Below are 115,343 nucleotides of genomic sequence, written 5' to 3'. Positions count from 1 at the left end.
ATAACATCCTCAGAGGAATACCCATGAAAATGCGTTCGCTGCTAAGTTTGTCCATAGCAGGGCTGTTAAGTGCGCCTGTGTATGCCACCACAGTAACGGGAAAAGTCACCGACACGGCAGGGCAACCTGTTGCAGGGGCTGAAGTAAAAATCGAAGGCAGCCGCCGTGTAGCATACACCGATGAAAATGGCGTGTACCGCTTCGACGACGTAAAACAGCCGCATATTCATTTACATGTTTATTCTTCAAACTACATTCATGGTGACAACGACTTAGGCGACGTAAATACGGATCAAAATGTCGATTTTGTATTAAAGCCGGCATCCGTTGAAAATATCGTGGTTACCGCTAACGCACTTCAATCATCTGTACTTGAATCTGTTACGCCAGTAACTGTTATCAGTGCAGAGAAGCTGCGTAAAATCGAAGCGCCTACGTTAGGTGAAACCCTTAAAAACGCGCCAGGTGTGCACAGCACGTATTTCGGTCCAGTCTCAAGCAGCCCAGTTATTCGCGGTAACGATGGCCCGCGTGTAAAGATTGTTCAAAACGGCCTAGATGTTTCTGACGTTTCTCGCGTTGGTCCAGACCATAACGTAGCGGCTACGCTTTCTAGCGCAACACAGGTAGAAGTACTTCGCGGTCCAGCAACACTTCAATACGGCAGTGGCGCTATTGGCGGTGTGGTGAACGTGGTTGACAAGCGTATTCCTCAGTACCAAGTAGATGGCGTGGAAGGCGAAGCAGAAACCAGCTATAGCACAGTGAATAATGGTTCGTACACCCGCGCAGATGTGACTGGCGGTAGTGGAAATATTGTGTGGCACGTAGACGGTTTTTATCGCGACACCGACAATGCGGATATTCCAGGATATGCATCTGTCGACCCTGATGACGATGAGCCTTATGGTGAACTAGAGAGCAGTGCGATGGAGACTCGCAACGTTGTTGCAGGTCTTTCTTACGTGGCAGAAGAAGGCTACTTCGGTTTTGCGGTTGAGCAATTAGACAACGAATATGGCGTGCCAGGCCACAGTCATGCTCACGATGAAGAGGAACACGATGAACATGACGAAGAGCATGAAGAAGAGCATGAAGAAGAGCACGAAGAACATGATCATGGTGAAGAAGGTGTGCTACTTGATGTAGATATGACTCGCTATCAAGCAGCCGGTGAATGGCATTCACCCTTTAAAGGGCTAACTAACCTTAAATTTGCGGCAGCTTACACTGACTACGAACATGCTGAGATTGAAGACGGTGAACCAGGTACGGTATTCACTAATGAGTCGAGCGATATCCGTCTTTCTGCTTACCACGAAGAGGTGAACGGCTGGCACGGCGTATTCGGGCTACAGTTTAATCATAGCGATTACAATGCCGTGGGCGAAGAAGCCTTTACCCCAGCTAATACCACATCGAGCTACGCACTTTATCTAATAGAACAAAAGAAAGTAGGCGATGTAACGTTTGAGCTTGGCGGCCGACTAGAGCGCACGACCTTAGACGCTGATGCCAGCGAAGTGGAACTGGACGTATTACATGAAGAACATGAAGGCGAGGAACACGAGGGCGAAGAACACGACGAAGAGCATGAAGAGCACGCTGTTGCCTTCAACTTCCCTGATTATGACTTTACCAGCTTGTCACTTTCAGCGGGCGCTAACTGGGAATATCAGGAAGGTCATTCAATTGCTGTAACCTTATCACGCAGCGAACGTGCGCCTAGCCAGCAAGAGCTTTTCTCTGCGGGCCAGCATTTAGCAACCCAAAGCTACGAAGTGGGTTTAGTATTTGATATGGATGAAGAAGGTCATATTGAAGAAACACTTAAAGGCGTAAAAGAAGAAGTAAGCACCAACCTAGATATTACTTTCCGTAAATTTACCGGAAGCTGGGGCTACAGTGCGTCGTTCTTCTATAATCAGGCGGATGACTATATTTTCCAAACGAGCACAGGTTTAATTGCACTTAGTGAGCATGAAGAACACGGCGAGCATGAGGAAGAAGAACTAGAGGGCGAACACGAAGAGCACGAGCATGATGAGCACGGCGCTGAAGAAGGCTTGCCTATCTATTACTTTCAACAGGCTGACGCTGACATCTGGGGTTTTGAAGCAGAAACCTATGTTGATTTAACAGATACGCTACGCTTAACCGTATTTGGTGACTATATTCGCGCAGAAATCGAAGACGACAACCTTCCGCGCACGCCACCTATGCGCTTTGGTAGTGAATTGAGCTACGTGAACAATGGTTTAAGCGCTGACGTAGGCTTTACATGGTACGACGACCAAAACGAAGTTGCGTCGTTCGAAACCACAACCGATGGCTATACATTGGTAAATGCAAGCGTACAGTATGAGTTTGGTTCTCAAGGTATCGACTGGGTATTGTTCGCCCGTGGTGAAAACCTGACTGATGAAGATGCCCGTGTTCATACATCTTTCTTAAAAGACCAAGCACCGCTTCCAGGTAGAAACTTTACTATGGGTGTGAGAGCGTTGTTTTAATTAACAGCATTACTGTATTAAGCAAAGGCGGTGTAACTTGTTACTCCGCCCTTTTTATTTATGCTGAGTGAAAAATGGTGAACGCAGTTTTTTGGGGCTTTGCACAGCAAAGATAAATAGTCCGAAAATAGTGATAATGAAGCGGCTATGACGTAGAGGTAAAAATGAATGAAATAGCGAATTGGCTAAGTACGCAAACCGAAAAGCATATGGTTTTAGGTTACGGAAGTTTACTTAGTAAAGACAGTCGAGAACGCCACTCAAACATTTTCACTAAAGGGATCCCTGTAACTGTATCTGGCTTCGAACGGGCTTGGGTAACGCGCAGTATTCATGAAGAGCAAACCTATGTAGGCGCCGTGGCCAACGTCCACAGTCATCTGAACGCTCAGCTTATCCCCACGCAAATTAACCCTGCCTTACAGGAGAGGGAAAAAGACTATAGGTTTATTGAAGTAAGCCCTAAAGCACTCGATTTTCACCTTCATCAAGGTGAGGTAAAAGATGCGTTAAATGAGCGATTGTCGCAGTTTACTTTCTGGATTTGTGAAACACTCGCGTGCGAGCCAGCAAGCGAAGCATTCCCTGTTAACCAAACCTATATTGATACCTGTATGGCCGGTTGCCTTGAACACGGTGGCATAAGAGAAGCGGAGCGATTTGTAACACATACGTCGCTATGGAAGCACCCAAGAGTAAATGACAGAGCACAACCCAAGTATCCGCGTGCAGCAAAGGTAAATAGTGAAGCTATTGAACAGATAGACAAAATTTTAGCGAAGCGCTAGTTTTAGCAGTAGCAAACGCCCTTTGGCAGAGAGTTTAGTGTGAATACTGAAGCATCAATTTTAACCTCCGAAAGAATTACCTTAAGACCGCTCACGTTTGATGATCAACACTGGGTATTGGCATTACAGCAAGACGAGCTGTGGCTTAAGTACATTGGAAGTAAAAATGTAAATACGTTAGACGATGCCTGCGATTACATTGGGAAAACCAATTCACAACGAGAAGAGTGGGGGTACGGTCTACTTGCGGTTGAGCTAAATAAAACTAAACAGCCGTTAGGGGTTTGTGGTTTATTTAATCGCTTTGCATTTGAATGCCCAGATTTGGGTTTTGCGATGCTGCCAGAAGCAAGAGGAAGCGGCTTATGCTACGAGGCATGCAAGAAGGTTATAGCCTGGGCTACTGCTGAGGGGTATGGCTTTTTAACCGCAATGACACACCCAGACAATAAAGCATCGCAAAAGCTATTACAGCGACTTGGGTTCAAAAAGCAGGGGTTCTACTTCGATAAAACCTTTCCAAAACAGCATTTGTTCAGGTTAGATTTACAGCCATAAAGCATTGCTCTCTATGGCTGTTTTTTGTTAGTAGTTTACGAAAAGCAAGCCGTCGTTATAGAGGCGGCAACACCGTCATCTTTTTAATAATGATCGGCTCAATGGGTACGTTATTCGCGTTAAGGCGAATGGAGTATTCAGTTTCTACTTCCGACATCGCATCAACAATATCTTCGCCTTCCACAATCACGCCAAACACTGCATAGCCCCAGTCTCTGCCCGGGTTTAAGCTGCTGTTGTCATTCACATTGAAGAAAAACTGTCGGTTTGCGGTATGCGGGTCACCTTGTCTAGCCATTGCAATAGTGTGCAGGTCGTTAGTCAAACCGTTACCAGACTCATTGAATATATCGGGGAAGTTCGACTTGCCGTTGAAGTCAGCAGTATAGCCTCCACCTTGCACAACAAAACCAGGCACTATACGGTGAAAAATAGTGTCTTCGTAGGCGCGCTTATCCACATAACGAAGAAAGTTATTTACCGTAATTGGCGCGCGTCTTCTGTCTAGCTCAACCACGATATCGCCCATGGTCGTTTCTATTTTCACCCGTGGGTAATAGTTATCTGGCTGAACCTGAGACCCATCATCTTTCTTAGCCATAACCGACGAACTGCTGCCAATCAGCATAACAACGGTGATGAGTGATAAAAGTATTTTCTTCATAAAAATGCCTTTAAATGTATTCCTTGATTCGAGCGCTTTTTTGCGCAGCTTTCTTTATGCACTTTTCTTCGCGCTTAGCGTTTTGCAGTGCCTAAGATAACGAACTTTTTATCACTCGCAAGTACCTTGGCGCCACCAAACAGCTTTTTAAGTTTAATGTGGTAATCGAGGTGTCGGTTACCAACCACTACTAAGTGACCACTTTTAATCAGCAATTCACGAGAATCAGTAAACATTTGCCATGCAATATGATCGGTGATCGCGTTTTGCTGATGAAACGGAGGGTTACACAAAATCTTAGTAACAGCTGGTTTGTTTTCGCGATTTAAGAGTGTTTCTAAGCAGTTACTTGCCACAAACTCGCACTGGTCGATTTTATCCGGAAAGTTGTTTAACACGTTGAGTCGGGCACTTTCCAACGCCATGTAAGACTCATCCACGAATATCACTTTGGCGTCAGGTGCGAGAGACAGCGCGTTTACACCCAATACACCATTACCACAGCCCAAATCTACCACTACGTCATTGGCACTTACCGTCATGTGCTCAAGCATAATACGCGCGCCAATATCCAGCGACTGCCGAGCAAATGTGTTGGCAAGGTTATCGATAGTAAGCTCTGTGCCCATGGTGCTTTTACACTGCCAGCGCGTAGGATAGGGAGAGTCAGCGAGTTTTAGAGACTCACGAGGCGTTGCGAAAATAAGCCGAGATTTCTTTTTAGCAAGAGAGGTGGTTGTAGGGCCAATATATCGCTCAAACAAGTTAAGCACCGACTTCGTAATGGCCTTCACTTTGCCCGTTGCGACGATGCGAGTATCAGGCGTAACATATTTTTGTATATCGATAAGCTGTTGTTCTAGCAAAGCGAGGGCGCGAGGGACTTTTATGACGATAAGGCTAGGTGCAGTTTCTGGTTTAAACGTTAAGCTTTGTACACTGGTTAACGTTTGCAGCGGTGCGGTCGCTAGCTCACTTGAACTGTTATCTACTGATGCATTAAGTAACTTATTGGCTTTCAAGTTCTCAGACAGTGAACGCAACGAAATATAAGAATCGGATACCCAGTAAGGCGCTAAATGGGAAAACCAGCAGCCTAACGCACCAAAGTCGTCGTTAAAGATCATCATTGACCCATCATTTTCACCGCTGCCAATTGAAAGCGATGTTTCACTTAACAAGGTTTCGATGTGCTCAATAACAAGCTCATCTGCGCTATCCCATGCTTGAAGGCTTACATGCTGGTGCTTTTCAGGGTAGCGAATCAGCGAGAACTGGCGGTCGGCAAATATAAATTCTGTATTCATTGGGGTCTGTTTTTAGAGAAGGCTCAAAGCATTATCTACTAGGGAATGCTCATTCAGTTTACGTGCTAATGTCTATCTTATCATATCAACCACTTGGCTCTAGCGAATAACCCGTTATTCTTCGGTATTGGATGCACCTTGTATGAAGCACGATATTTAACGATGACAGAGCAATCCGCACTGGAAAAGCATGCGTACTCATTGAAAATAAGGTGTAATTACACAAGCTCTAAAGGGGGCATTGGCACCGTCAACCGCTATGTAGATAGCTAGAATTAAAATATCAAAGGAATTATAGTTCTTACACATGCAATTTTCCCTGTTCGACACGGCTGAAGACAAGCGCACGTCTTATAAGCTCCCGTTAGTTGAAGGTGATGTCACTTATTTTCCTAACGCGCTATCGCAGGCTACTGCAGATTCCTTTTTTGCAAAACTGCAAGAAGAGTTACCCTGGCGCCAGGATACGATTAGGCTGTTTGGCAAGCCGGTAAAAATTCCTCGGCTTCAAAGCTGGCACGGCGATCCCGATTGTACTTACACCTATTCAAATTTAACCATGTCACCGAACCCTTGGACGGAAAGCCTTGCAGACATTAAAGCGCGCTGTGAGCAACTGTGTGAAAAATCGTGCGCGTCACAGTACAAAGTAACGTTCAACAGCGTGCTAGCCAACTGGTACCGCGATGGGCAAGACAGTATGAGCTTTCATTCCGATGATGAACCCGAGTTAGGAATCAACCCCGTGATTGCATCAGTTACCCTAGGTGAGGCAAGACCCTTTGTTTTTAAGCATAAAGAAACAAAGGAAAAGCATACGCAGTTACTTGAACACGGTAGCGTATTGATTATGGCAGGCGCGACACAAAGCCATTATGTGCACGGTATTGCAAAGACGGCTAAGCCTATCGGTGGTAGAATTAACCTTACATTTCGACATCTTATTCAAAGAGCAAGGTAAGCCAAATGCAAGTAAAAGCGTTTCTAGAAACTACGATTGAAGCGGCACTTAGTCCTAGTTATCTTGAGGTTGTAGATGAAAGCTTCATGCACAATGTGCCAGACGGTGCGCAGAGTCACTTTAAAGTTACCGTTGTGAGCGACGCCTTTGAAGGTAAGCGTTTAATAGCAAGGCACAGAGAAATTAACGGGCTTGCGGCAGAAGCGCTGCAGGGGCCTGTTCACGCTTTGGCGCTTCACACGTATACACCGGCCGAGTGGGAAGCGAGAGGTGGAGAGTCGCTAGCATCACCTAACTGTCTTGGTGGCAGCAAGCACGATAAGTAGCACCCTCAATCATATTAAATGGAAGTAGAAACATGACAAGCAGTAAAAACACAAAAAATAGCGCCATCGCCGATTATCTAAGCATGATAAAAGCACCCGCTATTCAGGTTTTACTACTTGGGACAGGCTTTTTGTTAATGATGCTGTTTGTTTACATGGGCGTTTTAACGTCATTTGATAATGCAGTGTTTAACACAATTAGCGAGCTAGGCAATGTGTCGGGGTGGAAGCGTGATGTGCTTAGAGATACCACTGCGCTAGGTAGCAATACGGTACTAATTTTTGTTGTAGCAGCAGTTGCAGGTGCTTTGGGTATGGCGGGAGAGAAGAAAAAGGCCATTACCTTTATTATTGCCGTTGCAGTGGGAATTGCGATGACTTTTCTACTTAAAGCGGGGATCGACAGACCGCGTCCATCGCTGAACATGCAACATGTTGATGTGTATACCCAAAGTTTTCCTTCGGCTCACGCCACACTATCAGCCCTTGTTTACTTTTATGTGGCTCATTTGCTTACACATTTAACGCAAAGTACGCGGGTACAAGTATGGATATACCTAGCGACTACTCTGCTGGTATTTTGCATTGGCCTTAGCCGTGTTTTACTGGGCGTGCACTGGCCTAGTGATATTATCGCAGGCTGGTTTGCTGGCGGAAGCATGGCTGCATTTTGCTTTTACGTGATTAAATGGAAGCGAAAGCTGCGTATTAAAGACAAAGGTTAAGCGTGCAAGAACTCAAACGGCTTGGTGATATTATCAAGCGGGACCCTTTCAGAATGGATTGCCTTCATGCCTTGCGGTCGCTTGATTTACCGCAGGGCTACATAGGTGCAGGATTTGTGCGAAATGCTATATGGGATGATTTGCACGAAAGGGTTAAACCAACGCCGCTTAACGATATTGATGTGATTTACTTTAGCGATGAAATCACAGTATCTCAGAATGTTGCAGTAGCCCAGACTTCAACAGAACCAGCATTTCAACAACAAGAACACTCATTAATAACTGCAGACGCTAAATCAGAAATAAAAAACCAAGAAAAAGCCATTGAACGCCAGCTAACCCGAATAATGCCCCAAGCTAATTGGCAGGTGAAAAACCAGGCGCGTATGCATTTGTCTCACGGACATGCTCCCTATAATAATTGCCACGACGCTATTTCATATTGGATAGAGCGAGAAACCTGTGTTGCGGTTCGCTTATTAGCGAATGATGATTTTGACGTACTTGCACCATTTGGCCTAGTTGCAAATTTCGCCGGCACCATAAGTATTAACCCCCAATATCCAAGACCCGATGTTTTTAGTAAGCGAGTCGGATCTAAGAATTGGCTTGACGTTTGGCCTTTACTGAAGCTGCGCGAACAAAGGTTAAAATAGGTCTAGCTACTTTCTCAAAGAGTTGTTCGTAGTAATATCTACTACCTTAGCGGCAATAGAGGCTATGGTTGTATTTTCGCTCATGGCCTGTTTTTGCAGTCGGCGATACGCGTTGTTTTCGCTTAGGCCAAATTGCTCCATGACTACCAGTTTTGCTCGGCTTATCAGCTTCTGATCTTGAATTGCACGTTTAGCTTCTTCAAGCTCTCGCCCCATGTCTTCTATATGCTGGGCTTGTGAACGCAGTAAGTCGTAAAAAGAGCGGTGAGCAGATAAGGTTTTAGTCTGCTCATTGAGTGACAGCGTTTTAATTTCGTCGTCTTTTGTATCTTCCGCTAAGCCCGGCATACTAGGATCAAACAATAAGGTGAGCGGCGAGCCATCATTAGCGTGCTCATCGTTAAAGCGCGTAAGCAACTGTTGATGATTGGCCATTTCATTTTTTGCATTGGCAACTTTACTGTTAGCTTGTTGTGTTAAGGCTTCTGTCAGTGCTACCTCGATACCTTGCATTGCATCTATGCGACGAGTCGCTACATCGAACCAAACTTCAGATATTTCAGCGGCAATAGGGCTGCCGTCTCCAAGCTGCGCGATCATATTTCTAAGCTGTGTAATATCTATTGCCGCTGGGCTTTTATTTAAAGCATCCAACGCGTCCTTATGCGGCTTACAGCTAAATTCACAGAATATATTGAAGTGATGTTCTTGGGCTTGCTGAAGCGCAGCAAGTTTTTCACATAAACGCGCGTCGAAATGGGTTTCGGCAAAACCAATTGCCCCCCACGCTCGCTCTTGCCCAGCATACTCTTTGGCCTGCATGAAGTTGAACAAAGCAACCAGCAAACGGGTAATAGTTGGGTCGCTTGCTATATCTGCTGCTTCAAAAATGACAGTAAGTAAACTTGCCACTAAACGGCTGTAGGCACGAGTTGATTCCAGTGGCGTTAGCTGCTGCTTACTGACTTGCTCTCTTAAGCGTGGCAGATAGTCTGTCGCCTGCATGGCTAAAGTAATACTGCTCAATAAACGTGGGTTGCCTGAAGTAATCTCATCAGTTAAGTAAAGAGACTTCAAATGGCTTTTTAGCATTGACTCTGCTTGTTCACTAGCACTGACATACTGCATTCGCTCAGCTTTGTAGCGCTCGGCTTTAGATGCGAGAAAGATATTGCTGGCTCCGCGCTCTTTTTGCAGTTCATGTATAAGCTCACGAACCGCAATAACAATACGACAGTTGCTAGAAAGCTGTTCTAACACCGTGATCTCTGCATGTTTTGCGGCCAGCAAAAAACGTTTCGTGGCATCACTACAAAGCGCAATGGTTTGTTCAGGTTCGTGTAGCATAAGAGGCCCTGCTAAATGTTGGTTTACGCAATTCGCTTTTTTATTGATAGTTTTTTTGCGAAGTATTGCTTTAAAGCACGTTGAATTAAGCAACACTTATGCCCTGTTTATCAGAATGGAGTTAGGCAAAGCCTGGATGGGGGAGTAATGCGCCGAATGCTTAACAGACGTCACTTTTATAGGTGTAACGCAAAATTAATTGCAATTCGGTGAGTTAAAAATGACGGGCACTTTAGAAGAGAGTGTAAGCGGATTGCACATTAGTGGTGCAATCCGCCTTTAGATACTTGGATTTAATATCAAAAGCTAGTTTCTAACCACGCGGAGAAACCAACCGACAAAGAGAGAAATCAAGAAACCGAAAAAGGCAATCATAGTAGTAATGGTAAGCATCTGGCCGGAGAAGTCTGCATTTTCCCCGGTATGTTCGCTTACAAGCATTCCTGAAGCCTTAAAAATAAACAGCGCAGCGACAGAAAATAGTAAGATAACGGCGGTAGACATAATGGTGGCTTTCCAATAAGCCTTTGGCGACATCCAATGAATCGCGCCTGCCACTAACACGCACAAAATGGTAAGAATATAAGGTACCACGTAAACTCCTCGTTAAATAAGGCCTATGCCTTACGTCATTGCCACATCATCAAGTGCAACTTAAGCAAAGTAGCGGATTAACGTTACGAACTAATGCTACGGGCTAATGCTACGGGCTCATGCTACGAGCTAAGCGCACCGAGGGGCTAGTTTATTAAAATACTGCAATACGATGCCACGTAAGATGCCTTTTGTCAGCAAAGGCCTTAAAATTTAGCGCGTCTTACACTAAACCTAGAAGCGACATTAACAAGAAACTAAATGGCGTTTGCCTAAGTTGTCTTGCCGCTGCGTCCTCTAAGCAGTGTTTATGCATCAGTAACAATCTATTAAAAGATTTTAAGCTACAATGGTGATAGAATCGCCGAAAAATCATCCTGCCTACTTGGTGTACTGCTATCACGCGGTGTACGCCACGGTGGGTTGTTGTGTTTAACATCTTAGCTTCTGAGAGAACATGTTCGATTTAATTACCAGTAAAGACAGCAACGTTAAAAACGACGTGCTATCAGGTATTACCGTGGCGCTAGCCTTGGTCCCTGAAGCCGTAGCATTTGCATTTGTAGCCGGCGTAGAACCAATGATTGGTCTTTATGCGGCTTTCATGATGGGCTTGATCACTTCCGCTATTGGTGGCCGCCCAGGAATGATTTCTGGAGCTACTGGCGCCATGGCCGTTGTAATGGTGGCACTGGTTGCCCAACACGGCGTGCAGTATTTATTTGCCGCGGTTATTTTGGCAGGTTTACTGCAAATAATGTGCGGTATTTTCAAGCTCGGGAAGTTTATTCGACTGGTGCCATATCCGGTAATGCTAGGCTTCGTAAATGGTTTGGCGATTGTTATTTTCCTGGCGCAGTTAGGCCAGTTCAAAGTCACTAACGCAGCCGGTGAGTTGCAGTGGATGGAAGGTACGCTGCTATATTGGATGTTAGGGCTTGTGGCGTTAACTATGGCTATTATCTATTTACTACCAAAGCTAACTAAAGCTGTACCTGCGTCGCTGGTAGCGATTGTTACGGTAACCTTGTTAGTACACGGTCTTGACCTTGAAGCGCGCACTGTAATCGACTTTGTTCGCGATTTGCTACCAGCTGACCAGCGCGATACCGCAACGCTAGCGGGTGAACTTCCTAGCTTTGCTATTCCTATGGTGCCGTTCACCTGGGAAACCTTCATGATCATTTTGCCTACCTCAGTGATTCTTTGCTTGGTTGGTCTTATAGAATCGCTTCTTACCCTTTCATTAATTGATGAAATGACGGACACCCGCGGACGTGGTAACAAAGAGTGCGTTGGCCAAGGCGTTGCAAATACCGTAAACGGTTTCTTTGGCGGTATGGGCGGTTGCGCCATGATTGGCCAAAGTATGATTAATATTAACTCTGGTGGCCGTGGCCGCTTGTCTGGTATCACCGCGGCGGTTGTATTATTAGGCTTTATTCTATTTGCTGCTCCGCTAATTGAAATGATTCCTCTCGCTGCCCTTGTTGGCGTTATGTTCGTGGTGGTTATCGCTACATTTGAGTGGGCGTCATTCAGAATTATTCGCGGCGTAAACAAAGAGGATGCGTTCGTACTTTTCCTAGTAACAGGCGTTACCGTTATCGCTGACCTGGCTATTGCGGTTGTGGTGGGTGTTATCGTTTCCGCACTGGTGTTTGCATGGAAACACGCTCGTCATATCGAAGCGAGATCCCATATCGATAACGACGGTTGGAAAGTCTATGAGCTAGACGGCCCGCTGTTCTTCGGCTCGGTATCGCATTTCAAAGACCTGTTTGATATTGCCAACGACCCTAACGATGTAGTTATTGACTTCAAAGACTCTCGCATTTGGGATTCATCAGGTATTGATGCGCTAGATACCCTTGCTGACAAATACGAAGAGCAGGGTAAAAAGCTACACATTCGCCATATCAGTGATGAGTGTCGCTCACTGCTTCGCAAGGCCGATAAGTTTGTTGAAATTAATGTGGTTGAAGATCCTCGCTATCGCGTAGCGACGGATAAGCTGGCCTAAGTTATTTGAAAGCCTTAATGCACCAAGTAAACACAGTTTTGCGTTTGTTTGGTGCAGTTGTGAAGTCTGAATAATGCTTATTTTGTAGTAAATCAAATAAAAACAATTGCTTACGGTTTTGGCACTGAACTTGGATAGCTATAAGCGTAAAGTGTGTTTTGGTGATTTGTGTCAATCGCTGAAAATTGTGTGATTTATAACACTCCGTAAAATGTGTTAGCCGACCTAAACCGTTGGCAAAATAGGCAACGAAGCCCGCATCAACGAAAGTTGAAGCGGGCTTTTTTTTGTCCCGAAAAAAGGGGAATACCATGACTTCATTGGACTCAAAAACGCAAATTGTCGTCGTAGGCAACGGCATGGTGGGGCATCATTTTGTTGAGCAGCTTCACCAAAGCGATGCCAATGTAGAAATAACCGTTTTATGCGGTGAGTCACGCCTTGCGTACGACCGCGTTTATCTGTCATCTTTTTTTAGCGGCGCGAGTGCTGATGACTTAGCGCTTACTACACCCGCTCAGTACGCCGAGTGGGGCGTAAACGTAGTTACCAATGCCTTGGTTACCGATATAGACCGTGACAATAATAAGGTGACGACTTCAGAAGGGCAGGTGTTTAGCTACGATAAGCTTGTGCTAGCCACGGGCTCATACCCATTTGTGCCACCCATCCCTGGCAACGATCAAGAGCATTGCTTGGTGTACCGTACTATAGACGATCTACTCGCTATTGAAGCTTCAGCAGCGGTTAGCAAAGTAGGGGTTGTTGTTGGTGGTGGGCTGTTGGGTTTAGAAGCTGCTAACGCATTAAAGCAAGCTGGTCTCGACACCCACGTGGTTGAGTTTGCCCCGCAGCTTATGGCGGTACAGCTAGACCAAGCAGGTGGTAACGTTCTTAAGGACAAAATTGAAGCGTTGGGCGTTACGGTTCACACTCAAAAGGCAACGCAAACTATTGAGGCCGGTGATAACTGCCGCTATAAAATGGTGTTTGCTGACGGCACTGCACTAGAAACTGACATGATTCTTTTTTCTGCTGGTATTCGACCTTCCGACCAGCTCGGCAGAAAGTCAGCGCTAACACTGGGTGAGCGCGGCGGTATTGTCATTGATAACCACTGCGTGACATCTGACCCAAACATTTACGCTGTGGGTGAATGTGCGCTGTGGGATAATAAAATCTTTGGCCTGGTAGCACCTGGATATACCATGGCGCGCACGGCTGTAAGTCATATCACCGGCGGCGATGCCGAGTTCACAGGCGCAGATATGAGTACCAAACTCAAGCTAATGGGCGTTGAAGTGGGCTCAATTGGCGATGCCCATGAACGTACAGAAGGTGCGCTTAGCTACACCTACTTAAATCAGCCTGAAGGCGTGTATAAAAAGCTGGTAGTAGATAGCGAGCAAAAGCTTGTGCTTGGTGCTGTACTCGTTGGCGATACCAGCGACTACGATACGCTATTACAATATGCGCTTAACAGCATCGAATTGCCTGAACATCCAGAGAGCCTCATTCTGCCATCATCTGATGCCGCACCAGCATTAGGTGCCGATGCACTGCCAGACACTGCGTCTATATGCTCGTGCCTAAATGTAACGAAAGGCGACATTGTCTCAGCTATTGAAGGTGGCTGTTGCAGCGTTGGCGATGTAAAAGGTGAAACTAAAGCCAGTACTGGTTGTGGTGGATGTGCTGCGTTGCTTAAAAATGTAGTAGATAGCGAGCTTGAAAAGCGCGGTGTTGAAGTATCAAAAGCGATTTGTGAGCACTTCAATTACACCCGACAAGAGCTGTTTCACATTGTTAAGGTTAACGGCATTCGCACCTTCGACGAGCTACTAGAGCAGCATGGTGAAGGTCTAGGGTGTGAAATTTGTAAGCCCGCTGTCGGCTCAATTTTAGCCTCGGTGTATAACGACTACATTCTTAAGGCTTCACATCTTCCTCTGCAAGACACCAACGATATCTACCTTGGCAACATGCAAAAAGATGGCACGTATTCCGTTGTACCGCGTGTACCTGGTGGCGAAATAACGCCTGAGAAGTTGATTTTGCTAGGTGAAGTGGCAAAAGAATACAACTTGTACACCAAGATCACGGGTGGTCAGCGCATTGATTTATTTGGAGCGCGCGTAGAGCACTTACCGGATATCTGGGAAAAACTCGTCGCTGGCGGTTTTGAAACCGGCCATGCTTACGCGAAGGCACTGCGTACCGTGAAATCGTGTGTGGGCAGCACATGGTGCCGCTACGGTGTACAGGATTCTGTTGGAACTGCCATTGACTTAGAGAATCGTTATAAAGGCTTACGTGCGCCCCACAAAATTAAATTTGCCGTCTCGGGGTGTACCCGTGAGTGCGCAGAAGCCCAAAGCAAAGACATTGGCGTTATTGCTACCGAGCAAGGCTGGAACCTGTATGTTTGCGGGAATGGCGGCATGAAGCCTCGACATGCAGACCGGTTTGCCACCGACCTAGATACCGAAACCCTAATTAAGTACATCGACCGCGTGCTGATGTTTTACGTGAAAACGGCTGATCGCCTACAGCGCACATCGGTATGGATGGACAACTTAGAGGGTGGGCTAGCTTACTTGCAAGATGTTGTAATCAACGATGCACTTGGCATTAATAGTGAGCTTGAAGCGCAGATGGATGCTGTGGTTGATGCCTATCAGTGCGAATGGAAAACTACCATTGAAAACCCTGAGTCGCGCAAGCGTTTCCGTCAATTTGTAAACAGCAATGCTAGCGACACCAACATTCAGTTTGTTTCAGAGCGAGGCCAGGTTCGCCCAGCTACTGAAGCTGAAAAAGTAGCGGGTAAAGATCAGTTCATTCCTGTCTCTATGGTGTAGCCACTGGCTTATCAACCCTGTTAGGAGAATCAAATTATGTCAGCAGCGCAAAATGTAATGGCGTCAGAACCACAGCAAGTGCAATGGCACTATGTTTGTGAGACGAACGACTTAGTGACAAACAGTGGGGTTTGCGCCCTTGTCGACTCACAGCAAGTAGCGCTTTTCAGTTTGAAGATAAACGGCGAAACCCAGGTTTTCGCCATTAGTAACTACGACCCTATTGGTAAAGCAAACGTGCTTTATCGCGGGCTTTTGGGGTCGATAGGCGGTGCGCCAGTTGTCGCTTCGCCGTTGTACAAAGAGCATTACTTTTTAGAAACCGGGCTGTGTAAAGAACACGATGATGTGTTCGTCACGGCTTACCCTGTGAAGGTCGAGGGCGAGAAGGTCTTTGTAGGCATTTAAGCAAACTGACCCTATTTGAATGCCCACATGAATAGAGTCTTCTTGCAAAAACGCATTCAACTACTTCGATATCGAAAAAGGTAATGAAATGAATATGGCTACACGACAACCCGATATGATGTCTGAACAATTAAGACAAACAACATGCCCATACTGCGGCGTAGGGTGTGGTGTAGATATCAGTTGCAACGTAAGCAAGCGTGCCACAACCCTGGACACTGTTAAAGGCACGCCAGAGCATCCCGCCAATTATGGAAGATTGTGTGTTAAAGGAACAAACCTGCTTGAAACAAACGACCTAAATGGACGTTTGCTTCACCCAACCATTGCAGGTCAATCGGTGGATTGGGACACGGCCACCGATGTGATTGCGGATAAGATCACATCTACCATTGCGCAGTATGGCGCGGATGCCGTTGCTTTTTATGTTTCAGGCCAGCTTCTTACTGAAGACTACTACATTGCCAATAAGCTTATGAAAGGTTATATCGGCAGTGCCAATATAGATACCAACTCTCGACTTTGCATGTCATCAGCGGTAGCTGCTTATAAGCGCGCCTTTGGTGAAGACGTGGTGCCTTGCGATTACACCGACCTGGAATGTACAGATTTATTGGTAATTACGGGAAGTAATACGGCGTGGGCCCATCCTGTGCTTTTTCAGCGCATTCAGCGAGCAAAGCTGAAAAATCCGAATATGAAGGTCATTGTTGTTGACCCACGCAAAACCGAAACCTGTACCATTGCCGATTTACACCTTCCTATAAAGCCGGGTAGCGACGTTGCGCTATTTAACGGTTTACTCAGCTATGCAAACGCGCAAGGCCGAATAGACAAATCCGCCGTTGAGACCTATGCCGAGGGGCTTGATGAAACGCTTGAAAGTGCAAGTGGCTTAACGCTGGATGACGTGGCTAGCGTATGCGATATAGAAAAAAGCAAGGTTAAGGCTTTTTTCGACGCATTCTGTGAAGCATCTAGCGCCATTACTTTTTATTCTATGGGCGTTAATCAGTCTTCCGCTGGCGTAGATAAAGCCCAAGCCATTATTAACTGCCACCTAGCTACAGACTTGATTGCCAAAGACGGGTGTGGGCCGTTCTCAATCACAGGTCAGCCCAATGCCATGGGAGGGCGTGAAGTCGGTGGTTTAGCTAACATGCTAGCTGCCCACATGGATTTAGAAAATCCTGAGCATATCGAAGCAGTAAAAACCTACTGGGACGCACCCGTTATGCCCAAAGGTCTGGGGCTTAAGGCGGTAGACCTTTTTAACGCCATTGAAGAAGGTAAAGTAAAATTCGTTTGGATAATGGGGACTAACCCTGTTGTCAGTATGCCCAACCGAGGACAAGTTGAGCGCGCACTTTCAAAGTGCGGGATGGTCGTAGTGTCTGATATTGTTGAAGCGAATGATACGCTTGACTACGCCCACATTGCCCTCCCTGCTACGGGTTGGTCAGAAAAAGACGGCACAGTGACGAACTCAGAGCGCCGTATTTCACGTCAGCGGGGCATATTGCACCCGCCTGGAAGTGCAAAACACGATTGGCAAATACTGTGCGACGTGGCGGCTAAAATGGGTTTTGGCGAGGCATTTAGCTTTACTCATCCGTCGCAAATATTTTGTGAATACGCTGGCTTAACTGGCTATCACAATAATGGCAAACGCCAGTTAGACTTATCACCTTTGCAAAGTCTAAATGAAGCTCAGTACAACGCTCTATCACCTATCCAGTGGCCTTTTTATAACGCGGTTTTGAATACTCCCTCATCCGGTACCAAGCTTAACGCAAACACTAAGCCCAACCTTATCAGTAAGCGTCCTTTTGAAGATAAGCAGTTTTCGACGCCTAGCGGTAAGGCTAAACTGATTCCCGTAACCTATAAAGCCCCATTGCAGGTTATGTCAGACGCTTACCCTTTTGTCGTTAACAGCGGTCGAGCTCGAGATCAATGGCATACCATGACGCGCACGGGTAAAGCCGCAAAGTTACTCGCCCATATGCCCAGCGCCCCTGTATACATAAACCCAAAAGACGCTGCTGAGTTAGGTGTTGCAAATAATGACCTCGTCTCTTTGACAAGTGCAGTGTGTAAAGACGCCCCTGTTATCTATCCGGTAAAAACGGATACGGATATGCGCAAAGGCGAAGTATTCATTCCCATTCATTGGTCTGCGCAATGGGGGTCGCACAGTAAACTAGGTGCACTTTACGCGAGCGCGGTAGACCCAATTTCAGGGCAGCCGGAACTAAAGCATGCTGCAGTGGCTATTGCACCTGTACGTTACGCTACGTATGGAAAACTCTTTTTATCGTCAAAAATACAATCGGCACACGACTCAAAAAGCAACATTGATAACCCCAGTATTGATAATCCCAACATCGATAATCCCAGCATTGATAATCACGATGCGCTGAAGAAAATATGTGATTACTGGAATAAAACACCACTTGAAGCCGAAAGCGCTACATCGAAAGGAAGTAGTTCTGAAGAATCACTATCAGTATTAAATGTAGCCTCCAACAAAAGCCGTCGTGAATTTACTCAAAGCTTGATACCACAGTTACCGCAAAACGCGGTGCTATTACAGTTTCAACATCACACTTTTTCAGTATGTCTTGCGCTTGTCGATGGCTTACTGTGCTTCGCTGCATTTTTGGGTGATGAGCCAGAAAAAACAGGCGCGGCTCTTGTGGCGGCAGACACAACAAGCACGTGGACTGTGCCGAATGCGTGGCTTGCCAGCCTATTAAATACGGCGATTTCCACTGAGTCACAACGCAATTTATTACGAGGCCAAGTGGATGACGCATTTCTAAAAGGCGATGTAGTTTGTAGCTGTTTTGAAGTGCGTGAAAGGACGATTACAGATGCCATCACCAAAGGCTGTTCATCGGTAACCGAACTTGGTAAGCAGTTAAAATGCGGCACGAACTGTGGTTCTTGTAAGCCCGCCTTGTACGAGCTTATAGACAAGCATTTAGTTATAGAAACCCAATCTGTTTAGGAGCGTTAAATTATGTCAATTGCATCTAGCTGGTCTTTACCGTTTTTGCGCACCTTATTCAAACAGCAGAAACCTCTGTCTAATCTTTTTTATCGCGATGCCACTGTGGCTAAGACTTCGACTACTCGCCAGCGTTCTGGCAATTTCAAACCCTTGGCTAAGTATTCGTACCTAGACAGGTGGCTGAATACAGAAAACCTTGGCGATGAGCGCAATGAACAGGGCCAAGTATTTATTGTAGGTGCAGGTCCTGGCGATGCAGAGCTACTTACCTTAAAAGCGCTTCGCCTTTTACAGCAAGCTGACGTGGTACTGTTTGACGCACTTGTAAGCGAAGATATCCTTTCGCTTATTCCATCTAGTGTAACGAAAGAATATGTAGGAAAGCGCTGTAAGAAGCATAGTTTTACCCAAGACGCTATTTGCAAGCGGGTGGTTGATCTTGCCAGTTTGGGCCACACCGTGGTGCGACTAAAAGGTGGTGACCCAGCCTTGTTTGCGAGAACCTGTGAAGAAACCGATGCGCTAACAAAAGCTAACATTTCTTTTGCTATTGTCCCTGGTATTACAGCCGCATCGGGCGTGTCTGCCTATACGGGTATTCCTCTTACCGACAGGCGCTGTGCCCAATCGGTGAGTTTTATGACTGCACACTTTAAAGATGCAGAACAATGGCCTGAAATGGCACCGATGGCGCAGAATGTATTAAAGCAAACCATGGTGGTTTATATGGGGCTAAGCCGCCTTGAGGGGCTTTGCAAAGGTTTGATACAGCACAAGGTGCCAGGTTCGTGGCCGGTAGCGGCAGTTGAAAATGCTACATCGCCTCACCAGCGCGTAATCACTGGCGAGCTTGCCAATATACATGGCAAAGTAACAGCGGCAAATTTAACTGGGCCCACGTTACTTATATTTGGAAAGGTGGTAGAGTCTCGACAACAGGTAAATACACTTCTACTTCATTCATCCGAACATGCAGCAACCATTTAGCGAATACATTAAGATTATTGGTAAGGGTCAAAAAGGGGGGCGTAGCCTTACCCGTGATGAAGCTTATCATGCCATGAAAATGGTATTGGCCAATGAAGTAACCGGCGATCAACGGGGCGCATTTCTTATGTTACTTCGCACCCGTGAAGAGACGCCAGAAGAAGTGATTGGTTTTGTCGATGCGTGCCGAGAACTGATTGAGCCTGAAGTTAAGACACTTACCCCAACGTTAGATATTGGGTGTTATGCAGGAAAACGTCGTCAGCTTCCTTGGTACTTACTGGCCGTAGCCGTACTAGCCAAAAACGGTTATTCCATTATGCTTCACGGTGCCCATGAACCCGGTTCTGGTCGTCTTTATGCAAGCATAGCATTGCCAAAGTTGGGACTACCTGAAGTCACCAGTATCGCTGAGGCAAACCAGCAGCTTGCTGATAAAGGCGTAACCTATCTCGATTTATCATATTTACTGCCCGCGCTTGATACCATTATTAAGCTGCGCGACGTGTTTGGGCTACGCTCTTGTGCCAACACCCTAGCCAGACTATTGAACCCCACTAGCGCAGAGTTCTGTGTGCAAGGGGTTTACCACATGCACCTTGACCATAAGCATTGTCGCGTTAATGAAAATTATCCGTCGATAAACGCTCTTTGTTTTCGCGGCGATGGTGGCGACCCCGAGGTTAACGGAGAACGAGAAACCGAACTTTTCATTACCCGTAATGGTAAAACTGACGAAGTAATAATGCCGGTGGTTGCTGACAAGTGGGCGCTAAAAGACAAAGATATGAACGTAGACGACATGCTTGATGTGTGGGCGGGTAAAGCAAGCAGCCTTTACGGTGAACAGGCCATTTTAAGTACGCTTGCCAGCTATCTAGTGCTTCTACAAAGTTGTGATGTTGCAGATGCTTTATCGCAAGCACGACAGCTTTGGGCGCAGCGAGATAAGAGCGCATCGCCATTCTAATGACTTGGTTGTGTTGACCATTTACTTTATAAGAGAGCACGCTTAATTGATCGCGAACTACCAGCTTAAACATGGAATTTATCAGAGCATAAAAAGCTTGTTGATTGACGAAAAATCGCCAATCGTCGTATTGCTTAATCGCTGCGTATATACATCGCTTCCGTAAAGTGAGGCTGAGCAAGCCCAGAGCTTGCTTGTTCTGGTTCACAGGGAAAGATCTTTCATAGACCAACAAATATTAATGCTTTTATTTTTATTAATCCCTAATAATCTCGATTCCCTCTGCTATCTTTAATCAAAACCGAAAAAATTAGCTTATCGTTTCAGACACTAACCGTAATGGCGAATGACGGAGCACGTACTATTTCAAATGTGCTGCATCGCCGAAGGCTTACAGGCTGACGAATAAGCGCGCTTAGTTCATCAGGAGCAGAGGATGTTTTTCAAAAATAAAGAGGTAATAGCTGAAAACTTACGTTTGAAAAAGGAGATTGAGGCATATCAAACAGTTCAGGAGGAGCTGCGCGAAGAGATGCTTTATATAGAATTAAACCCTGACGGTAGGGTTAATGCTATCAACGACTTGTGTTCTCAGGCAACTGGTTACTCAATAGGTGAATTAGAGGGAAAGTCTCTAGAGAGATTGATGAGCCAAAGTGCGCTTAGAAAACCTGCTGGACAGGATATGCTCGGTGCGATTAAAACGCATCGTCATTGGCATGGAGCAGTCAGTTTTTTAGATGCGAAAGGTCAAGAAATGTGGGTACGCGGTATTGTGCAGCCCGTTGATGACGCGAACGGTAACGTAAAATATATCGCCTTCTACATGGCAGAACAAACGCGGAACATCACGCATAGCAACGAACTGCGCGATATGATTGATGCGCTCCATCGCTCTTCTGCTGTCATTGAGTTCAATTTAGATGGCACAATAATAACAGCGAATGACAACTTTCTTAAAGGTATGGGTTACACCCTAGAGCAAATAGAAGGTAAGCATCACAGAATGTTTTGTACCGAACAAGAAGCTAATTCAGAAGAATATAAACATTTCTGGCGGGACTTAGCTGAAGGGAGATTAGAATCAGGTAGGTTTAAGCGAATAGACAGTAGGGGCAACGAAGTTTGGTTAGAAGCGTCGTATAACCCAATTAGAAATGAAGACGGAAACCTTTATAAAGTCGTTAAGTTTGCCACTGTCATTACTGAGCAAATGCAGCGTGAGTTTGCAATTTCTGAAGCGGCTAATGTGGCATTTAATATCTCGCAAGAGACAGGAGAGCAAGCCCGCAAAGGTAATGAAGTGCTTAATGCCACAGTGAAAGCAATGAATGAGCTCACCACTCAAATGGGCAATGCGAGCGAAGGCATCAAAGACCTCGATGAGCAATCACAAAAAGTTGCCGATTTGGTAAAAAGTATCAGTGGAATTGCTGATCAAACCAATTTGCTCGCGCTTAACGCCGCTATCGAAGCCGCTCGCGCGGGAGATCAGGGGAGAGGGTTTGCTGTTGTTGCCGATGAAGTAAGGCAATTGGCTTCACGAACAAGCAGTGCTACAGAAGAAATAGTCAACGTTGTTGTAGAGAACAGAAAACTTACTGAAAATGCCGTTCAGCTTATTGAAGCAGGACAGGAAAAAGCCCGAGATGCACTTGAATATTCAACGCAATCAGGTAACGCGATGGGTGAAATTCAAAGTGGAGCAAATGAAGTAGTGAACGCTATCGGACAGTTCACTAAACGTCTATAGATCAAAGCGTCTATCATTCGTGTTAGGCGTGTTTATACGTTTCAATATACTCAATCGTGGTGCTTGTTTGCTCGCACCATGGTTGAACACCTCCCCCGTTTTGGTGCACAAAACCTTTCTTTAGTTTGTAAGTGCCTAGCTATATTTTTCAGTATTTCTTTAATAATCATATGGTTAAATTCTTGGCACGTTGGCTGCAATACATACGTGCAAAACAACGTTGCCATACAAGGCTGCGAATGCGACACGACTGCTTATGCATCGTGTAATGCACAACATTTTCCATAGTGTGAATAAGAAAAATTATCAGGAATCAGTGGAGAACGGTAAGGAAGCTCCAACTTCTCCAGCATTTATGGCAAATGATAATAATAAGAAAAGATGGTTTTATTAAGCTAAAGCTTTTTTATAACCTCCCTTTAAGATGAGGTGTGTGAGCGGGAATTCCTGACTTACCAATAACAACTTGATGCGTTAGTAATTACTCCGATGTTACTAACACGGCAACGAAGCCCACCGTGCTAGACATGTAAATGTCTATAGCTGGTGGGTTTTTTTTTGGCTACGAGGAACACGTATGACTGGGTTAAAGACAACATCATTACTAAAACGCTTTAGAACGGTGGGCGCAAGCGTTTGTGCTGCACTTGTCGTGTCTGTAGCAACATTTTCAACATCTGTTTCAGCACAAGCGCCCGCAGTAGGATGGCCAGAAAAAGAAGAGCTGAAATTTGGTTTTATTAAACTGACAGATATGGCGCCGCTTGCTGTGGCGTATGAGAAAGGCTTTTTCGAAGATGAAGGGCTTTACGTCACATTAGAAGCGCAAGCAAACTGGAAAGTGCTGCTAGATCGGGTTATTGATGGTCAGCTAGATGGCGCTCACATGCTTGCAGGTCAACCGCTTGGCGCGACTATTGGTTTTGGTACGGAATCTCATGTAGTTACTGCGTTTAGCATGGATCTAAACGGCAATGGTATTACTGTATCAAATGAGATTTGGGAGAAAATGAAGGCGTACATTCCACAGGAAGATGGCAAGCCTGTACACCCAATCAAAGCTGATTATCTTAAACCGGTTGTTGATGAATACCGCAACGCCGGTAAACCTTTCAATATGGGCATGGTATTTCCTGTATCTACCCACAACTACGAGCTGCGTTATTGGCTAGCAGCAGGTGGCATTCACCCAGGTTATTACGCTCCTCACAAAGGTGATACCGCAGGCCAAATCGATGCACAAGCGCTATTGTCTGTAACGCCACCACCACAAATGCCAGCGACTATGGAAGCAGGCACTATTTATGGCTACTGCGTAGGTGAGCCATGGAACCAACAAGCGGTATTTAAAGGTATCGGTGTACCTGTAATTACTGATTATGAGATCTGGAAAAATAACCCTGAAAAAGTGTTTGGTGTAAGCCAAAGTTGGGCTGACAAGTACCCTAATACTCACATCCGTGTGGTTAAAGCATTAATTCGCGCAGCAATGTGGCTGGATGAAAATGACAATGCTAACCGTCCTGAAGCAGTAAAAATTCTTGCTAAGAGCAACTACGTTGGCGCGGACGAAGATGTACTGGCTAACAGCATGACGGGCACCTTCGAATACGAAAAAGGCGATAAGCGTGACGTGCCAGACTTCAATGTGTTCTTCCGCTACAACGCTACTTACCCGTACTACAGTGATGCAATTTGGTATCTCACACAAATGCGCCGCTGGGGCCAAATTTCAGAAGCTAAGTCTGACGATTGGTACAAGGAAACGGCCAAGAAAGTCTATAAGCCAGAAGTTTATGCCCAAGCTGCTAAAGCGCTTATCGCTGAGGGTAAAGCAAAGGCATCTGATTTCCCTGAGTTTGGAACGGAAACAGGTTATAAGCCGCCTCAGAGCGAGTTTATTGATGGCGTAACGTTTGATGGAAGCAAGCCTAACGCTTACTTAGAGCAATTTGATATTGGTCTTAAAGGCGACACTGTTCTGTAAGTGTCTCGTAAAGTTGCCTCGTCGACCCTCAGGTGAGACGGGGCATTCACAGCGCAATAGCGCACATTAAGTATCAGGAGCAAGCAATGAGCAAGATGACAACCATTCTTCGCCTTCCATCATCGCCGTCAAACGCAAACTCTTTATTGAGTCGTTTATATCAATCCACGCCTGCGTTGTTGCTGCCTGTAATCGGCTTGCTGATGTTTCTGGCAATTTGGAATGGTGTTGCAAAAAGTATCGATACATCGTTAGGCCAATTTCCAGGCCCTGCACAAGTTTTTGAACAAGCGGGAGCTTTAATAGACGAGCATGTCGCCCAACGCGAAAAGGCAGACGCTTTCTATCAACGTCAAGAAGAACGAAATGCAGCACGTGTGGCGCAAGACCCTACTTATAAGCCGAAGATACGAGACTTTACCGGTGCGCCTACTTTCTTCGATCAAATTTGGACCAGCCTCTACACCGTTATGGTTGGATTTTTTATTGCATCAGTAGTTGCAGTTCCATTGGGTATTTTGTGTGGTTTAAGCAAATCAGCCTACACGGCAATAAATCCGCTTATTCAATTATTCAAACCCGTTTCGCCACTAGCATGGTTGCCACTAGTTACTATGGTAGTAAGTGCGCTTTATGTAAGCGAAGACCCAGCGTTTTCAAAGTCATTTGTTACTTCAGCCTTCACGGTCTCGCTTTGCTGCCTATGGCCAACCCTTATTAACACTGCGGTAGGGGTGTCAAACATTGAAAAAGATCTTATTAACGTGAGCAAAGTGCTGCGTCTTACACCTTTTGCTCACCTTACGAAAATAGTACTGCCATCTTCAATTCCAATGATTTTCACTGGGCTTCGATTATCGCTTGGTATTGGTTGGATGGTACTTATTGCCGCAGAAATGCTTGCCCAAAACCCAGGGTTAGGAAAGTTTGTTTGGGATGAGTTTCAAAACGGTAGCTCAGAATCCTTAGCCAGAATCATGGTGGCAGTATTAACTATTGGTGTCATCGGCTTTGTATTGGACCGTCTAATGTTATCAATTCAGCGCGCGGTAAGTTGGGATAAGTCGAGCGTATTACGCTAATTTTGAGGAGAAATTTATGCATACTAAACATTTAGAATTAGAGCAGGTAGGTATCGACTTCCCAACTCCAAAGGGCCCCTTTACTGCGCTTCAAGATGTAAATCTAAAAATTAGCAAAGGCGAATTCGTATCACTAATTGGTCACTCTGGCTGCGGAAAATCGACTGTGCTGAATATTATCGCGGGTTTACACCAAGCGACTTCAGGAGGCGTAATATTAGATGGCGCTGAAGTGAAGCAGCCTGGACCAGAGCGCGCTGTAGTATTTCAAAATCACTCTTTATTGCCCTGGCTTACTGTTTATAAAAATGTCGAGCTTGCGGTTAAATCAACCATGCGGGGCAAGAGTAAAGGAGAAATGCGCGAATGGATCATGCACAACTTAGAGCTTGTACACATGACTCACGCACTCGACAAATTGCCAAGTGAGATCTCCGGGGGTATGAAACAACGAGTAGGTATTGCCCGTGCATTGGCAATGGAACCTAAAGTGTTATTGATGGACGAACCGTTTGGCGCGCTTGACGCATTAACCCGTGCTCACCTTCAAGACTCGCTAATGGAAATTCATGCTGATTTGGGTAATACCGTCATCATGATTACCCATGACGTGGATGAGGCCGTATTGCTATCTGATCGCATCGTAATGATGAACAATGGGCCCGCCGCCACCATTGGTGAAATTCTAGATATTGAGTTGCCTCGCCCGCGCGACCGATTAGCGCTTGCCGACAACAAACAATATAACCACTACAGACATGAGGTATTAACCTTCCTTTACGATAAGCAGAAAAAGGTTGAAACCGTTACTTCACGTACTAACAACGCATCATCAAAACCCAGCGGGGTGACATCTGAAAAAAAAGACCCTAAAAAATCAGATGCTGCCTAGCACTATCGGCATCTGATAAGGGCGGTAATTGTACCGCCCACAACGTATAACTTTCACTTTTTAACCGGCATTTTCATGCTGGCTGGGTAAGTGTTGGCTAATAAAAAATTAAAATCAAAACCGATAGGGAACACGCATGAACACGTTTAAAAAACTAAGCATTAATATGTTAGCTGCCTCTGTTATGGCAGTACTAGGTGGCAGCGCGATGGCTGCTGATATTCACACTGCGCTAAGCGACTCAAAAGCATGGGCTGACCTTAATTTACGTTATGAAGCCGTAGATCAAGACAACGCGCTAGAAGATGCAAGCGCGCTGACCTTACGCACCCGTTTAGGCTTTAGCTCAGGGAGTGTCAATGGTTTCTCGTTTACCGCCGAAGTTGAAGATAGCCGCATTGTAATGGGGCAAGATGAGTTTACCGTAGGGCCTACTGGCTTCAATGTGGGTGAATACTCAGTCATTGCTGACCCAGAAACAACGGAAGTTGACCAAGCCTTTATTCAATACAAAACAGATGGCTTTACCGCCAAGGTTGGTCGTCAAGTTATTACGCTAGACGACCACAGATTTGTTGGTCACGTTGGTTGGAGACAGGACCGCCAGACCTTTGATGCCGTAAGCGCAAAGTATGCGGCAACTGACAATCTTGAGCTTTTCTATAGCTATTTGTATAAACGTAACCGTATTTTCGCCGAAGCTGCTGATTTAGATTCAAAAGATCATATCCTTCACGCTACTTATAAGTCGAAAATCGGTAAGTTTGTGGCCTACGCGTATTTATTAGAAGTAGATAATGATACAGACAATGCGCTGGATACGTATGGCGTAAGCTATGATGGAAAGATGAAAGGGGACAGTATAAATTGGGCTTATGGCGCTGAGTTTGCTACGCAATCGAGCGAAGCTGGCGCAGGAGAAACAGCCACTGATTTCGATGCGTCTTACCTAAATGCTTATCTAGCCGCAACCTTCTCTGGTGTAACCGCTAAAGTCGATTATGAAGTACTAGGTTCAGATGATGGACTGTACGGGTTTGCTACACCTCTTGCTACTCTACACAAGTTCAACGGTTGGACCGATCAGTTTTTGGGGACACCAGCACAAGGCTTACAAGACCTTAAGTTTTCACTTTCTGGCGGCCTAGCCGGTGGTAAGTGGCTTTTGGCTTATCATGATTTCAGCGCTGACGACAGCAGCAATGGTGTTGATGATTTAGGTAGCGAATTTAATGTTCAATACACCAAGAAATTTGCGGGTAAGTACAATTTCGGTATCAAGTACGGTACCTACGACGCGGGCGATATAAAAGTAGACGCTAATCGCTTTTGGATGTGGGTTGGTACACGTTTTTAAGTGCTAAGCGAATTAACTCTCAGACCTAACCTAGCGTAGCTTCACGAAACTAGATTGGCTAAGTCGTTATTGACTTAGCCAGCCTTTTTCAACGGCAATATCTAGCTGATGAGTAACGTAGTCCCACAGTGCTGGCGCACAAGATTTTAAATGTGCATTTCGCGCTTCAATTTTCTCTCTTGCAATTGAATGGCGTTTCCAGCTTCCCCCATTGTCTTTCATGTTTTGGAAAACGGGTAGCACTCGGTCCATGGCTTTAGCAAATTCTGCATCTGCGGTTTCGGCTGCTTCAAACTCAAGCCATAACTCAAGCATTTCATTATCCAGAGGACTTGGTAACAACCCAAAAATGCGCTTGGCTGCAGCAAGCTCCTTCTCAGCTTGTGCGTCATGGTCGGCTTGCTGGTTAAACGCAAACATATCGCCAGCGTCAATTTCTACGATATCGTGAATAAGGATCATGCGAATAACTCGCGTGATATCAATTGGCTTGGCTGCATATTCACTTAACATGTTTGCCATTAATGCGACGTGCCAGCTGTGCTCTGCTGAGTTTTCTTGGCGATAGTTATCACTTGGAAGCGTAATCTGACGCTTCACTGCTTTGAGTTGATCAAGTTCACAAATGAATTCGGCAAAGTCACTTACTGCATGCATTTGGGGCTCCTAGGCGTAAAAATGGGCGCAAGAGCGCCCATTTCATAATTAAAGGTGTTATTGGTTGTTAAACCAAATTACTTCTGCTCTGACAACCACACGATAAGGTCAGCGATGTCATCGAATGTCATGTCAGAGGTAAACGTTGGCTGATATTTACCGTTGATAATAAAGCTAGGCACACCTGTTAGGTGCTCACGGTACTCATCGATTTGCTGTTGGTTTTTGCGCACCATGCTATTAACGCCGAAGCTCTTCGCCATTTTATCAAACTCTGCACCGTCTACGCCGTTAACTACGAAGATGTTGCGAAGGTCTTTCAGCCCTGTGATAGACGCACGCTGTTTATGAATATAGTTGAAGATAGCGCCGTTCATTGCATCTTCTTGCTTCATTGCACGTGCAATAAGCATAGCTTTGGTAGCATCGTCCTGAACTTCTGGGCCGGTAAAGCGCATAAAGTTTACGTGTACTTTGTTGAACTTAGTACCGTCGCTTTTCTTTTCTTTGATTTGTGCAACGATTGGTTCAAATTGGAAGCAGTGTGGGCACCAAAATGAGAAGTACTCAGTAATTACGGGTTTATCTGTGGCTTCTTTATCAAGCACTTTATAGTGCGTGCCTTCTTTCCATTTAGACGCCGGTTCTTGAGCACAAGCTGTTAATGGCAAAAGCATTGCCATGACAAACATTACTGCAAACTTTTTCATGGATTATGATCCTGTATTAAAAAAACGATTATCAAAGTTGAGATTATCACAGCCTTATTAGCTTAACTAGGACCTGTTTCGCAACAAGGTCTTAGTACGCGATAAGGTTAACATTGTCTGCGATAGGATAAGCGATTGTCGCAGAATAAACCTCTTACTATGAATAGAATATGAATAACATTAATTGCGAAGGGGAGATCATAAGACGTGAGAAAGGGAACGATCTGAAGCCTAGGTTAGCGGTAAAAGAGATGATAATAATTAGATGCAAAAACTACAGCAATACAATAGACGTGGAACTATTGAACGAAAAATGGCTACACCAAGATGTAGCCGGATAAATTGCTAGGCTAAGCCTGAATTAACTACATAGCGAAGTTAACTGAAAAGAGCGCTCGTCGCTCCTGACCCGCATAGCCCACAATGTCTTCATAGTCGGCATCAAATGCATTGTCGACTTTCAACGAGACCTGCCACTGACTGTCAATTTGATAACCGAAGTTAACGGTAGCAAGGGTATAAGCTGAAAGCGCTAACGTTTGAGATGACTCAGGGAATGGCGGGAAGAAAGTGTCGTAGCGACTCCCCGTGTAGGCCAGCTTGGTGTACAAGCTGAACTTTTCTGTACCAAAGTCAGTGGTATAAGTTATCGAGCCTTGATGGCGAGCACGACGTAACTCTGTGCTTGTGATACCACTGTCAGTTTGTTCAGCGTCTAGGTAGCTATAGGCGGCAGTAATGTCACCATAGCCGCTGTCCCAGTTTAGTTCTACATCAATCCCTTCTCGTGAACTATCACCGTCAATATTATCTGCGCTGAACGCCCCCAAGTCAGATACAAACACAAAACCGTTTATTTCATCTTCAAGGTCAGTAGTGTAAGCGCTGATTTGCGCAGACAATGATGTCCAGCTCGCTTTAACACCCACTTCCCATTCTTCACTGGTTTCGGGCTCAAGGTTAGGGTTACCTATAAAGCTCGCTGGGAAGTAACCAAAACGCTCGGTAAAAGTAGGGGCTTTAACGGCTTTACCATAGCTGGTAAAAACGGAGTAGTAATCGTTAAGCTGCCATGTGAGGCCGGCGCGATAACTTACCGCGTTATCAAACTCACTATTGTTGTCGAACCTTGCGCTTAATGTTGCAGTTAGCGACTCGGTAAACTGACTGTTTGCTTCTGCAAATACGCTGTAGGTGTTGTCGTGTTGTTTTTGATTAGGATCGCCAAATACAATAGGGCCGCGCTGGTCAAAAAGACGCTGCAGATATTCAACACCGCCTGCAAAATCCCAATTATCGATAGTGTAAAAACTGGTCCAATTTAACTCAATTCGCTCACCTGTGGTGCCGCCTGTATCTGTACCCGATTCAGTATTATCGTTTTCATCTTTACGATAGTGTGCACTTAATGCCGAGCGGTAGCCTTTATTTGCAGGGGCAAATTCCCATCTTAGCTTCGCGCTTATTTGTGAGCCATCTGTTACGTTATCTGTATCAGCAGGAAGGCCGGTTAATACAAAGTCAGTACCGTCATAGTCATTTTCATATTGAACAGAACGTAAATTCGCGATGAAGGTGTGTTCGGTGGTGGCGGCATAATTGAGGTTTATGCCGGCAGTCATATTGTCATAGCCATCATCTTCGGTACCAACGCGAGACACGTTATCGCCGTCAGTTCGAATATAGCTCGCGTAGGCAGATACACCCACGTTATCGCTTTGTGAGCGCGCATTCATACTGCCCTGCAACGTACCTTGTGTACCAACGCCTGCAGAAAAATCTACGTGAGAAACATTGTCGGCAAACTGGCCAGATTTAGTGGTAATGCTTAGTACACCACCAATTGCGCCGCTACCCCACCTCGCACTTTGCGGGCCGCGAAGTAGCTCAATGCGCACTACGTTGGCGCTAGTTAGGTGAGCAAGGTCAACAAGACTCCCTTGGCCTACATCGTTGGCAACAACGCCATCAATTAAAACAAGCAGATGGTTGGTTTCACCGCCGCGCACGCGCAGCTCTGTTAACCCACCAGGGCTGCCTGACTGAGACAAACTAACGCCAGGTAAGCCGCGAATTAGGTCGGTAAGTTGAAGTGCGCCCGAAGCTTTAATATCGCTTTCAGTGAGCACCGATACTGAGCCAGGCAGTTTATTTAGCGAAATAGGCAGACGCGTGCCAGTGACGGTAAGCGTTTCAATATCTTGATTTGAGGTTTGAGCAAAGGCAGGTGTGCTTAAGCACGAAATAACTGCAGCGCTAAGGGCTGCTTTAGTAAAATGTGTACGCATGGTTTTTATATTGTCTTTGATGCGCTCCACCCGAGCACATGATTAGGGAAAGTGCACGTTTTTGCTTAGTTATGGATGTGAGCAAGCAAACGACACCATGAAGTACAGGCCGGTATCCGGGCTTACTCACCAAGACCGATAAGGTAATGGCTCTTTTGCCTTCCCATCTAATGGCGTCTGATTGCGCTGTAGCGCGTTAACGTATAAAAGACAGTGGCGCAAAGAAAAGAAAACGACAATGCGTTGAGTTTACCGTTGCGGGGGCAGCATCAGCTTTTCACTGATTTCCCGTTTAACTATTGTCACAGTAGTAGTTATGGAGCGCGACAAAAGCACCTACACAAAGCGATTATATAGAACTTAAAAAGTGATAGCGAATACGGTTTCTTATACCTTACGCTTTTTCGTAACCCGCATACGGTTATTGTACTAGGGTTATCGAAAAAGCGTTTTTCAGCAGTAAGGCAGAAGGCTCAGTACCCCAATTTTAGCGGAGGCTCTTGGAGTGCAGATAGCTGTTCTTTAAGGGCAAGTATTTGGCCTTCCCAATATTTGTCTTCAGCAAACCAAGGGAACGCACGAGGAAACGCAGGGTCTTCCCACCGACGAGAAAGCCACGCCATGTAATGCACCATGCGCATTGCTCTTAGTGGCTCAATAAGAGGTAGCTGGGACGTATCGAATTCGTGAAATTCTTCGTAGGCCTCTACTAGGGTATCTAGCTGCAAAAGCTGCTGTTGGCGGTCGCCACTTAACATCATCCATAAGTCTTGAATAGCGGGTCCCATACGGCAGTCATCTAAGTCAACGAAGGTTGGACCGTCGCGCCATAGTATATTGCCTGGGTGGCAGTCACCGTGTAAACGAATATTCGATGTTGGCTTATACGCTTGTTGGGTGGCCTCAATAACTGGATTGAGTATGGCAAAAAAGGCCGTCTTCAAATGCTCGGGTAGCAGTGTGCTTTGCAACAGAACCTGTTTGGGCTCATCAAGGTAACTTTCAATGTCAATTGAGGGGCGATCTGCAAACCCTTTAGCTGACGCTACGCGGTGAATGCGGCCTATAAAACGCCCCATCCATTCGAGCTGTTCAAGGTTGTCGTTCTCAAACTGTCTACCGCCTACCGAAGGGAATAGTGTAAATCGATAGTCAGTCTCCGCCACCGTATGGTGATGTAGCGTTTTACCGTTTAAAGCTATAGGTGCAGCCAATGGGATTTCGTTATCGATTAGCTCTGCAGCAAACGCGTGTTCTTCAAGAATTTGAGCGTCGGTCCATCGACCTGGGCGATAGAATTTTGCTACATAGCGCTGACCGTCTTCAGCCAAAAACTGATAGACGCGGTTTTCATAACTATTTAGTGCTAGCAAACCGCTTTGAAGAAAAATGCCCTGACTTTCCAGGGCATCTAATATGGTGTCTGGGCTAAGCCCAGAGAATGAAAAATCTGTCATCGATAAAGGAACTTAGTTGGCTCATCAACAGTAACCGTTTCCCCATCAATTGTGGTGGTTACACTGATAAAAATATCGGTAACCGTATCTTCCAGATTATAGGCGTCAGTTGCAACTGAAATTGGCGTGCTATACACCGCACCGCCTTCAACTGTTACAGTTTGCTCACCTATATACTCATAGTCAGGCAGACCTTTTACAGCAATCGTATACGTTTGCTCTTGCTGGGTTTTATTGAGCACTTTTATGGTATAGACGTTCTCAATTAGCCCTTCATTGGTTTCGCGGTATAGGGAATTTCTATCGCGGATAATGTCGACTTCGGTGGGGCTGCGCATCCAAATATTAGCGAATAGCAAACCGGTCATAACAACAAGTACGACAAAATACCCAATTAATTTAGGGCGCAATATATGAGTTTTACCGCCAGCAAGTTCTTCTTCCGAGGTAAAGCTTATCAGGCCTTTGGGATAGCCCATCTTGTCCATAACGCCGTTACAGGCATCAACACAAGCACCGCAGTTGATGCATTCGTATTGAAGGCCGTTGCGAATATCAATACCGGTAGGGCAGACTTGAACACATAAATTACAGTCAATGCAGTCACCTAAGCCTTTCTCCTGCACCTGCTCGTGACTAAGTTTTCGAGGGCGTGGACCGCGTTGTTCGCCCCGTTTTGCATCGTAGGATACGGTAAAGGTATCTTTGTCGAACATGGCAGATTGGAATCGTGCATAAGGACAAATGTGCGTGCACATAATTTCACGCATATAGCCTGCATTTCCGTAGGTACAAACTGCAAAAAAGATAACTGAGAAACCCGCCCAGAAGCTGGTGTCAAATGTGACAAAGTCAACAAACAAGGCATCGATGGGGGTGAAGTAGCCGACAAAGGTTAGCGCAGTTAATAATGCTACCAGAACCCAAGCAGTATGCTTTGCCGTTTTACGTAAAAATTTGTCGGTATCCATCTTGCGTGCATCAAGGGCTATACGCTTGTTTCGTGGCCCTTCGAACTTTTCTTCAAACCAAGTGTATATATATACCCATGTCGTTTGTGGACACATAAAGCCACACCACACTCTACCTGCGAAGGTGGTGACAAAGAATAATGCAAAAGCGGAAACAATGAATATATAGGCCAGTAAGGTAAGGTCTTGAGGCCACAAGGTAAGCGAGAAAATAGTAAAACGCTGTTCGCCGATATCAAGCAGTACCGCCTGATGGCCGTTGTACTGAATCCACGGAATAATGGCAAAAAGGGCTAGAAAGAAAAGACCGAAGAAACGTCTAAACGTCTCCAATGGGCCCTGCACGGCGCGCACATAAATACGGCTGCGTGAGTCATGCCGTTTGCCCTCTATGGCTCCTTTGGGTTTATGTACTTTTACCGGTGTTACGTTTTTGACCGGTATTTGTTCATTCATAGCTTAACCTTATGTGACGTAACAAACTGCCTGTGCAGTATAACTGCGTTCAACACGTCATACTTAATATAGATCAATAATACGGCGTATGGTCTATCTTTTTAAAATTTCAGTCAATACTGAAACTTCAGAAAGTTTCATGGTTTCTTCTTTTCTTGAATCTATGCGTAATGGTATGGATACAGTGCCAAGATCAGTTGAAATTATCGAACGTCATATTTGCTAATATAGAAATGAGTGTTCAAGCATGTTTAACACACTTGAGCTATGTCCATTGTATTGAGCATCATTAAAGTATCATACATTGGTAGGGAAATATTTGTGGTCAATTAGCGTACAAATGATGTAAAGTGTCCGCAAATAAAGTGTGAGTTAACAAAAGTTTATTGAGCATGTGTAGTTAAATGTGTTCAATAAATTGGCACCATTTGTCGTAAACATCTGTCAAAAATTAGCTGAGAAGTCATGTTAAGGTTTTTTATAATCGCTGCCGAAATTGTTGTTTTAATCATAGTGTTGAGATCTTCTTTTGTTCAGTATCTCTTCGAAGATATTCAAAACTCTATTTCTAATTGGCTGACGGTTGTTGCAACACTTCCTGAACGAAAGGAATTGCATAGCTTACAAGACAAAATAAATATCCAGCTAAGCCCACTAAAGCCCTATCAACAGGATTACGTCAAACAAATCACAACCGATGGCGCTAGCGTTAAACGCTTTCATCGTGCTTATTGCGAAACAGATGACATAAACCCAAACTTCACGGGAACTAAACGCGCTAAACTATGCCTAATCATTAAGCAATCACGATTTATGCAAGTTGAATAGTCACATTTGCCTTTGTGTCGAGAGTACGCTTTCTCAATAGCGTGTTATAAACCTTTCGTAATGCTTGCTAGCTTGATGTTAAATCAATTGAATGTAGGAGCATGAAAGTGAATAAATTACGTACTTTTTCCTTTTTAAGTTGCGCCGCAGCAATAGGGCTTGCCGTTTTTGTTCCCACTCAAGCCGCTGAGGTTAAAATTACGTGGGATGAGCCGGAGTCTTACAGTGATGTGAGGCCGACTAACGAATCTCGTAAACGCTTTCGAGAGCGCACCTTAAAAGAGCTCGAATCGCATATCGTTGAATTAGCCAGTGAATTGCCGGAATCGCAGGTATTGTCTATGACGGTAACGAACGTTGATTTAGCCGGCCAAGTGTGGCCGAGTCAATTTGTGGGATTTGGCAACGGCGCTGGCAGTGACGTGCGTATCATTAAGCGCATTGATATTCCTAGAATGACATTTAGTTACTCGTTAGCTAATGCCGACGGTCAAGTCATTTTAAGCGGTGAAGATGTAAAACTTAAAGATATGGATTTTATGGAATCGAATATACGTCGCAATCGAACGGAATCGCTATCCTACGAAAAAGCCATGCTTAACGATTGGTTTTCAGATACGTTTTCAACACAAGTAGCGGCGAACGACTAACGCATTCGTTCAAATCACAATAAAAAAGGTCACATATAGTGACCTTTTTTGTGTTTATAACCCTCATTTCACGGGCTATAAAAATACAAGCTACCTACAGATAATCAAACTCATTACCTGATATTGCAAGGGTGCTTTCAGGGCCAGCTTTATAAGCGGCTTTGTGCGCATCGCGACGTACTAAGATACGTTCCATGTAGAAGTCACGTGTCTTCATCTTAGACGCTGCAAGGACCGCGTTACCTGAAGCTTGCGCTTTGTCGGCCATGCTGTACCACAGTACACCAATCAACGAATAGGCGCTGTATGCCAAGTAATCACAAGCAGCTGCAGCAGCGGTGGTGGCATCCATACCTAAGCAATCGGCTGAAGATGCACGCCAGTCATCAAGAATACCTTGAGCCAGACCCTTCGCCTCACTGTCTTGAATGTCGCTGACCAAAGCGTTAAACGCATTATAGGTCGCTTCCATCATTTGACCGCCATCGCGGGTAAGCTTACGACCAATAAGGTCTAGCGCCTGAATACCGTTGGTGCCTTCATATAACATAGCAATGCGCACGTCGCGCATAAGTTGTTCCATACCCCATTCACGAATAAAGCCGTGACCACCAAATACTTGTACACCTAGGCTGGTGGTCTCAAGGCCCATATCCGTCATAAAAGCTTTGCAGATTGGGGTTAAAAACTGAAGTATCTTGTCGGCATCTTCTTTTTCTTGACCTTCACCAAGCTTCTCAACGTCCATAAACTTGGCATAGAAAAGTGAAAGTGCACGGCAGCCTTCAATCAGTGATTTCTGCGTAAGTAACATACGCGCTACGTCAGGTTGAAATACGATTGGGTCTGCTTTGCCCTCTGGGTTTTGGATACCCTGTGGTGCACGAGACTGCACGCGCTCGCGGGCGTAGGTCAGTGCGCCTTGGTAAGAGGCTTCTGCCGCCCCTAAACCTTGTAGGCCTACTTGGAAGCGTGCATCGTTCATCATGGTGAACATACATGCTAGGCCTTGGTTTTCTTCACCAACAAGATACCCGGTTGCACCGTCAAAGTTCATCACACAAGTCGGGCTCGCTTTTATCCCCATTTTGTGTTCAATACTTCCTACAGACAAGCTGTTCGCCTCGCCCGGCTCATTGCTGGCATCTGGAAGGAACTTAGGCACTAAGAACAAGCTGATGCCCTTAACGCCCTTCGGTGCGTCTGGCAAGCGAGCTAGTACAAGGTGAATAACGTTCGAACTCCAGTCGTGATCACCTGCGGTAATAAAGATCTTATTACCGGTTACTTTATAGCTGCCGTCGCTTTGAGGCTCAGCTTTAGTACTAAGCAGGCTCAAATCGGTTCCCGCATGAGGTTCGGTCAGGTTCATGGTACCTGTCCACTCACCGCTGATTAGTTTAGCAAGGTAGATATCTTTTAATTCTTTACTGGCGTGTTTAGTAACCGCAAGGGTTGCGCTTTCTGTCAGCATGGTGGTTAAGCGCCAGCTTAAATTCGCCGCATTTAGCATTTCGTGAACAGGCACAGCCATGGTGTACGGCAAATCCTGTCCGTCGTACTCGGCAGTGCCTAACATGGCATTCCAACCGTTTGCAACGTATTCCTGATAGGCATCAGCAAAGCCTTTAGGTGTGGTAATTTTGCCGTCTTTCAGCGTACAGCCTTCTTCATCGCCTTCACGGTTAAGTGGGGCAACCACATCTAGAGCAAACTTTGCACCCTGTGCAATAATCTCGTTGGCTAATTCGCTATCAAAGTCGCTGATACCGAGCTTTTCGTAGTGAGCATCAAGTCCAAGCCAGTCTTTTAACAAAAACTGAAAATCAGTTGTAGGGGCGTGGTATAGAGGCATGGATGACTCCTTTTTCAAACAAGTGTTTTAATTTTGCTTATTATAGTCACAAAAAGCGTAGTCCGAATAGTCCGTTAAAGGAAAGTTAATAATAAATTTGGATGATGTGGGTAATGATCTATGCGGACTGATATGAGAGAAACACATAGGTTTACCAAGACTCGTGGACTTTAAATGTGCAGCAAAGGTCACACAGGCTCTGATGATGATGACTGACGCATTGGTGTTAATATAGAAAAGTGAACTCAAGTGGTAAGCTCGCTTGCAATTCAAATTCTCACTGGCATGCTTAGCCTACATTGAAATAACCCGTTCACATACGCACAAGCAACACGGTACATAAAAACATGAATCCAGAAAGCGCGAAGAAAAACCTTAAACATAGCAGTGATGATGCGCAGATCCCGGTTTGCATTGTAACGGGGGGAAGCTTGGGTATCGGTTTTGCGGTATGCAAGCTGTTTAGTCAAAACGGTTATCAAGTCATTAATTTAGATATCAGAGACTTTGAGCAAGCGTTACCTAATGCTATCTGGAAGCCGTGTGATGTAAGTGTTGTGCGTAATATTGAAGCCGCGGTGAATGAGGTTATTAGTTCTTATCAACGCATAGACGCATTGGTGTGTAATGCCGGTATACATGTTTCAGCAACCATTGAAGATACTGATGAAGCGCTGCTTGATAAGGTACTAAACTTGAACGTAAAAGGGGCGTACGGCGCGATTAAGTCTTGCCTGCCAACCATGAAAGAGCAGGGCAGCGGCGCGATTGTGGTAATGGGCTCAGATCAGTCCTTTATTGGAAAGCGCAATTCGTTCGCCTACGGTGTCAGCAAAGGTGCGTTGGCGTCTATGGCGAAAACCACCGCGCTTGACTACGCACCCTATAATATCCGCGTTAACGCGGTATGCCCAGGTACCATCGAAACCCCTCTATTTCATAACGCCATTGATAATTATGTGGCACGTTCTGGGGCAGATAAAAATGAAGTGGTAGCTGAAGAAGCCGCTGCACAACCTATTGGACGTTTGGGCCAGCCCGAAGACGTGGCTGAACTGACCTATTTTCTATGCAGCAACAAAGCGTCGTTCATCACAGGTAGCTTGTATGCGGTTGATGGGGGCTACACAGCACAATAGAAAGAGCTGAATAGAAAAGCAACGCGAAATGCCTTATCAGCAATAGCATACACCAAGGTTTTATAAACAAAGATGAGCAAGCCTTCATTCACTTGGATAGACCCTCATATTCACTTCTTTGCCTTAAACGAAGGGCACTATAATTGGCTGAAACCAGCCAACGCCCCTTTTTGGCCAGATAAAAAAGCGATTGCAAAACATACTACAGAGCACATGCTCTATCGCGTGTCGTTAGGGCTGTTAGGTGGTTTTGTTCACATTGAAGCGGGTTACGATAACGAAAGACCCTGGCGTGAAATTGCGTTCTTGGAGCGTCATTGTACGCTGCCATTTTGTTCGGTTGGGTGTATCGATTTAACGAGAAATATTGTTGGCAGTCATATTGATAAGCTAAAGCAGTACAACTCAGTACGCGGGCTTCGTCATATATTAGATGGTGATGCTGAAGCCCTTTTACGTTCCCCTAAGGTTAAATGGGGACTGCATTATATGGCGTCGCAAGGCTTGTCTTTTGATGCACAATTAAACCTTGCCGATAGCAAAGCCGTGCGTGCGCTGCTAAAGGTATTGGAACAAACACCCTCGCTAAAAGTGGCTGTAAACCATGCCGCAATAGCACCGATTGATGTAAATAGTTTTGCGTTTAAAACATGGCGGAAGAATCTTCGCGACTTGAGTGAAACACAGCAAGTTGTGTTTAAGTTTTCGGGGTTAGAGATGCAAGATCGCCGTTGGCAGTGGCAGCGTGCGTCTTATGTTTTTGAATCCTTGCTTGACAGCGTAGGCATAAATCACATTATGTTTGCTAGCAACTTCCCGCTATGTCAGTGGCGAATGCCTTATGCTGCGCTTTGGAATGGGTTCTCAGATATGATAACGCCGCTTTCTGAAACTCAAAAAGCGGCGCTGTTGTCTATAAACGCTAAGCAATGGTACGACATCGCTTAAGCGCCAGCCTGAAACTAGCTTCATGGCTTATTCCGGCGCTTTCTAGCTTTACAAGTACTTTGTGTAAATGCCGTGCAAGCTTACAAGAGTGCCGGTATGTAACTTTGCTATTTAAGTTCCGTTACCGTCATGTGTGGCGAGCGGTAAACCACTTCATCGTTTAGGTCAATACCAATTCCCGGTGTGTCAGGCGCTTCAATAAAGCCGTTTACTGGCTGAGGATCTTGAATGCAAAGTTCACGGTTCCAATCTTTAATGGCATAGGTGTGATGTTCGTGAATTAAAAAGTTTGGAATAGCCGTTTCTAGATGCAGGCTTGCCGCTGTAGCGACTGGGCCTCCACAAACGTGAGCTTGAACGCGCACGTCGTAGATGTCGGCATAGTCACATACCTTTTTCGCTTCTGTGAAACCGCCACAAAGGCCAACGTCAGGTTGAAGTACATCGAGAGACTGGTCTTCAAGGTATGGGCGAACGTCCCAGCGGTGATATAAACGCTCACCGCCCGCAATAGGCACGTTTACGTTCTTTGCAACTTTGTCGTGAAGCTTCGAGTTAAGGTAATTCACTGGCTCTTCATAGTACAAGCAGCCAATCTCTTCGACAATATCGCCCAGCTGAATGGCCGTTGAAGCACCTAACAAACTGTGACATTCGAAGATAATGTCGCCATCTTCACCCATGGTGTCCCTAATCGCCTGAAGGCGAGCTTTGAAAAGTTTAAGCTCGGGCTTAGTAAACAGCTTAGTTCTGTCAAAGTGAGTGTTACCGTCTTTATCATAGACGATAGGGTCAACTTTCACGGCGTCGTAACCGTCTTTCAGGGCTTTTTCAGTAGCGCGAGCATAATCTGCTGGATCGTTAAGTTTGGTCACTTCCTTATCCCAGTCAAATTGAAGCTGGCTGGCATAGCTGCGAAGCTTGCCATTCGTTTTACCACCAAGGAGTTCGTAAACAGGCAAACCGAGTGCTTTGCCTTTTATATCCCAAAGTGCGGTATCAATCGCGCTCATTGCGGAATAAATCACCGGACCGCCACCGAGTCCCCAGAAGCCTTCACGTAGCATTCTCGACCAAAGCAGTTCAGTGTGAAAGGGGTTAAAGCCAATCAGCATGGCTTCGGCAATCTCCTTAATCATATGCGCAGCGGCGCTATGGCCCCAGTCATAAGCAAGCCCTGCTTCACCTACGCCAGTAATGCCTTCATCGGTATAAACACGCACAAAAACAGGGTTCCACTGTGGGCGTTTAGGGCATTCGATATCAAAAATTTCTACTTTGGTGACTTTCATGTTTTTAAGCAATTCCTGTTTGAAATGAGTTGGCGTTGAGCTGAAATTGCGTAATTATTCGCAAAATCCTGGATCTAGCTTGTAGGCTTTGCGCAACATGGCTGGCCATGCTTTTTGACCGCCAGTCTCGCCACTGTGTACTACATTGGCCTGTGCGTATATGCCATCGATAATGTTTTGCGGTATCTCGATAACCTCTTCATTAGACTGCATCAAGGCAAGCTGAATTTCGCACGCACGCTGCAAATCGTAAAAACGCATAAAAGCGTCGCCAACAGTCGGGCCAAGGGTTAGGCCGCCATGATTAGGCAAAAGCATGTGATTTGTATCGCCAAGATCGTCCTGCAAGCGTTTCTTTTCACTATCATCAACAGCTAAACCTTCGTAGCTGTGATAAGAAAGCGATGGTAGTGAAAACATTGAATATTGGCTCCACGGCTTAAGCCCGCCTTTAACCGATGCGACTGAAATCGTGGCTAGTGTATGTAGGTGAATAACGCACTGAGCGTCGTGGCGTACTTCGTGGATAGCACTGTGAATGGTGAATCCTGCGGGGTTTATGCCGTAAGGTGTATCGTCAAGGATGTTACCCTCTAAGTCGACTTTGACCAAGTTAGAAGCCGTAACTTCATCGAAGGTAAGCCCAAAGGCGTTAACAAGATAATGGTCTGTGCCAGGCACCTTAGCGGAAATGTGGGTATAGATGAGATCGCCCCATCGCATATCTGCCACTAACCGATAGCACGCCGCCAAATCGACACGGGTTTGCCATTCTTGTTCAGGTACTTTGCCTTTTAGACTTAATGTTGGCAGTGAAAACAAGCCGCTTCTCCTATTCTTTTCGTGGGGACAATTTACCAATACCCGCAACAATGAACAATGCTTTGTCAGTGCTGCTTTATATCGAATTGGGTATAGCCATCGCGCAAGGGAATAAGATCGTCAGCAAATCTCAAAGCCTCGTGGTCTAATATAAACGGGTCTACTTTTACTAGTTTGACGACTTCTATCTGTGCCCACGGTGGTGCATCAAAGGTGTTCGGCAGTGTTTCTATTCCTTCGTTCAAAACACAGCCAAATATGACTAAGCCATTAGAGGTTGTCGATAAATATGTTTTAACCTCTACATTGAACCCAGTTTCTTCCCATGTTTCTCGGTGAGCCGTACAGGCAAGTGGTTCACTCTCATCCCAGGTCCCGCCTGGAAAGTCTAACTTGCCAGAAAGCCGATGTTTAACCAGCAATACTTCGCCACTACCTTTAATTAAACATGCTGCGGCTTTGGGTGAGGGTGACATATCCATTTCCGCGTGAATGTTTTCATATGAAATGGAATCAGAGACTCGACACATTACTGGTTCAGTTGTTGGTTTTGAGCATGCGAAAAGCGTTAAAACAGCAAATATAGCTGATAAGCGAAATAAGATGACCATTGATTTGGGTAAAATACTCTAGCGTTAGTTTGTAATTGTTGGAAAAGCAATCAAAATTATCACACAGACTCTACGCAAAAATAAAAATAACACAACAAACAATAATAGCGCGGTACACAAAACAGTGTTTGGGAACGCTTACGTAAAATGTAGAGCGAATTTGTGTACTCAAGTATTCGTTGAGCGCTTCAAAAGCCATGCTTAATAGAATACGCTTTTACCAATAGGAAAGGTTATGTCTTCACGATTCTCGTTATCGCCCTTGTTATTTGGCGTTTTGCTGCTTGCTGGCGTCGTGGCATATCTAAATGTGCCCCAGGAAGAAAGTAAAAAGAACGCCGGCGTAAGAGCTACGCCTGTTAAAACGAGCGTTGTTTCGACCCAATCATTTCCTATCACTATCGAGTCGCTCGGCACAGCTACTGCTAACGAGTCTGTAAATATCACCGCTCAAGTTACCGATACGGTAAAAGCGATAAATTTCGATGATGGAGATAAAGTCGTAGAAGGCGAGCTTTTGGTGCAGCTGAATAACACTGAAGAGCGTGCAAGGGTGGAAGAGCTCAAAGCAAACATCGACGAGGCTAAACGTCAGTTCACCCGCATAGCCGATTTGCGTCAGTCGAATGCTACGTCTGAACAGCTTCTTGATGAGCAACAAGCCCGAGTCAAAGCGTTACAGGCCCAGTTAGATGTAGCCTTAGCTCAGCTTAATGATCTACAAGTCCGCGCGCCATTTAACGGGCTGTTAGGCAACCGCGGAATCAGCATTGGTTCATTAATTCAGCCAGGTGACACCATCACCACCTTAGATGATATTAGCCAAATCAAAGTTGATTTTAGTATCGCTGAAAACCACCTCGCTAGCGTGGCTAAAGGGCAATTGGTAAGTGCGTCGTCAGTCGCTTACCCTGGAGAAGAGTTTACAGGAAAAATCACTAATATTGATACACGCTTGGACTCTGTTAGTCGCTCCATTCGCGTGCGCGCAACTATTGATAACCAAGACAGTCGTCTACGCCCAGGTATGCTGCTGACTGTCGTGGTAGAAAAACGTGTACTTAGCGCCTTAGTTTTGCCAGAAAAGGCACTGGTGCCAGTGCAAGACAAGCAGTTTGTTTACGTGGTTAAAGATAATGTTGCTCATCAAACTGAGGTGAAAATTGGTGAGCGTCGACCAGGACAAGTGCAAATTGTCAGCGGTTTAAGTGAAGGAGATGAAGTAATAACCGAAGGTACACTTCGCGTACGTGACCAATCTCCGGTTAATGTATTAAACCGCTAGGGAGTAAACAGTTATGCTATTGTCAGACGTTTCTGTAAAGCGCCCGGTTTTTGCAACCGTACTCAATTTACTGTTGATTATCTTTGGTATTGTCGCGTTCTCCATGTTGAGTTTACGGGAATACCCCGATATCGACCCTCCTATTGTATCGGTTAATACAACCTATACTGGAGCTTCAGCAAACATTGTCGAAACCCGAATTACCCAGCTTCTAGAAGATAGAATTTCGGGTATTGAAGGCATAAAGAACGTGACTTCCACGTCTCGCAATGGTCGTTCAGATATTACTATCGAATTTAAACTTTCTCGAGATATTGATGCAGCAGCCAACGATGTGCGCGAACGTGTCAGCCGCGCATTAAATAACTTGCCTGATCAAGCCGATCCTCCTGAAGTATCTAAAGCAAACTCAGATGAAAGTGCCGTGGTGTGGTACAACTTACGAAGTACTAACCTCAATACCATGGAGCTGACTGACTACGCAGAACGTGTGCTGGTTGACAGGCTATCCATTGTTGACGGTGTGGCTAGAATTCAAATTGGTGGTGGAAGACGCTACGCCATGAAAGTGTTTCTAGACCGCAATGCTATGGCGGCTAGAGGCATAACTGTTAGTGATGTAGAGCAAGTTATTCGCGCTGAAAATGTTGAACTGCCTGCTGGTGAAGTAGAAAGTGTTGATCGTGACTTTGAAGTACGAGTTGCACGAACGTTTCTAACGCCGGATGATTTTGCAGCCCTAACCGTTGCAGTAGGGGATAACGGCTATCTGGTGCGTCTAGGCGAAATAGCCCACGTTGAGCTTACCGCCGAAGACGATGAGACAGAGTTTCGTGGTGATGGCGTCAATATGATTGGCCTTGGCATTATCAAGCAGTCTAAAGCCAATACTCTCGAGGTAGCCCGCGCGGCTAAAGCGCAGATAGAAAGAATAGAAGCGACCCTTCCAGATAATATTTTTATTGTACCAAGCTACGACTCTTCGGTTTTCATTGAAGCGTCGATTGACGAGGTGTATGAGACCTTGGGGATCGCTATGCTGATGGTGGTGATCGTCATATATGTCTTCCTAGGAAATATTCGCGCCACGTTAATTCCCGCGGTGACCGTACCCGTTTCTATTATAGCGGCTTTTATCGTGATGTATGCGCTGGGGTTCTCAATCAATCTTCTCACCCTGCTTGCTATGGTACTTGCTATCGGCTTGGTGGTAGATGACGCTATTGTTGTACTTGAGAACATTTATCGACGTATCGAAATGGGCGAACCACCTATCCTGGCTGCCTATCGCGGTGCCAAAGAGGTCGGGTTTGCCGTAATTGCCACCACTCTGGTACTTATTTCTGTATTCGTTCCTTTGGTTTTCCTTGAAGGCAATATAGGCAGACTTTTCACCGAGTTTGCGTTGGCCATTGCTGCGGCAGTCGCATTTTCAAGTTTCACCGCGCTTACTTTGTCGCCTATGATGGCGTCAAAAATACTTAAAAAACGCCCACGTTCGTCAGGCTTCGGAAGCTGGATGGATAAGCGATTTTCAAAACTTGAAACCGGCTATTTCAATACGCTTGGCAAGACCTTGCACCAACCTTTCATTATGCTGCTAATGCTTGTAATTGCGATTGTTGCGTTAGTCCAACTCTCAGAGAAAGTACCTAGTGAGTTCGTTCCTAAAGAAGATAGAGGCAACTTTTTCATCTTAATGAACGCTCAAGAAGGGGCGAGCTTTGAAAGTAACGCAAAAAACTTAGAGCAAATAGAGAGCATATTAATGCCCTATCGCGAGAGCGGTAAAATTAATCGTCTCTTGGTGAGAACACCGGGTTTCGGCGGCAATGCGGGAATTGCGATCGTAGGTTCTGCAGATTGGGATGAGCGTGATTTCAGCACATTTTCACTGATGGATGAAATCAGCGGCAAGCTTAACAGCGTGCCCGATGTTCGCGCGTTTGCGATCATGCGAAGCGGGATATCGGGAGGAGGGCTAGGACGTCCCGTTCAGTTCGTCTTGCAAGGTGATACATATGAGAACCTTGTAGAGTGGCGTGACATCGTTTTACAAAAAGCAGCGCAAAATTCAGGATTAATTCGACTGGACTCTGACTACAAAGAGACATCACCCCAGTTATTGGTCAATATTAATCGCGACAGAGCGGCTGACCTAGGTGTATCAATTAGCGATATTGGCGGCACGTTAGAGGTCATGCTTGGTCAGCGAAGGGTGTCGACATTCCTTGATAGAGGTGAGGAATACGATGTCATCATGGAAGGCATTGAAGATGACTTCAGAAGCCCTAACAGCATTGAAAATTTATACGTGAGGTCATCTCGTACCGGTGAACTTATTCCCATGGATAACTTACTCACCTTTGAAGAGCAGGCTACGTCGGCAAGATTAAATCGCTACAACAGAATGCGGGCTGTAACTATTTCAGCTAACTTGGCAGATGGCTACACACTCGGTGAGGCGCTCGCCTATTTAGAAAATATAGTGGCCACTGAACTGCCTGATAACGTTTCTATTGATTACAAAGGCGAGTCACAACTATATCAAGAGGCGGGTAACTCATTTGTTTATGTATTCATGCTGGCGCTTGCGGTGACTTATTTAATATTAGCTGCGCAGTTCGAAAGTTGGGTGCATCCTTTAGTGATAATGCTTACTGTGCCCTTAGCCCTCGTTGGGGCTTATATAGGGCTGTTTTTTAGCGATATGACGATTAATATCTACAGTCAGATTGGTTTGGTTATGCTTATCGGGCTTGCCGCGAAAAATGGCATATTAATAGTAGAATTTGCTAATCAGCTTCGTGATGCGGGTATGGAATTTGAACTAGCACTCAAGCGTGCTGCCGCACAGCGTTTGAGGCCTATCGTTATGACAGGGTTTACAACCGTGTTTAGCTCTTTGCCTTTGGTACTTGCATCAGGGCCTGGCGCCGAGAGCCGAATGGTGATTGGTATGGTTATTTTCTCAGGCGTGCTTGTTTCGGCATTTATGACCCTATACGTCGTTCCCACTGCCTATAGCTGGCTTGCAAGAAATACGGGCTCGCCAATGCAGCGAACCTATGAAATCGAAGCATTAGAAAAAACGATTCCTTATAAAAAAGGTGAGTCGTAGGAGTTCGGTTATAGGCTATTGATCCTCTTTTAAACTCGCGCCAGCGCAAAGTGGTGCGAGTTTAAAAATGCCAAGTATCTTTTTCCATACTTTAATATGAGTTTTCATCACTTACACCATGATGCCTGATTTTCTTAAGTTGCTGTTTTTATGTGTTTATTTTGGTATTTCAGCATCGCATTTATTTATTTTATCGGCCTTTATAAGCGCTCAAAGTATGTATTAGACAATTGTATAGTTGTCTAAATTTACACTTTTACTACACTGCGCGCCAATCTCAACCGCTTATATAAGTTATTAATTTATATAAGGTAAAAAATTCAAGCTCAAAGTGGCGAATATTGCATTTGTGACCAATAATTACATCGTTGCAAATGTTCGGACACACAAACACATTTTTGCTTCTTTTCGCTCAAACGCGTAAATGTCGTCTTTGGCGCTAGTAAAGAAAGTAAAGAGCGATGAGCTAGTATTCACACAAATTCTAGAGGACACATGATGAAAAAATGGATACTTGTAGCAGGGCTTTGCTGCAACGTTGCAATCGCTGATGTAGCAGTCATCGTACATCCCAACAATGGCGACTCTTTAGATAAAGATAGCATCAGTCGACTTTTCTTAAACAAAGCAAAAGCATTTCCTAGCGGTACCCAAGCGGAGCCTATCGCATTAGCTGAAGGTCAACCAGCCACCGACGAATTCAACGGCAAAGTATTAAATAAGACTGCAGCGCAGTTAACTGCATTCTGGTCAAAACTTGTGTTTACCGGTAAAGGTCAACCGCCGAAGGCAATGGGGAGTGACGCAGAGGTAGTATCGGCGGTAGCGGGTAACCCAGGTGCTATAGGTTATGTAGACGCAGGCGCTGTTAATGACAGCGTACGTGTTGTCGCCACCTTTTAACTTACCGTTAATACAAAGAATTTAAGGAATACGCATGAAAACCAAATTAGCTATTTTATCTTTGGCTGGCCTTTTGGCTACTCCAACATTAGCCGACGTACAAATTAACGGCTTCGCAAACCTGATTGGCGGTATGACATTAGATGATGATGAGTCAGTTTACGATTACGACAGCGACTTTGATTTTGAACCTGCCAGTGTGTTTGGTTTGCAAATTCGCGGCGAAGTAAGCGACAAGCTTTCTGCAACTGCTCAGTTAGTAGGTCGCGGCAGCAATGACTACGAAGTCGATTTTGAGTGGGCGTATATGACCTACGTGCTAAATAACAATATTAATATTAGTGCAGGCCGTCTTCGCATGCCGTTATTTAAATACTCCTCTTCATTAGACATCGGCTATTCCTACCACTGGCTAACACCGCCAGACTCGGTTTACGGCATTGACTTCAATAATATTGAAGGTGTGCGTATTGATTACATCAATTATTCAGGCGACTGGGAGTACGGAAGCCAACTAACTATTGGTAAAGTAAAGGCGGATACCACTATCTCGGGAACTCCTGCTGTGCTTGAGTTGGAAAATGTTGTTGCGATATCTTTCGACGCTACTCGTGATTGGTTCAGTGCAAGAACTTTGTTTGCACGTGGTAAAACAAGTGCAGCCAATGCTGACTTCGACACATTTATTGGCGGCTTAAATCAGTATGGCGCTTTCATCCCATCTGCATCTTTGGCTGCAGAAGGTCTAAGCGTTAATGAAGATACGGGAACCTTCTTCGAAGTTGCTGTAGATATCGACAAATATGATTGGTTTGTTGGCGCTGAATTCACGCAGACAGAAGTAGATGGCTCTGTTATTGCTGATAATCAAGCATGGTATGTTACAGCAGGTATGCGCTTCGGCAAATTTACACCGCATATTACCTATGAAGTCGAAGAAGCAGACAACGGCACTCAGCTTGGGTTAATTGCTGCACTGCCACCAACAATTGCAACAGGTGACGCAGTTGTTGATGCTACGTGGAACGGTGCTAACGGTCAGGCAGGTATTTATCAAACTGCTGCGGGGATCGCGGCTCAACAAGAGCTAGATGTATCTGCGATAACTGTAGGTCTTCGCTACGACGTTGAACCAGGTTTTGCACTTAAAACAGACGTAACATGGTACTCTGACGACCTTAACGATCTGAACGATGCTACACTACTGAAAGTTGGCGTAAATTATACTTTCTAAATACAAATGTATGGCCTTGCAAAGAAGTGAGGCCATAATTTTATTAAAGATTTTCGTCAATGGGTAGATACATACAACACAACGCTTTTTCATAAATAGCGCAGAAGCACTTTGTGCTACTACATAGTTAAGTAGTGTTATTATAAAGATATAGTAGGATAACTAATGAACTTTTTAAAAAAAATGCCAATTGCGAGTAAGATTTTTTTAATACCGGGCATCGCGGCGCTAAGTTTTATCATTTACCTACTCATCACTGTTTATACCGCTCTTAATAACGGTGCTACATTAGAGAAAGTTCAGAAAGTCCAATTTCCTGCCTTACAACTATCGGCATCTACTTTAGTCGATATGCAAAAAGTACGAGACACCCTTTCAAGTGCAGTAACGACAGGAGATCAAGACACTTTAACAGTTGCTCAAGAACTTGCAGAAGAAGCGAAGAAGGGGCTTACTCAGATAGGGTCAATAAGCCCAGAGTTTCGCTCAGATATATCGACTATATCCTCAGGCTTCGATAATTACTTTGACGTTGCTTATGATGTTTCCCAATCGATGGTAAACGGTACAGCCGACTTTAGTCGGTTAGGTGAACTCTCTGCGCGAATGAATAAGTCTTACGATGGTGTAATTTCTGCTATGTCACAATTTCGTGATGCACAGCAAGCGGCATTTGAAGAAGCATTTCAAAATACCGACAGTGCTAACACATCGCTAATCAGCACAGGCGTTATTTTAGCAGTTGTCGTCACTGTATTGTTATTTGCTACTGCGATACCCATTGTACGGGGCATTAAACAAAGCATTGATGATGTAGTTCGTTCGCTTAAAGATATCGCACAAGAAAATGGTGACCTAACGGTTCGTATTCAAAGCAAAAGCGAAGATGAAATTGGCGAGTTGGTGTATTGGTTCAACCAATTTATGGATAAGTTACAGGGCGTAGTGCGGGATGTGGTTGAAGCGAGTTTACCGCTATCGAACTTGGCGCAAAACTTACGCGGCGTAACAGAAGAAACTCAGCGCACCATAGACGTTCAACAGCAGTCAGCTACTAATGCCAAGATTGCGGTAGATACCATGAGCGGCTCAGTTGATGGTGTTGCACATAGCGCTGCTCAAGCGGCAAGTGACGCCAACGAAGCGACGACAGCAGCGAGTGAAGGCCGTCAAATTGTGCAGCAAACCGTTACAAGCATACAGCAGCTAGCGGAAAACGTACGTGAAACAGCTGACGTCATCGGGCGCTTAGAATCTGACTCAAACAAAGTAGGCTCAGTGTTAGACGTAATTAAAGGCATCGCGGAACAAACCAATCTGTTAGCACTTAACGCGGCTATCGAGGCTGCAAGGGCTGGTGAGCAGGGCCGAGGCTTTGCGGTAGTAGCCGACGAAGTAAGAACACTAGCATCGCGTACACAGCAGTCAACGGAAGAAATTCAAAGTACTATTGAGCAACTACAAGGCGCAGCACATTCAGCCGTGGAAGTTATGGCTCGTGGTACCGAGCAGGCCACAAATAGTGTAGAAACAGCTAATAAAGCCGGCAGCAGCTTAGAAACCATTACAAGTACTATCGGTCGAATTAATCAAATGAACGAGCAAATAGCTCAAAATACAGAGGACCAGCGCACTGTTGCCGTTGACATTGTGCGTCACGTTGACGAAATTCACGAGCGTACCGAACAAACCTCAAGCCGCTCAGGCGAGCTGGGCACTATGTGTAATGAGCTTGCTGACCTTGCGCAGCACCTCGAATCAATCGCTAAGCAGTTTAGAGTGTAAGCTCTAGCTAACTTTCCTAAAGCGCATTGAAAGCCTCCTGACGGGGGCTTTTTTATATGCGCAGCGCAATGTTAGAACAATGAGTTTTAGTTTGTTATAGAAACATGAGGTTCGGGAAATTAAGATAAAAAAAATCCCCAGCAAGGGCTGAGGATTTTTATTTAAGGTAATATTTTTCTATTCGTCTAGGAAGCTGCGTAGCTGCTCAGAACGGCTAGGGTGGCGAAGCTTGCGAAGTGCTTTAGCTTCAATCTGACGAATACGCTCACGGGTAACGTCAAACTGCTTACCTACTTCTTCAAGCGTGTGGTCGGTATTCATGTCTATACCGAAACGCATGCGTAGTACTTTCGCTTCACGAGCAGTTAGACCTGCTAGTACTTCTTGCGTTGCGCCTTTTAAGCTACCGCCAGTTGCTGAATCGAGGGGCTGAATAATAGTGCTGTCCTCAATAAAGTCGCCAAGATGTGAATCTTCATCATCGCCGATAGGTGTTTCCATCGAGATTGGCTCTTTAGCAATCTTAAGTACCTTACGAATCTTGTCTTCGGGCATTAACATGCGCTCTGACAATTCTTCTGGCGTTGGTTCACGTCCCATTTCCTGAAGCATTTGGCGAGAGATACGGTTTAGCTTGTTAATCGTCTCAATCATGTGCACAGGGATACGGATAGTACGCGCCTGGTCAGCAATTGAACGAGTAATTGCCTGACGAATCCACCATGTTGCGTAAGTTGAGAACTTATAACCACGACGATATTCGAACTTATCTACCGCCTTCATCAGACCAATATTACCTTCTTGAATAAGGTCAAGGAACTGAAGACCGCGGTTGGTGTACTTCTTCGCAATTGAGATTACAAGACGAAGGTTAGCTTCAACCATTTCTTTTTTCGCACGACGTGCTTTTGCTTCACCAATCGACATGCGACGGTTGATGTCTTTAATATCAGCGATCACCAAGCCAGTTTCTTGCTCAACTTGATTCATCTTGCTAATGCAGCGTTCGATCTCTTCTTGGTTAACTGCAAGTTCAGCCGCATAAGGCGCGCCTGATTTAACTGCTTCGTGTAACCACGCAGTAGACGTTTCGTTACCCGCGAAAGCTTTTATAAAGTCTTTCTTAGGCATTTTGGCATTGACCACACAGAACTTCATTACAAGACGTTCTTGGATACGTACTTTGTCCATCATTGCACGCATGTTTTTAACCATGCGATCAAACTGCTTAGGAACTAGACGGAACTCTTTAAATACGTCGCTCAGCGCGTTGATTTGCGTACGAGAGTCGGCATGAGAACGACCTTTCTTCTCGATGACTTCGCGAGTTTTAAGGTACTGTTCACGAAGTTCTGCGAAACGTTCGCGCGCTAGCTCTGGGTCTACGCCGCCATCGTCTTCATCTTCATCTTCGTCATCATCATCATCGCCATCTTCGTCATCTAACTCTTCTTCAGATAACTCAGAGCCTACGTGTGTTGCAGTTGGCGCGAGATCTTGATCATCGTTAGGATCAACAAAGCCCGAGATAATGTCACTTAGGCGAATTTCTTCGGCTTCGTATAAATCCCACTGATCTAACAGGTAAGTGATCGCTTCTGGATATTCAGCAACCGAGCACTGTACTTGGTTAATACCGTCTTCTATACGCTTAGCGATTTCAATTTCGCCTTCGCGTGTAAGAAGTTCAACGGTACCCATTTCACGCATATACATGCGAACTGGGTCAGTCGTACGGCCAATTTCACTTTCTACAGTAGCAAGTGCTTGAGCTGCTGCTTCTGCAGCATCTTCATCAGCATTCGCTTCTTGCATGAGAAGTTCATCTGCATCAGGAGCTGATTCAGAAACTTGAATTCCCATGTCGTTAATCATGCGGATTATGTCTTCGATTTGATCAGAATCGACAATATCTTGCGGCAGGTGGTCGTTTACTTCTGCAAAGGTTAAGTAACCTTGCTCTTTACCTTTTGCAATCAGGAGTTTAATCTGAGACTGCTTGCTTTGCGCCATATAACCTACACTTCTCACATTCAATTAGTTTGCAATAGAAAAGACAACATACACATAGGTGTGTTCCCCGTTCTGCTGTAGTACTGCATTTGTATCAGGCCGTTAATGCTAGATGCCACGCTGGTATAAACCATTATGTTGCGATGCACACCTGCTCGGGTTTGGATCTGCCCGTTATGTTCGGCTATATCTTTGCTACTCGTGTTGCTGCATTTTCGTTCACATAAGAGTGTGAACCATGTTCAAACATGCACGCAGCGAATTAGCCAGTATAGCAGAATAAGCGGAGGTTTTACCAGATTGACGGCCGATTTTTTAGCCAGTGCTTTTTACGTTTCCGCTTTTATTACTTGCATCGTGCATAATTGCAAGGTGAAAACGAATTAAACATATAGCTAGCGTAGCGTACTACGCAAAAACAGATAAACCCAAAGTTCATTTTCCCCTAGGTTAACTCTTCTGCCTTTCCCTCATAAGCAGGTTCAATTCCTGTTTTTCCGCTTGAGTCAGCGGTTGAACCCGCGAGCGTGAAATTAAGGTTTCAATGCGGCTATCGAAATGCCCGTCTAGTAAGCGAGCGAAGCTGTCGTTATATACACGCTCAGCATCCTCATCTTTGACTAAGTGTTCTTGTAACAATAATTTCGCGATAGTAGAAGAATGGGGATGGTCGCGGAAATTTTCAACAAGCTGCGCAGTTTTTGCGTGAGGGTGGCTGACACAATAGCTGTGAATATCGCGCAATAAATCCATACCGGCAGCTTTGCTACCGGCGAATATATCTATCTGCACATCTTCGCAATGTGCTGCTAGCTCTGGCTTATCAAGCAGTAAGCGTATCAGCATGCGAAGTGGCGATAGTTTAGGCTTGTTTACCTGGTTGCGATTAGGGGAGTAAGCTTGCTTTGAACCTTGATTCGCTTTGGTAATATCTTGTTGAAGTTTAAACCTATCGAACTCACCGGTGTGCTTGGCTAACTCTTCCAGCAACATTTGCTTTTGGTCATCACCTAAGGTGCTTTCAATCAGTGGCATTGCTGCTTTTTTAAGGGCAATCTTACCTTCTGGCGTACCCACGTTGTGAGTTTTTAGTAAGTTCTCAAAAAAGAAACGAGACAAAGGCGTCGCGTTATCGAGCATTTCCATAAACGCATCTTTGCCCACCTGACGCACCATGGTATCTGGGTCTTCGCCATCGGGTAAGAATAAAAAAGATATACGCACGCCGTCTTTTAATGCCGGTAAGGCGTTCTCTAGCGCGCGCCATGCAGCTTCACGCCCAGCGCGGTCACCATCATAACAGCACACAATGTGCGAGGTAGCGCGAACCAGCATTTGAATGTGTTCAGGTGTGGTAGCCGTACCCAAGGCAGCGGTAGCAATATTAATGTCGAACTGACTCAATGCCACCACATCCATATAGCCTTCAACAACAACAACAGTATCTAGCGTTCTATTATTCTGGCGCGCTGAGTAAAACCCAAAAAGCTCGCTGCCTTTATGAAAAATACGAGTTTCTGGTGAGTTTAAGTATTTAGGACCGCCGTCGTCTAAAACACGACCGCCAAAGCCGACCACGCGACCCCGTTTATCCCTAATTGGAAACATGATGCGGTCGCGGAAGAAGTCGTAGGTACGTCCTTGGTCGTTTTTATTGACCAGTTTTAAATCGACCAACTGCTTGATGCGTTGGGGATCTTTACCAAAGGTATTTAGCAGTGCGTCCCAGCTGTCAGGGGCATAGCCAATTTCCCACTGCTTAACGATATCGCCGCTTAGTCCGCGATTTTTTAAATAGTCGATGGCTTTCTTACTATTACCGTTTTGGCGCAACTGATGCTGGAAAAAGCGTGTGACTTGTTCCATTACTGCATAGTCGTCTTGCTGTTGCTGCTTTTTCTCTTCGCTCATGGCAGGCCGGCTGCCTTTTTCTCGAGGTACTTCAAGCCCGTGATAACGGGCTAGCTCTTCAATCGCCTCGACAAATTCTAAGCGGTCGAATTCCATAATAAATGAGATAGCATTACCGTGAGCGCCGCATCCGAAACAGTGATAGAACTGCTTATCTTGACTAACAGTAAAAGAGGGTGACTTTTCGTTATGAAAAGGGCAGCACGCCTGGTAATTCTTACCTGCTTTTTTGAGTTTGACTCGGCTATCTACCACTTCTACCACATCGGTACGTGACAGCAGGTCATCTATAAAATCGCGAGGTATCTTTCCAGCCATGAGGGTACTTTCAACAAAAGTTAGTTAAAAAAAGAGTTAGTTAAAAAAGAATGAGTTCAAAAATAAACAGAAAAGCATAGTCTTAGCTGCGCTTCAAACGACAGGCTACAACATCATAAAAACAGTGAAGTACTGTAACAGGGAAGTGGTTAAATGAGAATAACGAAGGTGAGACAATGCCCACCTTCTGCGCGATTCACTGTTACACGTGGGCAGTACTTAAGCGTTCAAACGCGCCTTAATTTTTGCACTCAAAGCGCCCATGTCGGTGCGGCCTTGAACCTTAGGTTTCAAGGCGCCCATGACTTTACCCATATCCTGCATACCCGACGCGCCAGTCGCAGCCATGGTTTCGTCGATAAGGGCATTGAGTTCATCGTCAGTCAAAGGCTGCGGTAAGAAATCTTCAATATAAGTGATTTCTTCACGCTCTTTGCTAGCTAGGTCTTCGCGATTGGCTGCGTCGTATTGCGCTGCCGCGTCTTGACGCTGTTTAACCATTTTGGTCAATACCGCTAAGATTGCGCTATCGTCTAGCGTGATTTGTTCATCGATTTCTTTTTGCTTAATGGCCGCCATAGCCATACGAATAGTACCAAGACGTACTTTTTCTTTTGCACGCATCGCATCTTTTTGCGCTGCTTTTAAATCATCAATTAGTGCCATGATGTTTCCTGATTTTTATTAGTAGATTGCTTATACCAATCCGCATAGAGCATTGCCCACTCAGAAGATAATGATCTATGCGGAATGGTATTATTAAGCCCCAGGTTGGAAATTAAATGCAACCATTTGAAAAGGAAAAAATGGGGTCGTAAGAATAAGGCCGAAAAATAGAGGCCCAGAAACGCGAAAGGTGCTGCAATTGCAACACCTTTCAGACTCGTTACTTAACCCTATATTAGTAGAGTTTTACGCGACGTGCGTTTTCACGAGCTAGCTTCTTAAGATGACGCTTTTTAGCGGCAGCTTTCTTGCGCTTGCGTTCCCAAGTTGGCTTTTCGAAGAATTCACGACGACGAACTTCAGAAAGAACACCTGCTTTTTCACAAGAACGCTTAAAACGACGCAGCGCCACATCAAACGGCTCGTTTTCTCTAACTTTAACGATAGGCATTAAACACTCACCTCAAAACTTTTACTGTGTAAATCCGGGTAAAATTGTGCGCTAAAAAGGCCACCCGGGTTAAAAATGGTGCGAAATTCTAATCATATCTACAGAGAAAGTAAAGGATGAATTGCCAAAAAATAGCCAATATTGTGCATTTACCGTTCATTTACCTGTTCACTGGCATTCCATGAATGCAGGATAAAAGGTAAACTCTGCGCTCGTTAAGCGCCGCGTTGTTTAACTCGGCTTGTATGAGCGCCCTTTTCAGAATGCTTTTTGCTCATGTTTCTTCTGATAGATAACTGTGATCAAAAGTAGAAAGCAAATGATCCTGACTAGGGTAGTGTTATGATCGCGCCGGGATCATAAAGATGATCCCGCCAGATCGCCAGAATTATTTTCTCAGTTTTTGATATTCGCTTAACTAATTATTGTTCACAACACTGTAGTGAGTAATTTATATATTAGACAGCATTGCTATATATCCAAAAACTCGGTATTGAAGTTAGTAGTAAAAAGGGTTGCTCCCCATGCGTATTTTAGGAATAGAAACATCTTGCGACGAAACTGGCATCGCCGTTTATGACGATGAAAAAGGTTTGTTGTCGCACGAACTATACAGCCAAGTGAAGCTGCATGCGGATTATGGTGGTGTAGTGCCTGAGCTCGCCTCTCGGGACCATGTGAGAAAAATCATTCCCTTAATTGAAAAAGCCATGGAAGATGCGAATACCCAGCCGTCAGATATTGACGGTGTTGCATTCACTCAAGGCCCAGGATTGGTAGGCGCCCTTTTAGTAGGTTCATCGGTAGGGCGTTCATTGGCCTATGCGTGGAACGTACCTGCGGTGGGTGTTCATCATATGGAGGGGCACCTGTTAGCACCTATGCTTGAAGAGGACGCACCTGAATTTCCTTTCGTTGCGCTTTTAGTGTCAGGTGGTCACTCAATGCTGGTCAAAGTAGAAGGCATTGGTCAGTATGAAGTACTTGGCGAGTCAATTGACGATGCCGCAGGCGAAGCTTTTGATAAAACCGCTAAGTTACTTGGTCTTGATTACCCTGGCGGCCCTCTCTTGGCAAAATTGGCCGAAAAGGGCGAGGCGGGACACTACAAATTCCCACGTCCAATGACCGACAGACCAGGCTTAGATTTCAGCTTTAGCGGCTTAAAGACCTTTGCAGCGAATACCATTCGCGATGCTGACCTAACCGGTGATGATGCTGAGCAAATTAAAGCGAATATTGCCTACGCATTCCAAGAGGCTGTAGTGGATACGCTTATTATAAAATGTAAGCGAGCATTGAAGCAGACAGGAATGAAACGATTGGTTATTGCTGGCGGTGTTAGTGCAAATACGATGTTGCGCAGTGAGATGAAAGCCCTAATGCAAGAGCTAAAAGGTGAGGTGTTTTACCCTAGCTTAGCGTATTGTACAGATAATGGTGCCATGATTGCCTATGCGGGGATGCAGCGCTTAAAAGCAGGCGAAACCTTGGCGTTATCGTCACAAGCCAAACCGCGATGGCCTCTTGATACCTTATCAGCAATTTAAAAACGCCCACTGAGTTTCAAATAATGTTGTAAAGTCGATATAGACTATTGGCGTATGCATAAGATGTTTACAAAGTAGATATAAAGCATAACAAGCGCCCAACATAGACAAACAAAAAGTAAAGGCAATGGGAGCGCATTCCATTGCCTTTTATTTTACCAAAATGAACATTGAGTAAGGACGTAAAAAAAACATGCGCTTAGCAACAGACGGAACAAAACAAAATGCACCGCTATTCCATTTAGCGTTGTCGTTATTTATTTCGCTTGCCGTTGCAGCGCTCACCGCGTCCAGTGCATTTGCATCAAGCAAGTCACCCTTGAATGCACCTGTACAAGACCTTAAGCAAGAAAAGCAGGAGCAGCAAGACCAATATGTCGTGCTCATTTCTCTTGATGGATTTCGCCATGACTATATCGAATTACACAGCGCGCAACACCTTGCTGCTATTGCAAAGCAAGGGGTAAGAGCGTCGTCTATGACCCCTGTTTATCCGTCAAATACCTTCCCCAATCATATTTCTCTGATCACAGGGCTGCTTCCTAAACACCACGGGATTGTGAATAACCGTTTTTATGACAAATCCCGCCCTTCAAAAGAGGGGTATGCAAAGTATCAATTAGGTTATGGTCGTATGGACAGCACGTGGATTACGGCAACACCGCTATGGAACTTAGTGGAATATCATGGCATGAAGGCAGCTACCTTCTTCTGGCCAGAATCAGATGCTCGTATTTCAGGGGCGCAGCCCAGCTACTTTTTTCACTACTCTAAATACGCCGATTATCAGCAGCGCATCGACCAAATTATAAATTGGCTTAAACTTCCGGAAGTCTCACGACCTCGTTTAATCGCAGGCTATTTTTCGTTAACCGACACGATAGGCCATGACGAAGGGCCGCTGGCTGACAAAACCAATGATGCGGTGAAAGAGGTAGATGCGCTCATCGGTCAACTCTATGAACGCATTAACGCGTTAGACTTACCCGTAAATCTTGTAGTGGTGTCTGATCACGGAATGACGCCCATTGATGAAAGCCAGTTGCTCGAAGTCGAGTCTTTATCCATACCCGAGAGCTTTATCATTGAAAATGAAGGGGCTCAAGTTCACCTGTATGCCAAAGAAGGCATCTCAGATAAACAAATAACCGACGAGATAGAACGTCTTACACAAGTAGCTGAAAACCGCTACATTGTGCTCAATGATACCCAGCGCGCTGAGCGGCACATGGAAGTGGGAGACAGAACGGGCGATATCATTATTGAAATTGCGCCACCGGCCCGTTTTAAAAACGCTAACAGTACGCATGTTAGCAAAGGTGGGCATGGATACGTAAATACGTTACCTGATATGGGGGCGACCTTCGTTGCAGTGGGGCCTGCGTTTAAAACGAATACCACTATACCTACATTTAGCAACCTAGAAGTTTATCCAGCGCTGGCTAAAATATTGGGTATTACGCCTGTTACGCCCATAGACGGCAAGCTGGATGTACTGCAGCAGGCACTTACTCTTTAACTTTGCCTTTATCCCACACCTTACTTTCATTGCCTGCTAACAGGCGGGCTATGTTGTCTTTATGACGTAAAATAATAAGCAGCGAAAGCATTGCCACGGGCACGGTATATAAAGGCTTAATCAAAAATGTAAATAACGGCGCAAGAGATACTGCGATAAGCGCGCCCAATGAAGAATAGCCGGTAAGAAAAACCACCACCACCCAGCTTAGAACAAGTAGCCCTGCTAAATCGAGCCCGATAGGCAGCATGGCACCAAAAGCGGTAGCGACGGCTTTTCCGCCTTTAAAACCGAAATAAAGCGGAAATATATGGCCTAAACAGGCAAAGATAGCAATTATGCCCAGCATTATTGGCTCTATACCCAAAAAGTAGCTGCCGTAAACGGGAATAGTGCCTTTCAAAATATCCATAACAAGTACAAGTAGCGCAGGAATACGACCACCTAAGCGGTACACATTGGTTGCTCCAGGGTTTTTAGAGCCAGCGGTCCTTGGGTCGGGTAAACCAAATAATTGGCTTATAACCACTGCACTTGATAGTGAACCGAAGAGGTAGGCAACAGCAGCCATTAAAAGCGTTAGCGAAATCATTTTTTCATTCTAATTATCAAAAGCGTTTTAGAAGCACTACCTTCTGTCGGGTTTTACTTCTCTTGTAGGAGGTTAAAGGCTTATGCCCTATTAAATTACAAAACCTTGGTTGCCCCCAGTTGTCATACAGCGGTATAGTTGTGCCACACAAGCGTAAAGCTACTCCATCCAAACGCGATATACCACCGTTTACCAGTAATATGTGGTTGAAAGCGCAGTAGTAAGACCAGTATTGAAGCCGGAAAATAAGGCAATAAACTGGGTTGATAACAGACAAGATGAAAAAATTCCATGGGAAAAATTTATATAACAGGGCTTGAAGTAGACACCCTGATTGGTGTTTATGACTGGGAGCGAGTAAGAACCACACAGCTACTTCTCGATGTAACACTTGATGTTGACTTAAGCGCAGCAATGATAAGTGATGACGTTGCTGATACGGTAGATTATGCCAAAGTAGCCGAGTGCATCGTGGAAGTCGGCAAAGAAAGCACATTTGAACTACTTGAGGCTTTCGGAAGCAAGGTTATGGATACCGTACTTGCTCATTTTTCGGCTGCATCAATAACGCTTAAAATCGTTAAACCTAATATTCTTCCTAATGCGCAAACTGTTGCCGTTGAAATGCGAAAAGAGCGCACTAATGCCTGAACATACCATTTTAATCAGCATTGGTTCCAATATTGAGCGTGAGCATTACACTAGGCAGTCTTTAGTTGCCCTAAAACAGCACTTCTCCGATGTTTCAGTGTCTTCCGTTTATGAAAGCGAAGCTGTAGGCTTCAACGGCAGCCCTTTTTATAATGCTGCCGCACGGGCGACAACATCAAAAAATGTTGAAGAGGTGTGTGCAATACTAAAGGCAATTGAGAAAGACAATGGAAGAGTGCATACCGACAAAAAATTCTGCGCTAGAACCCTTGATCTCGACTTGCTTACCTATGATAGTAAGGTAACCACATCCCCTGTGGTTTTGCCTCGCGAAGAGATTTGTTACAACGCGTTTGTGCTTTGGCCGTTAGCTGAACTTGTTCCCGACGACATTCACCCTGAAACGCAAGAAACCTATGCCCAAATGTGGCAAAACTTTGATAAACAGAAACAGCAATTATGGCCAATTGACTTTACTTGGAGTTAAGCAAAGGAATGACACTTTTCGAAATCATTATTTTAGCAATTATTCAGGGCGTGACTGAATTTCTTCCAATCAGTAGTTCTGGGCACTTGCTGCTACCCGCTGAGCTTTTCGGTTGGGTAAGCCAAGGTTTGGCGTTTGACGTAGCAGTACATGTGGGAAGTCTTCTTGCAGTTATGATCTATTTTCGTCAAGAAATAGGGCAGATGACAGTAGCATGGGTGACTCAAGGCTTCAGCAAGCAGCAATCTACCGACAGTAAACTGGCGTGGTACGTTATTGTGGCGACTATTCCTGCGGTCATCATTGGCTTTTTGATGAAAGGCTGGATAGAAGACAATGCACGTACAGCATTGGTGATCGCAGGTACCACCATCATTTTCGGTTTGCTTTTATGGTATGCCGATTCGACAGCAAAGCGGGAACAAGAGCTTGAAGGCCTAACGTTAAAACAAGCTATTTATATTGGCTTAGCCCAAGTGTTAGCGTTAATTCCGGGGACATCTCGTTCGGGAATAACTATGACTGCTGGCTTGATGCTAGGATTAAAACGCGAAGCCTGTGCGCGCTTTTCTTTCTTACTGTCTATACCTGTCATCTTAGGTGCAGGGTTGCTAGCTACCTTAGATTTACTTAAAGCAAATGAAGCTGTGGACTGGTATGCATTGCTGTATGGTGCAGCATTTTCATTCGTAAGTGCCTACCTTTGTATCTATTTATTCCTAAGCTGGATATCCCGTATAGGCATGCTGCCTTTCGTTATCTATCGCTTAGCGTTAGGCGTAATACTTCTATGGTTTGTTTTCGCATAAGACAAGGCATCGAGCCGAGTAACAACACTGTAGTTTAGACTTTGTTATTGCGTTGACGAAAGAACCTTCATTGATCGCTAACGCAATAGTTAAACACCTGATTAAAAAGGAATGTGAGACATGGCAGAAACAATTTTTGATAAAATTATCAGCAAGGAAATTCCAGCAGAGATTTTGTACGAAGATGAACTGGCGCTGGCGTTTAAAGATATAAATCCTCAGGCTCCGACTCATTTTCTAGTTATACCGAAAAAGCAAATTGCCACGGTAAATGATATTGCTGAAGAAGATCGCGAAGTAGTGGGTCATCTATCATTGGTGGCTGCAAAGATTGCAAAAGAGCAAGGGTTTGCCGATCAGGGGTACCGTACCGTCATGAATTGCAACGAATACGGTGGGCAAACTGTATATCATATTCACCTTCACGTATTGGCAGGTAAACCACTAGGTTGGCCTCCGTATACTGAGAACATGAAGCAACACGTTGAGTAACGTTTTCGCTGACAGATAAAAAATGCCGCCAATTACTTAAAGGGCGGCATTTTTATTTACGCTCTAGATAAATGAGCTAAATGATATTAAAAAGTAAAACCTAATGGCTTACTCAGCAAGCCCCAGCACTTTCTTACCTTGATTAAAGTGAATATCAACCGGGATGCTAGCCGCTTCTAAGCGCGCTAAATCTGACGCAAGGTCAGGCTTGATCACACCCATAGTTTCCACAAGTTTTGCAACACCGTCGTAATCGCCGTCACCTTGAAGAGTCAGGATCAATTCAGAAAGTGCCTCTACTGCAGCGCCCATCTTTTGCATATTTACGCGATACATGCCGTCTTCTGTTTTCTCAAACGCACCTTGCTGTGCAAAGAAGTTAAAGCGGATCATGTTCGCTTTTCCGTGTGCAGAGCTTGCGCCGAAACGCACAGAGCGGAAAATTCCGGCCATGAAGGTCACGTAGTAGTCTTCTAGCGTACCTTCGGTAATTTCACCTTTCTCAAGAAGGCTTTGTACCATGTACAAACCTAAAATATCGGCTTTACCTTCTTCAAGGGCTGAAGCATGCTCTTTAAGTGCGCCGCGCACGGTACCCGAACCGTCTAGAGTGTTTTTAATGCCAAGGCCGTGAGCCACTTCGTGAAACATGGTGTTGGCGAAAAAGGCGTCGAACGTAATGTGCTCACGTTGCTCTGGCACAATTAGTGTATCTGCAATAGGCACTAAAATCGTGTCGAACTTAGCGCGCATTGCGTTTTTAAGCTGAAGACGGCGGGTTCCCTTTTCTAACTGAACGCGCTCGTCATTAGGCAAGTTAATCGCAATGGTCTTACTACCAGCATTAGAGTGGCCTGCATAATAAATAACATCGTAAGCGTTTAGATCTGCATCAGAACCTGGCATCTCAGCTTTGTAAGCATCAGCAACAGGAAGGCCTTTCTGAAGCTCAGGTAGGAAAGCCGCGTACTTCGCCAGCTTTTCACTCCATGCTAAATCTTTAATAAGCACGTAGGCTTCAAACGCAGCGCGATAGCCAAAGAGTTGATCTTCGTAGCTTTCAATAGGGCCAATAACCAGCTCTACTGGGTTAGTCTTCATATCCATCCAGGCCATATCAGAGGCAAGATAATCGTTAGACAGCAATGCCTCAGAACGCAGTTGCAGGTATTGCTTGAAGCTTTCATCTTCAGCTAGCTCTGACGCTTTTTTTAGTAGGTCAGATGCTTTCATTAACTCACTCTTAAAGGCTTCAGAGTAAGGCACTGAATAAAGGTTACCTGCTTCATCGCGCTTCACTATAGAATATAAGCCTTGCTTGTCGGCAAACTCAGCCGTAGCAAATTCTTCCTTTTCCATGTTGTGAGGATAAAACTCAGCGCCTAGGGCTTTATCTTCATAGCCGCTAATAAATGGCGTGTCGCCATTTAGGCGATCCCAAGGACCATAGTTAATCGCTGCAAAGTGACGTACCTTTTCGTCGCTTATCGAGGAAAGGAAAGCATCTTTATCTTCAAAAAATGCCTGCTTCCAAAACAGGTCGTCCATAATTTTCGACGCATCTATTAAAAGCGAAAGCATTTTATGCTGGTTGTCATTAAGGTGTGATAAATCGCTGGTAAGGTCTACACCGTGATAAATAGACAAGCGGGACTCGTCTACAAGTAAGGTTTGCGCTGTATCGGTTTCAGGCTTTGCCGTTTGAGTTTGCGTTGTATCGGCGCTTTTACTGCAGGCGGCCAGTATAAATAGCCCTGCTACTGCAGCAGCAATAGGCGAATAACTTGAAGTCGTTTTTTTAATCATAAGGTTTACCGTGTCGTTTTCCCGTATTGATTTAAGTATGTGGGGAGGTGTTTGCGTAACTCACTATAGCTATGCTTTTGATTCTATACAAAAGTATGAAAATTATTTGCTTAATATCAATAGTGGTTTGCTGCTTGTTGTCTATACTTTGATTGAGCTCTCGTGCTTCTGCGGTCGTTAAACATTCGCACTAAGCCTGTCTTTTTTAGTTGGTCGAAACTAAAGAGCTACTATAGTATGGTGATAGAAATACCATAATAAAACAATAAACGGTTTGTATTTTAGCGTGAAACATAGAGGCCTATGTGAATAAGCGCAGGGAATGCAACGCACAAATACTCGATTTACTTGGCGCATCAGGATTGATGTTAGCTATGTGGATAACGGGTAACGCAAACTATCGCCTTATCAAGGCAATTTGGAACTTTCTAAGGGTAGAAATATGTCTACACAGAACGCGCTTTCAACCATTTTGGTTGAAAAGATAAACAATGACACACTGGTCCTTCCTACACTTCCTGCTATCGCATTAAAAGTCCGTAAAGCAGCAGATGACCCTGACATTAACCTTAATGCTATGGGCGAGGTAATCGGACAAGACCCATCACTTAGTGCAAGAATGATCAAAATTGCAAACAGTGCTTATATGGGGCGCAGTGTTAAAGTAACCTCAATCAGTCAGGCGGTAACCCGTATTGGTTTGCGACAAATTAAGAATATCTCTACCGCATTAGCAATGGAGCAACTGTTCGTATCTAAAAATGATGTAGTAGCTCGTTATTTGCAACAGGAGTGGGCGAACACGGTAAACATAGTTGCCAGTTCAATGGCGGTATTGCAGCTTTATATAGCTCGCACCAAAAAGCGGGAAATGAGCATGGATACTATGACTTTAGCTGCATTGGTACATAATATTGGTGTACTGCCTATTTTGACCGAAGCTGAGCGCCACCCTGAAGTTTTTGCGAACCCTTCTTTCCTTGAAGTGGCAATCGATAAACTAGCGGGCCGCATTGGTGCAAGCATAATGAGAGAATGGGGCTTTGGTGAAAGCTTCGTAAATGTAGCGAAAAACTGGAAAGACTTAAGCTATCTCCCTGATGAGCTAAGCTATATTGACTTTGTTCGCGTAGGTGCGGCAGTCTCGGGAGCGGCAGGTAGCCAAAAAGACGCCATGCTAAACTTAGCTATTCAGCGTGGTGTGGTCGAAGATATGGGCGAGCTTCACTCTGATGAGTTCGAAGAACTCACAAGTGCCGCGAAGCAAATTTTCTTATAAGCAGTTAAGCTTTTAAGCTACCCCTCAAATCTACACAGTAGTGTTAGGCCGATACAGAAGTGAAACTTCAAAACGTATCGGCCTTTTTGTTATATAGGTTCACTACACGTACAGCGCATAATAAGCAACACTATGCGTTAGCAGGTTTCTTTTGAACAAACAGTAATAGTAAACCTAGACCCAATCCCCACACCGCTGAAGTCATAGAAAATAAGCTAAAGCCTGACGCCGTACACAGCATGGTGAGCAGTGCTGGGGCTCTGTGATGCTCTACTTCCATAGCGCGAACCACCGACCCTTGCAGCGTACCTAAAAGTGCGAGCCCTGCAAGTAGATGAATAATGATACTGGGCATGCTAACAAATAACGTAACGACCACAGACGCTAACAGCCCCATAAATAAATACGCCACGCCGGCCGCTATGGCAGCTCTATAGCGCTGTGATTTTTCACTATCCGCCTGTTCACCCATGCACAGTGCTGCTGTGATAGCGGCTAGGTTAAAAGTAAAGCCACCAAACGGTGCTAATAGACCTTGTATAACGGCAATGCCTGATAAGATAGGCTTATGGTCGGGTGTATAGCCGTGGGCGTGATGAATAGCTATGCCGGGCAAGTTTTGAGAAAGCGTGGTGATAAGAAAAAGAGGAAAGGCTAAGCCAATGGCGGCGCTGATAGAGAAAGAGGGCGTTACCCAAATCGGCTCGGGCAGAGTAATTATTGATGGCAGTCCTGATGAGGTACTTGGTAGAGCAACAACACCGCTGGCACTACCGACAAACAAACTAATGCCCACGGACATAACCAGCAACAACAGCATCAGATAGCGGGGGAATAGTCGGCTTCCTATTAGGTAAGCGGAAATAAATAACGCGACTAGGTGCGGCGCTTCATTAACATCGGTAAATATAGCAAGGCATATAGGCAGAAGAATACCGGCTAAAAGTGCAGATGAAATGGCTGGTGGAATGCGACTAATTTGTTTAAGTAAAGTCCGACTTTGCGCTGTTATCAGTGAAAGCATTGCGCATATTATAAATGCACCAATGCCTTCACTTAAACTATAGTCGCCGATACTGGTTAATAAAAAAGCCGCACCAGGCGTAGACCAAGCGGTAACAACGGGCAATTTAGATAGCCACGAAAACAGAATGCAGGTAATGCCCATACCGAGCCCAAGCGCCAACAACCAACTCACTACCATGTCGTCGCTGGCGCCGGCTTTACGCGCTACATCAATGATAATGACAACAGAACTACTGTAACCTACTGTAACCGCGGTTAGCCCTGCGCTGATATGACTTAACTTCCATTTACTCATGAAAACCCTCGTGATGGAATTTCGATTGGAAACGATTGAGCGATAAAAACACGCTTTTGGTGTCTATCGAATGTGCTACTTTACCGCTTTGTGCGCTATAACGTACAATAGGTAACTTAACATTTGTGCGTTATAGCGCACAACTGCTTTATTCATATCAGTGACGAAATAAAAGGCCTTCAATACATGAAAAAAGCAAATGGGCAGCCTTCTGATATTTCAAGAAGTATTGCACAGCACCTGCAGTCTGTTCGTAAAGCTAGGGGGCTTTCCCTTGATAAAACCGCGCAGTTGACCGGGGTGTCAAAAGCCATGCTTGGGCAAATAGAACGAGGTGAGTCTAGCCCAACCATCGCGACTTTGTGGAAAATAGCCACAGGTCTTGCATGTTCATTTTCTTCTTTCTTATCTGGTGATGAAACAGTACCTTCGTCTCAACACGCCGATAACAAGTTCGCTAACGACCCAAATGTAACCATTAAAACGCTATTTCCTTTTAACTCAGCTACTCAGTTTGAGATGTTCGAACTATGCTTAACAGACTTTCATGAGCAGCACTCTTCAGCCCACCAAATTGGCGTTACCGAACATATTCACGTACTACAAGGAAAGTTAGGGGTTTTGCAAGATGGACAGTGGAAAAGCTACCAGGCTCAAGAGCAATGTATATTGCGCGCAGACCAGCCCCACGGTTATCGAGACGAAGCAGGAAATACGCGCTTTGTTGTGGTAATTCACTATCCCGCTTGAACTTAAAGCGTTTTGGCAACTTTTCTGTAAAAGCTAGAAAGGCTTTGCGCTAAAAGACGGTTGCCAGTTCAAATGAGCTAATTAAAAAAGTACTTCAGTGCTCCTGATTAAAAGCCTAACTACCCTAATGTCATTAGGCTTTTCGATAGCGCTAGGCTATCTTTCTCATTTGCTTATTATTTACTTGCCGTTCGCTTACAAACTGTCGTCGTTTAGATTAAGCGCACCACGAAGGAAGTTAAGCAGCGTACAAATTTCTGCTGACATTAGCGCAAACTCTGCATCAAGGCGCGCCTCTACTTGATCCTTTGGTACGTCGTCAGTTTCTTCTTTAATGCGGTCAGTGAACTTAATACGCTTTATGGCGCCATCTTCACACATAATAGCCGTTAGGGTTTCTGCATATTCAAATGCGACTTTTTGAACCAGCTTACCGGCATCTAGGTGAATACTGATTTCTTCGCTATCAAGCGGCTGGTTCTTACAGCGAATTACACTGCCTGTGTCATCGGTAGATTTAAATTCAGCTTCTTCAAGTAGCCCTACACCTTCTGGAGTGGACTCAGTAACCCAGTGCGTAAGTTCGCTTTGAAGGCTTCTGCGCGTAAAGGGCACAACTGGCAGTGAACCAATGGCTTTTCGTACCATGGCTAAAAAGGCTTCGGCTTTGCCGTCAGATGACGCATCAACCACTACCAAGTTGTCGGCAAGCGAGATAAAACCGTGGGTGTAGGTGTTTTTGGTAAAGGCCTGTGGCAGCAAGCGTGTCTGAATTTCTTGCTTAAGGTCAGCTTTGGCTTTTTTACCAACTGGCGAACCGGTTTCCATTTCAATTTTAGCCACCATTTCGCCAAGCTCGGCATTGACCACAGCACCGGGCAAGATCTTCTCTTGTTTCTTTAGCGTTATCCAAAAACGCTGTTGAACAACATGAAACATAGTGCCTTGCTTACCAGCCTGTGAAAACGGAGATGCAAATCCCATGGTTGCTAAATCTTGGCTGCCGCACGGGCGGAAAGCGTGCTCGTTTAAGACTCGCTCTAAATCACCCTCGTCTAGCGAAAGCGGCTGAGTAATTTGATAAGCTTTTACATTTTTAAACCACATAGTGTAAGCATTCTCTTTATAAAAATAGGGCGCAAGCGTACCAACGTACGACTTGCGGTGCAATTGAATAGAAGGTTGTTAGATATTTGAAGCTGTTGTGTGCTTCCCAGATTAAAAATAGAAAAAAAAGGTTACGCACTTCTTTTGGGAAAACGAATGGTGTACTGCAAGCCGTTATCGAGGGCGCTATCGGCTTCGATGTGGCCTTGTAGCGACTGTGTAACTAGGTTATACATAATGTGTGTGCCCAGACCGCTGCCACCTTCTCCTCGTTTAGTGGTAAAGAAAGCATCAAATAATTGACTTAATTCTTCTTCACTTAAGCCTTTGCCGTCATCTTTATAGTAGATAACAACCATATCGTTCTCTTCTTTTACATCGAGAGTAATTTTGCCGGCACTTTTACTTTCAAAGCCGTGGCTAAGCGAATTAACGACCATATTTGTTACAATCTGGGCAATAGCGCCGGGGGCACAGGTTACAACTAAGTTGTCAGGACAGGTCACATTAATTTGGTGGTCTGTATGCTTAAAGCTTGGCTGAAGAGATTGAATAATTTCGTTGATGTACTCGCCTAACACGAACTCGCGCTCAGTTTCGCTGGTTTGGTCAACCGCCACTTGCTTAAAGCTGGCGATAAGATCTGATGCGCGCTCTAAATTACTCAAAAGTAAAAGCGCAGTTTGCTCCGCTTCGTCGATAAAATTTGCCATATTTTTATTGGTCAGGCTTTTATCTTCAAAATCAGTCTTCAGGTTGTTTAGTCGCTCTTGCAGAAAACTGGCTGCGGTGACGCTTACGCCTAACGGTGTATTCACGTCGTGTGCAATACCGGCCACAAGGCCACCAAGTGAAGCCATGCGTTCTGACTCTACTAGCTGCTCTTGTGCTTGGTTAAGGGTGTCCATTGAACTCGCGAGTTCTTGGTTACGTTTGCGAAGCTCTGCTTCTATGTACTGGCGATTTTCGTTTTCTTGGCGAAGCTCTCGCTGGTGGGCGATAAGCTCGTCTTTTTGCTGCTCTAGATCCAGCATGATTTGTGACAATGAGGCAGTTTTCTTCGCCACTTCCTGTTCTAAAATGAGGTTTTGATCGTCTAGCTTTTTATTGGCAAGTGTTAGCTCGCTTTGCGCGTCTTTAAGCTTGTTATTTGAAACGATAAGGTCGTCAATGACATTATTGTATGACTCTTTAAGTTGCAACAACTCGTTGTCATCATCTAACTTGATGTTGAATTTACTCTCTGCAGGGTGCTGAGGGTCGAAATTGCCCATTTGCTCAGTGATGGACTGTAAGGGCTCAGAGAGCATGGTGCGAAAGGCTGTCATAAATAAGAAAACAAGGAAGGTTGTCTTCACAATCGCGTTGCCGATAAGAAAGAAAACACCTACTTCAATACGGCTAAATATAGTGTCGAAGCTTGAGTATAAAGTAACATCGCCTACGGTAGACTCACGGCCAGAGAACTTAAAAACTAGTGGAAAGCTATAGCTAAAAACGCCTCCGGGATGATCCTCTATCAGCTCTTGATCGACAGGCGCGGGAGAGCGCTGGACACGAATACCGTACTCTGCGATGTAATTGCCATTTTCACCTCGGACTTGAAGACCTTCTACAATAGGCAGTGACATCAAGCCTTCAGCGATAGCTCGGACTTGGTCGTTGTTAAGCTCCCACAGTGCGCGAGTTAGGCTAGAGGAAAAAGTGTTTTTTAACGTTTGAAGCTCGCTTTCGACGTGATTTTTCGTGCTGAGGTATTCTGTAAAAATTTGTCCTATTGTCACAAGAAACGTGAGCGCAAAGTATACCGATAATACCCTGGCTAAGAGCTTCCTTGATAACCCTGTCTTGACCGCAGCCATAGAAAAACACACCCCTGTTACTTCAGACTTTTTATGATATCCACATCTCTAGTAATCTAGTTATTTTAAATAACATGAATGTGGATATTTTTGACAACTCAAGAATATGCGCAATTGTATGAATAAACAAGATTGTATGCATAAACTTTGGACGACGCGTTTTTTAAAACCGTATTAAACTTGACACATTAATGTAATCGTTTTAATAAAACTGTCATAGACCACATTAATAATAGCGGCGTTTATAAATGAGCAGGAATATTACGATGTCTCGTACAGTGTTGGTGGTTGAGGACGAAGCGCCTATCCGTGAGATGCTTAAGTTCGTACTTGAGCAATCTGGTTTTAATATTATTGAAGCCGAAGATTTCGACATCGCGCAAGAAAAAATTTGCGAGCCTTACCCAGATTTGATTCTACTGGATTGGATGCTACCGGGTGGAAGCGGTGTACAACTGGCTAAAAGTTTAAAGCAACACGAGTTTACTCGTGACATTCCCGTTATCATGCTAACAGCCCGTGGTGAAGAAGAAGATAAAATTCGAGGCTTGGATGCTGGTGCCGACGATTATGTGACTAAGCCCTTCTCGCCGAAGGAACTAGTGGCAAGAATTAAAGCGGTAATGCGCAGAGTCACGCCCACATCAAACGAAGAGCCAATTGAGTTTAACGGACTTAAACTTGAGCCTGTATCCCATCGCGTTATGGCTAATGAAGAGCCATTGGATATGGGGCCGACAGAGTTCAAGCTATTGCACTTTTTCATGACTCATCCAGAGCGAGTATACAGCCGAGAACTTCTTCTTGATAACGTGTGGGGCACCAATGTTTACGTTGAAGACAGGACGGTAGATGTACATATTCGTCGCTTGCGCAAAGCTATCTCTCGTCACGGACATGATGCTATGATCCAAACTGTACGCGGTGCAGGCTACCGTTTTTCTACTAAGCTTTAATAAGATATGGTGTTTAGGGAGTGGTATGACGCCATTCCCTTCACGTCTGTGTGCCATCTGAACGTGCGCCTATTTCCACTTTCAACAACGCGAGCTATTTCATGTATTATCCTTTCTCTTGGTTGAGAAGTACTTTGCGCTTAGTGCTATTCCTTGTGGTTTTTGCGCTGGTCGGGTGGTACCTGGATGATATGTTATTCGCTGTCGCCATAGGTGCGACTTTGTTACTGCTGTTTAACTATTGGCACCTTTATAAGCTGAATCGCTGGCTGTGGCATAGTCGCAAAATGTCTCCTCCTACCGTGCGAGGTGTATGGGAGCATATATATGAAGGTATCTATTACCTTCAGCGTCGAAATCGCAACAAGCGTAAAGAGCTTGGCGAGTTAGTCAAACGCTTTAGAGAAGGCTCTGAAGCCCTTCCAGATGCGGCGGTTGTGGTTGACTCTAAGGCTTGTATTATTTGGTGTAATCGCCTGGCGCGGTTAGATTTGGGGCTTAAATGGCCGCAAGACTCAGGCCGGCGCATAGATAACTTATTACGCCACCCTGAATTCATCCAGTACTTTCACGCGGGTAATTACAAATACCCTATTGAAGTACCGTCGCCGACGAACCCCAATAAAACCTTCGAATATCGAATAATGCCTTATGGCGATGAGCACCTCCTTTTAATTGCGCGTGATATAACGCGAGTGTCTCAGCTTGAAGAAATGCGTAAAGACTTTGTGGCGAACGTATCTCATGAGCTTCGAACGCCACTTACGGTTATTAATGGGTATTTAGAAATCCTTCCTGTTGATGAAGCGTCAGACCCGTTTATGCACAAAGCGATGAAAGAAATGACATCGCAAACGCAACGTATGCAAAACCTAATAGAAGATTTGCTAGTACTATCGCGTATTGAAGCAAGTTCAGAACGTATTTACGAAAATGTAGTAAATATTCCTGCTGTGCTTGCTCAAGTTGAAAGGGAAGCGCAGGCCCTTAATAAAGAAAAGAGCCACACTATTAAATTTCACATTGACGAAGAGTTGTTTGTCTTTGGCGTAGAAACCGAACTTCGCAGCGCCTGTTCTAACTTGGTGTTCAATGCTGTTCATTACACCCCCGCTGGTGGTGAAATAAACGTATATTGGCGTCGCGGTGCGAGCGGCGCCCAGTTTTCTGTAGTAGACAACGGTGATGGCATTGAACAGAACCACCTTAATCGCTTAACAGAACGCTTTTATCGTGTGGATAAAGCGCGTTCTCGTAAAACAGGGGGGTCAGGCTTGGGGCTTTCCATTGTAAAACATGTATTAAGTCATCATAATTCCCGTTTAGAGATAACCAGTACTTTGGGCGAGGGCAGCAACTTCTCCTTCGTTTTGGATAACGAGTTGATTGCAGAACAGCTGTAACCTTTAGAGGCAGTAAACTTTGGCGAGCAAATGTCATAACATAGTTAATAGGCTATACCTTGGTGTTATAGGTTTATTGCTGACAATAGGTCTGTTGTTTCCACTTAGAATACTCGCTACTCCTCAGACTGCCCAAAGCGCTTCCTCTGCTTCAGATACTTACCAAGTGCCCGCCTATGAACGCAAGCCCGGTGTTGCAGGAAAAATATCCTCAGTGGGCTCAGACACGCTGGCAAACTTAATGACCTTTTGGTCACAGGAATTCAAAACCCTTTATCCTCAGGTCGGCTTTCAAATACAGGCGTCCGGTTCATCTACCGCTCCGCCGGCACTGATTGAAGGTACTGCCACCATAGGCCCTATGAGCCGAGAATTAAAGCCCAGTGAAATACGGGATTTTACGCGAACCCATGGTTACCCGCCTACGGTATTAAAAGTGGCAATGGATGCCATCGCCATTTTTGTCGATAGACGCAATCCGCTGCCGGGTATGACCCTTGAGCAAGTTGACGCGGTGTTTTCTGAAACCCAGTTTTGTGGCAGCAATACAGCCATTACCAATTGGTCTCAGCTCGGCGTTGACGATATAGGCTATCAATCTCCTATCAGGCTGTACGGTCGAAATTCAGTATCGGGTACTTACGGCTTGTTTAAAGTGATGGCGCTGTGCGATGGTGACTTTAAGAATACGGTAAACGAACAACCTGGCTCTGCATCTGTAGTATTGTCCGTGGCCAGCGGTACAGGCGCGATTGGCTATGCCGCTTACGGCTATAAAACCGCAGGAGTTCGCGCTCTGCCTTTAGGTGAGTCGCTAGACAGCTTAATCCCTCTTTCTATTGATACGGTGCGCAACGAAACGTATCCGTTTGCCCGTTTTCTTTATTTAGTGATAAATAAAAAGCCCGGTGAGCCTTTACCTACTCTGGAAAGGGAGTTTTTGCGCTATATCTTGTCACAGGAAGGGCAGCAGCAGGTGTTAAGAGACGGATATTTCCCCATTCGTGAAGATGTATTAGTACGCCAGCGTCGATTACTCGATGAATAATTTTGTTTTTCACTACTAACGATTTGGTAATGACATAACTAGTAAACAGATTTTTCTCAAAAAAAGTGCTTTAAAATATCCAGGTGCTTTCAACCATTCTTGTCATAATTACGTCACAAATCAGGAAGGTAGGCTCACAATCTAGGTTAAGGTTGGGGGACAATAGAGGCTATGGCGAGTACAAAAGTATTCTCGAATTCAAGTAAGCGATACAAGCGTTCCTCCGCTAAGTTTCAGAAAAACAAATAAAAACAAATTTATTATTGGCGAGAATTACAGTTCATTGGGTGTTTTTTAGTTTAAAATTGAACTTTTTCTGTGAAACTTTTGTTACAGCGCCTTTATGTAACAAATGTGTCATCTACCTTAGGTAAAGTTTCCGCGTTTTCTAAATCCATAATTATACCGTACTTGGAGAAACACATGGAACTTAAGCAACTTTTCAAAGCTTCAGCTATTGCTACTGCTCTTGTGCTAGCAGGCTGTGGCGGCGATATTAATATCAGTGAAGGTGATATTGATAACAGCGTAACTAATAATAACGGTGGAAACACTGGTGGCGATACTGGTGGCGATACTGGTTCAGATGATACAGCTCCAGGTGAAGTAAGCTCTTTCCTAAGTGGTGAAGTTTCTGACGCGTTCGGCCAGTCGGTTGAAGTACGCGTTCTTTCTGGTCGTTTAACAGCTGATGATGCTGACGATCAAGGCGTTATCACGCTAACTAATGACACAGTATGGGCACTTGAAGGTCCAGTATTTATTGGTAACGACAAAGCAGACAGCGTTACGCTAGCAATCGAAGAAGGTACAATCATCTTTGGTCGCACTGGTGCAGATTACCTTGTAGTTAGCCGTGACTCTCAAATTGAAGCAGAAGGTACGGCATCTTCTCCAATCATCATGACTTCTTTCAACGACGTTGTAGGCGACGAAGTTGGTGCTGGTCAATGGGGTGGTGTGGTTATCCTTGGTAACGGTACATCAACTAAGTGTCCACAAGACGGCTCTGACTGTGCGCTTCAGGTTGAAGGTGCAGAAGAGGGGGCAGTATTTGGTGGTACAGACGATACAGACAGCTCTGGTATCCTTAAATACGTAGTAGTGAAATACGCTGGTTTTGAAATTGCGCCAGACAACGAACTTAACGGTATTACATTTGGTGGTGTTGGTTCTGGTACAGAAGTTGACTATGTACAAGTACACAGCAACGCTGATGACGGTGTAGAATTCTTCGGTGGCGCGGTAAACGCGAAACACTTAGTTTTAACAGCTAACCAAGATGACTCAGTAGACTGGGACAACGGTTACAAAGGTAAGCTTCAGTACGTTTACGTTCAGCACGCTGCTGACAACTCTGACGCAAACCGCGGTATTGAAGGTGACGGCGACGGTGGTGACGGTCTAGAATTCTCTAAGCCAATGATCGCTAACATGACAGTTATCGGTAACACCTTCGACACAGCTGACGCTGACTCTGAAGGTCTCCTACTTCGCGACCAAACTGGCGCAAATCTAATGAACTTCCTTATCACTGGTCCAGAAGCAATGGGCGAGTGTTTAGAAATGGACACAGACGAAACGGTTCAAGCTAACCTTTCTGACGGTGACCTAACTATGACTTACTCAGCTATCGCTTGTTCTGAGCCGTTCAACACACCTGAAGGTGCAGTTGATCTAGAAGCGTGGTTTACAGGTCAAGAAGGCAATCAGCTAATCGCGTTTGAAGACCGTGCAAACCTTGGTCTGAACCCTGATGGTACACTAACTGCGCAAAGTGACCTTCTTACAGCTGGTGGCGACGCGTCTACATTGCTTGACACCTTCTTCGAAGCAAACACCTTCATCGGTGCTATAGGTGAAGATGACTGGCGTCAAGGTTGGGCGTTTGGTTTCGGCGGTGGTAACATCGAACTAGCTCAATCAGCTTCTGGCTGTCCATCAGGTACAACGTCAATCACGCCAGTAGACGGTTCAACCACTACGTGTGAAGTATCAGGTACTATCACATCTGACCTTACGCTTACAGAAGGTAACTTCTACGCACTTTCTGGTGCAGTATTCGTAGGTGGCGACAAAGAAAACAGCGCAACCCTTACTGTTGAGCCAGGCGTAACTGTTTATGGCGCATCTGGTAACGACTACCTAGTAATTAGCCGTGACTCAGAAATTAATGCAAACGGTACTGCTGAAAACCCAATCACGTTTACTTCACGAGACCACGTTGTTGGCGGTCTTGAAGCGGGTGAAGCTGGTCAATGGGGCGGCATGATTGTTCTAGGTAACGGCGAATCTACTAAGTGCCCTCAAGACGGTACTGACTGTTCACTTCAAGTTGAAGGTGCACAAGAAGGTGCAGTGTTCGGTGGTACAGATAACACTGATAGCTCTGGTACGCTTCGCTACGTTCGCGTAATGCACGGTGGTTTCGAAATCGCACCAGATAACGAACTAAACGGTATCACATTTGGCGGTGTAGGTTCTGGTACTACTGTTGAGTACGTACAAGTACACAAAAACGCAGATGATGGTGTTGAGTTCTTTGGTGGTGCAGTAAACGTTAAGTATCTTACGCTAACAGGCATTCAAGATGACTCTGTAGACTGGGATAACGGTTACAAAGGTAAACTACAATTTGTTCTTGTTAAGCACGCAGAAGACAACTCTGATGCTAACCGCGCAATTGAAGGCGACGGTGACGGCGGCGACGGTACAGCGTTCTCTAACCCAATGGTTGCTAACATGACTATCATTGGTAACGAGTTCGATACTGCTGACTCTGATTCTGAAGGCGTTCTTCTTCGCGACCAGACAAACGCACAGCTTTATAACTTCGTAGTTACTGGTCCAGCGGGTATGGGTGAATGTTTCGAAGCTGACCTTAGCGATGGCGATACTACGCTACTTGCTAACATGGACGGAACTAACGACCCACAACTTACTTTTGAAACATCTGTACTAGCGTGTGCGGAAAATATCAAAGACTCTGGCGACTTTAGCCAAGAAGATTGGTTCACTGCGCAAACAGGTAACAGCCTACTTGATAATACTGCGACAGTACTTAACGGTATCTACACAGTAGACGCAACTGCTGCGACTGACGTATCGACGCTAGACAGCTTCTTCTCTTCAGTAGACTTTATCGGCGCAGTTAAAGACGCTGATAACGACTGGACTGCGGGATGGACTGTTGGTCTTGAATAAGACCCAGTTCGCATAGCTAAAAACAAGCAAGTGCGTTGCAAAAGTGGCGCACTTGCTTTTAAGTTTGTAAGACACGAATTATTTTCGTGAATGTATTCCTTTCTAAAGAGGTTCATCATGAACAGACCTGCTAACAGGTTTCTTCTAAAGCCCATTAGCTTAGCCGTTGCAGCAAGTATTTTGCTTCCAGCGTCTATGGCTTTCGCTCAATCAAACGAAGACGAAGTGATTGAGGAAGTTGTCGCTACCGGTACACGCCTAAAGGGCACGGCGACGGCAGTAATGGAAGAACGTAAAAATCAAGCTTTCGTAGCTGACATCATGGGTGCTGAGCAGATAGCTCGTACTGGTGACAGTGATGCTGCGGGTGCACTTCGTCGTGTAACTGGTCTAACGCTGGTAGATGGTCGTTTCATCTACGTTCGTGGTCTTGGTGAGCGTTACTCATCAACACAATTAAACGGCGCAATCGTGCCAAGCCCAGATCCAACGCGTAACGTAATACCTCTCGACTTGTTCCCGTCGAGCATTATAGAAAGCCTTGCGGTTCAAAAATCGTATTCGCCTTCCATGCCTGCGGCATTCGGTGGCGGTAACGTAAATATCCGATTGAAATCTATACCTACACAGCGTGTTTTCAACGTATCAGCTGCGGTTGGTATCGATACGGAAAACTCTGGCGATGTCCTGGATTATGCTGGTGGCGGTCGCGACTGGACAGGTGAAGACGACGGAACCCGCGCAGCCTCAGCTGCTATCCAAGAGCGTTGGGATTCAAAGAATTTCCTAGACGACCTAGAGCCCGAGGAAGCGCTAGAGTTGTTCAAGGGCGTTAACAGAGAATATGGGCTTGAGAGAGAATCAGCTGACCCTGATATGCGCGTTAACGTTACCTATGGTGACAGTTACGACTACGACGACGACTGGCGCTTCGGCTTCCTAGTGACTTCACGTTACTCAGCCCAAACTCGCTCTTCTGAAGAATACGAGCTACAAGACCCTGACTTAGTGGGCGATGACATTATCAATGTACGCTTCTTTGACGATATTCAAGGTACTGAGCAAACGGTGACTTGGTCTTCACTATTAACACTAGGTGTAGACTACAACCGTCAACATCGTATTGATTACAGCCTTATTGTACTAAACGACACGCGCGATGAAATTCGCGAAATGTTTGGTAACACGGAAAACTTGAACCAAGCAGAAGGTTTGCGTATTCGCGATATCGACGTTCAGTACGAAGAACGCTCGCTTTATACCAATCAGATTAAAGGTCAGCACACCATCCCAGAACTAAACTTCATGGGTATTGACTGGACGTACTCGTTGGGGCGCTCTGTACGTCACGCGCCGGGTAACTTCAATGCGCGTTTCGTAATGGAAGACGTGAACCAAGACGGCATCTTCGATGATGAAAACGAAATCTTCTTGTCAGATGCACAAACTGCGGCTCGATATACGTTTCAAGACCTTCACGATCGCTTGGAAAACTTTGGCTATAACGTGACTTACCCCATGACAATGGGTAAGTGGGAAACCGAGTACAAAGTGGGTGCAAGCTTTGTAACCAAAACACGTACTGCTGAAAACCGTCGCTTCGACATTAATACACTTGGTGTTGAAGACCGTTCAATTCTAGACGGTAACGACTTTAGCGAAATCTTCAGCGACAGCGTTTTAGACACCTTATCTTTGTCTAGCCGACCCATTATTCGTGATACGACTATTGCTGGTGATGACTATGTAGCGGGCCAGAAAATTGATGCTTACTATCTAGAAGCTGATTTCTTCTATGACAACAAGTGGCGTTTCACTGGTGGTGCACGTTATGAAGACTTCCGTCAGGTAGTGGCGCCACTAGACCCGCGCACAAACCAGTTTGACTTGAGTGACGAAGCGGATCGTTCGCAGCTTGCGTTCCAAGAAGACGGTTTTTATCCAGCACTTGCAGTGACTTACTTCTTAGAAGACGATATGCAGCTACGTGCAAGTATCGGTCAAACGGTTGTACGTCCCGATCTTCGTGAGGTTTCTTCGGCGACTTACTTAGACCCGTTAACTAACTTCCCGATTGCTGGTACACCTGGTGTAAGCACAACAGATATCATTAACTATGATTTACGTTGGGAGTGGTATCGCGAAGCAGGTAACAACGTGTCTGTAGGCCTATTCTATAAAGACATGGAGGCGCCAATTGAATCGGTACAGTCTCCGGCTCAGGATGGTCCACCGCTAATTCGTATTGCTAACGCTGAATCTGGCGAGGTTTACGGGGTTGAAGTTGAATTCCTACAAGACTTAGCCTTCATTGGCGACGGTATTTGGGACAACTTGTTTACTACAGGTAACATCACTGTCAGTGATTCTGAAATCGTATTAGATCGTCAGAACATCGTTGAGCAAACTGGTGTTTCTGCGGCAATTACTAATGTTGAGCGCCGAATGACCGGCCATTCTCAGTATGTACTTAACATGCAGTTGGGTTATGACTCTGATAACGGTGAACACACTGCGTCGTTAGTATACAACGTATTCGGTGAGCGTATTCTAATTCCGGGTATTGATGGTTTCGACGATAACTTCGAACAACCATTTCATTCATTGGATATGGTATACAAGTACTACCCAGACTTTAATAGCACTGTCACATTACGTGTTCAGAATATTCTAGGCGAAGATCGTGAAATTGAATTTAACGATACCCTGCTTAGGTCTGAGACACGAGGTACAGGTATTAGATTGTCATTTAAATATGACTTCTAAAAACTGAACTTATCCTTAAGGCCGCTACATGCGGCCTTTTTTATGAGTTAAACATGACACTTTCGGTTCTAATATGACAGTTTCGTAATAAAACTGTCACAGAAAAACTCTATCCTACGCGCAGAAATTTATAGTCGGATACAACCGATTTCTTTTAACTTTAAAGGTTTGAATGTATGAAGCTTATCAATGCTTTGTTAGTTGCAGGTGCGCTTACAGCGACACCGGTACTGGCACAAGACGATGAAGTCTTAAAACCCGTTGTCGATGAGGCAGCGAAAATCAATGAGTCAGCGGCAAAATCGCAAGAAAAAATAAACGGTATTACCGATCAAATTGACAGCAAACTTCAACAGTTCAAAACATTGATGAAAGAAATCGAAGGCCTTGAGGTTTATAACACTCAGCTTCGTAAGCAAATCAATAACCAAGAACAAGAAATGGCAGATCTGAACTCAGCTATTGACGAAGTGTCTGTTGTTGAACGCCAAATCACGCCACTTATGATGCGTATGATTGACGGTCTAGAGCAGTTCGTTGCTTTAGACGTACCTTTCCTTCCTGAAGAGCGTGCAAATCGCGTAGCTGACCTTCGCGCCATGATGGACCGTGCTGACGTTGCTGCGTCTGAAAAATTCCGTCGCGTAATGGAAGCATACCAAGTAGAGATGGACTACGGCCGCACTATGGAAGCGTATAGCGGTATCCATTCAATTAACGGTCAAGAGCGTGATGTAGAATTCCTACGCCTTGGTCGTACAGCGCTAATTTATCAAACACGTGATGCTAGCATGCAGGGTGTTTGGAACAAGCAAACCCGTCAGTGGGAAGAGCTTGATAGCAGCTACCGTACACAAATTACAAAAGGTCTGCGCATGGCGAAGAAGCAACTTGCACCAGACTTGCTAATGCTGCCAGTGGCAATTACAGACTAAGAGGTTGATGAGAATGTTTAACACAGTAAAACGTATCGCTGTTGGTCTAGCAGCCCTTAGCATCAGCGTTGGTGCTTTCGCACAAAGCGACCGTGCGATGGACTTAGACGCACTTCTAAAGCAATTAGAAGAAGGTCAGTTCGCACAGTCTCAGCAAAACAAACAGCGCGAGCGTGATTTCCAATCACAACGTGCAGAGCAAGATCGCATTCTTCGCGAAACCCGTGAAAAGCGTGACCAGATGCTTGCACAATCTGAGCAGCTTGAAACTCAGTTTGAAGAAAACGAATTCAAACTGGCTGACTTAAACGGTGCACTAGACACGCGTCTTGGTTCACTAAAAGAGCTATTCGGTGTGCTGCAGCAAATCGCGGGCGACACCAAAAACAAATTCTATAACTCAGTAATATCTGCGCAAATTCAAGGCCGTTCAGAGTTCCTTGACCAAATGGCACAAGATATGGGTTCAAGCTCAAAACTTGCTTCAATTGAAGAGATTGAGCGCGTGTGGTTTGAAATGCAGCGTGAAATGACTGAATCAGGCAAGGTGACTACCTTTACCACTGACGTTGTTGAAGCTGGCGGCGAGAAAGTGAACAAATCTGTTGTACGTGTAGGTCCGTTCGCGCTAGTGGCTGATGGTAAATACCTAGACTACAACGGTGTAACCGGCACAGTGTCTGAACTAGTACGTCAACCTGCTGACCGTTACAACGATTCTGCTGCAGAACTACAAGCATCAAATGGTGAGCTAGTTCAGTTCGGTATCGACCCAACAGGTGGTTCTATCCTAGGTCTTCTTGTTCAAGCGCCAAACCTTAAAGAGCGTGTAGAGCAGGGCGGTGTTGTAGGTTATATCATTCTTATCGTTGGTGCGTTTGGTTTACTACTTGCTCTAGAGCGTCTTGTAACGCTTACGCTAACACGCATGAAAGTAAACAAGCAGCTTAAGAGCAAAGAAGTTAACACTAATAACCCGCTTGGCCGTGTACTTAAAGTACGTGACGAGCATCCAAACGCTGACGTTGAAGCGCTTGAGCTTCACCTTACAGAAGCGATTTTGGGCGAAGTGCCTAAGCTAGGTCGTAACCTGACTATCATTAAGATTATCTCAGTAGTTGCGCCGCTTATGGGTCTACTAGGTACCGTAACGGGTATGATTAACACCTTCCAGGCCATTACCTTGTTTGGTACAGGTGACCCGAAACTAATGGCGGGTGGTATTTCAACAGCACTTGTAACAACAGTACTAGGTCTTGTTGTAGCGATTCCAATGACACTGCTTTATGCAATGCTTAACACACGTTCTAAGAACATTGTGTACATCCTACAAGAACAGGCGTCTGGCGTAATTGCAGAGCGCGCTGAGCGAGGCTAATCATGATCGAGTTTCTAGAAGCAATTCGCGATTTCACAGAAACAGGCGGCCAGGTTCTCCTGGTCATCGGTCTGCTGATATTCGTTATGTGGCTTTTGATCCTCGAGCGTGCGATGTATCTGATGGTTTGGCACAAGCAAGCCAAGAAAGAAGCGGTAGCAATGTGGACAGCACGTACCGACCGCTCTTCTTGGTTCGCTGAGCAAGTTCGTCAGAAAACAATTTCACAGTTAACCATGCGCCTAAACGGCAGCATCCCAATTATTCAGTCTCTGGTAGCGCTTTGCCCGCTGCTAGGCTTGATGGGAACGGTTACCGGTATGATTGAAGTGTTCGATGTAATGGCGATTGCGGGTTCAGGTAATGCTCGTTCAATGGCATCAGGTGTATCGAAAGCCACTATTCCCACAATGGCGGGCATGGTTGGCGCACTTTCAGGCGTATTCGCCGCTACCTGGTTAACACGTATGGTGAAATCAGAACGCACGCATCTTGAGGATGCATTGATTATTCAACGTTAATGCTAGCTAAGCATTAAGGTAAGGTATTTATTATGAAGCAGCACTTTCAAAACTTAGTCGATGAAGAAGAAGCAGCCATCGACATGACGCCCATGCTGGACGTTGTATTTATCATGTTGATCTTCTTTATTGTGACTGCGTCATTTGTGAAAGAAGCCGGTATTGATGTTAACCGTCCCGAAGCAGCTACTGCTGTGAAAAAGGACCGCGCTAATATTCTTATCGCTATTTCAGATAAAGGCGAAATTTGGATTAACAAACGTCGTATCGACGTTCGCGCAGTGCAGGCGAACATTGAGCGTTTACACGCTGAAAACCCACAGGGTACTGTTGTTATTCAGGCTGATAAAAAGGCCACAACAGAAACCTTGATTAAGGTTATGGACGCGTCGCGAGCCGCTGGCGTTTACGATGTTTCGATTGCAGCCCAAGAGCAATAAATCATGCCACGATATTTAATCGCATTTGTTATCTCCCTTGCGATCACGTTAGGCCTGTTCTTCTTGATGCAATCGCTTATCAAGATGGGTGGCAGCGCACTAACTGAGCCGCCTAAGGGAAGCGTGCTTGACTTTGTTAGGGTCAAGCAGGATGAACAGGTTGAGAAAAAAGATCGTAAGCCGAAAAAGCCACCTAAGCCAAAAGAGCCACCTCCGCCAATGGAGCAACCGCAAATGGACTCGCCTTCTCCTGATGCAGAAGGTACGTCGATGGATTTCGGGGCCGAAGTGGGAGACGACATCTCTTTAGATGGAGGCTTGGCCCTTGAGTCAGGTGACGGTGAATACCTCCCGATCGTTAAAGTTGCGCCGGTATATCCACGACGTGCACTTCAACGGGGCATTGAAGGCTTTGTTATTGTTGAATTTACGGTAACTAAGCAAGGTGCGGTGCGCGACCCAATTGTTGTAGAAGCAAACCCAGAAGGTATATTTGAACAAGCGGCTATCGATGCTGCCATGAAGTTCAAATATAAACCTCGTGTTGTTAACGGCGAAGCAACAGAAGTGTCTGGTGTGCAAAACCGTATTACGTTCCAAATTGACGGGTAACAGAACATGATGAGAAAACAGACGAATACATTGCTTAGTGCACTGGCGTTTGCATTTGCATCGGCCACGGTATCTGTACCTAGCATGTTGGTTGCCAACGACGCTATTGCACAAGAGCAAAAAGCCAGCGAGAAGAAAACTCGCCGCGTACCTACATTACGCGGCAAGGTTTACGAACAGCTAGCTCGGGCACAAACGGCGGCGGATGAAGCAGGTAATATTGAAGAAGCTATCGCTATACTGAAAGAAGTAGAAGATAAGTCTGACTCAATGAATGCCTACGAAAAAGCCATGATGTACAACTTTTTCGGCTTCATTTACTACAACAACGAAGACTATGCAAAAGCGTTGGAATCGTTTGCTAAAGTGGTAGAGCAGCAGCCTATTCCTGAAAAGTTTGAAATGACCACACTTTTCAGTTTGGCTCAGCTTAACCTTATGCAAGGTAATTACGACGACACCATCACTTATTTAGAGCGTTGGGAAAGCCTAAATACGGGTCCAGTACCGGTTAAAAATAAGGTCATCAAAGCCCAGGCGTACTACCAAAATAAACAGTACGACGAAGCTGCAATGTGGATTTCTGAAGCCGTTGCCGATCACGAAGCGGAAGGCATGATCCCTGACGAAGGTTGGTTAATACTTCAGCGTGCTATCTTCTATGAACTCAAGCAGCCTCAAAAGGTTAAAGACGTTCTTATTAAAATGGTGAAGTTGTTTGACGAGCCTAAATATTGGATCCAGCTAGCCGGTATGTATGGTGAGCTAGGTGAAGAGCGCAAGCAGTTAGCCATCATGGAAACCGCTTACCAGCGCGGGTTTGTTAATACGTCTGCTGACGTGTTTAACATGGCACAGCTTTATTACTATCACCGTGTACCTTATAAGGGTGCTAAGTTGATGGAGCAGGCAATGAACGACGGTGTGCTTGAGAAAAACTTGCGCAACCTTAAGTTCTTAGGTCAAAGCTGGTCACTTGCTAAAGAGCAAGACAAAGCCATTCCCGTTATGATGGAAGCGGCTGAACTGTCTGAAGACGGTGAGTTAGATGCACAGTTAGCGCAAATTCTTCTTAATGAAGAGCGTTTCGACGATGCAATTGCTGCAGCAGACCGCGCGGTTGAAAAAGGCGAGTTAAGAAACCCTGGTTTGGTTTACTTGATTAAAGGCATGGCGCTGTATAATAAAAAGCAGTATGCCCTTGCGCTTAACCAATTAGCAGAAGCTGAAAAGCACCAGAAAAGCCGTGCTATGGCACAGCAGTGGAAGCAGTTTGTGCAGGGTGAAAAGCGTCAGGCAGATGCCATCGCTACCGAACTTGGTGCTAGTTAAAGCTATCGTTTAAGTTGAAACGCTAATTGAAAGGGTCGATAAAATATCGACCTTTTTTTATTTCTTCATGGGTAATTATTTATGCGGACTGGTATTAAATTAAAAGTCGCGAATTATTCGGTTTGTCAGATAGTGTTTGTAGTGACTATAAGTCTATACGTGATTGGCGAACCAAATTAGCCACTGATGCCATTTGTCCTTCTGCTTCTAGCTGATTCCAATGGCTTTTAGTTTCTAATATTTCCTTCTTGATTGAAATAAAGCACTCCACCAGTTTGGGATCGAAGTGTTTACCTGCTCCTTCTCGAAGGTGTTCAAATGCTTCATCGTCAGACCATGCTTTTTTATAAGGGCGTTTCATCGTTAGCGCATCGAAAACATCAGCAATGGCAACAATACGAGCACTTTCGGGGATATCTTCTCCAGCCAAACCCTCGGGATAACCTGTACCGTTCCACTTTTCGTGATGACATAAGGCAATTTCTGCAGCAAGAGCAAAGAGCGGGGTGTCGCATTGAGAAAGGATTTTATGACCGATTTGTGCGTGAGTGCGCATCACTTCCATTTCGCTATTTATTAATCGGCGAGGCGCTTTTAAAATAGCGTCAGGAATACCTATCTTACCTGTGTCGTGCATAGGCGCCGCTTGCGCTAACAAGCATGCATCTTCATAGGACCAGCCCCACGCAATCGCTAAGCATTTACTGTAAGCGGCCATGCGCCAAATGTGATGCCCAGTATCTGTATCATTATAATGGCCCGCTGTCGCTAACATAGTAATGGCACTTTGCTGGCTTTTGCTAAGCTCTTCAGTCCGCTTTGTCACTAAGTTTTCCGTGATACGCATTTGATGAGCAAGGCTTATATGGGTCTTCACGCGTGCAAGTGTAATACTTGGTGACACTGGTTTAGTTATATAGTCGACAGCGCCGAGTTTAAACCCCTTTTCCTCGCTTTCTCCTTGGGTCAATGCGGTAACGAAAATAATTGGGATTTGACCCAGTAGTCTATCTGTCTTTAGCTGCTTGCAAACTTCAAAGCCATCCATTTCTGGCATCATAATATCTAACAATATTAGGTCTGGCGTAAACTGCTGCACTATTTTCAGAGCAACAGCGCCAGATGGCGCGACCTTAACATCGTAATAGGGACTAAGTATGCCAAGCAGTATGTCAATATTGGCTGGCTCGTCATCGACAACAAGTACGCTGAATCTATTATTTGTCGGTCTCGGTTTATTCATTACAAATATTGTCTTTCAATTGGTTAATTAACGTTAAAGCACCGTCAAAATCATAAACGGCTGCAAGCTGCTTTATTCTATTTATTTCATGAGAGTGGCGTGACTCTGCCTGTTGTGCTGCAAAGCTTGATATATACTCAAGGGCTTTGGCATCGTAGGTTTCTAGAGCATTCTGTATAGCGTCCAAACTCGATAGGATGGAGGTTTCATCTACATTGTCATTTAATTGTGTATCGGCAATTAATGTGGCTTTGTTTACCGTGTGCGCAATGAGGCGAAGCGTTGCATCAAGCTCAAAAGACAGTGTAGCGACATGTTTTGCTTTGATTGCGTCTGGTCTTTCATCTCCGCTAATAAGTAGGTGGAGGCATTGAGCAAGAGTGGTGGCACCAATAAGTTGTGCATCGTCATATAATTGTTTCAATAGCAAGTTGTCGACAGACGGTGTGTGGAATATGTTAAGTAAATCTGACATTACGCTTTGCTGACTGTATTTATTGTAAAAAGTCATCAAAGAAGAAATAAAAGGGCTTGGCTCGTCAGGAGGGGTCACCTCAATGTAACCTGCGTGTATGTTCGTATCTATTGTATGGATTATCTCATCAGCTTTGGCCGGTTTCACTAGGTGAAAACACATACCTGATGCCAGCGCCCTTTCTGAAGCTTCCGGCGTTTCATCGGCACTTAATGCAATTATAGGAATTGTCCAGCCGTATTGCTGAGAAAGCCTTTCTGCTATCTCGTATCCCGAAATATCCGGAAGGTGACAATCGAGTAAAAGTGCGTCAAAACTTGAGGTTTCGCAAAGCGCTAAGGCTTCATGCCCTGTGGTGGCAGTAACCACTGTCATTCCTAAGTCGCTAAGTATTTGCTGACTGATTTCTACACTTATGGGGTCGTCATCAACCACTAATACTTGTTTGGAAGCTAACCGGATACTTCGCCACTTTTTGCTTTCTAGACCATCTATTAACTGCTTCTTGGTAGAAGTTTGCAGCGGCGAAAGGGCAGAAATAATGTCGCTATCAACAAACGGAAGCTCAACAATATTGATGTGTGAAGGTAATGTATTTCCCAATTTTTTCTTTACTTCCTGGCTGCTTAATGAGCTTAACAGTACACGCATGTTGATATTGTTGTATTTGCCGGCTTCTAGGTTATTAGAGAATCGGCTCCAGCTATCTCCATCTTCGGCTAAAAATACAATGCTTAAAGGCATAGTGTCTGGAAGCTTGTCGCTGCTTTCATCCACTACCTGACAATGAATGCCGAGTCTCTCTAATGTGTTGCCGAGTACTTCACACGCTGAACTTACGCTTTCATGTGTCTTAATGCATATGATGTTTTTAGGTAATGAGACAGGTAATAGTGGATTGGGTACGTCTTTATCGCTACGGCAAACAGGTAAAGTAAATGAAAAGCTGCTTCCTTCATTTACTTTACTTTCTAGGCGCAGATCTCCTCCCATTAGTTCTACTAATCGCTTACAGATAGTTAGGCCTAAACCCGTGCCACCGAATTTTCTTGAAATTGAAGCGTCAGCCTGAACAAAAGCATTAAATAGCTTAGACTTTCCTTCATCGCTTATCCCCATTCCTGTGTCCGATACCCTAAACATCAGCATGGCGTCTTTCGGCTCCACAATAAGTGTTACGCACCCTCTGTCAGTAAACTTAATAGCATTACTAAGGAGGTTCAGCAGTACCTGATAGATTTTTTCGCTATCTCCATGACAGGGAATACTCGTGCTACAGCGAATGTCGAAAAGAAGCTGAAGTTGCTTTTGTTGAGCTTTAACTTGAAATACTTGTGCTAACTTCTCGATGATTCTTGTTAACGTGAAAGGCTCATCAACAATGTCGATTTTATTCGCTTCTACTTTTGAGAAGTCCAAAATACTGTCGATAAGTTCAAGCAATGCGTTAGCACTGTTTTGCACTTTTTCTAAATACTGTTGCTGCTGGTCGCTATCATTTGACTCGAGTGCTAAGTGGGTTAACCCAATAATGGCATTCATTGGCGTTCTGATTTCATGGCTCATCGTCGCGAGAAAATCACTCTTTGCCTTGTTTGCGCCTTGCGCTTCGTTATAGGCTTTCTGCAGTTTGTGCTCGATGGCTTTTTGGCTACTAATGTCGTTAAAAACGCCCACATGTCCATCTGGCTTACCTTCTTTATCGAGTAGCGGAACGGCAACGATAGAAATAGGGAATAAACGCCCCCGTTTATCGGTAAAAAAATCTTCATAAGAGGTATAGGGCTTACCGCTTTTGATCGTTAGATTAACGGGGCACTGTTCTCTTGGAAGTAAGGTACCATCGCCGTTTTGGTAGTGAACGGTGTCGTGAAAACGTCTATCTTTCAATTCGTCTAACGTCCAGCCTAATAGGCGTGACGCAGCGGGATTGAGAAATTGTGTTTTACCTTCACCGTTAACCGCGTAAACACCTTCACCTATACTATTGGTAATGCTCTGATGGAAAGCTCTATCCTTTTTTAATTTTCTAGAAAGACGTTTTTGTTCCGAGATATCAGTACAAATGACGACGAGACGGTTTACTCGTTGGTTGTACTCGACAATAGGTACGACGGTTGCAAACACTGTCCAAGGCTTATTATTTTTAGTAAAGCTATTTAGTTCCCCCTGCCAAATTTCACCTTTAATCAGGGTTGCTAATATTTTGACTTGTTCAGCGGTCGAAATATTGTGAACGCGAAAAATAGACGTGTTTTGCCCTATCAACTCATCACGAGAATAACCAGAAAGCTGACAGCATTTATCATTTGCAGATAACAAGGTCCCCTGGAGATCGATGGTCGCGACTATACCGTGTTTATCCATTGCTCTGCGCTGTAACAGTAGCTCATTATTAGCGTTTTGCTGCTCCCGTATGAGCTCATACATGAGCGAAGAAAGATCTGATAAGTTAGTAAATTGCTCATCTATAAGAGGCTTATTACGCTCTTCTAGAAGTTGGTTAACTGCTAATCGTAAGGTTTCGATAACGGCCTTTTGTTCGTTAAACTCTTCACGAACCTTTCTATTTACAGCCATAAGTTCTTCAGAGCTGATATGTAAGCTTCTATCTCTAAGTTTGATATCTCTCTCGTTAAATGTGTACGACTCATCAATTCGAGGAATAAGGGCAGCAAGACCACGCTTGAGGGATTGTAGACTGGGGCTTGTGCTATTGTCGCTCTCGTCGCTGAGGCTGTTCAGCCAAGCTTTTAGCGATACGTTGTCGTTAAGCTGAAAAGCTCGGCGCAACTGACGCTCTAATAGTGAATTCAAGGTTTTTCCCTCATTAACATGAGAGTTAAGGTTTGGTTATGCAGTTCACATTGCGTTTCATTGCATGATGGACTTATTTCTCCGTAAGAATAGAACCCAGCAATAGTCGTATTATTGTTTAGTTGCCGCGCTACCTCTTCAATTTCTTCCTCAACGCGGTCACCCATGACTAACTTTCTGCCCACACAACTCGTCACTAGGGCTAGACAATGTGAATCATCATCAATATTTTTTTGGGAGATAGGCGCGATCGCTTCTATGGCGCCGCTAATAAGGTCTTCGGTGGATGCATTCATCAGGCGCAAGTACTGATTTTCATTGACCTCACCAGCCAATACTAAGCTTTTGCGCTGCTCATCGACTCCTAGAATTGTTCTGATAATACCTGTTGGCTCGCCCTCTTCATTCAGCACTTCAAAAGGGAATAGGAGCCCACTCGCCGGCAAATCATCTGCGTATTCGCCTAAGTAAGCTTTGTATATTTCCAGTGCCGGCTTGTCATCAAGTTCGAATAGGAGGTTTGCTTCTGCCGACGCCACTCTCCGAGCGGGTCCGAATGACCGCCATCCCCCGCGCGCGCCATATTCGAAAGAAAGAGAATCTCCATAAAAAGCAACAGCGACAACGCTGCGGCTATCAATTCCATCGGGGTGCAATATGTATGTCTGTTCAAACGCACCGTTATCGCCTGCAAGGCCGCCGCTTATTCCTACGTGTTGTGGTAACTGTGTCATCATACCTTCAAGCAAGGCTGAACCATTTATTTCAACACCCGGAGCCAACAAATAAACGCTTTTCAATCCTTGCTGGTCAATCATATTTGCAAGGGACTGACCTGCATCAAACGAAGACAGCATATCGCGCAAGGTTGTTTGATGGATTTTTACCGATGATGCAGATTCAAAATGCACCACAACAATAGAAATACCATCAGTAGTTACCCTATTCGCTGAAATTTCACCTGCAGTGCTACAGCCAACACTGTTTTTACACACATCATTTAAGATGTGTTGAAGCTGGGGAGAAGTAAGTAATGGGGCCGAGGCATAGGCAATAAGCAGGGAAGGGGCGAACGCTTTTAATGCGTCTTTTTGCGATATCAGCTCATCTACACTATTAAAAAAAAACGTCTTTGAAAGCATGATGGACAAAGTTAAATGGCGGCATTCCTAATTTATAGTAGGAAGCACGCCTATTTACAATGTCGGTACCTTATCCTTTGGTAGCAATAAACTGATTTATAAAGAAAAACGGCTGGCGAGTAAAACCGGCCGGCCGTTGCTTTGGTTGTTTAGGCACTACGAAGCTCTCTGCGAAGAATTTTACCCACTGTAGATTTAGGGAGCTCCTCTAGTATCGTTATCGATTTTGGCACTTTGTAGTTGGTCAATTGCGTTTTACAGTGTTCGACTAGATCTTCTGTCGATACATCCCCTGAAAGCGTAATATAAGCACATACTCGCTCTCCTGTCTTATCATCGGGCTTGCCAACAACGGCGGCTTCCATCACGCTGGGGTGCGACGTTAGCACATCTTCTATTTCGTTTGGATAAACGTTAAAGCCTGAAACAATAATCATGTCTTTTAAGCGGTCTACAATCTTAATTGCGCCAGATTCTGTGCGAATACCGATATCACCGGTTTTGAAGAAGCCGTCTTCGGTCATTACCTTTGCGGTTTCATCATCCCGATTCCAATAGCCCATCATAACTTGCGGTCCGCGCACCGCTATTTGCCCAGACTCCCCCTCTGCCACAGGTTTGTCGTAGCTATCGAGCAGGGCTACCTCAGTGTCCTCTAGCTCATGGCCGACTGTGCCTATTTCTTCTTTTCCTGGAATGTTGAATGAAACCACGGGCGCGGTTTCAGACAAGCCATAGCCCTCGGTAATAGTATTCCCTGTTACGTCTCGCCAAATTGATACTGCAGCTTGGGTGAGCGCAGTACCGCCAGACATAGTGAGATGAAGATTAGAAAAATCGAGCTTTGCAAACTCTGGATGTCGACCAAGACCAACAAAAAGCGTATTTATACCCATAAAGGCGGATATTTTATGAGGTTTAAGTGTTTGAATGAAACCGTCGATGTCTCTTGGATTCGGGATAAGAATAATGTGCGTGCCTTTCGCAAATAGCGCCATCATACCGACCGTAAACGCATAAATATGATAAAGCGGCAACGGGCACACCAACACTTCTTCGCCGTCTTTAAAACCTTCACCTATGCGATCAAGCATCTGAATACAGTTAGCCAATACGTTTTTATTGCTGAGCGCAGCCCCTTTAGAAACTCCAGTAGTGCCGCCGGTGTATTGCAGCATGGCGAGTTCGTCTAATTTTATTGAAGGGCGAGAGAATGAGGGCAGTGCACTTCCCATTTCAATTGCTTTGCTAAAAGAAACCGTCCCGTCAAGAGATGGCGCTGTACTAGGGTCTAGTAATTCTGTTGCTGATGTCGTAATGACAGTCTCGATACCAGTATCATCTTTAATGTTGGTAAACTTAGGAAGTAAGTCACTTAAGATTACTAAGGCTTTTGCACCGCTATCGGTAAACTGATGCGTCATTTCACGCTCGGTGTAAAGCGGGTTAGTATTTACTACGACAAGCCCTGCGCGTAGTGCGGCATAAACGACAATAGGGTTTTGGATAAGGTTAGGAAGCTGAATGGCCACTTTTGTACCAGGAGTCAGTTTTGCTTCGTGTACAAAATAGCGCGCTAATGCAGACGACTTACTGTCGATATCGGCAAAGGTGAGAGTTTGCCCTAGGGCCGTATATGCAGGTTTATCAGCGAACTTCTCTAAAACACTTTCGATATAGTCGGCTAGGCATGTCACATTATCAGGGTAAGTTATCATATTGCTTATTCCTAGTAAGGCAAAGGGTATAGGGTATACTCCTTACATTAGCAAACTTAACTTTTTATTTACATCAGAGTTGGCTTATTTAATAGTATAAGTCCTACTTATTAACGTTAGCTGGAACTATCACTAAAGTAGCTGTAAAAGTATCCTGCACAGAAGCCAGCGAAACACTGTGCTATAAGTCCTAGCGTCGAGCGAGCGCCTGCAATAAGGGTGACATTTAAAATAGGCTGCATGGCTAGCAGCATAAATAGGAAAGAAAGGCCGCCTGCAGCAGCAAAAAGAATGAATCGTGTAGCGCTGCTCGTGTCTTTTACTTCGTGAAGGCTTAGGCGTTTGACGATCAAGTGCGTTATTAGAAAAGCCAGCAGTAAAGTTACGGCGATAATAGCACCGTAAGTGGGTAAAAGGCCTAAGGCGTCTTGGCGTATCATGAAAAGCCAATCACTAACATTTAACTCGACGCCAATTTGCACCAGACCCACTAAAACAGAAATTGAATGAAATACACTTGCAAGTAGGAAACCGACTGTCCAAGATGGGACAAAATGAAAAATTGCGCGGCGAGTTAGGTTTCTCATGTATTGCATTCCAAGATTCGTCTGTTATTACCATGTATTAACTATCGACAAAGCGCAACAAGAACACTAAATGTAGCTATATTGCGACTAATAGCTACGCACATCTTTGTAGCTTAAATTAGATTAGCAACGGTAAGCGAGGACAATTACAATGAAGTCAGTGCGAACTATAAAAAGATTTTTGATTTTCGCGCTAGCTAGTGGTGCGTTTTCGCAAGCTCTGGCGGCAAGTCTCGTTTCTGACGCTGCTGTCGACCCCACACATAACACCCAAAAGCATGCAGTTACAAGCGATGTCCCGGCTTCTTTAAAAAGTTTTGCTAATAACGTAGTAACAGAGAACTTATTAACCTCGCTAGCCTTTCCGAAGGCTATGACAACTCTTGTAGACCAAGAGAAAGCAACTACGCATACATTGGTAGTAACAAGAGATGGTGAACTCGTTATTCTTGATGACAGCGGAGACATATCTAGATTTTCTTTAGCACTTGATGACTTGTATACGAAAGGCCAGGGAGGCGTGCTAGACATTCTTATCCCTTCCCAGTTCCCCGCCAATTCCACTGTATTGCTTAGTTATTCCAAGGGTAGTGATGATGCTAACCGTCTTGCTGTAGTAAAAGGTGAGCTTTCTCTCACTTCTGGCATTAGTAATATTGAACCCGTAATTGAAGTAGCGCAAACAAAAGATACGCCTGTGCACTACGGCGGGAAGCTTCTTCAGCTTAGAACTAGTGATGCAAGCCAAGAACAGGGCTTCCTAGTCACTACCGGTGACGGATTTGATTACCGAGAGCAAGCACAGGTTGTTAGCTCACAGTTAGGTAAAGTGCTAGGGTTTACACTATCAGGTGAACCGTTAACGAATCCTTCTTTCTCTAAAAGCCCTTACGTATACACTTTGGGACATCGCAACCCTCAAGGGTTAGTGCAGGGGCCTAAAGGGCAAATATTTCTGCATGAACACGGACCTGATGGCGGCGACGAAGTGAACCTGCTTCAAAAAGGCGCGAACTACGGTTGGCCAGTCGTTACGTTAGGGAAAGACTATTCAGGTGCAAGAATTTCACCTTTTTCAACTTACCCAGATATGACAGACCCCATTGTGGACTGGACACCGTCCATCGCGCCGTCATCTATGGTTTACTACTCTCATGATCAGTATCCAATGTTGACCAATACATTACTAGTTACCAGTTTGAAAGCGAAAGCCTTGTATGCGGTCAATAAAACTTCGAATAAGTATGTTTCTACAAAGATTTTTGACGCATTAAAAGTAAGGTTAAGAGACATCGCGGTCGATGGTGAAGGCAACCTTCTTCTTTTGACCGATGGGGAAAGTGCCAAGGTGATAAAAGTCTCACCCAGACAGAATAAAGCACAATAAAAGATCAATAAACTGAAATTTTTTTTCAAATTTGATGGTAATTTGAACTGGTCTCACCATAAACAGAATGAATCTTTGTCATAAGTACAACACTATTATTTATCTTTATTGGTCAAACCATTCTTATTAAAAATGATTTTGTACTTCAATCTTTGTTTTTATAAGTGACTGAAATTAAAAGTTAAAGATTGTTTTCGACAAAAAGTCATTTTTTGCATCTATGCTCGTTGATGTTGATTTAACTTTGGTTTGAGCAGTTGCATAACCAACTGATTACTTTCAGTCATTACGTAACTGCTAAAAATCAGTTAAAATATCCCTCATTTTTATATGCGTATAGCTAAGACCGACTTAACACTACGCCCAAGTAAAACTAAGACCGAGAGAACTATATGAGTTTGTATTCAGAATATCTGGCAGAGATCGAAACCCGTAAAACGGAATTAGGTCTTAACCCTAAGCCAATTGACAGTGCAGAGCTGCTGTCTGAAATTATTGCTCAAATTAAAGATACAACAAACGAGCACCGCGAAGACTCTCTAAAATTCTTTATCTATAACACCTTGCCAGGAACTACGCCTGCTGCAGGTGTTAAAGCACAATTCTTAAAAGAAATTGTACTTGGCGAAGAAAAAGTAGAAGAAATCACGCCAGAGTTTGCACTTGAGCTACTTTCACACATGAAAGGTGGTCCGTCTGTAGAAGCACTTCTAGATCTTGCTCTTTCTGATGATGAAGCCGTTGCCAAGCCTGCAGCTGAAGTGTTGAAAACTCAGGTTTATCTATACGAAGCCGATACTGAGCGTCTTGAAACGGCATTTAAAGCAGGTAACGCGATTGCTAAAGACGTGCTAGAAAGCTACGCAAAAGCTGAATTCTTTACCAAGCTTCCTGACGTTCCAGAGAAAATCGAAGTAGTGACCTATATCGCTGCTGAAGGTGATATTTCAACTGACCTTCTTTCTCCAGGTAACCAAGCGCACTCTCGTGCAGACCGTGAACTTCACGGCCAGTGCATGATTTCTCCTGAAGCGCAGCAAGAAATTGTTGAGCTAGGTAAAAAGCACCCTAACGCAAAAGTTATGCTTATTGCTGAAAAAGGCACAATGGGTGTAGGTTCTTCACGTATGTCTGGTGTGAACAACGTAGCACTTTGGGCTGGTGAGCCTACAAGCCCTTACATTCCTTTTGTAAACAAAGCGCCAATTGTTGCTGGTACTAACGGTATCGCACCTATCTTCCTTACTACTGTAGACGTAACTGGTGGTATTGGTCTTGACCTTAAAAACTGGGTTAAGAAAACAGACGAAAATGGCGAAGTGGTTCGCGATGCAAATGGCGACCCAGTGCTTGAAGAAGCTTACTCTGTTGCAACTGGTACGGTACTGACTATTGATACCAAAGCGAAGAAGCTTTTCAACGGTTCAGAAGAACTGGCTGACGTATCTGCCTCATTTACTCCTCAGAAAATGGAGTTCATGAAAGCGGGTGGTTCTTACGCTGTAGTATTCGGTAAGCAGCTACAATCTTTTGCTGCACGTACACTAGGTGTTGAAGCTCCAGCAGTTTATGCGCAATCGAAAGAAGTTTCACACGAAGGCCAAGGCCTTACTGCTGTAGAAAAAATCTTTAACCGCAATGCGGTAGGCGTAAATTCAGATGCGCCGCTTCACGCGGGCTCTGACGTTCGCGTTAAAGTAAACATTGTGGGTTCTCAGGACACTACTGGCCCAATGACCTGCCAAGAACTAGAGTCTATGGCGGCATCAACTATTTCACCTACTGTTGACGGTGCATACCAGTCTGGTTGTCACACGGCGTCAGTATGGGATAAGAAAGCACAGGCTAACATTCCTAAGCTAATGTCATTCATGAACAACTTTGGCGTAATCACAGCACGTGATCCTAAAGGTGTTTACCACTCAATGACTGACGTTATTCACAAAGTGCTTAACGACATCACAGTAGACGACCGCGCCATCATCATTGGTGGTGACTCGCACACTCGTATGTCAAAAGGTGTAGCATTCGGTGCCGACTCAGGTACGGTTGCATTAGCACTTGCAACGGGTGAAGCGGCAATGCCAATTCCAGAGTCTGTGAAAGTGACCTTTAAAGGTAGCATGAAAGAGCACATGGACTTCCGTGATGTGGTTCACGCTACTCAAGCTCAAATGCTTAAGCAATTCGCTGGCGAGAACGTGTTCCAAGGTCGTGTAATTGAAGTACAAATCGGTACTCTACTTGCTGACCAAGCGTTTACGTTCACAGACTGGTCTGCAGAAATGAAGGCGAAAGCATCAATCTGTATCTCAAATGACGAGACAATGATTGCGTCACTTGAGCTTGCTAAGAGCCGTATCCAAATCATGATCGACAAGGGTATGGATAACGAAGCTAACATGCTTCAAGGTCTAATTGACCTTGCTGACAAGCGTATTGCTGAAATCAAGTCTGGCGAAGTACCAGCGCTTGCACCAGATGATAACGCTAAATATTACGCAGAAGTGGTTATCGACCTAGATCAAATCGATGAGCCAATGATTGCTGACCCAGACGTAAATAACGAAGACGTATCTAAGCGTTATACTCACGACGTTATCCGTCCAGTTTCTTATTACGATGGTAAGCCAGTAGACCTAGGTTTCGTAGGTTCTTGTATGGTGCACAAAGGCGACATGCAAATTATCGCACAAATGCTGCGTAACCTAGAGAAGCTTAACGGCTCTGTAGAGTTTAAAGCGCCACTTGTTGTTGCGCCACCTACATACAACATCGTTGACGAGCTAAAAGCAGAAGGCGACTGGGAAGTACTTGCGAAATACGCAGGCTTCGAGTTCGACGATGCTAAGCCTAAAGAAGCTGCGCGTACTAAATACGACAATATTCTTTACCTAGAGCGTCCTGGATGTAACCTATGTATGGGTAACCAAGAAAAAGCTGAGCCAGGCGATACAGTTATCGCGACATCTACACGTCTTTTCCAAGGTCGTGTTGTAGCTGACTCTGCTGAGAAGAAAGGTGAATCACTACTAGGCTCTACGCCGCTAGTAGTACTTTCAACCGTACTTGGTCGTTTCCCAACGACAGAAGAGTACAAGCAAGCAGTTGCAGGCATTGACCTAACTAAGTTTGCTCCACCTTCTGAAGACTTGGCAGTTAAGCCTAAGTTCGAAGCAGATGTAGCCGTTAAGCGCGTATAAGCACTTACCGCTAAACAAGACATTAAAAAGCCCCAACCAAGGTTGGGGCTTTTTTATACATGAAATTATGGGGTCAGAGTACTTTAACGGAGCAGCAGCTCAAAGAATTGGAGTCAGAGTACATTTTTCTGAAAAGTACTCTGACCCAAATCCTTTATTGAATAATACGTAACCAAACACTACCCTCATTCAATACGGCGAGATGTGTTCATTGTGTACTAAGGAAAGGTAAGCTATGAAAAATGTTAAGATATTAATTGTCCTGCTCACGACATGCTTTGCTTTCGTGGGCTGCAGTACGACAAGCATGGTACACACTGACAAATGCATTGAACAGATTGATGAGATCGATACAAATAGTGCAGAAGTGGCTAATGCACGTTTACAGCATTGTCTCGATGAATCCTATCAAGCAAGGCGAGCAGAACGTTCAGTGCCTGGTGCATTGTTTGGCGACCTAATGGTAGCAATATTGCAGCGAGCGTTCTCCAACAGAAACTGAATTTTTAAATAATGGGGTCAGAGTACATTAGTTAAAAAGTACTCTGACCCCATTTATTATCTATTGTGGGTCGGTTGCTACAAGTTCGTCAAGTATACCAAGTAGCAGCTTGGTGCCGGTGCCAGAGGCTATTGCGTCAAATACATTCTCTACATTTTTACCGTGCTGACCGCCCGCTAAGTCGCTAATTGAACGGATAATTAACCAATCCACATCGTTCACAAAACTTACCTGTGCTACGGTTGCCGACTCCATTTCTGCAACATCAGCTGTGTAGACGTCACGCAGCCACTCGCGGTATTTAGCGTTGTCTACGAATACTGAACCTGTTACTCCATTTCCACCTATATCAACCAGTATTTCCTTACCAGATGGCATAGTGATAGGCGGGATCTTTTTGAGCGCGCGTTTTGCCATGTCTAACAATGTTTTATCGGCAGTAAAATAGGGCATTCTTTTGCGGGTATCCCATCCTTCTTTAACTACAGCCACTTCAGTAGGATGAATAAAGCCTAAGTTTTTATAGTTTGGCGAGTGCTTATCTGTCTCCCGTCGCACTTTGTAGTATTCGAGTTGTTTAGCGTAATAGTCCGGAAGCTCATAGGTGCTAGCATCATTCTTTTTCGGGTTGATATAGACGGATTCATCGTGAAAGTACCAACGTTCAGGTACTGCGATATCACCCGGTGTGTATTTGGGGTTTATGGCCCCAGCAATACCCATCATAACCAGCTTATCAATAGGGAAATAATCCAACGCCATCTGTACGGTCATTGCTGCGTTGGTAATACTGACACCCGTACTAAATACAACAATGGGCTCACCTTTGTAGGTGCCTAGCTGGTACTTAACCCCTTTAATATAAACCGTTTGCGTAATTTGAGCGTCGTCCATAGTCGCAAACGCGGTGTCAATGGCTTCAATTTCTGGCTCGTAAGCAGCAACCACGGCTGTCCATTTGTTTGTAACATTGGAAAAATCTTTTGGACCGTACTGGCTAGTATCGTCATTTGCTAAAGACGATAGCGATATACACACGAATAAAATAAAACTACTTAAGCGCATAGTGACCTTATTTAACCCATTTATGCACCAAACAGGTGCGGACAATGAAAAAAGAACGAGTCTAAAAGCCTTGGAGTGCTATAGGCAAGGCTCAAGACAACAATATTAAATATGTTGGCAAGGTTCGGGCCAATAATAGGGTCAGAGTCGCGACTCTGACCCTATTATTGTTATGCAAAATCGCTGTTTAGTACTTATACTGTGTTATCAATTGTTTACTGATCTTTAGAGCGCTAATGTCGCAGCAGTACACCACAGAACCCGAATCTTTTGGCGAAGTTACAGCGACCTTGCGAAGCGCAGGGTTCAAAATTTTGCTGGTTTTTTCTCTACTGATACTCGTGGTTATTGCTATTAAACAACCCGATAACCTTTATGTGGCGTCGTTTTTTGGTCTTTCGTGGTGTGTCATATCTGCAGTAGGTCTCACCTTTCCTAAAAAACAGGAACTATTAGCAAAGTTATGGGCCTTACTCACGATTCCAGTGGCCCCTTACTTGGTCATAAGCAATGGACTTATGCCCGCAGCCCTTGCACCTATTGCCACTATATTTCCTATTTTGTTGCTTTCTAATAGCTGGAGAGGGGGGGCCATGGTGGTGCTCGCAAGCTGCACCTTTCTGGTCCCTTTCTACGATAAACCCTACGATGAAGGTCTTTGGTTAAGGTTATGTCTAACAAACGTGATTGTTTCCCTAATCATCTATGTTTTAGCGAGCCAATTGGAGAAAGCTTTACTAGAAAGTAAAAAGAAAACCCTCGAGTTAAACCGAGCGCTCGAGAACGAAAAGCAAGCGTCGGCTGCACAATCACGATTTCTTGCTACCATGTCACACGAGATTCGCACGCCATTAAACGGTATTTTGGGATTAACCGATGTAGTGCTATCTCATGAGGTATCGGAAAGTGCACGGCCTAATCTGGAGAAGATTCAGCGTTCAGGGTTATCGCTTAACCGTATTTTGAACGACATATTAGATCTCTCTAAACTGAACGCAGGTAAGCTCGCGCTGGAGAACATTCCTTTTAATCTAAAAAGTACTGCGAAAGATTGTGTGGCGTTTTATGCGCAATTGGCGCAGAACAAAGGAATTTCATTACGAATAAATGTAGACAAGGCATTGAATACCAATGTGGTGGGTGATGCTACTCGCCTCTCACAAGTGTTAAACAATTTAGTGAGTAACGCGATCAAGTTTACACATAAGGGCAGTGTAACCCTCGGGCTATCGAAAGGTGAAGCTTCGAAGACCCACCAATTTATAAGATTTTCGGTAAAAGACACGGGAGAGGGGATTGACGTTGATGAACAAGAGCGCGTATTCGACGCATTTACCCAAGCGAACAGCAGCATAAATCGGGTACACGGAGGTACTGGACTTGGATTACAGATAGTAAAAAGTTTAGTTGAAGCAATGGGCGGCACCGTGTATCTAAAAAGCGCTGTTGGCCAGGGGAGTGAGTTCTACTTCGAATTACCGTTTGAGATTACAGATAGAGTAATTGGCACTAAAGAACAGAACAGCAAACCGTCGTTTTCAAACCTTACTGTTTTGGTTGCAGAAGATAATGACATTAACCAGGTTGTCGCAAAATCCTTGTTAGAAGACACAGGATTAAAAGTCGTGATAGCAGATAACGGCAAAGAGGCAGTGGAAGTCGCACAAAAGCAGCATGTCGACCTGATTTTAATGGACCTACACATGCCTGAAATGAACGGCTCTGAAGCCGCTCTAGCGTTGCGACAAGCAAACATTACTATTCCTATTATAGCGTTCACTGCCGCGGTAGTTGCCGAAGAAATAGATAAAGCACTAGCATACGGGATGAATGGATATCTCACAAAACCCGTCAATAAAGCGGAACTACACGCTGTGCTAACTAAATATTTGGGCGGAGAAATGTCTACAGAAAGTTCCTGTATTGCTAAAGGAGAATATACAGAGTAATGTGGCTATGAAAGTGTCATAAATCCGAATAAACCCCTGTTACTCAATAGATAAAAATAAAAGTTCGCTTGGCCCAGTCAAGTAAATAGCATTACTACGAAAAGCAAAGCGTCTTATAAAAGGATTTAAGTTTGAAGTCACAAATACATATTATAATTGCCCTGCTATTTCTTGCTTTCACGAGCCTTCCTGCTAACAGCGAAACAGGCAGCGACAGCCAGCGTTACGAACGGAAGGTAGAGAAACTCCAATCTAAAGTGCTAAACGAGCAACGAGAAGTGGTTGTTCAGCTTCCAAAAGGTTATGCCGAAAACCCCGACAAGAAATACCCCGTTATTTATCGTCTAGATGGTGCGGGAAATCTTACTATGATGAATGCAGTGCTAGAATCGCTGCAATCTCAGAATGCTGCACCGGAAGTCATTATAGTCGCCATTGAAAATACCGACCGACTTCGCGATTTATATCCCACGGCAAATGAAGATCCAAACGGACCTGTAGGCTATGGCGGTGGCGGTGCAAACTTTCTTTCCTTTATCACCACTGAGCTTATGCCGATGGTAGAGAAGAAATATCGCGTGCATGACTTTCGAGTGATAGAGGGTGCATCAGCCGGAGGTGTATTCGCGTTGTACGCACTTACCCAGAAACCTGAGCTTTTTAACGCCGCGCTGTCTTACAGTGCTGCGGTGTGGTGGAACTATGGCGCATCTGCAAAAAGTACGGTTGAATTTTTAAAATCAGCCAATCACTTAGACCACTTCATTTACACGTCTATCGGCAATGAACGCGCGCCCATGCGCCCATACTACAACGATATGATTTCTGGAATGCGGGCAAATCAACCTGCCGGATTAAGATGGGAGAACGAAGCCTACGAGGGGGTTACCCACAATCTGATCTCAGCTGCGTCAACTTTCAGCGCTTACCATCATTTGTTCTTATCAGCTTATTTAAGGCCGCAGCAGTTCAGTGGAGATATTAAGAGTATTCAAGACTATTACGCCCGTGTTTCAAAGCAGCGAGGCGAGAAACTCGACGCGCCGGAATGGGTTATTCGCGAGTTAGGTTATCACTATGTGGGTAAACAAAATTACAACAAAGCCATCGCCTTGTTTAAATATGATATTGCTGAGTATCCTAAAACGCCAGACGCTTATAATGGCTTAGCCTATGGTTACGAGCAGATGGGCGAGTACAAAAAAGCGCTGGAAAGCGTGAATCAGGCTTTAGCACTTTCTACGCCTGAGCACGATGGCCATCAGGTTTATATGAATAGGCAAAAACGCTTACAGTCTTTATTAAAGGAATAAGTTACCTTGAAACACACTGGTAAATGTAAATATTTAAACAAGTTCGCAACCACAGTGGTATTAATTGGGGGCGTTTTAGGCGCAAGTGGATGTAGTACCGTCACGACAGGACAAACCGATCACTGTATTGAGCAAGCTCGTAATGCAGATGTTCACGGCGTTTACACTGCCGATGAGCAGCTAAATGCTTGCTTAGAGACCAATCAATCAAGACGAGACAAAGAAAAAACTATGGGGGAAGCTTTTGCTGAAGACGTACTTATCTCTGTCATCGATATAATTACTGACTAAAGTTTTTATACGCTAAAAAACCTTCTTACGTACAGTTATAAAAACAAAGAAGGCAGAGTAATTTACTCTGTCTTCTTTGTTTTTGCTTCTCTATTAAAAGCGTTGAAGCAAGCAAAGGTTAATACTTTACAGGAAGAGTCGATGCGAAATTTTTTGACGGCTGTATGTGTACTTTTAGTCACTGCCATAGCTAACGTTAATGCTAATCACATGCTCGATACTGTCGAAGGGCTGCAGCTTGCTAAGCAATACAATCAAAGTCGCGCCGATATTAATGTAGCTGACTATTGGGTTAGTGAGAAGCTAGACGGTATTCGCGCAAGATGGAACGGTACTGAACTACTTACCCGTAATGGGAACAAGATATTCGCGCCAACATGGTTCACCGCCAACTGGCCAGAAACCACTATTGACGGCGAACTTTGGATAGGAAGAGGGGAGTTTGAACGTACAGCTTCTATTGTGCTTTCAACGTTGACAAACATCGAGCCGCATTCTGTCGCCAATGCTTCATCTAGCACAGTCTCTTCAGCAGACACTATTGCCGCAGCAAATTCTCTATCTGCAAAACGCTGGGCCAAAGTTAGATTTATGGCCTTTGACATGCCTATGATGGGTGAGCCCTTTGGTCGGCGACTCAACATGCTTAACAGCCTAAGTAAATCTACACCTAATCCAACGTTTGCAGTTATCCCTCAATTTAAGCTTACGTCTATTGCTTCACTTGATAAAAAGCTGAAGCAAGTAACCCAGGAAGGCGGAGAAGGGTTAATGCTTCATCATGAACAAGCGCTGTACACATCCGGGCGAAGTGACAAGTTACTCAAAGTAAAACGCTTTGAAGATGCCGAAGGGAAGGTACTGGCATTGCTTCCGGGAAAAGGACGATTTAAGGGAATGATGGGCTCGCTTCTTGTAGAAACGCGAGAAGGCATTCAATTTAAATTAGGAACGGGCTTCTCAGAAAATGAGCGCCAATCTCCGCCCGCTATCGGTAGCTGGGTAACCTTTAAGTACTGCGGCTTAACCAAAAATGGAAAGCCAAAGTTTGCAAGCTATCTTCGCACTAGACCTCAGACAGACTTGCCCAATTAACACTTATTTACTGCCAGTATAGTCACAATGAACTTACTGTTGTTAATCGTTTACGGTTTGCTTCAATTGAAGAAGCATCGTGTACAGCTAACCCCTTGTCTTTAAGTCACTAAGCCCTATAACTTTACTACATGTTAATTGCTAAAATGACTTTGCTTATTTCTTTTTAATCGCTTTTTCCGTTTAGAGGTAATGGTATGAATAGCGATTATAAGTGAATTAAAAGGGCGCTAAATTTAAAAAATGAGCCCGTGAAGTTATACTGTTGATGATTTATTAAACACACCTTGCGTCAAGTGCGTACAAGACCGTTTACTCCCATTGCGCAAGCTAACTTAGAGGAAGAGACTGTGTTACAAGACTATCGCAATCACGTTGAAGAACGTGCCGCTCAAAATATTCCACCTAAACCGCTTAACGCTGAACAGGTAGCTGGCCTGGTTGATTTATTAAAGAACCCGCCAGCAGGCGAAGGGGACTTTCTTTTAGAACTGCTGTCAGAACGCGTGCCACCTGGGGTTGATGAGGCAGCTTACGTCAAAGCTGGTTTCTTAAGTGCTATTGCAAAAGGCGAAGACAGTTGTGAGCTTATCTCTAAAGAGAAAGCCGTTGAACTGCTAGGAAATATGCACGGTGGCTACAACATTGCCACTTTAGTAGAGCTACTTGATGATAAAGCGCTTGCGCCGTTGGCTGCGAAAGAGCTGAAACATACCCTTTTAATGTTTGATGCTTATCACGATGTGGAAGAAAAGCACAAAGCGGGTAACGAGTATGCCACTGACATCATCGAATCTTGGGCTGAAGGTGAGTGGTTCACGTCGCGCAAGTTAATGGACGATAAAATCACTTACACCGTGTTTAAAGTAACAGGTGAAACGAACACTGATGATTTGTCGCCAGCCCCTGACGCATGGTCTCGTCCAGATATTCCTCTGCATGCCCTGGCAGCTTACAAGATGCCACGCGAAGGTTTAGATCCAGAAGAGCCTGGTGTTAAAGGCCCAATGGCGCAAATAGAAGAAGTAAAAAGTAAGGGATACCCTGTTGCTTTCGTCGGTGATGTAGTCGGTACCGGCTCGTCACGCAAGTCGGCCACTAACTCTGTGTTGTGGTTCTTTGGTGAGGACTTACCGGGTGTGCCTAATAAACGAGGCGGCGGTGTGTGCATTGGTTCAAAAGTCGCGCCTATCTTTTTTAACACTATGGAAGATGCTGGTGCATTGGTATTTGAAGCCGATGTTGAAAAAATGAACATGGGTGATGTAATAGACATCTATCCGTTTGAAGGCAAAATCACCAACCACGAAACCGGTGAGCTTCTTGCAGAATACAGCTACAAGTCGAAGGTGATTCTGGATGAAGTGCGCGCAGGTGGACGTATCAACCTGATTATTGGTCGTGGCCTTACCGAGAAGGCGCGTGAGACACTAGGTTTAGGCCCAACGGATTTATTCCGTACGCCTGAACAGCCAAAAGACAGTGGAGCGGGTTTCTCGCTAGCGCAAAAAATGGTGGGTAAGGCGTGCGGTGTTGAAGGTATTCGACCAGGTACCTACTGCGAACCTAAAATGACAACCGTGGGTTCGCAAGATACCACGGGGCCAATGACCCGCGATGAGCTTAAAGACCTAGCCTGTCTTGGCTTTACTGCCGATTTAACCATGCAATCATTCTGTCACACCGCCGCTTATCCAAAGCCGGTGGATATAGAAACCCAGCACACGCTCCCTGATTTTATAATGAACCGCGGTGGCGTATCGCTTCGTCCTGGTGACGGCATTATCCATAGCTGGTTAAACCGCATGCTGCTACCTGACACAGTAGGCACGGGAGGGGACTCACATACTCGTTTTCCATTAGGTATTTCGTTCCCTGCCGGCTCTGGCTTGGTGGCGTTTGCAGCAGCAACAGGCGTTATGCCTCTAGATATGCCCGAGTCGGTACTGGTGCGATTTAAAGGCGATATGCAGCCGGGCATTACGCTACGCGACCTAGTACATGCCATACCGCTGTACGCCATAAAACAAGGTCTGTTAACGGTAGAGAAAAAAGGCAAAATCAACGCCTTCTCTGGCCGTATTTTAGAAATCGAAGGGTTAGAAAACCTTACTGTAGAACAGGCATTTGAGTTATCCGATGCATCGGCAGAGCGTTCGGCAGCAGGTTGTACTATTAATCTTTCTGAAGCGTCGATTGCTGAATACTTGCGTTCAAACATTACCATGCTTCGCTGGATGATTAATGAAGGTTACGGCGACCCGCGCACATTAGAGCGCCGAGCGCAAAAAATGGAAGAATGGTTAGCCAACCCAGAATTAATGCGCGCCGATGCGGATGCTGAATATGCGGAGATTATCGAAATTGACCTTAACGATATTAAAGAGCCTATCGTTTGCTGCCCTAACGATCCGGACGACGCGAAAACCTTATCTGACGTTGCAGGCGACAAGGTAGACGAGGTATTCATTGGCTCGTGTATGACAAACATTGGCCACTTCCGTGCAGCCGGCAAATTGCTTGAGCAATACAATAAAACGCTGCCTACCCGTTTGTGGATGTCACCACCGACTAAGATGGATAAGGCCCAGTTAATGGAAGAGGGGTATTACAACATTTATGGTCGCGTAGGCGTGCGCACCGAGATGCCGGGGTGTTCACTTTGTATGGGTAACCAAGCTAGAGTTGATGCAGGCACCACTGTGCTTTCAACATCTACTCGTAACTTCCCTAATCGCTTGGGCGATGGGGCCAATGTATATTTGACCTCAGCTGAGCTCGCTGCTGTGGGTGCTATTGTAGGGCGCATCCCAACTGCTGAAGAGTACATGGAATACGCCAGCAAAATTAACGCAATGTCGGGTGAAGTATTCCGCTACTTAAACTTCGACAAAATGCCTAGCTTTAAAAAGGCAGAAGAGGAAGCGAAAGCGCGCATTATTCCAACGTTGAATGTTGCTTAAAATAGTGTATAAACTACAAAGCCGGTTGCCTACGTGGTGACCGGCTTTTTTTATGGCGAAAAGGAATGTCTAATGGGAAAATCTTTCTTTATTGTTGCTGCACTTGTATTAACCTTAGGGTGTGCAAAAGCGCAGGTGGACCCTGTATCGCCACTGAATTCAGTGGACTTCGAATCCATTACACTGAAGATAGGTGGCAAGCACTATGAAGTTGAGTATGCCAATACCTTTGAGCAACGCGCGCAGGGCCTTATGTTTCGCAAAGCCTTGTGCGAAAACTGTGGTATGTTTTTTAAGTTTTCTAGCCCTAAATTAGCGGGCATGTGGATGAAAAACACCTTTGTTCCCCTAGACGTAGCATTTATCGACAGAAATGGCGTAATAACGGATATAAAACCTCTCACTCCCCATAGTTTGGAGTCGGTCGGATCATCGAAAGAGGTACTTTACGCGTTGGAAATGAACCAAGGGTGGTTTGCCGAGAATAATATTAAAGTAGGCGACCAAATAACGATTGATTAACCGTGCAAAAAGCACGGTTGCTGCTAGCGAAAAGCTAGTTTTATTCTGGAGTTAAATATAGTGACAAATGCCTTATCGATAGCTAAGTTCGGTGGAACTAGCGTAGCGAATTACGAAGTAATGCAAAACTGCGCCCGAATTGTTGCCGGTAATGAAAATACACGCATTGTGGTAGTGAGTGCTTCAGCAGGGGTAACAAATCACCTTGTTAGCTTAGCGCATACTCCAATGACGCAACAGCAAATTGAAGAAACCTGCCAAGCCATTGTTGATATAGAACACGCTATTCTCAATAAGCTTAAAGACAAAGATGCAATAGAGACCAAACTTAACGATTTGCTAGAAGAAATGCGTAGCTTAGCGTTTCACGAAGAAATTCTTCACCGCGATGATTTGAAAGATCAGCTGCTATCTATGGGTGAGCGAATGTCATCATTGATGTTCTCATCAGTACTTGCAGAGCAAGGCGTGAAAACCATGAACTTTGATGTTCGCAAAGTACTTCGTACTGACAGCGAATTCGGTGAAGGCGCGCCTCAAATAGAAGAAATTGAAAAACTTGCCAAACAGTTGCTGGCGCCCGAAATTAAAGACGCTATTGTAGTTACACAAGGCTTTGTTGGTGCAGATGAAGAAGGCCGCACTACAACGTTAGGTCGTGGTGGCTCTGATTTTACGGCTGCACTACTTGCTGAAGCGCTTGATGCAGAATCGTGCGAGATTTGGACTGATGTAACGGGTGTGTACACAACTGATCCGCGCATTACTCCTGCTGCCCATCCGCTGCCTGAACTGAGCTTTGAAGAAGCGGCGGAAATGGCCACCTTTGGTGCTAAAGTGTTGCACCCTGCCACTATGGAGCCAGCTCTACGTAAAGACATTAAAGTGTTTGTAGGGTCAAGCAAAGAGCCTGAAAAGGGTGGTACATGGATTGTGCGTGATTGTGAGCACGAACCACCGTACCGTGCTATTACTCGCCGTAAAGAGCAAGTAATGGTGACAGTGAAAACACCGAAAATGATGTACGCGCAAGGCTTCCTACAGCAGGTATTTGCTATCATCGCTAAGCATAAGCTGAGTGTTGATTTGGTAACAACATCGGAAATCTCGGTATCTTTTACTCTTGATAACCCAGCTAACTCTGTAGCCCAGCGTTTGAATAAAGAGACCATCGCCGAGCTTGAAACTATCTGTGACGTTAAAGTGGAAAAAGGTTACGACCTTGTCACTGTTGTAGGTAACAACATGCAAACGGCAATTGGAGTTTCTAGCAAGATTCTATCTGCGGTATCTGATTTCAATCTGCGTATGATTTGCTTTGGTGCTAACCCGCACAACTTATCATTCTTGGTCAACGAGACCGACAGTGACGACGTGGTTCGCAAGCTGCATTCGGCATTGTTTGAATAAGTCTAGGTTTGCGTAAAGCGTAAAAAAAACGGTCGCCTCAAGGCGACCGTTTTTTTTATTACTCTTAGAATATTAAACTTTAAACTGCCTGATAGACTGCTGTAGCTCTTCGGCAAGACGTGCCACTTCATGGCTAGACTCAGATGTTTGCTGTGCACCCGAAGTTGTCTCTTCTGCAATGCTCACAATAGTTTCAAGCTTTTCACTGATTTCTTGCGATACCGTATTCTGTTCACGGGCAGACTGCTCAATTTGAGAGCTAACGTCATGGGCTTTGTGAACCGCGTCGGAAATAATATCTAGCGCTTGCGTGGCTTTTTCAGTTTGTGCTACACATGCTGCAGTTTGCTCTTTACCTTGATCCATCACAGATACCGCTTTTTCAGCCCCAGCTTGAAGCACTTCAATCATGGCGTTGATCTCTTGCGTCGACTCCTGTGTTCGGCTCGCAAGGGTTCTCACTTCATCTGCAACTACCGCAAAGCCTCGCCCTTGTTCACCTGCACGGGCAGCTTCGATAGCGGCGTTCAATGCAAGTAAGTTAGTTTGGTCGGCAACACCGCGAATAACGTCAAGAATGCCACCAATGCTCGCGCTATCTTGATGAAGCTTATTAATAACGTCGGCTGCTTCTTGTACATCTCGAGATAGGATTTCAATAGTATTTTTGTTCTCTAGCGAGATTTGGCGAACATTTTCAGCTTCAGCATCTGCATGGCGAATCTGGCTAAGTGTGTCTTCCGCACTTTGCACAACAAGCTGCGAGGTTGAATGCATTTCTGTTGTAGCTGTTGCGACCTGGCCAATTTGTGATTTCTGATCCTGAATAGAGTGGGTGGTTTGTGCCGTCACTGCTGATGTTTGTTCCGACGCTGCAGCTAGCTGCTCTGCCCGAACATTGATGGCGGTAATAAGCTCTTTGAGGTTGCCAATTAGCGTATTACAGTTTCTTGCTAATAGCCCAAACTCGTCTTGTGCTGAATCGTCTAGGCGATGAGTAAGGTCACCTGATGAAGCAACAGTGAGTAGCTCGTTTACGCGATAAAGTGGGCGTGTAATTGCGCGAACTGTGACGTAACCAATGAACGCTGCAACAGCAATAGAGATGATTACAACAACGATAACAAAGGTGTTACCTGTTGTAATAGCACCATTTACTTGGCTCTCTATATGAGACGCTTTTTTATCAGCAAGATTAAGCAGGTTTTCAAGTTCGATAACCCCTTGAGTGATATTTGAATCTGAAGCGTTAAGTGCCTTTTCTGCGTCATTTCTACGCTCTAGGCGATCGACATGAAGCTGTACTACACCATCATTAGCTTTAATGGCGTTGATGGCATCGTTAACCAAGTCGTTAATATCATCAAGCGTACCTGAATCATCACGACCGCCCGCAGCTTCAACCATATCGCTTAGCTGGGTAACCACCTTTTCAACGACAAGATCAACTTCGTTACCTAATGTCTGCGAACGTACTAATGTCTCGGTTTTTATATATTCATATGAAACAGTTAAAAGAGAAAGTAGTGAGGTCTCAAGCTGGCCGCCGATCTCAGCTGCACGTCTAAGATTAGGATCGCGCTGCACTGAATCTAAGTCCGAAAAATCCAAAAGGTAGGTGGAGGCATCGTCTGCGTTATCTTCAGCATCACCTAGTCTGTCTTGTATATTGTTGCGCAAGTCGAGGTACATTTTGTGATTCTTGTACATAGCCTCAACATTAGTGATATACGCATCATAAGATTCACGAACACTGTTTAACGTGTTTCTTAGCTCTGGCTCATTACTAACGGCTTGCGCTAGCTTGTTGTACTCATTTTCAAAGGTGTCTTGGGCAGAGTTAAATGACGCTCTTTTGTTCTTAAGATCACTTAAATCTTCTTCGATATAGCTTTCGAAGGTAAGTCGACCCATATTCAGGAAGCTTGCTTTGAGTGCATTACTGCCTGCTACCGTGGGCAAGGCAACGTCATTTACTTCCTCTGTTGCAGAGCCTATGGAATTGAGGTTATAAAGTGAGACAACACTTATAACGATTAGAAGTGCGCTAATCGCTACAAATCCCCCGATTACGCGTGTGGCTACCGTTATTTTCATCGGAACTCCTGGATGAGTGTTTTTTATTTTTATCCCTAACGATATTACCCGCCTCAGCTAACAAAATATAGCACTTATAAAGTGATGCATGCTTGAATGCTGAGCAGGTAACGAAACATCATCGTTACTTTTACAAGTAAGTGTATCGGCTACAAAGACTTAATGTTTATTTTATTTAGCACTTAAGTCTGATTGTTATTACTGGTACAACCAGTTTGACCGAAAAAAGCAGGCTCTTCCGCGGATAAGTTTCGTATCTGTAGGCGTGTATATAATAATGATTCTATGCCGGTACGCTAATCAAAGTTGCGGTATCTAAATTCAATAGCGTCATACTTTGCCCCCACACGTAGCCAGTATCTAAACCAACAAACTGTGAGTTATTTGTATGTCCTGATAGCGCGGCCCAGTGTCCGAAAATTACTCGCTGGCTAGTTGTGAACTTTGTGTTTTCTATTTCAAACCAAGGCTTTAAGGTGCTATTAGCACTACTAGAAACAGTACTAGGATGAGACTTATTGTCAAAGTCGAGGGTGCCATCGGTATGAACAAACCGCATGCGCGTACACGCATTCACAATAAAGCGCAGTCGCTCGTCACCTTTAAGTTTATCTGACCAGTTGTAGGGTGTATTTCCGTACATCTTTGAAAGAAAAGTGGCGTAATCAGCGGACTTAAGGATGTTGCAAACTTCATCACTAAGTGAAACGCACTCATCAATAGACCACTTAGGATAAAGTCCCGCGTGGACCATCACAGAGTTTTCATCTAATTTCATCGCTAGAGGAAACTGCCGCAACCAATCAACCAGTTCGTTTAAATCCGAAGCGTTAAGAAGCGGGTCTAACTTATCTGACTTTTTGGCTTTACGGATGTCGTTAACAACGGCGAGTAAATGTAGGTCGTGGTTACCTAAAACACTATTAAACTGGCTGCCAAGAGATTTCAGAAAGCGCAATGTGCTAAGCGAATCTTCTCCTCTTGCAACCAAGTCACCGACAGCAAACAGCTTGTCGTTTGTCTCGTCAAATTCTACTTTATCCAATACGCGACGAAGACCGTCATAACAGCCCTGAATATCGCCAATGACGTAGGTGTTACCTTTAGACATAGAAACCTTAATGAAGAATGCTTGGAATGGCTAGGCGAAATACGTTTATAGGAACGCGAAAACGCTCACCGCTTTCTAGTTCCATTACATAGTAGCCTTCCATATTGCCAACCGGTGTGTCAATGACTGCGCCACTGGTATAGTCAAAATGTTCACCAGCTTTCATTATAGGCTGTTTTCCTACCACTCCATCACCCTCTACTTCTGACGTTTTACCGTTAGCGTCGGTTATCTTCCAATAGCGACTAAGCAGTTGGACGGTATGCTCACTATTGTTTTCAATAGTAATGTGGTAGGCAAACGCGAACTGCTTAGAATCTGAGGGCAGGTGGTCAGGAAGGTGACGGGTTTTCACCCGCACCTTTATATCAAGTACATCCATAGAGGAACTTATTGCTCTTGTTGGTGCTCTTTTGCCGATACAGCGTTAGCTATAGTGGCAAAGTCGTTAAGCGATAACACTTCTGCGCGAGAAGTTGGATCTAACCCTAACTCACGGATTTCTTCCTCACTTAAGCTGTCTTTCAGTGAGTTACGAATAGTTTTTCGGCGTTGATTAAAAGCCTGTGCACAAACGCGCTCAAGGGTATTTACTGATTCAACATCAACGGGTGGAGCTTGATGTGGAACTAGTTTTACAACGGCCGAGTCTACCTTCGGAGGTGGCTTGAAGGCACCTGGCGGAACATTCAAAACAGGGATCACGTGGCAATAGTACTGGGCCATTACTGAAAGCCTGCCGTAATTTTTAGATCTCGGTCCAGCAGCTAGTCGGTTCACCACCTCTTTTTGAAGCATAAAATGCATGTCTTCGATGCAATGAGCATGATCAAAAAGGTGGAACATTAGCGGCGTTGAAATGTTGTAAGGCAAGTTACCAAATACACGAAGCTTCTTGTCTTTTATTGGCATTTCTTTGCATAGTGCGCCGAAATCCATCGTCATCGCGTCTTGTTCAATAACGGTTAGTTTTTCACCGTTAAATGGGTGGTGTCGCAGACGTTTGGCAAGGTCGCGGTCAAGTTCAATGACCGTTAATGCGTCAACTTCTTCACAAACAGGGTCTGTTAATGCGCCTAAACCTGGTCCAATTTCTACCAGGTTTTGCTCACTTTTTGGCGCGATGGCTGCAACAATTTTACCTATCACGTAGTCATCGTGTAAGAAATTCTGCCCGAATCGCTTTCTGGCCGTATGGCCTAAATGTGTTTTACTCATTGTTGATGATGTGCAAGCTCAATGGCTTTTTCCAATGCTTTTCTGAAACTACCGGCGTCGGCTTCACCTGTACCTGCTAAATCTAATGCAGTACCGTGGTCGACTGAAGTGCGAACAAAAGGTAATCCTAATGTGATATTCACTGACGCCCCAAAACCCTTGTATTTTAGCACGGGTAAGCCCTGGTCGTGATACATAGCTAGCACAACGTCGGCATTTTCTAGGTATTTAGGCTGAAATATGGTGTCAGCGGGCAGGGGGCCGGTAATCTTAAGGCCTTCGTCTCTTAGCTCATTTAGCGCTGGGACGATAGTGTGGATCTCTTCAGTACCAATATGGCCATCTTCACCCGCATGCGGGTTTAATCCGCATACGTAAATGTGAGGCTCTTTAATGCCAAACTTTAGCTTTAGGTCAGTATTGATAATATGAATAACTTTGTGCAGGCGCTCGCGAGTGATTGCTTTTGCTACGTATTCAAGTGGGATATGAGTTGTAGCAAGCGCCACATTAAGCCCTTCAGTTGCCAACAGCATAACCACATCAATGGTATTGGACTGGTAAGCAAAAAACTCAGTATGGCCACTGAAGGATACACCGGCTTTGTTAATAATGCCTTTGTGCACCGGGCCAGTTACAACAGCGTCAAAATCGCCGTCCATATTGGCCTGGCACGCTTGGCGTAAGGTTTCGACCACATACAGCCCGTTTTCACTATCAAGGTTTCCGGGGATAACGTCAGTGGTTTTGTCTATCTGCTTAATAAACAACGAACCCGCAGCTTGTATCTGCGGGTTATTTTCGTCGTAATCGATTAACGTCAACGGAAGCCCTAGGGTGCTTGCTCGTGCTTTTAGCATGTCGCCATCGGCAAACACGACAAGCTGGGCTTGCCATGTTTCCTGGGCCAGTTTAATGATCAAATCTGGCCCGATACCGGCCGGTTCTCCCGGCGTTATTGCTATTTTAATTGGTGTGCTCATGAATAACTTATTATTAAGATTCGACAACTTCGACGTAAGCGGCATCACGCATCTCACGTAACCAGTTTTCGGTTTCTTCTGAAAATTTACGGTTAAAGATAAGCTGATATGCTTTATCTTCTTTACGTTTATCCGTTGCGTCATCCATGCGACGGTCGTTAAGTTGAATTAAGTGCCAGCCGTGAACAGTCCGCACTGGGTCGCTGTATTCGCCAGGTTCAAGCTGTGATAATGCTTCTTTAAACTCAGGTACATAATTACCTGGGTCAGACCAACCTAGTTCGCCACCGCGAAGGGCTGAGCCAGGGTCTTCTGAATATTCTTTAGCCAACTCTGCAAAGTCCGCTTCACCGTTTTTCAATTCTTCTTTGAAGCGCACTAGCATCTCTTTTGCTTTTTCTTCGCTCAAAATAATTGATGGCTTAACCAGGATATGACGTGAGTTCACTTCTTCCACGGTGACTTTCTCAATACCTCGAGTATCCAGTACTTTAAGAATGTGAAATCCTGCGCCGCTTCGGATTGGTCCAACAAGGGCGTCTTTATCTTTGCCCTGAATTGCTTCAGCAAATAGGGTAGGCATAGCATTAATGTTAAGCCAACCCATGTCACCACCTTCTAGCGCTTCGTTACCTGATGATGACGCAATGGCAATTTTAGCAAAATCAGAACCCGATTCTAATAAAGAGATAACTTTGTCTGCGCGCTCTCGTGCTGCCTGAATATCTTCGTCTGTTGGTTCAGGTGGGAAGCCAATAAGGATGTGACCTAATCGGTACTCTGCCTGCGTTGCACCTTGTTGTTCCATTAAATCAATTAACGTGTCTATTTCTTGGGGCGTGATATAAACACGGCGACGTACGTTAGCGCGGCGAACCTCACCCATAATAATTTCTTCACGAATATCTTCGCGATAGTCTTCGTATGCAATGCCTTCAGCAGTTAATTGTGCGCGAAGTTGCTCAATGGTTGCATTCTGATTAGATGCGATATTACCAATGGTTTGTTCTAGCTGGGGATCGCTAATACGAATACCCATGCGCTCAGCCATTTGTAGCTGAAGGCTCTTTGTAATTAAACGCTCAATAGCCTGTGTACGTAGCGCACGGTCTGAAGGCAGTTGTTGGTTGTTAGCTTCAGCGTTGCGTTTAACATCTTGTACAAGGGCATCAATTTCGCTTTCAAGTATAACGCCTTGGTCAACAATCACAGCTACGCGGTCTAGCATTACTTCTTGCGCCAAGCTGTTAAACGAGAGTAGGGCACCTAACATCAATGCACGGATA

At 44.9% G+C, this 115,343-nt stretch carries 90 protein-coding genes, 1 pseudogene and 1 riboswitch (1 of these 92 cut by a window edge); of the genes and pseudogenes, 57 read left to right on the top strand and 34 right to left on the bottom strand.

Annotated elements, in window-relative coordinates; all coding sequences use genetic code 11:
• Nucleotides 1–23 precede the first annotated feature (23 nt).
• The 3 genes from ACXAFM_RS06295 (at nt 24) to ACXAFM_RS06285 (ending at nt 3,859) form a co-directional block, all read left to right on the top strand.
• Nucleotides 24–2,513 (top strand): TonB-dependent receptor, encoded by a 2,490-nt coding sequence (locus ACXAFM_RS06295; RefSeq protein ID WP_474827892.1) that lies wholly within the window; start codon nt 24–26, stop codon nt 2,511–2,513.
• A 164-nt stretch (nt 2,514–2,677) separates the two neighbouring features.
• Nucleotides 2,678–3,301, top strand: coding sequence for a gamma-glutamylcyclotransferase (locus ACXAFM_RS06290; protein ID WP_474827890.1), 624 nt, complete (start codon nt 2,678–2,680; stop codon nt 3,299–3,301).
• Between the two features lie 39 nt (nt 3,302–3,340).
• Complete coding sequence (locus ACXAFM_RS06285) at nt 3,341–3,859, top strand: GNAT family N-acetyltransferase (protein ID WP_474833838.1); 519 nt, start codon at nt 3,341–3,343, stop codon at nt 3,857–3,859.
• Nucleotides 3,860–3,914: 55 nt separating this feature from the next.
• Here ACXAFM_RS06285 and ACXAFM_RS06280 read toward each other — a convergent pair whose 3' ends face one another.
• Together ACXAFM_RS06280 and ACXAFM_RS06275 are read right to left on the bottom strand one after the other, a co-directional pair.
• Nucleotides 3,915–4,523: a peptidylprolyl isomerase gene (locus tag ACXAFM_RS06280; RefSeq protein WP_474827886.1), complete on the bottom strand. Its 609-nt coding sequence runs from the start codon at nt 4,521–4,523 to the stop codon at nt 3,915–3,917.
• Nucleotides 4,524–4,597: 74 nt separating this feature from the next.
• Nucleotides 4,598–5,830: a methyltransferase gene (locus ACXAFM_RS06275; protein ID WP_474827884.1), complete on the bottom strand. Its 1,233-nt coding sequence runs from the start codon at nt 5,828–5,830 to the stop codon at nt 4,598–4,600.
• A 307-nt stretch (nt 5,831–6,137) separates the two neighbouring features.
• Between ACXAFM_RS06275 and ACXAFM_RS06270 the strand changes: the two genes are divergently transcribed.
• From ACXAFM_RS06270 to ACXAFM_RS06255, 4 genes are read left to right on the top strand one after another with little or no spacing between them, the layout of a single operon-like run.
• A complete protein-coding gene (locus tag ACXAFM_RS06270) occupies nt 6,138–6,791 on the top strand; it encodes an alpha-ketoglutarate-dependent dioxygenase AlkB family protein (protein WP_474827882.1) in 654 nt (217 codons plus the stop codon).
• A gap of 5 nt (nt 6,792–6,796) precedes the next feature.
• The gene (locus tag ACXAFM_RS06265) at nt 6,797–7,117 is read left to right on the top strand and encodes a BolA family protein (RefSeq protein WP_474827880.1); all 321 of its coding nucleotides are present in this window, start codon (nt 6,797–6,799) and stop codon (nt 7,115–7,117) included.
• A 32-nt stretch (nt 7,118–7,149) separates the two neighbouring features.
• A complete protein-coding gene (locus tag ACXAFM_RS06260; protein WP_474827878.1) occupies nt 7,150–7,842 on the top strand; it encodes a phosphatase PAP2 family protein in 693 nt (230 codons plus the stop codon).
• 2 nt (nt 7,843–7,844) lie between these two features.
• Nucleotides 7,845–8,498: a nucleotidyltransferase family protein gene (locus ACXAFM_RS06255; RefSeq protein ID WP_474827876.1), complete on the top strand. Its 654-nt coding sequence runs from the start codon at nt 7,845–7,847 to the stop codon at nt 8,496–8,498.
• 6 nt (nt 8,499–8,504) lie between these two features.
• Here ACXAFM_RS06255 and ACXAFM_RS06250 read toward each other — a convergent pair whose 3' ends face one another.
• Nucleotides 8,505–9,845, bottom strand: a complete 1,341-nt coding sequence (locus ACXAFM_RS06250; RefSeq protein WP_474827874.1) for a nitrate- and nitrite sensing domain-containing protein — start codon at nt 9,843–9,845, stop codon at nt 8,505–8,507.
• 306 nt (nt 9,846–10,151) lie between these two features.
• Nucleotides 10,152–10,439 (bottom strand): hypothetical protein, encoded by a 288-nt coding sequence (locus tag ACXAFM_RS06245; RefSeq protein WP_014948232.1) that lies wholly within the window; start codon nt 10,437–10,439, stop codon nt 10,152–10,154.
• 457 nt (nt 10,440–10,896) lie between these two features.
• Here ACXAFM_RS06245 and ACXAFM_RS06240 point away from each other — a divergent pair, with 457 nt between their 5' ends.
• The 12 genes and pseudogenes from ACXAFM_RS06240 (at nt 10,897) to ACXAFM_RS06185 (ending at nt 27,775) form a co-directional block, all read left to right on the top strand.
• Complete coding sequence (locus ACXAFM_RS06240) at nt 10,897–12,462, top strand: SulP family inorganic anion transporter (protein ID WP_014978293.1); 1,566 nt, start codon at nt 10,897–10,899, stop codon at nt 12,460–12,462.
• Between the two features lie 311 nt (nt 12,463–12,773).
• Nucleotides 12,774–15,323 (top strand): nitrite reductase large subunit NirB, encoded by a 2,550-nt coding sequence (nirB, locus tag ACXAFM_RS06235; protein WP_474827872.1) that lies wholly within the window; start codon nt 12,774–12,776, stop codon nt 15,321–15,323.
• A 36-nt stretch (nt 15,324–15,359) separates the two neighbouring features.
• Nucleotides 15,360–15,731 (top strand): nitrite reductase small subunit NirD, encoded by a 372-nt coding sequence (gene nirD, locus ACXAFM_RS06230; RefSeq protein WP_474827870.1) that lies wholly within the window; start codon nt 15,360–15,362, stop codon nt 15,729–15,731.
• 88 nt (nt 15,732–15,819) lie between these two features.
• Nucleotides 15,820–18,744 carry a nitrate reductase gene (locus tag ACXAFM_RS06225; RefSeq protein ID WP_474827868.1) on the top strand — a complete coding sequence of 975 codons (2,925 nt, stop codon included), beginning with the start codon at nt 15,820–15,822 and terminating at the stop codon, nt 18,742–18,744.
• 12 nt (nt 18,745–18,756) lie between these two features.
• Nucleotides 18,757–19,734 (top strand): uroporphyrinogen-III C-methyltransferase, encoded by a 978-nt coding sequence (gene cobA, locus ACXAFM_RS06220; protein WP_474827866.1) that lies wholly within the window; start codon nt 18,757–18,759, stop codon nt 19,732–19,734.
• On the top strand, nt 19,718–20,704 hold the full coding sequence (locus tag ACXAFM_RS06215) for a glycosyl transferase family protein (RefSeq protein ID WP_474827863.1): 987 nt from the start codon (nt 19,718–19,720) through the stop codon (nt 20,702–20,704). Before cobA ends, ACXAFM_RS06215 begins: the two co-directional genes overlap by 17 nt.
• Before the next feature lie 436 nt (nt 20,705–21,140).
• Nucleotides 21,141–21,869 (top strand): annotated as a pseudogene (locus ACXAFM_RS06210) (PAS domain-containing protein); the annotation flags it as partial.
• 48 nt (nt 21,870–21,917) lie between these two features.
• Complete coding sequence (locus tag ACXAFM_RS06205) at nt 21,918–22,457, top strand: methyl-accepting chemotaxis protein (RefSeq protein ID WP_474830526.1); 540 nt, start codon at nt 21,918–21,920, stop codon at nt 22,455–22,457.
• A 577-nt stretch (nt 22,458–23,034) separates the two neighbouring features.
• On the top strand, nt 23,035–24,444 hold the full coding sequence (locus ACXAFM_RS06200) for a CmpA/NrtA family ABC transporter substrate-binding protein (RefSeq protein ID WP_474827861.1): 1,410 nt from the start codon (nt 23,035–23,037) through the stop codon (nt 24,442–24,444).
• 86 nt (nt 24,445–24,530) lie between these two features.
• Nucleotides 24,531–25,526: an ABC transporter permease gene (locus ACXAFM_RS06195; RefSeq protein ID WP_474827859.1), complete on the top strand. Its 996-nt coding sequence runs from the start codon at nt 24,531–24,533 to the stop codon at nt 25,524–25,526.
• A 16-nt stretch (nt 25,527–25,542) separates the two neighbouring features.
• Nucleotides 25,543–26,418, top strand: a complete 876-nt coding sequence (locus ACXAFM_RS06190) for an ABC transporter ATP-binding protein (protein ID WP_474827857.1) — start codon at nt 25,543–25,545, stop codon at nt 26,416–26,418.
• Nucleotides 26,419–26,554: 136 nt separating this feature from the next.
• A complete protein-coding gene (locus tag ACXAFM_RS06185; protein WP_474827855.1) occupies nt 26,555–27,775 on the top strand; it encodes an alginate export family protein in 1,221 nt (406 codons plus the stop codon).
• A 66-nt stretch (nt 27,776–27,841) separates the two neighbouring features.
• Here ACXAFM_RS06185 and ACXAFM_RS06180 read toward each other — a convergent pair whose 3' ends face one another.
• The 5 genes from ACXAFM_RS06180 to ccoG all read right to left on the bottom strand — a co-directional run bounded on the left by ACXAFM_RS06180 (nt 27,842) and on the right by ccoG (nt 34,314).
• Nucleotides 27,842–28,432: an HD domain-containing protein gene (locus ACXAFM_RS06180; RefSeq protein ID WP_474827853.1), complete on the bottom strand. Its 591-nt coding sequence runs from the start codon at nt 28,430–28,432 to the stop codon at nt 27,842–27,844.
• 77 nt (nt 28,433–28,509) lie between these two features.
• Nucleotides 28,510–29,142: a thiol:disulfide interchange protein DsbA/DsbL gene (locus tag ACXAFM_RS06175; protein ID WP_334059125.1), complete on the bottom strand. Its 633-nt coding sequence runs from the start codon at nt 29,140–29,142 to the stop codon at nt 28,510–28,512.
• 365 nt (nt 29,143–29,507) lie between these two features.
• A complete protein-coding gene (locus tag ACXAFM_RS06170) occupies nt 29,508–31,430 on the bottom strand; it encodes a TonB-dependent receptor plug domain-containing protein (RefSeq protein WP_474827850.1) in 1,923 nt (640 codons plus the stop codon).
• A 90-nt stretch (nt 31,431–31,520) separates the two neighbouring features.
• Nucleotides 31,521–31,785, bottom strand: a riboswitch (cobalamin riboswitch).
• Nucleotides 31,786–31,903: 118 nt separating this feature from the next.
• A complete protein-coding gene (locus tag ACXAFM_RS06165; RefSeq protein ID WP_474827848.1) occupies nt 31,904–32,887 on the bottom strand; it encodes a serine/threonine protein kinase in 984 nt (327 codons plus the stop codon).
• Nucleotides 32,884–34,314 (bottom strand): cytochrome c oxidase accessory protein CcoG, encoded by a 1,431-nt coding sequence (gene ccoG / locus ACXAFM_RS06160; protein ID WP_474827846.1) that lies wholly within the window; start codon nt 34,312–34,314, stop codon nt 32,884–32,886. Before ccoG ends, ACXAFM_RS06165 begins: the two co-directional genes overlap by 4 nt.
• A gap of 465 nt (nt 34,315–34,779) precedes the next feature.
• Between ccoG and ACXAFM_RS06155 the strand changes: the two genes are divergently transcribed.
• Together ACXAFM_RS06155 and ACXAFM_RS06150 are read left to right on the top strand one after the other, a co-directional pair.
• Nucleotides 34,780–35,142, top strand: a complete 363-nt coding sequence (locus ACXAFM_RS06155; protein WP_474827844.1) for a hypothetical protein — start codon at nt 34,780–34,782, stop codon at nt 35,140–35,142.
• Nucleotides 35,143–35,249: 107 nt separating this feature from the next.
• The gene (locus ACXAFM_RS06150; protein ID WP_474827842.1) at nt 35,250–35,792 is read left to right on the top strand and encodes a DUF3016 domain-containing protein; all 543 of its coding nucleotides are present in this window, start codon (nt 35,250–35,252) and stop codon (nt 35,790–35,792) included.
• 94 nt (nt 35,793–35,886) lie between these two features.
• Here the strand turns inward: ACXAFM_RS06150 and ACXAFM_RS06145 are convergent, their stop codons facing one another.
• Nucleotides 35,887–37,647, bottom strand: a complete 1,761-nt coding sequence (locus tag ACXAFM_RS06145; RefSeq protein ID WP_474827840.1) for an acyl-CoA dehydrogenase family protein — start codon at nt 37,645–37,647, stop codon at nt 35,887–35,889.
• A 347-nt stretch (nt 37,648–37,994) separates the two neighbouring features.
• On the opposite strand from ACXAFM_RS06145, the gene ACXAFM_RS06140 reads away from it, so the two are divergent.
• Together ACXAFM_RS06140 and ACXAFM_RS06135 are read left to right on the top strand one after the other, a co-directional pair.
• Nucleotides 37,995–38,786: an SDR family NAD(P)-dependent oxidoreductase gene (locus ACXAFM_RS06140; RefSeq protein ID WP_039224914.1), complete on the top strand. Its 792-nt coding sequence runs from the start codon at nt 37,995–37,997 to the stop codon at nt 38,784–38,786.
• Between the two features lie 72 nt (nt 38,787–38,858).
• On the top strand, nt 38,859–39,734 hold the full coding sequence (locus ACXAFM_RS06135) for an amidohydrolase family protein (RefSeq protein ID WP_474827837.1): 876 nt from the start codon (nt 38,859–38,861) through the stop codon (nt 39,732–39,734).
• 107 nt (nt 39,735–39,841) lie between these two features.
• Here the strand turns inward: ACXAFM_RS06135 and ACXAFM_RS06130 are convergent, their stop codons facing one another.
• From ACXAFM_RS06130 to ACXAFM_RS06120, 3 genes are all read right to left on the bottom strand, one after another.
• Complete coding sequence (locus tag ACXAFM_RS06130) at nt 39,842–41,026, bottom strand: mandelate racemase/muconate lactonizing enzyme family protein (protein ID WP_474827835.1); 1,185 nt, start codon at nt 41,024–41,026, stop codon at nt 39,842–39,844.
• Between the two features lie 54 nt (nt 41,027–41,080).
• On the bottom strand, nt 41,081–41,848 hold the full coding sequence (locus ACXAFM_RS06125; RefSeq protein ID WP_474827833.1) for a class II aldolase/adducin family protein: 768 nt from the start codon (nt 41,846–41,848) through the stop codon (nt 41,081–41,083).
• A 65-nt stretch (nt 41,849–41,913) separates the two neighbouring features.
• Nucleotides 41,914–42,324 (bottom strand): NUDIX hydrolase, encoded by a 411-nt coding sequence (locus tag ACXAFM_RS06120; RefSeq protein ID WP_474827831.1) that lies wholly within the window; start codon nt 42,322–42,324, stop codon nt 41,914–41,916.
• 370 nt (nt 42,325–42,694) lie between these two features.
• On the opposite strand from ACXAFM_RS06120, the gene ACXAFM_RS06115 reads away from it, so the two are divergent.
• The 5 genes from ACXAFM_RS06115 (at nt 42,695) to ACXAFM_RS06095 (ending at nt 50,787) form a co-directional block, all read left to right on the top strand.
• Nucleotides 42,695–43,744 (top strand): efflux RND transporter periplasmic adaptor subunit, encoded by a 1,050-nt coding sequence (locus ACXAFM_RS06115; RefSeq protein WP_474827829.1) that lies wholly within the window; start codon nt 42,695–42,697, stop codon nt 43,742–43,744.
• A 13-nt stretch (nt 43,745–43,757) separates the two neighbouring features.
• Nucleotides 43,758–46,865, top strand: coding sequence for an efflux RND transporter permease subunit (locus ACXAFM_RS06110; RefSeq protein ID WP_474827827.1), 3,108 nt, complete (start codon nt 43,758–43,760; stop codon nt 46,863–46,865).
• 498 nt (nt 46,866–47,363) lie between these two features.
• Complete coding sequence (locus tag ACXAFM_RS06105) at nt 47,364–47,768, top strand: type 2 periplasmic-binding domain-containing protein (RefSeq protein ID WP_474827825.1); 405 nt, start codon at nt 47,364–47,366, stop codon at nt 47,766–47,768.
• Between the two features lie 34 nt (nt 47,769–47,802).
• Nucleotides 47,803–49,002, top strand: a complete 1,200-nt coding sequence (locus ACXAFM_RS06100) for a topoisomerase IV (RefSeq protein WP_474827823.1) — start codon at nt 47,803–47,805, stop codon at nt 49,000–49,002.
• Nucleotides 49,003–49,167: 165 nt separating this feature from the next.
• A complete protein-coding gene (locus ACXAFM_RS06095; protein WP_474827821.1) occupies nt 49,168–50,787 on the top strand; it encodes a methyl-accepting chemotaxis protein in 1,620 nt (539 codons plus the stop codon).
• Between the two features lie 177 nt (nt 50,788–50,964).
• Here ACXAFM_RS06095 and rpoD read toward each other — a convergent pair whose 3' ends face one another.
• From rpoD to rpsU, 4 genes are all read right to left on the bottom strand, one after another.
• The gene (rpoD, locus tag ACXAFM_RS06090; protein WP_474827819.1) at nt 50,965–52,800 is read right to left on the bottom strand and encodes an RNA polymerase sigma factor RpoD; all 1,836 of its coding nucleotides are present in this window, start codon (nt 52,798–52,800) and stop codon (nt 50,965–50,967) included.
• 450 nt (nt 52,801–53,250) lie between these two features.
• Nucleotides 53,251–55,029: a DNA primase gene (dnaG, locus tag ACXAFM_RS06085; RefSeq protein WP_474827817.1), complete on the bottom strand. Its 1,779-nt coding sequence runs from the start codon at nt 55,027–55,029 to the stop codon at nt 53,251–53,253.
• Nucleotides 55,030–55,248: 219 nt separating this feature from the next.
• Nucleotides 55,249–55,695 (bottom strand): GatB/YqeY domain-containing protein, encoded by a 447-nt coding sequence (locus ACXAFM_RS06080; protein WP_118490272.1) that lies wholly within the window; start codon nt 55,693–55,695, stop codon nt 55,249–55,251.
• Between the two features lie 235 nt (nt 55,696–55,930).
• The gene (rpsU, locus tag ACXAFM_RS06075) at nt 55,931–56,146 is read right to left on the bottom strand and encodes a 30S ribosomal protein S21 (protein WP_012517258.1); all 216 of its coding nucleotides are present in this window, start codon (nt 56,144–56,146) and stop codon (nt 55,931–55,933) included.
• Between the two features lie 524 nt (nt 56,147–56,670).
• Between rpsU and tsaD the strand changes: the two genes are divergently transcribed.
• Both tsaD and ACXAFM_RS06065 read left to right on the top strand, forming a co-directional pair.
• Nucleotides 56,671–57,696 (top strand): tRNA (adenosine(37)-N6)-threonylcarbamoyltransferase complex transferase subunit TsaD, encoded by a 1,026-nt coding sequence (tsaD, locus tag ACXAFM_RS06070; RefSeq protein WP_474827815.1) that lies wholly within the window; start codon nt 56,671–56,673, stop codon nt 57,694–57,696.
• Nucleotides 57,697–57,889: 193 nt separating this feature from the next.
• Nucleotides 57,890–59,215, top strand: a complete 1,326-nt coding sequence (locus ACXAFM_RS06065; RefSeq protein ID WP_474827813.1) for an alkaline phosphatase family protein — start codon at nt 57,890–57,892, stop codon at nt 59,213–59,215.
• On the opposite strand, the gene plsY is transcribed toward ACXAFM_RS06065, so the two are convergent.
• Complete coding sequence (gene plsY, locus ACXAFM_RS06060) at nt 59,205–59,807, bottom strand: glycerol-3-phosphate 1-O-acyltransferase PlsY (protein ID WP_179982378.1); 603 nt, start codon at nt 59,805–59,807, stop codon at nt 59,205–59,207. The two genes, ACXAFM_RS06065 and plsY, sit on opposite strands and share 11 nt — an antisense overlap.
• A 291-nt stretch (nt 59,808–60,098) precedes the next feature.
• Here plsY and folB point away from each other — a divergent pair, with 291 nt between their 5' ends.
• The 4 genes from folB (at nt 60,099) to ACXAFM_RS06040 (ending at nt 62,246) form a co-directional block, all read left to right on the top strand.
• Entirely contained in the window at nt 60,099–60,458 is a 360-nt protein-coding gene (gene folB, locus ACXAFM_RS06055) for a dihydroneopterin aldolase (protein WP_474827810.1), read from the top strand.
• Entirely contained in the window at nt 60,451–60,945 is a 495-nt protein-coding gene (gene folK / locus ACXAFM_RS06050) for a 2-amino-4-hydroxy-6-hydroxymethyldihydropteridine diphosphokinase (protein WP_179982380.1), read from the top strand. Before folB ends, folK begins: the two co-directional genes overlap by 8 nt.
• Nucleotides 60,946–60,953: 8 nt before the next feature.
• Complete coding sequence (locus ACXAFM_RS06045) at nt 60,954–61,754, top strand: undecaprenyl-diphosphate phosphatase (RefSeq protein ID WP_118490266.1); 801 nt, start codon at nt 60,954–60,956, stop codon at nt 61,752–61,754.
• Between the two features lie 120 nt (nt 61,755–61,874).
• Nucleotides 61,875–62,246, top strand: coding sequence for a histidine triad nucleotide-binding protein (locus ACXAFM_RS06040; RefSeq protein ID WP_474827807.1), 372 nt, complete (start codon nt 61,875–61,877; stop codon nt 62,244–62,246).
• A gap of 108 nt (nt 62,247–62,354) precedes the next feature.
• On the opposite strand, the gene ACXAFM_RS06035 is transcribed toward ACXAFM_RS06040, so the two are convergent.
• Nucleotides 62,355–64,049 carry a dipeptidyl-peptidase 3 family protein gene (locus tag ACXAFM_RS06035; protein ID WP_474830524.1) on the bottom strand — a complete coding sequence of 565 codons (1,695 nt, stop codon included), beginning with the start codon at nt 64,047–64,049 and terminating at the stop codon, nt 62,355–62,357.
• Nucleotides 64,050–64,494: 445 nt separating this feature from the next.
• On the opposite strand from ACXAFM_RS06035, the gene ACXAFM_RS06030 reads away from it, so the two are divergent.
• On the top strand, nt 64,495–65,331 hold the full coding sequence (locus ACXAFM_RS06030) for an HDOD domain-containing protein (RefSeq protein ID WP_474827805.1): 837 nt from the start codon (nt 64,495–64,497) through the stop codon (nt 65,329–65,331).
• Nucleotides 65,332–65,461: 130 nt separating this feature from the next.
• On the opposite strand, the gene ACXAFM_RS06025 is transcribed toward ACXAFM_RS06030, so the two are convergent.
• Nucleotides 65,462–66,652, bottom strand: coding sequence for a benzoate/H(+) symporter BenE family transporter (locus tag ACXAFM_RS06025; RefSeq protein ID WP_474827803.1), 1,191 nt, complete (start codon nt 66,650–66,652; stop codon nt 65,462–65,464).
• Between the two features lie 186 nt (nt 66,653–66,838).
• Between ACXAFM_RS06025 and ACXAFM_RS06020 the strand changes: the two genes are divergently transcribed.
• Nucleotides 66,839–67,402 carry a helix-turn-helix domain-containing protein gene (locus tag ACXAFM_RS06020; protein WP_474827801.1) on the top strand — a complete coding sequence of 188 codons (564 nt, stop codon included), beginning with the start codon at nt 66,839–66,841 and terminating at the stop codon, nt 67,400–67,402.
• Nucleotides 67,403–67,597: 195 nt separating this feature from the next.
• Here ACXAFM_RS06020 and rdgC read toward each other — a convergent pair whose 3' ends face one another.
• Both rdgC and ACXAFM_RS06010 read right to left on the bottom strand, forming a co-directional pair.
• Nucleotides 67,598–68,509, bottom strand: a complete 912-nt coding sequence (rdgC, locus tag ACXAFM_RS06015) for a recombination-associated protein RdgC (protein WP_474833835.1) — start codon at nt 68,507–68,509, stop codon at nt 67,598–67,600.
• Between the two features lie 131 nt (nt 68,510–68,640).
• Nucleotides 68,641–70,371, bottom strand: a complete 1,731-nt coding sequence (locus ACXAFM_RS06010) for a sensor histidine kinase (protein WP_474827797.1) — start codon at nt 70,369–70,371, stop codon at nt 68,641–68,643.
• 266 nt (nt 70,372–70,637) lie between these two features.
• Between ACXAFM_RS06010 and phoB the strand changes: the two genes are divergently transcribed.
• The 11 genes from phoB (at nt 70,638) to ACXAFM_RS05955 (ending at nt 84,966) form a co-directional block, all read left to right on the top strand.
• Nucleotides 70,638–71,327 carry a phosphate regulon transcriptional regulator PhoB gene (gene phoB, locus ACXAFM_RS06005; protein ID WP_118490259.1) on the top strand — a complete coding sequence of 230 codons (690 nt, stop codon included), beginning with the start codon at nt 70,638–70,640 and terminating at the stop codon, nt 71,325–71,327.
• Nucleotides 71,328–71,428: 101 nt separating this feature from the next.
• Entirely contained in the window at nt 71,429–72,730 is a 1,302-nt protein-coding gene (gene phoR, locus ACXAFM_RS06000) for a phosphate regulon sensor histidine kinase PhoR (protein ID WP_474827794.1), read from the top strand.
• Between the two features lie 76 nt (nt 72,731–72,806).
• On the top strand, nt 72,807–73,778 hold the full coding sequence (locus tag ACXAFM_RS05995) for a PstS family phosphate ABC transporter substrate-binding protein (protein ID WP_474827792.1): 972 nt from the start codon (nt 72,807–72,809) through the stop codon (nt 73,776–73,778).
• A gap of 423 nt (nt 73,779–74,201) precedes the next feature.
• On the top strand, nt 74,202–76,982 hold the full coding sequence (locus ACXAFM_RS05990; RefSeq protein ID WP_474827790.1) for a hypothetical protein: 2,781 nt from the start codon (nt 74,202–74,204) through the stop codon (nt 76,980–76,982).
• A 117-nt stretch (nt 76,983–77,099) separates the two neighbouring features.
• Nucleotides 77,100–79,748: a TonB-dependent receptor domain-containing protein gene (locus ACXAFM_RS05985; RefSeq protein ID WP_474827788.1), complete on the top strand. Its 2,649-nt coding sequence runs from the start codon at nt 77,100–77,102 to the stop codon at nt 79,746–79,748.
• 176 nt (nt 79,749–79,924) lie between these two features.
• The gene (locus tag ACXAFM_RS05980) at nt 79,925–80,683 is read left to right on the top strand and encodes a DUF3450 domain-containing protein (RefSeq protein ID WP_474806290.1); all 759 of its coding nucleotides are present in this window, start codon (nt 79,925–79,927) and stop codon (nt 80,681–80,683) included.
• Nucleotides 80,684–80,696: 13 nt separating this feature from the next.
• Nucleotides 80,697–82,061: a MotA/TolQ/ExbB proton channel family protein gene (locus ACXAFM_RS05975; protein ID WP_474827786.1), complete on the top strand. Its 1,365-nt coding sequence runs from the start codon at nt 80,697–80,699 to the stop codon at nt 82,059–82,061.
• Nucleotides 82,062–82,063: 2 nt separating this feature from the next.
• The gene (locus ACXAFM_RS05970) at nt 82,064–82,582 is read left to right on the top strand and encodes a MotA/TolQ/ExbB proton channel family protein (protein WP_014978335.1); all 519 of its coding nucleotides are present in this window, start codon (nt 82,064–82,066) and stop codon (nt 82,580–82,582) included.
• A 32-nt stretch (nt 82,583–82,614) separates the two neighbouring features.
• Nucleotides 82,615–83,022, top strand: coding sequence for an ExbD/TolR family protein (locus tag ACXAFM_RS05965; RefSeq protein WP_071817097.1), 408 nt, complete (start codon nt 82,615–82,617; stop codon nt 83,020–83,022).
• Nucleotides 83,023–83,025: 3 nt separating this feature from the next.
• Nucleotides 83,026–83,634, top strand: coding sequence for an energy transducer TonB (locus tag ACXAFM_RS05960; protein ID WP_012517281.1), 609 nt, complete (start codon nt 83,026–83,028; stop codon nt 83,632–83,634).
• A 6-nt stretch (nt 83,635–83,640) separates the two neighbouring features.
• Nucleotides 83,641–84,966, top strand: a complete 1,326-nt coding sequence (locus tag ACXAFM_RS05955; protein ID WP_474827783.1) for a tetratricopeptide repeat protein — start codon at nt 83,641–83,643, stop codon at nt 84,964–84,966.
• 145 nt (nt 84,967–85,111) lie between these two features.
• Here ACXAFM_RS05955 and ACXAFM_RS05950 read toward each other — a convergent pair whose 3' ends face one another.
• The 5 genes from ACXAFM_RS05950 to ACXAFM_RS05930 all read right to left on the bottom strand — a co-directional run bounded on the left by ACXAFM_RS05950 (nt 85,112) and on the right by ACXAFM_RS05930 (nt 92,948).
• Nucleotides 85,112–86,209 carry a response regulator gene (locus tag ACXAFM_RS05950; RefSeq protein WP_474827781.1) on the bottom strand — a complete coding sequence of 366 codons (1,098 nt, stop codon included), beginning with the start codon at nt 86,207–86,209 and terminating at the stop codon, nt 85,112–85,114.
• Complete coding sequence (locus ACXAFM_RS05945) at nt 86,202–89,501, bottom strand: ATP-binding protein (protein ID WP_474827779.1); 3,300 nt, start codon at nt 89,499–89,501, stop codon at nt 86,202–86,204. Before ACXAFM_RS05945 ends, ACXAFM_RS05950 begins: the two co-directional genes overlap by 8 nt.
• Complete coding sequence (locus tag ACXAFM_RS05940) at nt 89,498–90,643, bottom strand: FIST signal transduction protein (protein WP_474827777.1); 1,146 nt, start codon at nt 90,641–90,643, stop codon at nt 89,498–89,500. The genes ACXAFM_RS05945 and ACXAFM_RS05940 overlap by 4 nt, the downstream gene beginning before the upstream one ends.
• A 149-nt stretch (nt 90,644–90,792) precedes the next feature.
• Nucleotides 90,793–92,361, bottom strand: a complete 1,569-nt coding sequence (locus ACXAFM_RS05935) for an AMP-binding protein (protein WP_474827775.1) — start codon at nt 92,359–92,361, stop codon at nt 90,793–90,795.
• 116 nt (nt 92,362–92,477) lie between these two features.
• Nucleotides 92,478–92,948, bottom strand: a complete 471-nt coding sequence (locus tag ACXAFM_RS05930) for a hypothetical protein (protein WP_474827773.1) — start codon at nt 92,946–92,948, stop codon at nt 92,478–92,480.
• A gap of 151 nt (nt 92,949–93,099) precedes the next feature.
• Here ACXAFM_RS05930 and ACXAFM_RS05925 point away from each other — a divergent pair, with 151 nt between their 5' ends.
• The 3 genes from ACXAFM_RS05925 (at nt 93,100) to ACXAFM_RS05915 (ending at nt 98,040) form a co-directional block, all read left to right on the top strand.
• On the top strand, nt 93,100–94,335 hold the full coding sequence (locus ACXAFM_RS05925; RefSeq protein WP_474827771.1) for a PQQ-dependent sugar dehydrogenase: 1,236 nt from the start codon (nt 93,100–93,102) through the stop codon (nt 94,333–94,335).
• A 392-nt stretch (nt 94,336–94,727) separates the two neighbouring features.
• Nucleotides 94,728–97,538, top strand: coding sequence for a bifunctional aconitate hydratase 2/2-methylisocitrate dehydratase (locus ACXAFM_RS05920; protein ID WP_474827769.1), 2,811 nt, complete (start codon nt 94,728–94,730; stop codon nt 97,536–97,538).
• Between the two features lie 235 nt (nt 97,539–97,773).
• Nucleotides 97,774–98,040 carry a DNA ligase gene (locus ACXAFM_RS05915; RefSeq protein WP_474827767.1) on the top strand — a complete coding sequence of 89 codons (267 nt, stop codon included), beginning with the start codon at nt 97,774–97,776 and terminating at the stop codon, nt 98,038–98,040.
• A gap of 60 nt (nt 98,041–98,100) precedes the next feature.
• Here the strand turns inward: ACXAFM_RS05915 and ACXAFM_RS05910 are convergent, their stop codons facing one another.
• A complete protein-coding gene (locus tag ACXAFM_RS05910) occupies nt 98,101–99,105 on the bottom strand; it encodes a 5'-methylthioadenosine/S-adenosylhomocysteine nucleosidase family protein (RefSeq protein WP_474827765.1) in 1,005 nt (334 codons plus the stop codon).
• Nucleotides 99,106–99,341: 236 nt separating this feature from the next.
• Between ACXAFM_RS05910 and ACXAFM_RS05905 the strand changes: the two genes are divergently transcribed.
• The 7 genes from ACXAFM_RS05905 to lysC all read left to right on the top strand — a co-directional run bounded on the left by ACXAFM_RS05905 (nt 99,342) and on the right by lysC (nt 108,648).
• The gene (locus ACXAFM_RS05905) at nt 99,342–101,054 is read left to right on the top strand and encodes an ATP-binding protein (RefSeq protein WP_474827763.1); all 1,713 of its coding nucleotides are present in this window, start codon (nt 99,342–99,344) and stop codon (nt 101,052–101,054) included.
• Between the two features lie 131 nt (nt 101,055–101,185).
• The gene (locus ACXAFM_RS05900) at nt 101,186–102,367 is read left to right on the top strand and encodes an alpha/beta hydrolase (RefSeq protein ID WP_474827761.1); all 1,182 of its coding nucleotides are present in this window, start codon (nt 101,186–101,188) and stop codon (nt 102,365–102,367) included.
• 6 nt (nt 102,368–102,373) lie between these two features.
• Nucleotides 102,374–102,658, top strand: a complete 285-nt coding sequence (locus tag ACXAFM_RS05895; protein ID WP_474827759.1) for a DNA ligase — start codon at nt 102,374–102,376, stop codon at nt 102,656–102,658.
• 141 nt (nt 102,659–102,799) lie between these two features.
• Nucleotides 102,800–103,753 (top strand): DNA ligase, encoded by a 954-nt coding sequence (locus ACXAFM_RS05890; RefSeq protein ID WP_474827757.1) that lies wholly within the window; start codon nt 102,800–102,802, stop codon nt 103,751–103,753.
• 350 nt (nt 103,754–104,103) lie between these two features.
• A complete protein-coding gene (acnB, locus tag ACXAFM_RS05885) occupies nt 104,104–106,716 on the top strand; it encodes a bifunctional aconitate hydratase 2/2-methylisocitrate dehydratase (protein WP_474827755.1) in 2,613 nt (870 codons plus the stop codon).
• 72 nt (nt 106,717–106,788) lie between these two features.
• On the top strand, nt 106,789–107,238 hold the full coding sequence (locus tag ACXAFM_RS05880; RefSeq protein ID WP_474827753.1) for a DUF192 domain-containing protein: 450 nt from the start codon (nt 106,789–106,791) through the stop codon (nt 107,236–107,238).
• A 60-nt stretch (nt 107,239–107,298) separates the two neighbouring features.
• The gene (lysC, locus tag ACXAFM_RS05875) at nt 107,299–108,648 is read left to right on the top strand and encodes a lysine-sensitive aspartokinase 3 (RefSeq protein ID WP_474827751.1); all 1,350 of its coding nucleotides are present in this window, start codon (nt 107,299–107,301) and stop codon (nt 108,646–108,648) included.
• 72 nt (nt 108,649–108,720) lie between these two features.
• Here the strand turns inward: lysC and ACXAFM_RS05870 are convergent, their stop codons facing one another.
• The 6 genes from ACXAFM_RS05870 to surA form a co-directional block, all read right to left on the bottom strand.
• Complete coding sequence (locus ACXAFM_RS05870) at nt 108,721–110,745, bottom strand: HAMP domain-containing methyl-accepting chemotaxis protein (protein WP_474827749.1); 2,025 nt, start codon at nt 110,743–110,745, stop codon at nt 108,721–108,723.
• Nucleotides 110,746–111,028: 283 nt separating this feature from the next.
• Complete coding sequence (locus ACXAFM_RS05865) at nt 111,029–111,856, bottom strand: symmetrical bis(5'-nucleosyl)-tetraphosphatase (protein WP_474827747.1); 828 nt, start codon at nt 111,854–111,856, stop codon at nt 111,029–111,031.
• Between the two features lie 7 nt (nt 111,857–111,863).
• Nucleotides 111,864–112,238 carry a Co2+/Mg2+ efflux protein ApaG gene (gene apaG / locus ACXAFM_RS05860; protein ID WP_118490240.1) on the bottom strand — a complete coding sequence of 125 codons (375 nt, stop codon included), beginning with the start codon at nt 112,236–112,238 and terminating at the stop codon, nt 111,864–111,866.
• An 8-nt stretch (nt 112,239–112,246) separates the two neighbouring features.
• A complete protein-coding gene (gene rsmA, locus ACXAFM_RS05855) occupies nt 112,247–113,074 on the bottom strand; it encodes a 16S rRNA (adenine(1518)-N(6)/adenine(1519)-N(6))-dimethyltransferase RsmA (RefSeq protein WP_474827744.1) in 828 nt (275 codons plus the stop codon).
• Entirely contained in the window at nt 113,071–114,057 is a 987-nt protein-coding gene (gene pdxA / locus ACXAFM_RS05850; RefSeq protein ID WP_474827742.1) for a 4-hydroxythreonine-4-phosphate dehydrogenase PdxA, read from the bottom strand. Before pdxA ends, rsmA begins: the two co-directional genes overlap by 4 nt.
• A 13-nt stretch (nt 114,058–114,070) precedes the next feature.
• Nucleotides 114,071–115,343, bottom strand: partial view of a peptidylprolyl isomerase SurA gene (gene surA / locus ACXAFM_RS05845; RefSeq protein WP_474827740.1) — the 3' portion only. It continues 11 nt past the right edge of the window; only the last 1,273 of its 1,284 coding nucleotides appear in the window; the start codon falls outside the window, past its right edge — the gene reads right to left on this strand; it ends in the stop codon at nt 114,071–114,073.

The sequence above is a fragment of the Alteromonas sp. ABD4_190 genome (genome assembly GCF_056160105.1).
Note: the sequence above shows the minus strand (reverse complement) of the source record. Positions and strands in the feature narration are given on the sequence as shown.

Excerpts from the sequence above, each read along its gene's own strand:
- ACXAFM_RS06295 (WP_474827892.1), top strand. The coding sequence starts at position 24 with ATGAAAATGCGTTCGCTGCTAAGTTTGTCCATAGCAGGGCTGTTAAGT.
- ACXAFM_RS06290 (WP_474827890.1), top strand. The coding sequence starts at position 2,678 with ATGAATGAAATAGCGAATTGGCTAAGTACGCAAACCGAAAAGCATATG.
- ACXAFM_RS06280 (WP_474827886.1), bottom strand. The coding sequence starts at position 4,523 with ATGAAGAAAATACTTTTATCACTCATCACCGTTGTTATGCTGATTGGC.
- ACXAFM_RS06275 (WP_474827884.1), bottom strand. The coding sequence starts at position 5,830 with ATGAATACAGAATTTATATTTGCCGACCGCCAGTTCTCGCTGATTCGC.
- ACXAFM_RS06270 (WP_474827882.1), top strand. The coding sequence starts at position 6,138 with ATGCAATTTTCCCTGTTCGACACGGCTGAAGACAAGCGCACGTCTTAT.
- ACXAFM_RS06265 (WP_474827880.1), top strand. The coding sequence starts at position 6,797 with ATGCAAGTAAAAGCGTTTCTAGAAACTACGATTGAAGCGGCACTTAGT.
- ACXAFM_RS06260 (WP_474827878.1), top strand. The coding sequence starts at position 7,150 with ATGACAAGCAGTAAAAACACAAAAAATAGCGCCATCGCCGATTATCTA.
- ACXAFM_RS06250 (WP_474827874.1), bottom strand. The coding sequence starts at position 9,845 with ATGCTACACGAACCTGAACAAACCATTGCGCTTTGTAGTGATGCCACG.
- ACXAFM_RS06240 (WP_014978293.1), top strand. The coding sequence starts at position 10,897 with ATGTTCGATTTAATTACCAGTAAAGACAGCAACGTTAAAAACGACGTG.
- nirB (WP_474827872.1), top strand. The coding sequence starts at position 12,774 with ATGACTTCATTGGACTCAAAAACGCAAATTGTCGTCGTAGGCAACGGC.
- nirD (WP_474827870.1), top strand. The coding sequence starts at position 15,360 with ATGTCAGCAGCGCAAAATGTAATGGCGTCAGAACCACAGCAAGTGCAA.
- ACXAFM_RS06225 (WP_474827868.1), top strand. The coding sequence starts at position 15,820 with ATGAATATGGCTACACGACAACCCGATATGATGTCTGAACAATTAAGA.
- cobA (WP_474827866.1), top strand. The coding sequence starts at position 18,757 with ATGTCAATTGCATCTAGCTGGTCTTTACCGTTTTTGCGCACCTTATTC.
- ACXAFM_RS06215 (WP_474827863.1), top strand. The coding sequence starts at position 19,718 with ATGCAGCAACCATTTAGCGAATACATTAAGATTATTGGTAAGGGTCAA.
- ACXAFM_RS06205 (WP_474830526.1), top strand. The coding sequence starts at position 21,918 with ATGCAGCGTGAGTTTGCAATTTCTGAAGCGGCTAATGTGGCATTTAAT.
- ACXAFM_RS06200 (WP_474827861.1), top strand. The coding sequence starts at position 23,035 with ATGACTGGGTTAAAGACAACATCATTACTAAAACGCTTTAGAACGGTG.
- ACXAFM_RS06195 (WP_474827859.1), top strand. The coding sequence starts at position 24,531 with ATGAGCAAGATGACAACCATTCTTCGCCTTCCATCATCGCCGTCAAAC.
- ACXAFM_RS06190 (WP_474827857.1), top strand. The coding sequence starts at position 25,543 with ATGCATACTAAACATTTAGAATTAGAGCAGGTAGGTATCGACTTCCCA.
- ACXAFM_RS06185 (WP_474827855.1), top strand. The coding sequence starts at position 26,555 with ATGAACACGTTTAAAAAACTAAGCATTAATATGTTAGCTGCCTCTGTT.
- ACXAFM_RS06180 (WP_474827853.1), bottom strand. The coding sequence starts at position 28,432 with ATGCATGCAGTAAGTGACTTTGCCGAATTCATTTGTGAACTTGATCAA.
- ACXAFM_RS06175 (WP_334059125.1), bottom strand. The coding sequence starts at position 29,142 with ATGAAAAAGTTTGCAGTAATGTTTGTCATGGCAATGCTTTTGCCATTA.
- ACXAFM_RS06170 (WP_474827850.1), bottom strand. The coding sequence starts at position 31,430 with ATGCGTACACATTTTACTAAAGCAGCCCTTAGCGCTGCAGTTATTTCG.
- ACXAFM_RS06165 (WP_474827848.1), bottom strand. The coding sequence starts at position 32,887 with ATGACAGATTTTTCATTCTCTGGGCTTAGCCCAGACACCATATTAGAT.
- ccoG (WP_474827846.1), bottom strand. The coding sequence starts at position 34,314 with ATGAATGAACAAATACCGGTCAAAAACGTAACACCGGTAAAAGTACAT.
- ACXAFM_RS06155 (WP_474827844.1), top strand. The coding sequence starts at position 34,780 with ATGTTAAGGTTTTTTATAATCGCTGCCGAAATTGTTGTTTTAATCATA.
- ACXAFM_RS06145 (WP_474827840.1), bottom strand. The coding sequence starts at position 37,647 with ATGCCTCTATACCACGCCCCTACAACTGATTTTCAGTTTTTGTTAAAA.
- ACXAFM_RS06140 (WP_039224914.1), top strand. The coding sequence starts at position 37,995 with ATGAATCCAGAAAGCGCGAAGAAAAACCTTAAACATAGCAGTGATGAT.
- ACXAFM_RS06135 (WP_474827837.1), top strand. The coding sequence starts at position 38,859 with ATGAGCAAGCCTTCATTCACTTGGATAGACCCTCATATTCACTTCTTT.
- ACXAFM_RS06130 (WP_474827835.1), bottom strand. The coding sequence starts at position 41,026 with ATGAAAGTCACCAAAGTAGAAATTTTTGATATCGAATGCCCTAAACGC.
- ACXAFM_RS06120 (WP_474827831.1), bottom strand. The coding sequence starts at position 42,324 with ATGTCACCCTCACCCAAAGCCGCAGCATGTTTAATTAAAGGTAGTGGC.
- ACXAFM_RS06115 (WP_474827829.1), top strand. The coding sequence starts at position 42,695 with ATGTCTTCACGATTCTCGTTATCGCCCTTGTTATTTGGCGTTTTGCTG.
- ACXAFM_RS06110 (WP_474827827.1), top strand. The coding sequence starts at position 43,758 with ATGCTATTGTCAGACGTTTCTGTAAAGCGCCCGGTTTTTGCAACCGTA.
- ACXAFM_RS06105 (WP_474827825.1), top strand. The coding sequence starts at position 47,364 with ATGAAAAAATGGATACTTGTAGCAGGGCTTTGCTGCAACGTTGCAATC.
- ACXAFM_RS06100 (WP_474827823.1), top strand. The coding sequence starts at position 47,803 with ATGAAAACCAAATTAGCTATTTTATCTTTGGCTGGCCTTTTGGCTACT.
- ACXAFM_RS06095 (WP_474827821.1), top strand. The coding sequence starts at position 49,168 with ATGAACTTTTTAAAAAAAATGCCAATTGCGAGTAAGATTTTTTTAATA.
- rpoD (WP_474827819.1), bottom strand. The coding sequence starts at position 52,800 with ATGGCGCAAAGCAAGCAGTCTCAGATTAAACTCCTGATTGCAAAAGGT.
- dnaG (WP_474827817.1), bottom strand. The coding sequence starts at position 55,029 with ATGGCTGGAAAGATACCTCGCGATTTTATAGATGACCTGCTGTCACGT.
- ACXAFM_RS06080 (WP_118490272.1), bottom strand. The coding sequence starts at position 55,695 with ATGGCACTAATTGATGATTTAAAAGCAGCGCAAAAAGATGCGATGCGT.
- rpsU (WP_012517258.1), bottom strand. The coding sequence starts at position 56,146 with ATGCCTATCGTTAAAGTTAGAGAAAACGAGCCGTTTGATGTGGCGCTG.
- tsaD (WP_474827815.1), top strand. The coding sequence starts at position 56,671 with ATGCGTATTTTAGGAATAGAAACATCTTGCGACGAAACTGGCATCGCC.
- ACXAFM_RS06065 (WP_474827813.1), top strand. The coding sequence starts at position 57,890 with ATGCGCTTAGCAACAGACGGAACAAAACAAAATGCACCGCTATTCCAT.
- plsY (WP_179982378.1), bottom strand. The coding sequence starts at position 59,807 with ATGATTTCGCTAACGCTTTTAATGGCTGCTGTTGCCTACCTCTTCGGT.
- folB (WP_474827810.1), top strand. The coding sequence starts at position 60,099 with ATGGGAAAAATTTATATAACAGGGCTTGAAGTAGACACCCTGATTGGT.
- folK (WP_179982380.1), top strand. The coding sequence starts at position 60,451 with ATGCCTGAACATACCATTTTAATCAGCATTGGTTCCAATATTGAGCGT.
- ACXAFM_RS06045 (WP_118490266.1), top strand. The coding sequence starts at position 60,954 with ATGACACTTTTCGAAATCATTATTTTAGCAATTATTCAGGGCGTGACT.
- ACXAFM_RS06040 (WP_474827807.1), top strand. The coding sequence starts at position 61,875 with ATGGCAGAAACAATTTTTGATAAAATTATCAGCAAGGAAATTCCAGCA.
- ACXAFM_RS06030 (WP_474827805.1), top strand. The coding sequence starts at position 64,495 with ATGTCTACACAGAACGCGCTTTCAACCATTTTGGTTGAAAAGATAAAC.
- ACXAFM_RS06025 (WP_474827803.1), bottom strand. The coding sequence starts at position 66,652 with ATGAGTAAATGGAAGTTAAGTCATATCAGCGCAGGGCTAACCGCGGTT.
- ACXAFM_RS06020 (WP_474827801.1), top strand. The coding sequence starts at position 66,839 with ATGAAAAAAGCAAATGGGCAGCCTTCTGATATTTCAAGAAGTATTGCA.
- rdgC (WP_474833835.1), bottom strand. The coding sequence starts at position 68,509 with ATGTGGTTTAAAAATGTAAAAGCTTATCAAATTACTCAGCCGCTTTCG.
- ACXAFM_RS06010 (WP_474827797.1), bottom strand. The coding sequence starts at position 70,371 with ATGGCTGCGGTCAAGACAGGGTTATCAAGGAAGCTCTTAGCCAGGGTA.
- phoB (WP_118490259.1), top strand. The coding sequence starts at position 70,638 with ATGTCTCGTACAGTGTTGGTGGTTGAGGACGAAGCGCCTATCCGTGAG.
- phoR (WP_474827794.1), top strand. The coding sequence starts at position 71,429 with ATGTATTATCCTTTCTCTTGGTTGAGAAGTACTTTGCGCTTAGTGCTA.
- ACXAFM_RS05990 (WP_474827790.1), top strand. The coding sequence starts at position 74,202 with ATGGAACTTAAGCAACTTTTCAAAGCTTCAGCTATTGCTACTGCTCTT.
- ACXAFM_RS05985 (WP_474827788.1), top strand. The coding sequence starts at position 77,100 with ATGAACAGACCTGCTAACAGGTTTCTTCTAAAGCCCATTAGCTTAGCC.
- ACXAFM_RS05980 (WP_474806290.1), top strand. The coding sequence starts at position 79,925 with ATGAAGCTTATCAATGCTTTGTTAGTTGCAGGTGCGCTTACAGCGACA.
- ACXAFM_RS05975 (WP_474827786.1), top strand. The coding sequence starts at position 80,697 with ATGTTTAACACAGTAAAACGTATCGCTGTTGGTCTAGCAGCCCTTAGC.
- ACXAFM_RS05970 (WP_014978335.1), top strand. The coding sequence starts at position 82,064 with ATGATCGAGTTTCTAGAAGCAATTCGCGATTTCACAGAAACAGGCGGC.
- ACXAFM_RS05965 (WP_071817097.1), top strand. The coding sequence starts at position 82,615 with ATGAAGCAGCACTTTCAAAACTTAGTCGATGAAGAAGAAGCAGCCATC.
- ACXAFM_RS05960 (WP_012517281.1), top strand. The coding sequence starts at position 83,026 with ATGCCACGATATTTAATCGCATTTGTTATCTCCCTTGCGATCACGTTA.
- ACXAFM_RS05955 (WP_474827783.1), top strand. The coding sequence starts at position 83,641 with ATGATGAGAAAACAGACGAATACATTGCTTAGTGCACTGGCGTTTGCA.
- ACXAFM_RS05950 (WP_474827781.1), bottom strand. The coding sequence starts at position 86,209 with ATGAATAAACCGAGACCGACAAATAATAGATTCAGCGTACTTGTTGTC.
- ACXAFM_RS05940 (WP_474827777.1), bottom strand. The coding sequence starts at position 90,643 with ATGCTTTCAAAGACGTTTTTTTTTAATAGTGTAGATGAGCTGATATCG.
- ACXAFM_RS05935 (WP_474827775.1), bottom strand. The coding sequence starts at position 92,361 with ATGATAACTTACCCTGATAATGTGACATGCCTAGCCGACTATATCGAA.
- ACXAFM_RS05930 (WP_474827773.1), bottom strand. The coding sequence starts at position 92,948 with ATGAGAAACCTAACTCGCCGCGCAATTTTTCATTTTGTCCCATCTTGG.
- ACXAFM_RS05925 (WP_474827771.1), top strand. The coding sequence starts at position 93,100 with ATGAAGTCAGTGCGAACTATAAAAAGATTTTTGATTTTCGCGCTAGCT.
- ACXAFM_RS05920 (WP_474827769.1), top strand. The coding sequence starts at position 94,728 with ATGAGTTTGTATTCAGAATATCTGGCAGAGATCGAAACCCGTAAAACG.
- ACXAFM_RS05915 (WP_474827767.1), top strand. The coding sequence starts at position 97,774 with ATGAAAAATGTTAAGATATTAATTGTCCTGCTCACGACATGCTTTGCT.
- ACXAFM_RS05910 (WP_474827765.1), bottom strand. The coding sequence starts at position 99,105 with ATGCGCTTAAGTAGTTTTATTTTATTCGTGTGTATATCGCTATCGTCT.
- ACXAFM_RS05905 (WP_474827763.1), top strand. The coding sequence starts at position 99,342 with ATGTCGCAGCAGTACACCACAGAACCCGAATCTTTTGGCGAAGTTACA.
- ACXAFM_RS05890 (WP_474827757.1), top strand. The coding sequence starts at position 102,800 with ATGCGAAATTTTTTGACGGCTGTATGTGTACTTTTAGTCACTGCCATA.
- ACXAFM_RS05880 (WP_474827753.1), top strand. The coding sequence starts at position 106,789 with ATGGGAAAATCTTTCTTTATTGTTGCTGCACTTGTATTAACCTTAGGG.
- ACXAFM_RS05870 (WP_474827749.1), bottom strand. The coding sequence starts at position 110,745 with ATGAAAATAACGGTAGCCACACGCGTAATCGGGGGATTTGTAGCGATT.
- ACXAFM_RS05865 (WP_474827747.1), bottom strand. The coding sequence starts at position 111,856 with ATGTCTAAAGGTAACACCTACGTCATTGGCGATATTCAGGGCTGTTAT.
- apaG (WP_118490240.1), bottom strand. The coding sequence starts at position 112,238 with ATGGATGTACTTGATATAAAGGTGCGGGTGAAAACCCGTCACCTTCCT.
- rsmA (WP_474827744.1), bottom strand. The coding sequence starts at position 113,074 with ATGAGTAAAACACATTTAGGCCATACGGCCAGAAAGCGATTCGGGCAG.
- pdxA (WP_474827742.1), bottom strand. The coding sequence starts at position 114,057 with ATGAGCACACCAATTAAAATAGCAATAACGCCGGGAGAACCGGCCGGT.